This is a genomic window from Pseudomonas matsuisoli (assembly GCF_014647635.1).
GTDB lineage: Bacteria > Pseudomonadota > Gammaproteobacteria > Pseudomonadales > Pseudomonadaceae > Pseudomonas_P > Pseudomonas_P matsuisoli.
The window spans coordinates 345588-460930 of the sequence record NZ_BMPO01000002.1 but is presented as its reverse complement, the minus strand read 5'-3'; the positions used below and the strand labels follow the sequence as shown (position 1 = coordinate 460930).

Annotated in this window: 91 protein-coding genes (1 of these 91 only partly in view); 55 read left to right on the top strand and 36 right to left on the bottom strand. The window is 56.6% G+C overall.

The features are described from left to right. Window positions 1-275: 275 nt before the first annotated feature. Entirely contained in the window at window positions 276-1028 is a 753-nt protein-coding gene (locus IEY47_RS05510) for an SIR2 family NAD-dependent protein deacylase (protein WP_188982148.1), read from the top strand. 1030 nt (window positions 1029-2058) lie between these two features. Here the strand turns inward: IEY47_RS05510 and IEY47_RS20715 are convergent. Further along, window positions 2059-2601 (bottom strand): SOS response-associated peptidase family protein, encoded by a 543-nt coding sequence (locus IEY47_RS20715; protein ID WP_188982147.1) that lies wholly within the window; start codon window positions 2599-2601, stop codon window positions 2059-2061. An 87-nt stretch (window positions 2602-2688) separates the two neighbouring features. Between IEY47_RS20715 and IEY47_RS05500 the strand changes: the two genes are divergently transcribed. Beyond that, entirely contained in the window at window positions 2689-5781 is a 3093-nt protein-coding gene (locus tag IEY47_RS05500; RefSeq protein WP_188982326.1) for an error-prone DNA polymerase, read from the top strand. A gap of 440 nt (window positions 5782-6221) precedes the next feature. Here IEY47_RS05500 and IEY47_RS05495 read toward each other — a convergent pair whose 3' ends face one another. From IEY47_RS05495 to IEY47_RS05480, 4 genes are all read right to left on the bottom strand, one after another. Beyond that, window positions 6222-7013, bottom strand: coding sequence for a DUF5677 domain-containing protein (locus IEY47_RS05495; RefSeq protein ID WP_188982146.1), 792 nt, complete (start codon window positions 7011-7013; stop codon window positions 6222-6224). Window positions 7014-7079: 66 nt separating this feature from the next. Further along, window positions 7080-7766: a hypothetical protein gene (locus IEY47_RS05490; protein WP_188982145.1), complete on the bottom strand. Its 687-nt coding sequence runs from the start codon at window positions 7764-7766 to the stop codon at window positions 7080-7082. Beyond that, a complete protein-coding gene (locus IEY47_RS05485; protein WP_188982144.1) occupies window positions 7763-8935 on the bottom strand; it encodes a hypothetical protein in 1173 nt (390 codons plus the stop codon). The genes IEY47_RS05490 and IEY47_RS05485 overlap by 4 nt, the downstream gene beginning before the upstream one ends. A gap of 7 nt (window positions 8936-8942) precedes the next feature. After that, a complete protein-coding gene (locus tag IEY47_RS05480) occupies window positions 8943-9986 on the bottom strand; it encodes a PD-(D/E)XK nuclease domain-containing protein (protein ID WP_188982143.1) in 1044 nt (347 codons plus the stop codon). A 435-nt stretch (window positions 9987-10421) separates the two neighbouring features. Between IEY47_RS05480 and IEY47_RS05475 the strand changes: the two genes are divergently transcribed. After that, window positions 10422-11741 (top strand): tetratricopeptide repeat protein, encoded by a 1320-nt coding sequence (locus tag IEY47_RS05475; protein WP_188982142.1) that lies wholly within the window; start codon window positions 10422-10424, stop codon window positions 11739-11741. 552 nt (window positions 11742-12293) lie between these two features. Here the strand turns inward: IEY47_RS05475 and IEY47_RS05470 are convergent. From IEY47_RS05470 to IEY47_RS05460, 3 genes are all read right to left on the bottom strand, one after another. Beyond that, window positions 12294-13625: a CitMHS family transporter gene (locus IEY47_RS05470; protein ID WP_188982141.1), complete on the bottom strand. Its 1332-nt coding sequence runs from the start codon at window positions 13623-13625 to the stop codon at window positions 12294-12296. Window positions 13626-13734: 109 nt separating this feature from the next. Next, window positions 13735-14478: an acetoacetyl-CoA reductase gene (gene phbB, locus IEY47_RS05465; RefSeq protein WP_188982140.1), complete on the bottom strand. Its 744-nt coding sequence runs from the start codon at window positions 14476-14478 to the stop codon at window positions 13735-13737. 358 nt (window positions 14479-14836) lie between these two features. Further along, window positions 14837-15502 (bottom strand): aspartate/glutamate racemase family protein, encoded by a 666-nt coding sequence (locus IEY47_RS05460; RefSeq protein WP_188982139.1) that lies wholly within the window; start codon window positions 15500-15502, stop codon window positions 14837-14839. 189 nt (window positions 15503-15691) lie between these two features. On the opposite strand from IEY47_RS05460, the gene IEY47_RS05455 reads away from it, so the two are divergent. After that, the gene (locus IEY47_RS05455) at window positions 15692-16621 is read left to right on the top strand and encodes a GntR family transcriptional regulator (protein WP_188982138.1); all 930 of its coding nucleotides are present in this window, start codon (window positions 15692-15694) and stop codon (window positions 16619-16621) included. Here the strand turns inward: IEY47_RS05455 and rraA are convergent. Further along, entirely contained in the window at window positions 16618-17097 is a 480-nt protein-coding gene (rraA, locus tag IEY47_RS05450; RefSeq protein ID WP_188982137.1) for a ribonuclease E activity regulator RraA, read from the bottom strand. The two genes, IEY47_RS05455 and rraA, sit on opposite strands and share 4 nt — an antisense overlap. 227 nt (window positions 17098-17324) lie before the next feature. Here rraA and IEY47_RS05445 point away from each other — a divergent pair, with 227 nt between their 5' ends. From IEY47_RS05445 to IEY47_RS05415, 7 genes are all read left to right on the top strand, one after another. After that, entirely contained in the window at window positions 17325-18395 is a 1071-nt protein-coding gene (locus tag IEY47_RS05445; protein WP_188982136.1) for an isocitrate/isopropylmalate dehydrogenase family protein, read from the top strand. A 115-nt stretch (window positions 18396-18510) separates the two neighbouring features. Next, a complete protein-coding gene (gene otnK / locus IEY47_RS05440) occupies window positions 18511-19779 on the top strand; it encodes a 3-oxo-tetronate kinase (protein ID WP_188982135.1) in 1269 nt (422 codons plus the stop codon). Beyond that, complete coding sequence (gene otnC / locus IEY47_RS05435; protein WP_188982134.1) at window positions 19776-20411, top strand: 3-oxo-tetronate 4-phosphate decarboxylase; 636 nt, start codon at window positions 19776-19778, stop codon at window positions 20409-20411. Before otnK ends, otnC begins: the two co-directional genes overlap by 4 nt. Before the next feature lie 15 nt (window positions 20412-20426). After that, window positions 20427-21323 (top strand): LysR family transcriptional regulator, encoded by an 897-nt coding sequence (locus IEY47_RS05430; protein WP_188982133.1) that lies wholly within the window; start codon window positions 20427-20429, stop codon window positions 21321-21323. Between the two features lie 152 nt (window positions 21324-21475). Next, window positions 21476-21835, top strand: a complete 360-nt coding sequence (locus tag IEY47_RS20710; protein ID WP_188982132.1) for a beta-propeller fold lactonase family protein — start codon at window positions 21476-21478, stop codon at window positions 21833-21835. Further along, entirely contained in the window at window positions 21835-22884 is a 1050-nt protein-coding gene (locus tag IEY47_RS05420; protein ID WP_188982131.1) for an AbrB family transcriptional regulator, read from the top strand. Before IEY47_RS20710 ends, IEY47_RS05420 begins: the two co-directional genes overlap by 1 nt. A 27-nt stretch (window positions 22885-22911) precedes the next feature. After that, window positions 22912-23970, top strand: a complete 1059-nt coding sequence (locus tag IEY47_RS05415) for an Ldh family oxidoreductase (RefSeq protein WP_188982130.1) — start codon at window positions 22912-22914, stop codon at window positions 23968-23970. 75 nt (window positions 23971-24045) lie between these two features. On the opposite strand, the gene IEY47_RS05410 is transcribed toward IEY47_RS05415, so the two are convergent. Continuing rightward, on the bottom strand, window positions 24046-24957 hold the full coding sequence (locus IEY47_RS05410) for a GntR family transcriptional regulator (RefSeq protein WP_188982129.1): 912 nt from the start codon (window positions 24955-24957) through the stop codon (window positions 24046-24048). 464 nt (window positions 24958-25421) lie between these two features. Here IEY47_RS05410 and pyk point away from each other — a divergent pair, with 464 nt between their 5' ends. The 12 genes from pyk (at window position 25422) to IEY47_RS05350 (ending at window position 41459) form a co-directional block, all read left to right on the top strand. After that, window positions 25422-26870: a pyruvate kinase gene (gene pyk / locus IEY47_RS05405; protein WP_188982128.1), complete on the top strand. Its 1449-nt coding sequence runs from the start codon at window positions 25422-25424 to the stop codon at window positions 26868-26870. A gap of 173 nt (window positions 26871-27043) precedes the next feature. Then, entirely contained in the window at window positions 27044-28345 is a 1302-nt protein-coding gene (gene eno / locus IEY47_RS05400) for a phosphopyruvate hydratase (protein WP_188982127.1), read from the top strand. A gap of 17 nt (window positions 28346-28362) precedes the next feature. Beyond that, window positions 28363-29112, top strand: coding sequence for a triose-phosphate isomerase (gene tpiA / locus IEY47_RS05395; RefSeq protein ID WP_188982126.1), 750 nt, complete (start codon window positions 28363-28365; stop codon window positions 29110-29112). Between the two features lie 84 nt (window positions 29113-29196). Next, window positions 29197-30822: an NADP-dependent glyceraldehyde-3-phosphate dehydrogenase gene (locus IEY47_RS05390; protein WP_188982125.1), complete on the top strand. Its 1626-nt coding sequence runs from the start codon at window positions 29197-29199 to the stop codon at window positions 30820-30822. Window positions 30823-30947: 125 nt separating this feature from the next. After that, window positions 30948-31706, top strand: coding sequence for a TerC family protein (locus IEY47_RS05385; protein WP_188982124.1), 759 nt, complete (start codon window positions 30948-30950; stop codon window positions 31704-31706). 171 nt (window positions 31707-31877) lie between these two features. Continuing rightward, window positions 31878-32765: a LysR family transcriptional regulator gene (locus tag IEY47_RS05380; RefSeq protein WP_188982123.1), complete on the top strand. Its 888-nt coding sequence runs from the start codon at window positions 31878-31880 to the stop codon at window positions 32763-32765. Window positions 32766-32904: 139 nt separating this feature from the next. Further along, window positions 32905-35571 (top strand): aconitate hydratase AcnA, encoded by a 2667-nt coding sequence (gene acnA / locus IEY47_RS05375; RefSeq protein WP_188982122.1) that lies wholly within the window; start codon window positions 32905-32907, stop codon window positions 35569-35571. A gap of 36 nt (window positions 35572-35607) precedes the next feature. After that, window positions 35608-36660 (top strand): lactonase family protein, encoded by a 1053-nt coding sequence (locus IEY47_RS05370; protein ID WP_188982121.1) that lies wholly within the window; start codon window positions 35608-35610, stop codon window positions 36658-36660. A gap of 122 nt (window positions 36661-36782) precedes the next feature. Continuing rightward, complete coding sequence (locus IEY47_RS05365; RefSeq protein ID WP_188982120.1) at window positions 36783-38111, top strand: MFS transporter; 1329 nt, start codon at window positions 36783-36785, stop codon at window positions 38109-38111. Further along, window positions 38108-38845, top strand: coding sequence for an ABC transporter substrate-binding protein (locus IEY47_RS05360; protein ID WP_188982325.1), 738 nt, complete (start codon window positions 38108-38110; stop codon window positions 38843-38845). Before IEY47_RS05365 ends, IEY47_RS05360 begins: the two co-directional genes overlap by 4 nt. A gap of 464 nt (window positions 38846-39309) precedes the next feature. Next, window positions 39310-40053 (top strand): acetoacetyl-CoA reductase, encoded by a 744-nt coding sequence (phbB, locus tag IEY47_RS05355; RefSeq protein WP_188982119.1) that lies wholly within the window; start codon window positions 39310-39312, stop codon window positions 40051-40053. Window positions 40054-40112: 59 nt separating this feature from the next. Continuing rightward, complete coding sequence (locus IEY47_RS05350; RefSeq protein ID WP_188982118.1) at window positions 40113-41459, top strand: CitMHS family transporter; 1347 nt, start codon at window positions 40113-40115, stop codon at window positions 41457-41459. A gap of 122 nt (window positions 41460-41581) precedes the next feature. Here IEY47_RS05350 and IEY47_RS05345 read toward each other — a convergent pair whose 3' ends face one another. Both IEY47_RS05345 and gcvA read right to left on the bottom strand, forming a co-directional pair. Further along, on the bottom strand, window positions 41582-42781 hold the full coding sequence (locus IEY47_RS05345; protein WP_188982117.1) for an MFS transporter: 1200 nt from the start codon (window positions 42779-42781) through the stop codon (window positions 41582-41584). 290 nt (window positions 42782-43071) lie between these two features. Next, window positions 43072-43983, bottom strand: coding sequence for a transcriptional regulator GcvA (gene gcvA, locus IEY47_RS05340; RefSeq protein ID WP_188982116.1), 912 nt, complete (start codon window positions 43981-43983; stop codon window positions 43072-43074). Window positions 43984-44153: 170 nt separating this feature from the next. Here gcvA and IEY47_RS05335 point away from each other — a divergent pair, with 170 nt between their 5' ends. The 11 genes from IEY47_RS05335 (at window position 44154) to IEY47_RS05285 (ending at window position 55464) form a co-directional block, all read left to right on the top strand. Further along, the gene (locus IEY47_RS05335) at window positions 44154-44927 is read left to right on the top strand and encodes an SDR family NAD(P)-dependent oxidoreductase (RefSeq protein ID WP_188982115.1); all 774 of its coding nucleotides are present in this window, start codon (window positions 44154-44156) and stop codon (window positions 44925-44927) included. Between the two features lie 91 nt (window positions 44928-45018). Then, window positions 45019-45366 carry a carboxymuconolactone decarboxylase family protein gene (locus tag IEY47_RS05330; RefSeq protein ID WP_229779227.1) on the top strand — a complete coding sequence of 116 codons (348 nt, stop codon included), beginning with the start codon at window positions 45019-45021 and terminating at the stop codon, window positions 45364-45366. Between the two features lie 60 nt (window positions 45367-45426). Next, a complete protein-coding gene (locus IEY47_RS05325; protein WP_188982114.1) occupies window positions 45427-46095 on the top strand; it encodes a cupin domain-containing protein in 669 nt (222 codons plus the stop codon). Then, a complete protein-coding gene (locus IEY47_RS05320) occupies window positions 46092-47237 on the top strand; it encodes a flavin monoamine oxidase family protein (protein ID WP_188982113.1) in 1146 nt (381 codons plus the stop codon). Before IEY47_RS05325 ends, IEY47_RS05320 begins: the two co-directional genes overlap by 4 nt. Before the next feature lie 215 nt (window positions 47238-47452). Beyond that, window positions 47453-48658, top strand: coding sequence for an MFS transporter (locus IEY47_RS05315; protein ID WP_188982112.1), 1206 nt, complete (start codon window positions 47453-47455; stop codon window positions 48656-48658). 10 nt (window positions 48659-48668) lie between these two features. Continuing rightward, a complete protein-coding gene (locus IEY47_RS05310) occupies window positions 48669-49463 on the top strand; it encodes an AraC family transcriptional regulator (protein WP_373293519.1) in 795 nt (264 codons plus the stop codon). A gap of 131 nt (window positions 49464-49594) precedes the next feature. Continuing rightward, on the top strand, window positions 49595-51757 hold the full coding sequence (locus IEY47_RS05305) for a TonB-dependent siderophore receptor (RefSeq protein WP_188982110.1): 2163 nt from the start codon (window positions 49595-49597) through the stop codon (window positions 51755-51757). A gap of 42 nt (window positions 51758-51799) precedes the next feature. Further along, entirely contained in the window at window positions 51800-52720 is a 921-nt protein-coding gene (locus IEY47_RS05300) for a siderophore ABC transporter substrate-binding protein (protein ID WP_188982109.1), read from the top strand. Between the two features lie 50 nt (window positions 52721-52770). Then, window positions 52771-53766, top strand: a complete 996-nt coding sequence (locus tag IEY47_RS05295; RefSeq protein WP_229779224.1) for an ABC transporter permease — start codon at window positions 52771-52773, stop codon at window positions 53764-53766. Between the two features lie 13 nt (window positions 53767-53779). After that, on the top strand, window positions 53780-54703 hold the full coding sequence (locus tag IEY47_RS05290) for an iron chelate uptake ABC transporter family permease subunit (RefSeq protein WP_229779223.1): 924 nt from the start codon (window positions 53780-53782) through the stop codon (window positions 54701-54703). Then, on the top strand, window positions 54700-55464 hold the full coding sequence (locus IEY47_RS05285) for an iron ABC transporter ATP-binding protein (RefSeq protein WP_188982108.1): 765 nt from the start codon (window positions 54700-54702) through the stop codon (window positions 55462-55464). The genes IEY47_RS05290 and IEY47_RS05285 overlap by 4 nt, the downstream gene beginning before the upstream one ends. A gap of 131 nt (window positions 55465-55595) precedes the next feature. Here IEY47_RS05285 and IEY47_RS05280 read toward each other — a convergent pair whose 3' ends face one another. Next, on the bottom strand, window positions 55596-55964 hold the full coding sequence (locus IEY47_RS05280) for a hypothetical protein (protein ID WP_308426278.1): 369 nt from the start codon (window positions 55962-55964) through the stop codon (window positions 55596-55598). A gap of 14 nt (window positions 55965-55978) precedes the next feature. Beyond that, window positions 55979-56845, bottom strand: coding sequence for a DNA-binding protein (locus tag IEY47_RS05275; RefSeq protein ID WP_188982107.1), 867 nt, complete (start codon window positions 56843-56845; stop codon window positions 55979-55981). An 87-nt stretch (window positions 56846-56932) separates the two neighbouring features. Here IEY47_RS05275 and IEY47_RS05270 point away from each other — a divergent pair, with 87 nt between their 5' ends. After that, a complete protein-coding gene (locus IEY47_RS05270; RefSeq protein WP_188982106.1) occupies window positions 56933-58009 on the top strand; it encodes a site-specific integrase in 1077 nt (358 codons plus the stop codon). Between the two features lie 5 nt (window positions 58010-58014). Here the strand turns inward: IEY47_RS05270 and IEY47_RS05265 are convergent, their stop codons facing one another. The 3 genes from IEY47_RS05265 to IEY47_RS05255 are packed head-to-tail and all read right to left on the bottom strand — an operon-like array spanning window position 58015 to window position 61811. Further along, window positions 58015-59160, bottom strand: a complete 1146-nt coding sequence (locus IEY47_RS05265) for a TniQ family protein (RefSeq protein ID WP_188982105.1) — start codon at window positions 59158-59160, stop codon at window positions 58015-58017. Continuing rightward, the gene (locus IEY47_RS05260; protein ID WP_188982104.1) at window positions 59160-60014 is read right to left on the bottom strand and encodes a TniB family NTP-binding protein; all 855 of its coding nucleotides are present in this window, start codon (window positions 60012-60014) and stop codon (window positions 59160-59162) included. Before IEY47_RS05260 ends, IEY47_RS05265 begins: the two co-directional genes overlap by 1 nt. 3 nt (window positions 60015-60017) lie before the next feature. Next, window positions 60018-61811, bottom strand: a complete 1794-nt coding sequence (locus IEY47_RS05255; protein ID WP_188982103.1) for a TnsB C-terminal domain-containing protein — start codon at window positions 61809-61811, stop codon at window positions 60018-60020. A gap of 112 nt (window positions 61812-61923) precedes the next feature. Between IEY47_RS05255 and IEY47_RS05250 the strand changes: the two genes are divergently transcribed. Both IEY47_RS05250 and IEY47_RS05245 read left to right on the top strand, forming a co-directional pair. After that, window positions 61924-63294, top strand: coding sequence for an MFS transporter (locus tag IEY47_RS05250; RefSeq protein ID WP_229779222.1), 1371 nt, complete (start codon window positions 61924-61926; stop codon window positions 63292-63294). Between the two features lie 201 nt (window positions 63295-63495). Next, window positions 63496-64815 carry an MFS transporter gene (locus IEY47_RS05245; RefSeq protein WP_188982102.1) on the top strand — a complete coding sequence of 440 codons (1320 nt, stop codon included), beginning with the start codon at window positions 63496-63498 and terminating at the stop codon, window positions 64813-64815. 24 nt (window positions 64816-64839) lie between these two features. Here IEY47_RS05245 and IEY47_RS05240 read toward each other — a convergent pair whose 3' ends face one another. From IEY47_RS05240 to IEY47_RS05220, 5 genes are all read right to left on the bottom strand, one after another. Next, entirely contained in the window at window positions 64840-65643 is an 804-nt protein-coding gene (locus IEY47_RS05240) for an energy transducer TonB (RefSeq protein ID WP_188982101.1), read from the bottom strand. Between the two features lies 1 nt (window position 65644). Next, a complete protein-coding gene (tolR, locus tag IEY47_RS05235) occupies window positions 65645-66088 on the bottom strand; it encodes a protein TolR (RefSeq protein WP_188982100.1) in 444 nt (147 codons plus the stop codon). A 14-nt stretch (window positions 66089-66102) separates the two neighbouring features. After that, on the bottom strand, window positions 66103-66819 hold the full coding sequence (gene tolQ, locus IEY47_RS05230) for a protein TolQ (RefSeq protein WP_188982099.1): 717 nt from the start codon (window positions 66817-66819) through the stop codon (window positions 66103-66105). A gap of 85 nt (window positions 66820-66904) precedes the next feature. Continuing rightward, window positions 66905-68830, bottom strand: a complete 1926-nt coding sequence (locus tag IEY47_RS05225; RefSeq protein WP_188982098.1) for a phytase — start codon at window positions 68828-68830, stop codon at window positions 66905-66907. A gap of 65 nt (window positions 68831-68895) precedes the next feature. Beyond that, a complete protein-coding gene (locus tag IEY47_RS05220; protein ID WP_229779269.1) occupies window positions 68896-71289 on the bottom strand; it encodes a TonB-dependent receptor in 2394 nt (797 codons plus the stop codon). A 452-nt stretch (window positions 71290-71741) separates the two neighbouring features. On the opposite strand from IEY47_RS05220, the gene IEY47_RS05215 reads away from it, so the two are divergent. The 3 genes from IEY47_RS05215 (at window position 71742) to IEY47_RS05205 (ending at window position 75172) form a co-directional block, all read left to right on the top strand. After that, window positions 71742-73142 (top strand): purple acid phosphatase family protein, encoded by a 1401-nt coding sequence (locus IEY47_RS05215; RefSeq protein ID WP_188982096.1) that lies wholly within the window; start codon window positions 71742-71744, stop codon window positions 73140-73142. A gap of 72 nt (window positions 73143-73214) precedes the next feature. Continuing rightward, complete coding sequence (locus tag IEY47_RS05210; RefSeq protein ID WP_188982095.1) at window positions 73215-74129, top strand: GGDEF domain-containing protein; 915 nt, start codon at window positions 73215-73217, stop codon at window positions 74127-74129. Next, window positions 74120-75172, top strand: a complete 1053-nt coding sequence (locus IEY47_RS05205) for an AraC family transcriptional regulator (protein ID WP_188982094.1) — start codon at window positions 74120-74122, stop codon at window positions 75170-75172. Before IEY47_RS05210 ends, IEY47_RS05205 begins: the two co-directional genes overlap by 10 nt. A gap of 51 nt (window positions 75173-75223) precedes the next feature. Here IEY47_RS05205 and IEY47_RS05200 read toward each other — a convergent pair whose 3' ends face one another. Then, window positions 75224-76039 (bottom strand): class I SAM-dependent methyltransferase, encoded by an 816-nt coding sequence (locus tag IEY47_RS05200; RefSeq protein ID WP_188982093.1) that lies wholly within the window; start codon window positions 76037-76039, stop codon window positions 75224-75226. A gap of 157 nt (window positions 76040-76196) precedes the next feature. Between IEY47_RS05200 and IEY47_RS05195 the strand changes: the two genes are divergently transcribed. After that, the gene (locus IEY47_RS05195) at window positions 76197-76496 is read left to right on the top strand and encodes a hypothetical protein (protein ID WP_188982092.1); all 300 of its coding nucleotides are present in this window, start codon (window positions 76197-76199) and stop codon (window positions 76494-76496) included. Window positions 76497-76500: 4 nt separating this feature from the next. Here IEY47_RS05195 and IEY47_RS05190 read toward each other — a convergent pair whose 3' ends face one another. Next, window positions 76501-78441 (bottom strand): putative bifunctional diguanylate cyclase/phosphodiesterase, encoded by a 1941-nt coding sequence (locus IEY47_RS05190; protein ID WP_188982091.1) that lies wholly within the window; start codon window positions 78439-78441, stop codon window positions 76501-76503. Window positions 78442-78538: 97 nt separating this feature from the next. After that, window positions 78539-79066, bottom strand: coding sequence for a hypothetical protein (locus IEY47_RS05185; protein WP_188982334.1), 528 nt, complete (start codon window positions 79064-79066; stop codon window positions 78539-78541). On the opposite strand from IEY47_RS05185, the gene IEY47_RS05180 reads away from it, so the two are divergent. The 12 genes from IEY47_RS05180 to IEY47_RS05125 all read left to right on the top strand — a co-directional run bounded on the left by IEY47_RS05180 (window position 79032) and on the right by IEY47_RS05125 (window position 96322). Continuing rightward, window positions 79032-79760, top strand: coding sequence for a WecB/TagA/CpsF family glycosyltransferase (locus tag IEY47_RS05180; protein ID WP_229779221.1), 729 nt, complete (start codon window positions 79032-79034; stop codon window positions 79758-79760). The two genes, IEY47_RS05185 and IEY47_RS05180, sit on opposite strands and share 35 nt — an antisense overlap. 340 nt (window positions 79761-80100) lie before the next feature. Beyond that, the gene (glgA, locus tag IEY47_RS05175) at window positions 80101-81651 is read left to right on the top strand and encodes a glycogen synthase GlgA (protein ID WP_188982089.1); all 1551 of its coding nucleotides are present in this window, start codon (window positions 80101-80103) and stop codon (window positions 81649-81651) included. A 16-nt stretch (window positions 81652-81667) separates the two neighbouring features. Continuing rightward, the gene (gene treZ, locus IEY47_RS05170) at window positions 81668-83440 is read left to right on the top strand and encodes a malto-oligosyltrehalose trehalohydrolase (protein WP_188982088.1); all 1773 of its coding nucleotides are present in this window, start codon (window positions 81668-81670) and stop codon (window positions 83438-83440) included. After that, a complete protein-coding gene (gene malQ, locus IEY47_RS05165) occupies window positions 83433-85520 on the top strand; it encodes a 4-alpha-glucanotransferase (protein ID WP_188982087.1) in 2088 nt (695 codons plus the stop codon). Before treZ ends, malQ begins: the two co-directional genes overlap by 8 nt. Then, window positions 85517-88285 carry a malto-oligosyltrehalose synthase gene (locus IEY47_RS05160; RefSeq protein WP_188982086.1) on the top strand — a complete coding sequence of 923 codons (2769 nt, stop codon included), beginning with the start codon at window positions 85517-85519 and terminating at the stop codon, window positions 88283-88285. The genes malQ and IEY47_RS05160 overlap by 4 nt, the downstream gene beginning before the upstream one ends. Window positions 88286-88306: 21 nt before the next feature. Beyond that, window positions 88307-88735, top strand: coding sequence for a DUF2934 domain-containing protein (locus tag IEY47_RS05155; protein ID WP_188982085.1), 429 nt, complete (start codon window positions 88307-88309; stop codon window positions 88733-88735). Between the two features lie 189 nt (window positions 88736-88924). Further along, window positions 88925-91093, top strand: coding sequence for a glycogen debranching protein GlgX (gene glgX, locus IEY47_RS05150; RefSeq protein ID WP_188982084.1), 2169 nt, complete (start codon window positions 88925-88927; stop codon window positions 91091-91093). A gap of 17 nt (window positions 91094-91110) precedes the next feature. After that, entirely contained in the window at window positions 91111-91947 is an 837-nt protein-coding gene (locus IEY47_RS05145; RefSeq protein ID WP_188982083.1) for a PIG-L deacetylase family protein, read from the top strand. Between the two features lie 433 nt (window positions 91948-92380). Continuing rightward, the gene (locus IEY47_RS05140; protein WP_188982082.1) at window positions 92381-93298 is read left to right on the top strand and encodes a DUF72 domain-containing protein; all 918 of its coding nucleotides are present in this window, start codon (window positions 92381-92383) and stop codon (window positions 93296-93298) included. Further along, entirely contained in the window at window positions 93295-94089 is a 795-nt protein-coding gene (locus IEY47_RS05135) for an endonuclease/exonuclease/phosphatase family protein (protein ID WP_188982081.1), read from the top strand. Before IEY47_RS05140 ends, IEY47_RS05135 begins: the two co-directional genes overlap by 4 nt. After that, entirely contained in the window at window positions 94086-95321 is a 1236-nt protein-coding gene (clsB, locus tag IEY47_RS05130; RefSeq protein ID WP_188982080.1) for a cardiolipin synthase ClsB, read from the top strand. The genes IEY47_RS05135 and clsB overlap by 4 nt, the downstream gene beginning before the upstream one ends. After that, window positions 95318-96322, top strand: coding sequence for a lysylphosphatidylglycerol synthase transmembrane domain-containing protein (locus IEY47_RS05125; protein ID WP_188982079.1), 1005 nt, complete (start codon window positions 95318-95320; stop codon window positions 96320-96322). The genes clsB and IEY47_RS05125 overlap by 4 nt, the downstream gene beginning before the upstream one ends. Here the strand turns inward: IEY47_RS05125 and IEY47_RS05120 are convergent. The 5 genes from IEY47_RS05120 to IEY47_RS05100 form a co-directional block, all read right to left on the bottom strand. After that, window positions 96319-96993 carry an RES family NAD+ phosphorylase gene (locus IEY47_RS05120; protein ID WP_188982078.1) on the bottom strand — a complete coding sequence of 225 codons (675 nt, stop codon included), beginning with the start codon at window positions 96991-96993 and terminating at the stop codon, window positions 96319-96321. The two genes, IEY47_RS05125 and IEY47_RS05120, sit on opposite strands and share 4 nt — an antisense overlap. 2 nt (window positions 96994-96995) lie before the next feature. Then, window positions 96996-97397: an MbcA/ParS/Xre antitoxin family protein gene (locus tag IEY47_RS05115; RefSeq protein ID WP_188982077.1), complete on the bottom strand. Its 402-nt coding sequence runs from the start codon at window positions 97395-97397 to the stop codon at window positions 96996-96998. 86 nt (window positions 97398-97483) lie between these two features. Further along, window positions 97484-99688, bottom strand: a complete 2205-nt coding sequence (gene glgB / locus IEY47_RS05110) for a 1,4-alpha-glucan branching protein GlgB (RefSeq protein ID WP_188982076.1) — start codon at window positions 99686-99688, stop codon at window positions 97484-97486. Between the two features lie 14 nt (window positions 99689-99702). Beyond that, entirely contained in the window at window positions 99703-103023 is a 3321-nt protein-coding gene (gene treS / locus IEY47_RS05105; protein WP_188982075.1) for a maltose alpha-D-glucosyltransferase, read from the bottom strand. 16 nt (window positions 103024-103039) lie between these two features. Then, the gene (locus IEY47_RS05100; protein ID WP_188982074.1) at window positions 103040-105061 is read right to left on the bottom strand and encodes an alpha-1,4-glucan--maltose-1-phosphate maltosyltransferase; all 2022 of its coding nucleotides are present in this window, start codon (window positions 105059-105061) and stop codon (window positions 103040-103042) included. 459 nt (window positions 105062-105520) lie between these two features. Between IEY47_RS05100 and IEY47_RS05095 the strand changes: the two genes are divergently transcribed. Further along, the gene (locus IEY47_RS05095) at window positions 105521-105703 is read left to right on the top strand and encodes a con-10 family general stress protein (RefSeq protein WP_188982073.1); all 183 of its coding nucleotides are present in this window, start codon (window positions 105521-105523) and stop codon (window positions 105701-105703) included. 51 nt (window positions 105704-105754) lie between these two features. Here the strand turns inward: IEY47_RS05095 and ku are convergent, their stop codons facing one another. Both ku and IEY47_RS05085 read right to left on the bottom strand, forming a co-directional pair. Next, on the bottom strand, window positions 105755-106657 hold the full coding sequence (gene ku, locus IEY47_RS05090) for a non-homologous end joining protein Ku (RefSeq protein ID WP_188982072.1): 903 nt from the start codon (window positions 106655-106657) through the stop codon (window positions 105755-105757). 284 nt (window positions 106658-106941) lie between these two features. Next, complete coding sequence (locus tag IEY47_RS05085) at window positions 106942-107958, bottom strand: zinc-dependent alcohol dehydrogenase family protein (protein WP_188982071.1); 1017 nt, start codon at window positions 107956-107958, stop codon at window positions 106942-106944. A 175-nt stretch (window positions 107959-108133) separates the two neighbouring features. On the opposite strand from IEY47_RS05085, the gene IEY47_RS05080 reads away from it, so the two are divergent. Next, window positions 108134-109051, top strand: coding sequence for a LysR family transcriptional regulator (locus IEY47_RS05080; protein WP_229779220.1), 918 nt, complete (start codon window positions 108134-108136; stop codon window positions 109049-109051). 21 nt (window positions 109052-109072) lie between these two features. On the opposite strand, the gene IEY47_RS05075 is transcribed toward IEY47_RS05080, so the two are convergent. The 4 genes from IEY47_RS05075 to IEY47_RS05060 form a co-directional block, all read right to left on the bottom strand. Next, on the bottom strand, window positions 109073-109615 hold the full coding sequence (locus IEY47_RS05075; RefSeq protein WP_188982070.1) for a chorismate mutase: 543 nt from the start codon (window positions 109613-109615) through the stop codon (window positions 109073-109075). A gap of 368 nt (window positions 109616-109983) precedes the next feature. Then, complete coding sequence (locus tag IEY47_RS05070; protein WP_188982069.1) at window positions 109984-111486, bottom strand: efflux transporter outer membrane subunit; 1503 nt, start codon at window positions 111484-111486, stop codon at window positions 109984-109986. Then, window positions 111483-114587 carry an efflux RND transporter permease subunit gene (locus tag IEY47_RS05065; RefSeq protein ID WP_188982068.1) on the bottom strand — a complete coding sequence of 1035 codons (3105 nt, stop codon included), beginning with the start codon at window positions 114585-114587 and terminating at the stop codon, window positions 111483-111485. The genes IEY47_RS05070 and IEY47_RS05065 overlap by 4 nt, the downstream gene beginning before the upstream one ends. Before the next feature lie 31 nt (window positions 114588-114618). Beyond that, window positions 114619-115343 carry the final stretch of an MdtB/MuxB family multidrug efflux RND transporter permease subunit gene (locus IEY47_RS05060; protein WP_188982067.1) on the bottom strand. The gene runs 2368 nt beyond the window's last position, so only the last 725 of its 3093 coding nucleotides appear in the window; its start codon lies beyond the right edge, outside the window — the gene reads right to left on this strand; it ends in the stop codon at window positions 114619-114621.

The following is a 115343-nucleotide window of genomic DNA, read 5'->3' as shown; positions in this document are numbered from 1 at the left end:
CAAGCAGTCGGTTGGATAGGCGTCTTTCGGCGGCAAAATAGCGGGCCACCTAGAAGCTGTCGAGAAGTGAGCGGACGCTGCTTGCCGGGGATGCATTGCAGATTAGATGGCATCGATTATGGAATAGCTTGATCCCGATACGCTCAATGATGCGAGATGCTTGTTGCTGATAGCCATCCACTCCAAGGCTGCCAAGCCGCGCAAATAAGTTCATTTCTGCGTCTAGGACGCATGCTTAGACTTCAGACAACCATGCTTAAAGCCTGAGCCTTACGATGAATACGATTGCAGAGGGCATACAGGCGCTGAAAAAGGCCAAGCGCTTAGTTTTCTTCACAGGAGCTGGAATTTCCGCCGATAGTGGAATCCCTACATATCGCGACCCGCTCAAAGGTTTGTGGAAGAAGCACGATCCTAGCCTCCTAGAAACTTCCAAGGCGTTTAGAGAAAACCCGGCGTTAGTATGGGGCTGGTACCTTTGGCGCAGAGAGCAATGGGGGCTCGCTCAACCGAGCTGCGGGCATCTGGCTATCAATCGTTTCAGTGAGATGGGTTTTGACGTATCCGTCGTGACCCAGAACATTGATGATCTGCACGAGCGAGCCGGGCCGCAACAGGTTGTCCATCTGCATGGAAGCTTGGCAAAGCCCAAATGCTTCGCTTGTCATCGGCCTGCGGATTTATCCGCCAAACAAGCTGCTATAGCCGATGATGCAGCGCTTTTGGAACCGCCCCGTTGTCCTCGCTGTAACGGCAAACTCCGGCCGGATGTGGTGTGGTTCGAGGAGAAGCTCCCAATAGATATTTGGAAGAAGGCCATGGCGCTGGTCAAAAGTTGTGACGTGCTTTTTTCGGTGGGCACATCAGGTATTGTCATGCCAGCGGCCGATATCCCGGCAATAGCTCTAGCGAGCGGGGCCACGGTAATCCATGTCAACATCGCGGACGTTTCTCTAGGCAATCCGAACGAGCTGATGCTGATAGGACGCGCCGCAGATATGCTTCCTCATTTGCTCTCATCGCTGTGATGAGCGGCTTCGTGTTGTCGCCAAATTTTAGACGACGCAGCATTTCTTGACGGCGAAAGCTTCTGTTTGGCGAAAACAGCTTGGACATTTCAAACGTGAGCCGTGGGAACTGTTGGCGCCATCATAGGCGCCTCCCCCTGCGGACATTCTTAACTTGGTCCTTCCAGCTCGATCCGAGCACTATTGCGGAGACTAGCACCCGAATATGCACTTGGAATATGTATCCCTATCGCACGTGCTCGCTTTTCATTCGTAGGACCCTAGGGTCACTTGCTTTAGGTAAACCTATATCGCCTGATACCCCAAGACGCTATCTATGAGTTCGAGCGGAGCGGTAACGTTTAGCCGTTGCTTCACAGTCCGAGATCCAGGGAAAGCCCCAATCCCCGAAGCCTCGGCGTAAGCAGATCAATGATAATCCGCGACAAAACGTGACTCGCAATCGAAACCCTGAGCTGTCGTAAGACCCGAACGTGCTCTTGGTACGTAGTAAACAGCTTTAACGGCGACTCCGTGCCCGAACGCCCAGCAGTCTCCAGCATCAATTCTGCAACCTCTGCGAGCCCATCAGTGCTTGCAATCCTTGATATGTTACTAGGCGGCATGTTCTGCAAGCGCAACGTATCCCGTCTTGTACCCAAATGGCGAGCACATTGGGCGAGAACATCTCCAAAGCGGCCTGCCACAGCAGGCGCTCTTCTTCCCGTGTCATAGCTTTTTCCTTTCAAGTACTGCACTTCGAACCGCGCGGCATACTGGAGCCTCAACGTGAATCCTGACGTAGGCATCACTAGGACGTGACGGTCGATGCCTTCCAGAAAGATTAGCCTTAAGGGATGCAGGCGCTCGATGGCCAACGAAGCCAAGTATGCGGTATCAAACTTTCTATAAATCAAATAGGCACGATCAAAGAAGGATCATCATTGCGGACATTCCCTACGTTGTGAGTGACGGCGTGCCAGGCGAAGTTATCTGCCGGCAGTGCACGCTCCTCAAGCAACGTACGGGCACGTTTCGGGGCTATGTCGGACTACCACTCCTGAGCTACCTCCCTATCGAACGCGACCGGACGCCGATCGTGAACATCCACCATTCCGCCTTCTGAGTCGGCAGTCACAATCCGGAATCCATCGGAGTCTTTTGGCTCCGCATCCTGAGGCGAGAATTGCCCCACAGCGGCAATGAAGATCGGCTCGTTCGTAGCATGGCGAATGAAGAACGGCTGCTTCCTTTTCGCACCGGGCATCTCGCACCACTCGTACCATCCGTCTATGGCTACTATCGCGCGGTTAGGCCAAATAGCTCGGTAGTAGGCACTGGTCGCAACTTTTTCGCGTGTTGCATTGATGATATTGCCAAACCTGCGTGTAGCCCAAGATGGCTCCCAACCCCATCTCTCGGCCTTCCAAATCAGCCCGTTCTCGCTCGGCCGGATCAAGTCGACAGGAGTAGTTGGAGCGACGTTGAAACGCTGAATCGTCTCATCCTCAACGCGGCCAACCATCTGTGCTGTGACCCCTAGGAAGGCCAAGTACCTCTCAGCCGCACGGTGTTGCGCGAGTCTGCCGCACATAGCATTTCCTCCTGTCGACCAGAGATTGACCTGGTAATCGAGCTGCGACAAAACTGTATATACATACAGTTATTCCAGCAAGAAATCATGACGCCCTCCTCTTCCGACCAGCCTCGTTATGCCGAACTTCATTGCTTAACCAATTTCAGTTTTCAGCGCGGCGCCTCGAGCGCTACCGAACTGTTCCAGCGCGCGGCTCATCTCGGCTACGAGGCGCTCGCAGTCACGGATGAATGCTCTTTGGCAGGTATCGTCCGGGCTTGGCAAGCTTCCAAGAAAGCCGGAGTCCGGCTGATAGTTGGTACTGAGATACGTCTCGCAGGCGGCCCGACTTTGGTTTTGCTCGCAAAGAATCTCATCGGTTATCAGCGCATCTGTCAGCTCATCACTACTGGCCGGAGGCGATCGAAAAAAGGCGCTTATGAACTCCGCAAGGATGACCTGAGCACAAAGATGATCGGAGTTATCGTGCTGTGGATTCCGGGAAGTGCGCCCTGCGAGGCAGAAGCTCAGTGGGTAGCGGATACATTTCCGTCCCAGGGCTGGATTGCCGTCGAACTGCACTACGAGAGCAACGACTCGCTTAAGCTTCAGAACCTGTTCAAGCTAGCAAAACAGTTTGGCCTTCCGTTGCTAGCCAGTAGCGACGTGCACATGCACGCTCGGGGGCGACGCGCTCTTCAGGACACCATCACCGCCATCAAGCACAAGTGCACGCTGGCGGAAGCAGGGTTCAGGCTTTTCCAGAATGGTGAGCGACATCTCCGGACGCTCGAGGCGCTCGCAAACACCTACCCGCGACATCTTTTGGACGAATCAATCCGGGTAGCTTCCCTGTGCACATTCCAACTTGATGAGCTCAAATACGAGTATCCCCATGAGGTCGTTCCACCAGGAAAGACACCATCTGCGTGGCTTCGGGAGCTCACTTACCAAGGCGTCGAATGGCGCTGGCCTGAAGGAGCCTCACCGAAAGCAATTGCGCAGATAGAGACTGAGCTTTCACTGATTGAAGAACTCAAGTACGAGAGCTACTTTCTGACGGTACACGACATTGTCCGCTTCGCTAGAAGTCAGAACATCCTGTGCCAGGGCCGGGGGTCAGCGGCTAACTCGGCGGTGTGTTTTGCGCTTGGTATCACGGAGCTGGATCCATCCAGGATGAGCATGCTCTTCGAGCGATTCATCTCCAAAGAACGCAATGAGCCGCCTGACATCGATGTCGACTTCGAGCATGAGCGACGTGAGGAAGTCATTCAGTACATTTTCAACCGGTATGGGCGGGAGCGAGCCGCGCTCACCTGCGTTGCCTCCACATACCACTTTGCCGGAGCTATCAGGGACGTCGCCAAAGCCCTTGGCTTGCCGCCGGATCAGGTAGATGCGCTAGCCAAATGCTGCGGTGCCTGGAGCGATCGTATGCCTCCGCCAGAACGGCTGCAGGAAGCGGGCTTTGATCCTGGCAACAAATTGATTCAGATGGTGCTCATCCTGACAGATCAGCTTGTTGGCTTCCCACGACATCTGTCTCAGCACCCAGGTGGGTTCGTCATTTCAGAGCATCCGCTGTCGACCCTTGTCCCTATCGAAAATGCAGCCATGGCGGATCGAACCGTCATTCAGTGGGATAAGGACGACATCGACGCACTCGGGTTGATGAAAGTCGACGTGCTTGCCCTTGGAATGCTGAGTGCAGTTAGGCGCTGTCTGGATTTGCTTCGTACTCATCATCGGCGTGACCTCACCTTAGCGACGATCCCATCCGAAGACCCGGAGACGTATCGGATGATCAGCCGGGCCGAAACGCTTGGCGTGTTCCAGATCGAATCGCGGGCACAGATGGCCATGCTTCCGCGCCTAAAGCCGAAGACGTTTTATGACCTGGTGATCGAGGTTGCCATTGTCCGACCCGGCCCGATCGTGGGCGACATGGTGCATCCCTACCTTCGTCGGCGTAACGGCGAGGAGAAAGTAACCTACCCCGGTGATGAATTACGGGACGTGTTTGAGCGAACGCTCGGCGTCCCCCTGTTCCAGGAACAGGTCATGCGTTTGGCTATCGTCGCAGCGGGCTACTCACCAGGTGAAGCAGATCAACTGCGTCGCTCGATGGCTGCCTGGAAGCGTCACGGTGGCCTGGAACCGCACCAGATTAGATTGCGCCAAGGCATGCTCGAACGGGGATATTCGGAAGAATTTGCCGAGCGAATTTTCGAACAGATCAAAGGTTTTGGGAGCTACGGCTTTCCCGAGTCTCACGCGGCCAGCTTTGCCTTGCTGACGTACGCGAGTTGTTGGCTGAAGTGCCACGAGCCCGCCGCCTACGCCTGCGCGCTCATAAACAGCTGGCCAATGGGGTTCTATAGCCCTGACCAGGTTCTGCAGGACGCACGCCGCCACAACATAGAGATTCGTCCGGTCGACGTCACAAAGAGCGACTGGGACTGCACGCTTGAGTACGACGGCGGAGCGGTACCTGCGATCCGTCTAGGCTTTCGAATGATCCGTGGCTTCGCTGAAAACGTGGGCAGGCGGATTGAGGTTGTCCGGGCCGAAAGGGCGTTCAGCCATATCGCGGATCTGTGCATGCGCGCTGACTTGGATCGCAGGGCACAAGACTTATTGGCCGACGCCAATGCCCTCTCGGGCCTCGCGGGTCACCGGCACTCAGCGCGCTGGGAAGTAGCGGGAGTTCAAGAGTCTCTTCCTTTGTTCGGCGAAGTCATTATTGCCGAGGAAGCCGTCGAACTGCCCTCCCCTACGATCGTTGAAAATATGAAGGCGGACTACGCACTCACCGGCACCACTTTGGGTGCGCACCCCATGTCATTGCTCCGAGCGGAGCTTATCGCCATCCGTGCGAAGAGCTCTCGTGACTTTGCAGACCTGCGGCATGGCCAGCACATCAAAGTGATCGGAATCGTTACAGGAAGACAAAGGCCTTCGACCGCTGCGGGTGTCACTTTTGTCACGCTTGAGGACGAATATGGGATGGTGAACGTGATCGTTTGGCGCGATCTGGCGGAAAGGCAGCGGTCAGCGTTGATGCACTCACGGCTGTTGCAGGTAAAAGGAAGGTATGAGGACAAAGCCGGGGTTCGGCATTTGATCGCGGGCCACCTTCAGGACGTGAGTGAGATGTTGGATGGGCTGGATGTGAGGAGTCGTGACTTTCACTAGCACCTTTGGAACAGATCATCCGCCATCTGCATCCAAAATTTTATCGCAAGGCGCCATCGGCCAGTTGCCGCCCCGGCCACGAAGCGGAGCATCCTCGATGAGCTGCCTACTGGATTCACTCCGCGAGGGCGAATCAATGACTACAACGGGTAATAGCTGGCGAGTTATATGCCAAGACCTTGGAGATGGCAGTGGAGACGTCGTGGTCGAGCTTCCGCCCAAGTTACTTGAGGAACTCGGGTGGTCTCTTGGGTAATAAGTTGTCAGTCGCAGCAGGAGAAGAATGCATCTGACTTAAGGTCAAACAGCGTCTAGGTCGCATATTCTTAGCATTCAGGGCAATGACGATGCGGTTGACTGCATCGTTTCATGCTGGCTGCAAACTGGCGGTGACTACGGGCAGAAACTGGCCGACTCCTGCCTATCACCAAAGGGCTGCTCTAGGTCTTTTTCTGATCGTAAACATGATCCATATGTTCGGCTTTGAAGTGCCATAATTCTGCAGTAGTCTTCGCAGGCGAGGTAGCAAGTATTTCAGCTGCCGGAGGAAATGTAGACGCGTATAGATGGACGAAGTGAGCCATTATGTGGATGCAAATTTGAACTCCTGACCGCCCGAGTCTCTCTTGGTCTTCATAGCTTTGAGCCTGGCCGATTTGCATCGCACTTATGTAGTTGCTATGTGAGTAGCCGCAGAGGTGGCCATACATGTTGTCAAAGTACGCTTTGTGGAACCCCGCTTTCATTGCTTCGCTGCCCCATGACCAGCCAACTCTCCAGTTACCTTTCTTCAGTTCTTTAATTTCCTTCGCAGAGTAAGCACTCAATAAAGGTGATGCCTCAATAACCTCAAACAGCTCGGCCATCTGCGTCTTTGCACTCGCTTGTTTGGTGCGTCCTTCGTCTGTGGAGGTTGTCAGGCTCACTCGATCTGCGAGCCCCGCGTACTGCCAAAGGGCGTGTCGGAATTTAGCCTGTTCAGGCGGGCTGCTAAATATCCAGTGCAAGACCAAAAAGTTTTCGATTGCTGCGCGAGTCAGGATGAACATTGAGCTTTGATCTATGAAGCCAACTTCTTTTCCTGTGGTGCTCTGAAATATACAACCTTCAGCTAAGCTTATAGTCGAACAGAGTTGCTTGAAGAGTTTTACCGAAAGGGTCTGGATATCATTTAACCACTCCATGCCCGGTGTTATAGGACTCTCTGCCCTCGCATCGATCATGGCAGCCATGAGCTCAATTAGTTCGTGAAAATCACTCTCCAGACTTCTAATGTATGTAGTCATACCCCCACGCACTTATCGAATCAGCAGCGCGGTAAGCAGGTGGAGGTGCTCCTCGTCATCCAGCGATATAGCTATGGAACCAGACCTGGACATCTCAACCTGGACGGGCTTGGAATCGTATTGGTAGACAATTTTGATTTTGTCGATCGGTGCAGCCCGCCCACCTGTGATCTCCAATAACTTCGTCATCGCGTTGCCGGTGGAAGTAATGTCGACGCGGTAGCTGCTTTCAATGTCAAAGGTTACCGCCCCGGATACAATTCGCTTGGCCATCACCCTCGTGAAGCGCTTGTCAGCTTTAAGCTGCTGATAAACCGAGGAGATGTCCGGCTTCACGATCTCTAGTGCGAAATTCGTCCCCGTGGCGGCACGGATTAGCTCCACGAACGGTTTCAGATCTTTGGCAGGCGAACCCATGCAAATCGAAAATCGATCCGACCCAAGCGCCTCGATCACCATATCGAAGCTGATGAACATCGAGTAACTCGATTCAACGGTCTCACCCAGAGGGTTTGTGAACGACTGGGTGATGTCCCGCTGCTCGTGGTACCGGAATGTGGCTTGGTCGTCTAGGATCTCGATCGGCTCGACACCCACGCGATTATGGTCGTTGAACGGCTGCTGTCGAAGCCCACGCACAAGGGTCTGAAAGTCGATGCGAGCGGTCAGAACCCAGAGTTTCAGCCGCTTTGACTTCATGTCGTCAAGCTCCTTTCGATGTCATCCAGGGTCTTCTGCGCCGCCTCTTCCACTCGGATTTTGAGCTTCTGCTCAAACACAGGCTCGGCACGTACGGGGTTCTTGGCGTGCTTTCCATTGTGGTAGTTGTAGACGCCTTTAACGATGTAGGAAAAATCGCAGTACTTGGCTTGGTTGCCAAACTGTGCCTCGAATTGAACGATCTCCGATCCCGCAAGTTTTTCGCGAGCTGTCCATCGAATTTTCCACAGATAAAACCCGTGGCCCTCAAGCTCCATGAGCTGTTTTGACTCCAAAACGCCTTTGCCTTTCAGCGACGCCTTGTCGATGCGAATGATCTTGTGACTCCTGGCTTCGGGCTGCGGCTTCGCCAGTTCAGCTGTAGGATCGCCGTCCTCTCCCTCCTCGCCATCATCACCAAAATCGACTTCAATCGAATCCTCGATTACCAACGCCTCATCACTGAGATCCAAGTCATCATCATCTCGGTCTTTAGGGTTGAACGTGGAAACGTCAACCACATCCACCACTTCCATATCCTTGAGGTTACGGATCAGGCTGCGAAGGAAATTCGTCCTGATGCCCGCGTCCGAGATCGCCTCCAAGGAAATGGTTCGAGTGGCCACATCCTGGTCAGTGGCAATCTCGATCTGGGAAAAAAGTTGATCCGAGATGTCCTTGAACTTGTCGTTCATAGGGCCTGTGATCTTCCAATCATTGCCTTGCTTCTCAATGATCACTTCTGCCGTTTTCTCAACCACCTGGCGAAACTCCGCCTGGCTTAGATCAAGCTTCTGGTATTTGACGGTGAGTTTGAGTTGATCACCGTGGATGGCAACCTCAGCTTGCTCGTGCTGGTCATCAATCAACCACTCCTTGACGGAGTTAAGGGCGTCAGCCAGCTTTTCTTTGGGAACAGCGGAGGTGACGACCACATTAGTAGTTTTCTCACGGCTGTCACGACCACCCACCAAGAGCGATAGGTTCCGATAGTCGTAGTAATCGTGAAACAAGGCGCTGAAGCGATTGGCCAGGAATTTTTTGTCCGACTCATTCGAGATCACGATCCCCCTTGAGAGGAAGACCTTCCTGAGCTCAGCGCTCGTCAGGCTCCGCTGCGTAAGCGCGTCGAAAATCGCCTTGTCGGATGCAAAGTACAAACTACCCATTCTCATATCAGCCTCGCTCCCATCCAATCGCTTCAGGCTTATAGTTCGGGATCGCGTGATTCACGATCTCCAGCTCGATCGCCTGCAGTTTCCGTTTGCGATTTTCGTCTTCGCCCCATTCAGTCACATAGCTGTTGATGGCAGCATTGAAGTTGCTGAGGATGCTGGGGTGATGGTAGCGATTGGCAACCCTAATCCGGATCTTCAAGTCCTTATTGGCATTAAGAATCTGAAATCTGGACAGCGCATCGAAGAGATACCTGAACTCGATCTCGGAGCTACCGTCGCGACGGTAATAAATCAGATAACCTTCGCTATACGTTTCGGCCAGCGACTTGGCTTTCTCGCAGTAAGAGATCACTTCTTTGTGGTGAATGATCATATATGGTGAGGCGATAAGTTCGGCGGTGGCCGCACGCTCCCAGTATTCGCCGCTGGCCTTGTGCAAAACCAGGTCAGGGTAATAGAAGGTGTAGTTGTCCTTCGGGAATGTCCCCTTCGCCCTGAGGGCATTCACATCGACTTGCAGTGTGTTCAGGAAATTGATCAAGGAAGGTTCAACGATATGAACCTGCTGACCGTCCTTGATGTGCAGGTTCTCGCCCTTGTAATCCTTGAAGTGATCGTAGAAATCCTTGTCGTACTCGTCATCGTGATTGAAGACAAACAGCATCCCACGCACTTCGTACTTCTCGCGCTTGGCCAGGAGGTAGCGCGTCTGCCACTCCCCCGAAGAACGGGCACAGTCGATGGTTTTACCTAGGGACTTCAAGGCCTTCTTGATCGAGTCCATGGTGATCGAACCCACCGCATAACTCTTCAAATCAGTATGAAGATAGACAGCCTTGTTCAGGTAAGGGTCTGCGTATTTGAACACCACGTCAGTGGGATGAGTGTGCTCAGACTTCTTCAAGGGAGCATGCGTTTCCGGCTTCACACAGACGAAATTGAGGTTCGCAGGCCCCTCTCTCTTCCAACGGAAGAAACTGAAGATGTCATTGGAAACGAGCTCAGCAAGCCTCGCAATTTTTTCTGTTTCACCGCCTGACATGGTCGCTCCTGTTACCAAATGAATGCGCAGGAGCGGTACCGGCAAGGAAACATTGGCCCGAGCCGTGGAAGTGCGACCTGCAGTGAATACGGCCTCATGCCAGTACAAAGTACCGCAAAATCCCGCGCCCGGTCATTAGGTCGTGAATGATTACCACGCGTCACGTGCTGCGCTGGCAGTTCAAAGACGTCACCGCAGTCACTGGATCGAACTACCAGCGCATACACAACCCGCTACACCAGCCAATAGTGACAGCTGTCCGCTCTTGGCCGATTGCTGCCTGCTACCGCTCAGACGCTGCCGTATGAGCGGCACTCATGCCTATTAAAAGATCTTTCTCTTGTGCGTTGTGCAGTGGGAGCGCTTTGATAGGTAACTCTATATCCTGGACGTGCTCCGAACGTCTACCCGTTCCTACAAAGAGCCTTAGATCCAATGGCCTTCACCGATCAACGCGACCTCGCGATTTCCACCATATCTACTAATGCGGCGGAGCTTTACAACACAGGCATAGATCTACTGTTGTCACTTTGGCCTGGTGCCGATCAAACGCTCGACCTAGCGATCAATGCAGATCCAAACTTTGCATTGGCTCATGCCGCTAAAGCGCGGTTGTATGCGATAGGCGCACGGCCATCTGAGGCGAAGGTATCCATTGCTCATGCTAAAGACTTGGTAATGCGATATGGCGATGCCCGTGAGCGTAGCCATGTTGAAACGCTATGGTTTGCAATCAATGGCCTATCAGACAAAGCTTTGGATCACGCGCTCGCGCATGTAAACAAATGGCCACGCGACGTGCTGATATTCGGTTTGCCGCTTGGAGCTTTCGGGCTCTTCGCATTCTCCGGAATGAGCGACCATGACCACGCTAGAGTGGAACTATGTGAGCGGTATTCGCGCCATTTTTCGGAGGATGATTGGTGGTTTCTTACATACCGTGGCTGGTCTCATACTGAAAATGGCAGCCTTTCCATCGGTAGAGAGAAAACTCAGCGCGCGCTTGAACTTAGAAAGGAAAACGCCAATGCTGCCCATGCTTTGGCGCATACTTTTTACGAATGCGGCGCTAGCTCAGAGGCAGAAGAACTCATTGCCAGTTGGCTGCCAAGCTACGATCGTAGCGGCATCCTGCACGGGCATATTGCGTGGCACGGCGCGCTTACGGCGTTAGAGCAAGGCGACGCGCTATCCGCGCTTAGGTACTACGATCGTTATGTTTCCCCAGCGGTATCCAACGGAACGCCGGTCAATATCATCAGCGATAGTGCTTCGTTCTTATGGCGGTTTCAGGCGTACGGCAATGAGGTTATGCCAGCGCTATGGCAGGAGGCCGCTGATTACGCCTCGGCCTATTTTCAGCAGCCGGGATTTCCATTTGCGGATTTTCATATGTCCCTGATCGCGTCTCATACGGGGGCTGGGGACTCGGTAGAAACACGCGTCGCAGGGCTTTCGGAAATGGTGCAAAGAGATGCGCTTCCCGCTGGCGCAGTCGTCCCAGCCTTGTGTCTGGCAGCCCAGGCATTCTCCTCTGGTGACTACCACACGTGTATGGACGTACTGGAACCCCATATTGGAGAGGTCGTACGCATTGGCGGTAGCGGCGCCCAGCGTGAAATTGTAGAAGACATGCTTTTGATTTCATACCTCAGAACTGATGAGATTGACAAATCAAAACTGTTATTGAACGCACGACTTCACCGTCGGCCGTCCACTCGTGACACACGATGGTTAAGCGACTTGCAAGTTTAAAAGTGCGGGTCTGCACTGCTGAACGAGAATTGACGTATAGGTCGCTAGGCTTCGCTCAACTTCGGTTGCGGCTCGGATGTGACTAGTTGTGTGTCGAAAAATAGGCATTTGCGACCCATGGTCATTCCGCAATTTGAGACATGACATATCTACCCTATTGCTGTAGGCGGCAGCTTTTGGCGGTGTCTGCCAGTTGCCATCCTGCAGGAGTCGGCCAAAAGCAGCCACGCCAAGAAACGATATTTATTTTCGAGATAGTCTTCCACAGACCTGATCTAACGATCGTGCGGGTCCTGAATAGTCTTACGGTCTATGTAGTTCGAGGTCATCTTCCTTAGCGGGCATGCTCCAAGCGACAAGCGCCCGCAGTCGATGCAGGAACTCAGCGTATCGCTGAGCTGGCAAGGATTGGATACGGCTGTTTAGATCTGTTTCTCAGCGCCGGAACAACTTATCCAGTCTTCAGCAGTTGGCGCTCGATCCGCTAGGTCGAAAATTGATATCACAGACCAGAAAAGCGGCCTATCGGCCGCTTTCGCTAGCTGAAACTAGTTACCCTGCCTTGAAAGGGAATAGGCCGAACGCCATGGTCAATCCCATGATCAAGAAGCTAAGGGCAAATGCCCATTTCAGCGTGTATTTTTGGTGATCGCTGAATTCCACGCCTGCCAAACCGCAAAGCAGATAGGTGGATGCCACCAGTGGGCTAAGCAAATGAACAGGTTGGCCGATCATTGACGCACGGCCTATCTCGGCATGAGTGATGCCATAAGCTTCTGCTGCTTTCGCGAGCACAGGCAAAACGCCGTAGTAGAAGGCGTCATTTGACATGAAGAACGTGCCTGGGATGCTGGCTAATGCGGTGATGGGCGCTAGGTAGGGTCCCCATGTGTCAGGAAGTGCATTCAAAAAGCTCGCGGACATGGCATTGACCATGCCTGTGCCGGAAAGAATGCCTGCAAGGATACCCGCCGCTAGGAAAATGGCGATCTGGTTCAGTGCAGTTGGCGCGTGTGCCGAGATACGGCGACGCTGATCAGGCATGTGTGGGTAATTGATCACAAGCGCGATCGAGAACGCGACCATGAAAAGAATCGAAAGCGGAAGGACCTCCATAACCAGACAGGTCATAAGGCCTAGTGTGAGTGCCGCGTTCAGCCAGAACAATTTCGGACGACGCAACTCCGCGTTCTCTTCGGAAAGTGCCGGGTTGGAATCAGCGTCATCGTCTGCGAAGTGAGTTGCCGCAGCTCCCACCGAAAGATGCAGGGTTCCCAAACGCTGGCGCTCACGAATGCCGATGTAGAACGCCAGACCCAGCACACCCACGAACGCGATGATCATAGATGGGATCAAAGGCAAAAACAGCTCGGACGTCTCGACCTGTAATGATGCTGCCGCCCTGGCCAATGGACCGCCCCATGGCAGAAGGTTCGTTACGCTTGCGGCAAGAATAACCACGCATGTGAGTGCCAGTGGATCCATACGCAGTCGTTTAAAAAGTGGAAGCATGGCGGTCACAGTGATCATGTATGTCGTCGACCCGTCGCCGTCTAACGAGACCATCCCCGCAAGCAACGCCGCGAACACCACTGCTTTCATTGGATCGCCACCAATGAGCCGGACGAAAGTCCGGATGATTGGGTCGAATAGCCCCGTATCGAACATGACCCCAAAGTAAAGGATCGCGAACATCACCATGATCGCCGTGGGCGCGACCTTGCGCAGCCCCTCGATCATCATGTCGCCCATGTCGGGGCCAAAACCCGCAATCAGAGCAAAGACAATTGGGACAGTGGTCATTGCCACCAAAGGAGACAAACGTTTCGTCATGATCAGTGCCATGAAGGTCACGATCATTCCGTATCCGAGGAGTGACAGCATCTGTATCACCTTGACTTAAAATACAATTGTTGTTGTGAGTGTCCCAGATGCAACCGCTGCGGCCGACAAATGATGCCGCCGCGGTAACGCTGTGGGTGGGGGGCGAGCTTCAGCTCATGTGCAGACCACCATTGATAGAGAAGTCTGCGCCATTGGCATAGCCCGATTCTTCGGAGGCAAGCCACGAGCATATCGCTGCGATTTCCTGAGGCGTTCCAAGCCGGCGAACAGGAATCTCATTGATGATCCGATCCATGACGTCTGTAGTCGTGATGGATTTCAATCTAGGCGTAGCGACATAACCAGGAGACACGGTGTTCACCGTTACGCCACGGGAACCCACCTCCCGGGCCAAAGCGCGAGTAAAGCCGCGAATCGCAGATTTGGCAGTGGAATAGTTCACCTGGCCGATTTGGCCACGGTGCGCATTGACGGACGAGATGTTGATTACGCGTCCCCAGCCTCCCGCCACCATGTCGTCGATGACTTGCTTCGTGACGTTGAATAAAGAGTTGAGGTTCGTATCAATGACGGTGGACCAATCACTAGGCTGCATGTCGCGGAATACCACGTTGCATGCCGTACCCGCGTTATTAACCAACACGTCGATGGGGCCTGTCTCTCGCTTGATGCGTTCGAATGCAGCTCGGCACGAATCCCAGTCAGCTACGTTCCCTTCGGCGGCAATGAAGTCGAACCCATTTTTCTTCTGCTCCGCCAACCACGCAGATTTACGTGGGGAGTCAGGGCCACACCCGGCCACTACCGTGAAACCGTCTTGGACAAGACGCTGACAAACCGCTGTACCAAGTCCACCCATGCCAGCAGTTACAAAGGCGATACGCTTACTCATTAATCACTCCTTTTTTGCTTTTTGTAAGGGAGTACTGCGGAAGGCTCTCAGCCAACCGCAGATCAATAAACGCCATGCCAAATTGTTTTGCAATCCTACGCAGTACAATTTCCTTTATGGAGAACGAATGTTTCTGCGCTAGGGATGCTCGGCTAGGTGCCCGTCCGCCTTTGCGACCGCCAAGTTCCCGCGATCTGTGTTCAGTTGGAATTCCGACATGCCGACCGAGAAGTTCCCGCACTTCTACGTTTGAACGTGCAATTTCTCCTATTGGAAACACAGCAAGCTTTCACTGCACGTACCGCGGTGTTATCAGGCACAAATTACTTACTGAAAAGCGTCGCACAAAAGCTAGATGTCAGTCGGAGATGAGGGCACGGCGCAACTTGAGTACAGCGCTGTCGGGGGTCGTAAGCAGGGGGCACGGCAGATTCTCTTGGGCGCCATCAGCTGCGGATGTCATAGAGAACTGAGCGAAGCAAGCTACATCGCCATTCTTTACCGTGGCCGCAGACTCTGCGATCAGGCGATCGTGCTCCTCGGGGCGCCCTTCTCTTAAAGCGCTCAACGCGCCGGCGATAGCTCTCGACTCGATTTCTACAGACTTTCCAAGAGAGGCAGCCGCCGCGTGAAACTCCTCAGCCATTGAACTGATCGAACGCTCGAACGTGGCCAAAAGAATGATTCTTTGCCCCGTTTCCAGCGCTTGCTCGATCATTGCCTCATTGGGTTTTAAAACAGGAATGGGAAGCGCCTTTTTGCAGGCCTCGATAGCGTCCCCAAACGCTGAGCATGTGAACATTATCCCGTCAGCTCCAGACGATTCGGCGTAACGCGCCAATGTCAGGAACCTTTCTTTCAGTGCGGGTGTAATTGACTTTGCACGCGCCAAATCGGACGACAAAGAATCATCTAGCACATTCGAAACCTCTGCTTCAGGCCACAGCCGAGCGAAAGCTTCGTTAATGGGCTGAATAGCAACTGGCGTCGCATGAATTAAAAATATCCGTCTGACTAGACTCATTTTTTCCTCGTTGGGCTTGCGGCTGACGAGCCGCGTTCAAGTGTGTGTTATGTTCCAGCAGGCGTAGTAACCCTGCTGAGAATGCGGGATAAGATTTGCAAACCGATGCATCTGCGCTGAAGCCACGCAGCGTGAACTCAACCGCCTCTCCAGGCGTTCAAATCCCAGATCTACACACGATAATTCGCGATGAAACCCAGAATAAAAAAGGATCTTGCCGAGCAATTGGCTCCTAAAATCATCGACATGGCGCGAGCGCGCTCCATGCTTGCCGGTGATCCTCTTCGTGAAGAGGCCTTTGCCAAAGAGCTTGGCGTATCGCGTTCGCCCATACGCCGGGGCTTCGGCCTGCTGGCCGAGCTGGGCTTGGCAACCAAGGAGCACAATCGCGGGTACTTCCTGACACGAGACGCACGTAGTATCGACGTTAGGAGCCTGCCGCTGGATGTCGATCCGTTCGAAGATTTTTATCTCCGGGTGGTTGACGATGTAGTTGCCGGTGATATCCGTTCGCCCTTCTTTGAAGCCGAGTTGCTGCGAAAGTACGAAGTACCCAGAGGCCAATTGATTAAAGTGCTCAACCGGCTCGGGCATGAAGCGATGATTGAGCGAAAGCCTGGCCAGGGATGGGTAATCAATAGCTTTTTGCACGACGCTGAAGCACACATCCAGAGCTATCGTTTCCGTATGGCCATCGAGCCTGCAGCGGTACTTGAGCCTACTTACCGCGTCGATAAAGTAGCGTTCGCGAAAGCTCGTCACTTGCAGCAGCAAATGCTTGACGGCGACATATTCAAAATCTCGCGATCCGAGATCTTCCAGATCGGTTCGCAACTGCATGAACTGATTGTGCGCTGCTCGGGCAACCCTTTTTTTCTTGAATCGATTCGCCGCCAAAACCAACTGCGACGCTTCATGGCTTATCGATCCAACGTCGACCGTCCGCGCCTCATAAGCCAGTGCGAAGAACATATTCAACTGCTGGACCTGATCGAAAGCGGTCACCGCGAGGAAGCGGCCGCGTTTCTGCGCAAGCACCTCGATGTCGTCAGCCGTCTCAAGACTGTGGGATTCGACACCGCGCTTGGCGACGAGCACGAGAATGCGGCCGTAGGCTAGGCGAGTGGCTTGTTAAGAATCACCACGCCGTCGTCGTCACCATAAAGCTGGTCGCCATCAATGACGGTTTGACCAGCGAACGTTAAAGCAATACCGACTTGCCCCTCGGAACGCTTGACGGACTTACGTGGAGAGGCACCTAGTGCCTTGATAGCGATTGGTAAACCGCGTAGCACAGCGGCGTCGCGAACGTACCCATAAATCAGCACCCCACCCCAGCCGTTCTTGACAAGATCCAGCGCAATGACGTCGCCAAGCAGTGCGCAACGGTCGCTGCCCCCGCCATCGACCACCAGAATACGTCCGTCGCCGGCCTCTGCACTCAACTCCTTAATACGCGAGTTATCCTCGAAACACTTGACCGTAACGGCACGGCCGGCCATGTCCGCCTTCCCGCCCAAATCCTTGAAAAGCGGGGCAAACACCTTCGCTTTATCACCAAACTCGTCGCAAAGGTCAGTGGTTTTCGTGGTCATGATGCCTCCAGATCGTTGTACGTTTCATCTGATAAAAGGTTGCAATAATTATACTTTAATGCATTAAAATGCAATCCGTCGACATGGCCGGGTCCCCTTAGCGGAATCCTCCTATGTCACGAAGCCGCTAAAACAGATAGGCAATATTGTACTCCGACACCACGGCATACATTATTGATCGTCACAGCGGTCAACCTCCAGCGAACAACAATGGTTAGGAGACAGTGATGCGTATTCTGGTTCTTCCCGGCGACGGTATCGGGCCCGAGATCGTCGAATCCTCGATGTCGGTATTGAACGCAGTAAATGAGAAGTTTGGTCTGGGGCTAAGCTTCGACTATGACGACGTCGGCTTCGCGAGCCTGGAAAAGTACGGCACCACACTACGTGACGAGGTACTGGAAAAAGCCAAAACTTACGACGGCATCATCCTTGGCACGCAGTCACACGCCGACTACCCAGTGCCGGAGAAAGGTGGTCGCAATGTCTCGGCAGGTTTCCGTATAGGTCTCGACCTGTACGCCAACGTGCGCCCTGCTCGCACCCGTCCTTTCTTGACTTCCAACATGAAGGAAGGCAAGTCCATGGACTTGGTGATCATGCGTGAGTGCACCGAAGGCTTCTATCCGGATCGAAACATGACTCGGGGCTGGGGTGAAGTCATGCCTACCCCTGACATGGCGTTGTCCACCCGTAAAATCACTCGCCATTGCAGCGAGCGTATCGCCCGCAGCGCTTTCGAACTTGCGCTCAAGCGTAAGAAGAAAGTCACTGCGATCCATAAGGCGAACAGCTTCCATATGACCGATGGGCTGTTCTTGGAGTGCGTTCGTAACGTCGCCAAGGACTTCCCAGAAGTACAGTTGGATGACCTGCTGGTCGATGCATCGACTGCCCACTTAGTGCGTAACCCAGAGCGCTTCGATGTTCTAGTTGCTACCAACTTCTACGGCGACATCATCAGCGACTTGGCAAGCGAGCTTTCAGGCAGCCTTGGCCTTGCAGGCTCCATGATGGCTAGCGGCGTGCATTGCTGCGCTCAGGCCCAACATGGTTCAGCCCCAGACATCGCAGGGCAGGACAAGGCCAACCCGGTATCGATGATCCTGTCCGTCGCGATGCTGCTGCATTGGATTGGCGAGCATCACAATCAGACTGCGTTCATTGACGCCGCCGCCGCCATGGACAAGGCCGTTGACACCGTCCTTGAAGTACCCGAGCAGCGCACCGCCGATCTGGGCGGAAAGCTGGGCTGCAAGGCCTTCGGTAAAGCGGTGGCGGACGTAATCGTCGGCTGATGCTTGTGGGCGGCATGACTCGCATGTCGCTCACTTCTCTCGTAATCGCGAACCAAGAACAACAGCCTTCCTTTCAACGAAAGACATCCTGAAAGTTAGGCATGAGGAGAGAGCTGTGTCCCAACTGTTGCTGGGCTGTATTGCGGACGATTTCACTGGCGGAACCGACCTAGCAAGCACCCTTGTTAGAGGCGGCATGCGAACCCTGCAAGTCATTGGCGTGCCTGATGGGCCAATTCCGACCGATGTCGATGCAATCGTCATCGCGCTAAAGACGCGAACCTTGCCAGCCGAACGCGCGATTCAGGAATCGGTTGCGGCATTGCAATGGTTGCAGGCAGCCAACTGTAGGCAGTTTTTTTTCAAATATTGTTCGACGTTCGACTCCACACCCCAGGGAAACATTGGCCCCGTCGCTGATGCCCTGATGCAGACCTTAGGCATTGACTTCGCCCTAGCCTGCCCTGCCTTCCCTGATAACCAGCGCACGGTATTCCAGGGATATCTATTCGTAGGTGATGTACTGCTGAGCGAGTCCGGCATGCGCCACCATCCTTTGACGCCAATGACCGATGCCAACCTGGTGCGTGTTCTTCAACAACAGACCAATCATCAAGTCGGACTGGTGCCCTATGCCGCTGTTTCCAAAGGTGCAGCCGCCGTGCGTGATGCGTTCACGGAGGCCAAGCAAACCGGCAAGCGCTATGTAATCGTCGACGCCATCCGCGATAGCGACCTTCACGTGATCGGGGAAGCAGCGGCGGACCATTCCTTAATCACCGGTGGTTCCGGCGTCGCGTTGGGCCTGCCCTCCAATTTCAAAAAGGCAGGCCTATTGGCGGATACGTTGTCTGCATCCGATTTGCCCGCAGTTGGTGGCCTGAGTGCCGTACTGTCAGGAAGCTGCTCAGTAGCCACCAACGGCCAGGTCGAGTACTGGCAACGCACTCGCCCGAGCTTTCAGCTCGATCCATTGCTGCTTGCCAAAGGCGAAGACCAAATCAACCAAGCGCTGCAATGGGCCGCTAAACATATTCAGCAAGGCCCCGTGCTCATTTACGGCAGCGCCCGTCCCGAGGCGGTAAAAGCCGCCCAGCAGCTTTTGGGCGTTGAGGCCGCCGGACAACTCATGGAACAAGCGTTGTCGAGAATCGCCGTGGGCCTCAATGAACTCGGTGTACGCCAATTCGTTATCGCAGGAGGCGAGACATCCGGCGCGGTAGTGAAGGCGCTCGGTATCGATGCCCTACGCATCGGCGCACCCATTGATCCAGGGGTACCGTGGACGGTCGGCCTGCGCGAGGAGCCCGTTGCACTTGCACTCAAGTCCGGCAACTTCGGCAGCGTGGATTTCTTCGAGAAAGCACTGGAGCAGGTTCAATGAGCGAGTCGAAGATCAGGGAGGAGATCGTTCTCCTCGGCAAATCGATGTATGACCGCGGACTGACTCATGGCGGTACGGGCAACATCAGCGTGCGCCTCGACGATGGCTGGCTGCTGACCCCAACAGGTTCGTCGCTGGGCCGCCTTGACCCTGGTCGGCTCTCCAAACTCGATTGGGATGGACGTCATATCAGCGGTGACAAACCCTCAAAGGAAGCAATGTTGCATCTTGCGATGTACGAGGAGCGCCCCACTAGCGGTGCAGTAGTACATCTGCATTCCACCCACTCGGTAGCGGTCTCCGTACTCGATGGATTGGATCCGGATGACTTGCTACCGGCGATCACCGCTTACTACGCCATGCGTGTTGGCAAACTCCCGCTGGTTCCTTATTACGCCCCGGGAGACCCAGACTTAGCCAAAGCCGTTCGCTCATTTTCTGGTAAGCATCACGCCATGCTCCTGGCGCACCATGGTCCTGTGGTAGCCGGTTCCGATCTGAATGCCGCAGTGGATGCCACTGAGGAATTGGAAGCGACCGCGCAGCTTTTCCTGCTCATCTTCCAGCACAAGTTCAAGACCCTGACGCCTGAGCAGATTGCCGAATTACAGCGCCGCTTTCCGCAACGGTAAGTAGGGAAGATCGTTATGCGGTACGACCTGTTGAGTCTGGAAGTCTTCATGGCAGTCGCAGAGCTAGGTAGCGTGACCAATGCAGCCAAGCGATCCCACCTCGCGACATCTGCGGTCAGCAAGCGCGTCAGTGAACTGGAAGAACGGGTCGGCTCACCGCTGTTCATACGTAACGCTCGAGGTATGGAGCTCACCCCTGCGGGGCAATCGTTGCGTCACTATGGCTATCAGCTCACCGACACACTCAAAAGAATGGATGAAGAGCTGAGCGAGTATGGCAGCGGTACCAAAGGCCATATACGCCTACATGCCATCACCTCCGCGCTTGCACAGCACCTGACCCTCGACATCGGCGACTTTCTCAACCGGTATCCCCAGATCAGGTTCGACATTGAAGAACGCACCGGCGCTGACGTGGTTCGCGCCGTGTCCAACGGTAAAGCGGATCTCGGCATTATCGCCGAGCAGACGCCGATGCTCGGCTTGGAAGTCGCGCCCTATCGATCGGATGATCTGGTTCTCGCTGTTGCCAGCGAACACCCTCTCGCATCAAGAAGCTCAGTGCGCTTCAGCGAAGCGCTGAATTACGAATTCATCGGCCCTCATGTCGACAGCTCCATGCACATTCTGCTTTTCGAGCAGGCAAAGAAAATTGGCGGCGTTGTCCGTCAGCGTATCCGCGCCAGCAGCTTCGAGTGCATGTGCAGAATGGCATCGATAAATCTGGGCCTATGCCTCATCCCAAGAGATGTGCTGCGAACCTACATCAAACAGTTTCGACTCAATGCCATCACGCTCGACGAAGCCTGGGCAGTGCGCAGGCTCGTCATCGTCTCGCGAAGTTTCGATGCAATCGCGCCAACTGCCAGAGCGTTCGTTAGCCACCTCTCGCCTCATCCGTTCGCGAGATGAGAATAGCCGTTGCCGAATGCTCAATATTCGGGAGCGAGCTTCCTACCTAGTATCGAATCGGAATTACTTGCGACGCCAGGCGCGCGAAACGCTAAAAGGCCACGATCATCAAGCGCTACGCAACAATCAAAATAAGCCCGTAGAGATGCTCAATGCTTGCTTACTTAGACAGCCGAATTACACGCGAGCGCAACGCCCGCCCTGCTGGCATAACTGCGCTAAAGATCAGGAAAAAAGCCGGCGCCCTGCGCCAGATCCAAATTCTTGGCCGTCTGACAAGTTCTGTCTTTCTGGCTATGAGCCACCGCGGTAATTTCTTTCTCCGCGCATGTGCTGACGAACGTCATGGCGAGGCATTTCAGGTAGCCCCCCGCTCTGCTGAAAGACTCCATCTCGGCTCGCCGTGTATAGAAGCCCCGAATCCAGCCTACTTAGCGATTAATCCGAACGGGAGCTTTGTTGTGGTCAGCAATCATTACGCAGGCTGCGTCGCAGTGTTGCAGGCGTCTTGATGATCGCTGGATTTAAAGACTTGGGTCGTTGGTGGGCCACCCCTTTCGTTGGGGTTGTGGGAGCTCTGTTCGCGAGCTATGCGAACTGGCCGCTCCCTTGGATCATCGGTTCGATGCTCGCGGTAATTATCGTTCGGTGCAGCGGCTGGCTAGTTGCCGAAATTCCCAATGGAAGGATCTCAGGGCAATGGATGATTGCCACGTCAATCGGCCTACATTTCACGCATCCAGTATTAGCGGAGATCGCCAATCATTTTTTGCTAATGCTCTTCGCTTCACTTTTGACGCTGATTCTGGCGCTCGGGGGCATCGCGATGATGCACCGGCAGGGTATGGACCTAACGACCGCCTACTTCGCATTCATGCCAGCAAACTTCGCGGAAATGATCCAGCTTGGTATTCGCCATAACGCGAACGTAAGCAGGATAGCGGCTGCGCACAGTATTCGACTCGTGCTTATCGTGCTTTGTGTACCACCCACTTTGTTTTTCACTACTCAGATTGCACCCGGCTCTGAGTACGTACGCCCTCCTACGGATTGGTACTGGCTGGCGCCAATGCTTGCAGGAGGATTCCTTACCGCATTGCTGTGGAAGCGCCTGCGCCTCCCCAATGCCTGGATGTTCGGCCCGATGGCGATCTGCGCCGCGATCACTGCCACCTTCGATCTAAACATGGCCCTGCCGGTTGAGCTAAGCCATTTCGGGCAATTGATGATCGGCTGCGCTCTCGGCAGTTTCTTTGATCGCGAGTTCTTTCGTGCATCGCCCAGCTACCTGGTAGAGGTCGCACTTTTCATACTGTGCATGATCGGCTTCACGTTCATTTTTGCGTGGGTAATCGGACAGGTGATTGACTTTCCTGTACTCACGCTGGCGCTGGGGATGATGCCTGGCAGTACCACCGAAATGTATTTGACCGCGGAAGCTCTGCACCTCGGGGCGGGTGTAGTGACGGCGATGCAGATCATGCGTCTGGTCGTGGTCATGCTTTGCGCAGAGCCCATTTACAACCGGTGGCGAAACGTAGCTGAACGCCGCACAGAATAATCACAACGATCGAAACGCGAGGTACTCATGACTACACCAACAACGGTGAATTCAACAGCCTTACAGTCTTTTGTCTCTGAGCTTTATCAAAGCCAGGGCGTACCACACGCCGATGCCCACGTAATGGCCGCCTCGCTGGTTCAAGCCGACCTCTGGGGACATCAGTCCCACGGTGTACTCCGAGCATCCTGGTACTTCGAACGCTTACGCACCCAGGTCATGCAAGCGGTGACCGAACCTATACATATCGTCGATCGCGAGTCAGTGATGGTGCTCGACGGCCAAGATGGCGTTGGCCAGGTACTGGCCGCGCTGGCGATGAACGAGGCCATCACCCGGGCCAAACGAAATGGCGTAGCGACCGTTACCGTGCGCAACGCCAACCACTTCGGCACCGTGATGTACTACACCAAGCTCGCCGCAGATGCTGGATGTGTCGCGTTCATGACATGCAATGGTGGCCCTGCCATGGCGCCATGGGGCGGTTATAGGGACAAGGTGGTGGGAACCAATCCATGGTCCATCGCCGCCCCGCTACGCGATAAGCCGCCCATGATTCTGGATATCGCTAATACCGGCGTAGCACGCGGCAAGATCTATCTTGCCAAACAGAAGCATGAGTCCATTCCCGAAGGGTGGGCCCTGAACGCGAGGGGTGAGCCCACGACTGATCCCGCTGACGCAATCGCTGGCATCATCCTGCCCATGGCCGGCCATAAAGGCTACGGCATAGGTGTGATGATGGACGTATTCGCCGGGGTTTTGTCTGGAAGCCGCTACCTTACTGACGTGAATGGCCCGTATCACTACGATCGAAAGAGCGGCGCCGGCTTCTTCATCACGGTTTACGATCTCGAAGCCTTCATGCCTGCAGATGAGTACTACGCACGCACGGATGACTTCCTGCAAAAGCTGAAGAACGTCCCGCTGGCACAAGGCGTAGAGAAGATCTACTACCCGGGTGAATTAGAAGCAGAACGAGATGAACTACATCGCAGCACTGGTCTTCAACTACCGGCGGATACTCTGACGGACCTTGAGCGCATCGCCGGGATTGCCGGGCTGAGCTCGAAACTACCGTTCTAAACCCGATGCACCTTGGCCTGCTTCCGATACCTTGCGCTGGTAGCAGGCTCTGCACTAAGGCGAGCGAACGCAGCGTCAATCACTGGACTTAGAGCCTTTCGTTCGCAGCTCCAGGATCGGCGACTTGCGCGCAAAAGACCCCGTTAGGTGCTGCTTCATGAGATGAGCAGCCTCAAGGTTCTTGCCCTGCTCCACCAGTTCGACCATCTGCAGGTGTTCACTGCACTGCTTGTAAAGGCGCTTGCGGTCGATCATGGATCGGTACTCGAGCAGCCGACGCATGTTGTTCATCTGTACCAGAATCATGTGATAGAGCGGATTGCCGGAAAGCTTGATCAACTCCTCGTGAAAACGGATTCCGGAACGCAGGAGGAAATCCGCAGGCAACGTGTCGATCCCTCCATCCAAAAGTTCCCGCTGCTCTGCCTTGAGCCGGCGCAATACCCCAAGGTCATATTGGTAGCTCGCCTCAAGCAACGCAGCAGGCTCAATCAACGCGCGGACATTGTAGATCTGTTCTAGCGTTTCCGGGGTCTTGGCAACGGCTAGCAAACGCCAGCCATACCCAGGTTTAGGTTCGGCCCAACCCACTTTCGCGGCACGGTTCAAGATGTCGACCACCTGGAACTTCGTCAGCCCGTACCGATCTCTCAGGAATTTCTCGGTGACGTCAGCGGGGATCGCATCATTAAGCCAGTCTTCAGATAGCCGGTAATACTCAGGAGGCTCCTCAAGTGAAGTGACCTCATCAATATGACCTACTGAAGTCTTGGACGACTCCCGCACGAAGAATCCGCGGTTCGGCACTTGCTCCAGATAGCCGCCTTCAGCCAGCTCCTGCAATGCCTCTCGGGCTGGAGAACGAGAAACATGAAAACTGTCGGCGACCTTTTGGGCACTCAAGTGCGCCCCGGCCTTGAGCTCTGCTACCTGAATTTTCTGCTTAATCTCAAAAACGATCCGCTGTACTAACGCGCTCGACGCCATATTCCCCGTTCGCTCGAGTGGAAGACTGGTCCAAAGAAAGCGGGATTCTACGTCAAAAGTGACATCCCGCCCGCATATCGCTGGGCACGCATGCCCTACCCCCGAACAAAAAGACTCGGCAGGCAGCTCTGAAAAACCTGCCAAGTCGAAACAGAACAAATCTCATGTGCTGCGCAGAGGAATATCGAGCTATTACGGCACGAGTATTCGCCATGTTTGAAAAGCGCCAAAACATATTGCACTTTAAAGCATCAATATGCCAATCTTATTCGCGGCTAAAAACACAGCTTTCTGGCTCGCATCGCTGGTCAAACCTACCTATTGCGTCACGAATAGAGCCACCATTGTGCTTTTGGCTAAGCCATACGCCAATGGGGGCTCATGGCTATTTACGCCTAAATATCCATTAAAACGCTATATGTCGGCCCATGCGTCACAAGGTTTTTCTTGAAGGAATTTGCGCCATGTATCGAAGAACAAAAATCGTCGCAACACTTGGGCCCGCTACCGAATCAGCGCATGCGATCGAAGAATTGGTAAAGGCCGGCGTCGATGTCGTGCGTTTGAATTTCTCGCACGGGCAAGCCGAGGAACACATCGCGCGAGCGAATACCGTGCGCGATATGGCACGGAAACATGGTCGCTACGTAGCCATTCTCGCAGACCTGCAAGGCCCTAAGATTCGAATTGCCCGGTTCGTACAGAACAAGGTCCAACTGCAAAAGGGACAGACCTTCGTTCTCGATGCAAGCCTTGATAAAAACGCTGGCACCGCTACCACTGTCGGCATCGACTACCAGGCGTTGGTTACTGACAGCCGAGTAGGCGATACCCTGCTGCTGGATGACGGACGCATCGAACTCAAGGTGGCCGAGGCACAGCCCCAACGCTTGATCTGTGAGGTCGTGGTCGGCGGCCCGTTATCCAACAACAAAGGCATCAATCGCAAAGGTGGCGGCCTTTCCGCGGCGGCGCTCACCGAAAAAGATCGCATGGACATCCTGACGGCCGCGCAGATGCAAGTGGACTACCTTGCCGTCTCATTTCCACGAGATGCCGCAGATATTCATCTTGCGAGAAAACTCCTATCGGATGCAGGCGGCGAAGCAGGATTGATCGCCAAGATCGAACGCGCCGAGACGGTAAACGACACCAAGATCCTGGATGAAATTATCGAAGCTTCTGAGGGTGTCATGGTCGCGCGCGGCGATCTCGGCGTGGAGATAGGCGATGCCGAACTCGTCGCGGTGCAAAAGCTCATCATCGAGCGCGCCCGTTCGCTCAATCGAGTTGTGATCACGGCGACGCAAATGATGGAGTCGATGATCACCCAATCACTGCCTACCCGCGCTGAAGTCTTCGATGTTGCCAACGCGGTATTGGACGGCACAGACGCCGTCATGCTTTCGGCCGAAACGGCTGCGGGGGACTATCCCGTTGAAGCGGTACAGGCTATGCAACGCGTGATCATTGGTGCAGAGAAGCACCCATTGGCCCACCGCTCGAAGCATCGGGTCTATGAAGTCTTCCACAGGATCGACGAAACCATCGCCCTTTCAGCCATGTACGCCGCTAATCACCTCGAAGGCGTGAAGGCGATCATCTGCATGACGGAGAGTGGCGACACACCGCGTTTGATGTCACGCATCCGTTCGCACCTCCCCATTTACGCCTTCTCTCGCAATCCACGTACGCAAAATCGCGTTGCCATGTACAGAGGCGTTCAAACGATCCCGTTCGACGCCGACCTCATCCTGAATGAGGAGGTGAACCGCCGCGCCGTAGAAGAGCTGGTTAGGCGCAATGTGGTCAGCGAAGGCGACCATGTATTGATCACCAAAGGCGACTACGCCAACGCCCAGGGTGGGACCAATACGTTGCGGGTCGTTCGTGTAGGTGCGGACATCCAATAGCTGAAATAAAGGGCGTCGCCACATGAAAATCGATGACTTTTCGCTCTCTCGCTTGAACTCATCCTGGCCTCGTGACTTTGACGTCCGCACCGAATACGCGGAGCAGAAGGAACTGCTTGAAGACGCTTACCAGATTCCTCGAACGACCACTGACAGCATGAGGGCAGAGAACAATGATCAAGAACACCCAGATCCAGAATGTGTACGCACGCGAAATCCTGGATTCCCGCGGCAACCCTACGGTTGAAGCCGTAGTGACGCTAGCCTGCGGCGCAACAGGAATAGCCAGCGTCCCCTCTGGCGCGTCCACCGGGACCCGTGAAGCGATAGAGTTGAGGGACAAATCGTGGCGCTACAAAGGCAAAGGCGTTATGCGCGCGGTGGACAATGTGAACAATCCGATTCGCGAACAATTGCTGGGCATGGACGCCAGAAAGCAGCGCGAGATCGACGGTGCGATGATTGCCCTCGACGGCACCGAAAACAAACACATCCTGGGTGCGAACGCCATTCTCGCGGTGTCATTGGCCTCCGCCAAGGCGGCGGCTGACGCCTTGCATATCCCCCTTTACGAGCATCTTGCCGGGCTTTATGAGGCGCCCGGAAAATTCAGCATGCCTGTGCCGATGATGAACATTCTCAATGGCGGCGAACACGCGGATAACAATGTTGATATCCAGGAGTTCATGATCCAGCCAGTCGGCGCTTCAAGTTTCAAGGACGCGCTACGCATCGGTGCTGAAATCTTCCACACGCTGAAGCAAGTGCTCTCTGAAAGAGGCCTCAATACCGCGGTTGGTGATGAAGGCGGGTTTGCTCCGTCCTTATCCTCGAACGAGGAGGCGCTGATCGTCATCACGGAAGCTGTCACGCGCGCAGGCTATGAGTTGGGTAAAGACATCACCATGGCCCTGGATTGCGCGGCCTCCGAGTTCTTCAAAGAGGGACAGTACGTCCTCGCCGGCGAAGGAAAATCTTTCACGTCCCGGGAGTTCGCGGACTATCTAGCGGGGCTTTGCGAGCGCTACCCAATCATTTCCATCGAAGATGGAATGGACGAGAGTGATTGGGACGGCTGGGCCCTCCTCACCCAAAAGCTAGGCGATCGCGTACAGCTGGTAGGCGATGACTTGTTTGTCACCAACACCCGAATTCTCAGTGAAGGCATACAGCGCGGCATCGCTAATTCGATCCTGATCAAGTTCAACCAGATTGGTAGCTTGAGCGAAACCTTCGACGCGATTCGTATGGCGCAGGATGCAGGTTACACGGCCGTCATTTCCCATCGTTCGGGCGAAACGGAGGACACCACCATTGCCGATCTAGCCGTCGCCACCTGCGCGGGCCAAATAAAGACAGGTTCATTATGCCGCTCTGATCGTGTAGGCAAATACAACCAACTTTTGCGTATCGAAGATGCACTGCAAAGCGCTGCTCCTTATAACGCCGGACCGCTCACTGCGGGCCGTCTCTAAGCGTCAAGGAGAGCAAGTTGAAAAAGAAGCTCGTCATTGCCAACTGGAAGATGAACGGCGGCATAGCAGCCAATGCGGAATTGTTAGGCGAGCTCATTCCATCGTTATCGCGCCTCAATCGCTTGGAAATAGCTATCTGTCCATCCTTTCCTTATTTGCACCAAGTCTCGATGGTCGCGACTGGAAGCAACATTGCGCTGGGTGCTCAGAACGTCAGTAGTCATCCGGAAGGCGCCTTCACCGGAGAAGTCAGCGCGCGGATGCTGAAGGAGTTCGGCTGTCGCTACGTTCTCATCGGACATTCGGAGCGCCGCACGCTCTACGCCGAAGACGATCAACTGGTCGCACAGAAGTTCGAAGCGGCGCTGAAGGCGGATCTCATACCGGTGCTGTGCGTCGGTGAGACGCTCGAAGAGCACCGCACGCTCAAAACCCAATTGGTGATTGCTAGGCAGCTACAAGCTGTCATCGAACAGGTCGGAATCCAGAAAATCGCCGACGGAGTGATTGCTTATGAGCCCGTTTGGGCTATCGGAACGGGACTTGCCGCGAGCCCAACGCAAGCGCAGCAAGTCCATTTCAAAATCCGCCAGTTGCTCGCACAGCACGACTTGTCTATCGCAAAATCCATTTGCCTGCTCTATGGCGGAAGTGTACGGGCGGACAATGCGGCAGAGTTATTTGCCCAGGCAGATATTGACGGCGGACTGATTGGCGGCGCGTCCCTTGACGCCGAATCCTTTACCACCATCTGTCGATCGCTGTAGCCACAGGCGCCCTCTTTCTTAGGGCGCAGTCCGTACCGCATTACGTGAAACGCGTCATCCATCACAACCACAATAGGTAACCCCATGAACCGCAATAGCCGTCTTACCGATCTCTTCCCTTCTCTCGATCGTATTCCCGAGCAATATCGCCTGGAAGGGCAGACCGAGCAGCGAGAGTATCTGGTCGATGGTGAGCTTCGTTTCTGGAAGGGACCTCTCGCGACGGTTAGAAGCCCGGTATACCTGAGCACGCCGAATGGCGATGAGCAGGTCATTCTTGGGAGCACGCCACAGCTTGATTCGGAGACAGCCCTCGTGGCATTGGATGCTGCGGTGCGAGCCTATGACAGTGGCCAGGGCGCATGGCCGACCATGCGCGTCGCCGAACGCATCCATCATGTCGAACAGTTTCTTTCGCGCATGCGCGAGCAGCGTGAAGCAGTGGTCAAGCTTCTGATGTGGGAAATTGGCAAAAATCTGAAGGATTCCGAGAAGGAATTCGACCGGACCTGCGACTACATCGTCGACACGATCAACGCCCTCAAGCAACTCGATCGTCGTTCAAGTCGTTTTGAGCTGGAACAAGGCACCCTTGGGCAGATTCGCCGTGTTCCATTGGGCGTAACGCTGTGCATGGGACCTTACAACTATCCGCTCAACGAAACGTTCACAACTCTGATCCCGGCACTGATCATGGGCAATACGGTCGTTTTCAAACCGGCGAAATTCGGCGTTCTGCTGATTCGGCCCTTGCTCGAAGCCTTCCGCGACAGCTTCCCCGCCGGTGTCATCAATTTGATTTACGGCAGTGGCCGGGAAGTTGTCAGCGCTTTGATGGCCAGCGGAAAGGTCGACATCTTTGCCTTCATCGGCACCAATAAAGGGGCCAGCGCACTCAAAAAATTGCATCCCAAACCTCACCGGCTACGGGCGGCGCTGGGATTGGACGCCAAGAACCCAGGAATCGTACTTCCCGAGGTAGACCTCGATAACGCCGTTAACGAAGCCGTAACAGGTTCGCTTTCGTTCAACGGTCAACGATGCACGGCGCTGAAGATCCTTTTCGTACATGAGTCCGTGGTCGACGCATTCCTCGATAAATTCAATGCGAAACTTTCAGCGCTAAAGCCCGGTATGCCATGGGAACCTGGCGTTGCACTCACCCCCCTACCCGAGCAAGGCAAGACCGATTACCTGAATGAGCTGGTTGCCGATGCCCAGGCCAAGGGCGCAAGCGTGGTAAATGAGGGCGGAGGGGAAGTTCGTGGGTCTTTCTTCTTCCCTGCTGTGCTTTACCCTGTTTCGTCCGATATGCGCGTCTATCAAGAGGAACAATTTGGCCCGGTGGTGCCCGTCGTCCCCTATCGCGGTCTGAAGACGGTAATCGACTATGTCCTGCAGTCGGACTTCGGACAGCAGCTGAGTATTTTCGGGAAAAATTCAGCTGAAGTCGGACGTCTGGTCGATGCGTTCGCCAATCAGGTCGGGCGGATCAATATCAATGCCCAGTGCCAGCGAGGCCCGGACACCTACCCATTCAACGGGCGCAAGGACTCAGCAGAAGGCACATTGTCCGTGCACGACGCACTACGCGTGTTCTCCATCCGCACCCTCGTCGCGACCCGTTTTGACGAAAGCAACAAGGAGCTGGTTAGCAGTATCATTCGTAATCGCGAGTCCAGCTTCCTGACGACCGATTACATCTTCTAATGACCACTGCAGGTAGGCAGGCGTCCACTCAACCGCTTCGCCTACCCTGCTTCCTTATACGACACCGACAACCCCACCTGACGCTGCACTCTGGATGCGGCGTCCTCATGACGTATAGGCGCCCTATGGAATGGCTTACAAGCCCTGAGATCTGGATAGCGTTCTTGACGCTTACCGCCCTAGAGATTGTTCTAGGCATCGATAACATCATCATGATCGCCATCCTGGTCTCGCGCATGCCGCCTCACATGCAGGCACGCACACGCTTCTTCGGCCTGGCCCTGGCGATGGTCACACGTATCGCCCTGCTATTGTCGATCACCTGGATCATGCAGCTCACCGCAGATCTTTTCCATCTGTCCGGCCAAGGCATATCAGGGCGTGATCTGATCCTGTTCTTTGGTGGCCTGTTCCTGCTGTGGAAAAGCACCACTGAGATGTTCCACAGTCTCGAAGGTGAAGAAGAAAGCCAGGAACAGCCCAGCGGCACGGCGCGCAATTTCATTGGCACCATTATCCAAATCGCGATTATTGACATTGTGTTCAGCTTGGACTCGGTCATCACCGCTGTCGGCATGGTGTCCCATGTCCCGGTGATGGTCGCGGCCATCGTCGTCGCAGTGATCGTGATGATGCTCTGCGCGGGCACCATCAGTGACTTCATCGAGAAACACCCGTCGCTGAAGATGTTGGCCCTGGCCTTCCTGGTCGTCGTCGGCACCGTGCTGATTGCCGAAAGCTTCGAGGTTCATGTGCCTAAAGGCTATGTTTATTTCGCCATGGCCTTCTCTCTTGCAGTGGAAGCCTTGAACATCCGCATGCGGGTGCTGAAAGGTCGTAAGCGGGAACCCGCCGAACTAAGCGGCGATGAAGCTGCACGGTGATGTGTACTTCGCTTGTTCCTAGGGCTTCAGGTGTCTCTGCAACGAGAGCACCTGACTCCTATGCTCACCTCCCACTGCATAACGAGGTCACCTGTAATTCGTAGAGTTAGTCATAAATGGTGTATTCAGACGGTATGCTCCGATCGGCCGCTGATTGGAGAGACCCCGTAAATGCGCTACGACCTGATAACAATGGACGTCTTCATTGCCGTAGCTGAAGAGCGCAATCTCACGCGTGCGGCCGGACGTCTTCATCTTGCAGTATCCGCCGTCAGCAAGCGTATCGGCGAACTTGAGGAGCAAGTCGGCTCGCCGTTGCTGCTGCGCAATGCACGCGGCGTCGAACTAACCCCGGCGGGGCAATCGGTCCTCCATTACGCACGACAATTGCGCCTGGTGCTCGGCAATATGGATGACGAACTCGCCAGTTATTCCGCGGGTGTTAAGGGACACATCCGCATCCACGCCATCACCTCCGTACTCACCCAATTTCTGCCGAGCGACCTGGAGCGCTTCCTCGAAAGCTATCCGTTGATCAACTTCGACATTGAAGAACGCGTAGGCTCTGCCGTGGTTCGGGCGGTTGTCGAGGGACGGGCCGATTTGGGTATCTTCGCTGAGCATACGCAGCCGTCAGGACTTGAAACGCGCCCGTACCGACAAGACCAACTGATGGTTGTCACGCCGCGCGATCACGCGATCGCCAAGCAACAGAACATCTCGTTCAAAGCGGCGTTGTCCCACGAGTTTATTGGTCCGCATTTGGACAGCTCGCTCTATACCCTTTTCAGCCAGCAGGAACAGGAGCTGGGCATGGATATGCGGGTAAGGGTCCGCGTTAGCAGCTTCGAGTGCATGAGTCGCTTGGTGGCTGCTGGCGTCGGTATTGCAATCCTGCCCAAGGCGGTCATTCAGCAATACCTTCGACCAATGAAGTTGCACATCACCGAACTCGATGAGCCGTGGGCGCATAGAAACCTTGTCGTTGGCGTACGGCGAATGGACCTGCTCTCTCCCACAGTGAGGACGCTGGTCGAGCATTTGGCGCAAACCGGCTGATACCCCAGCGTTCTCATTCAGAGAACGCTGACTTGGCGAAACATCAATTTTCGTACCTCCGGCTTCCCCCTAGGATGCCGCTATCGAGGGCTGCGTCTTTCCTTGGCCCTACCGAATAAGAATCGAGAGTGCGAAGACCGTGAATGCCAAGCCCTACTTCAGCCAGCTTGAAATAGCTGGTGAGCGTTTTACCTACGTTGACCTTTCCAAACTGCTCGCGCCGGCAGAACTGGAGCGTCTGCCCTACTCCATTCGACTGCTTGTAGAAAACGTCGCTCGATGCTCGCCGGAAGCGCTGGAACCCGTGCTGAACTGCGCGCTTGGCAAAAGCGAAGCCTGCGAAACTCCGTTTTTCCCTAACCGTTTGATGTTCCATGACACGACCTGTTTGCCTGCATTGGCAGATTTCGCCGGCATGCGTGACCGCGTGGCCGAGCTGGGTGGCGATCCGCAGCAAGTGAATCCGGTGATACCGGCAGTCCTCACAATCGACCATTCGGTCATTGTCGAGCGCTACGCGGAAGCGGACGCTGTGGAAGAAAACTTGGACATCGACTTCCGTCGCAACAGCGAGCGCTACCGCTTCATCAAGTGGGCGCAGAAGAGCCTGGACAACTTCAAGGTTATTCCACCGGGCACCGGCATCATCCACCAAATGAACATGGAAGCGCTCGCCCAGATCGTCTGGGAAAGCGAAGGTCCAAACGGGGAGCGCCTGTTGCACCCCGACGACATGGTCGCTACGGACAGCCATACGCCGATGATCAATGCTGTCGGTATTCTCGGTTGGGGCGTGGGGGGGTTGGAAGGCCAAGCAGCCGTACTTGGCGAGCCGGTGCCGATCAGCTTTCCAGAGGTCATCGGCATTCGCCTCACCAATGGCTTGCGTCCCGGCGTCACGGGGACGGACCTGTCGCTATACGTCGCGGAAATCCTGCGTAAGCGCAAGGTCGTTGGCAAGTTCGTCGAGTTCTTCGGGCCCGGCTTGGACAATGTCAGCTGGGCCACCCGCGGCACGGTTTCGAACATGGCACCCGAGTACGGCGCGACGGTCGTGTTCTTCCCCTTCGACGATGAAACCAACCGCTACATGGAGCTCTCGGGACGCCCTGCGGCATTGCGCGTCAAGGCAAAGCGCTACATGGAAACGCAACAACTTTGGCGACGTTCTGACGCGCCGGAGCCGAAGTTCTCCGAAGTCATCGAGCTGGACCTTGCCAGCCTCGAACCAAGCGTCGCCGGTCCGCATCAGCCCCACCAACGTCAGCCGCTGGCCTCGGCAGGCAAATCGTTCGATGAGCACGTCATAGGCGCTAACACCATTGCGACTAGCGCGCCCGACAGCTTTCTTGAGCCAAGCTTCGGCGAAAGCATCGGACATGGCGCGGTAGTCATTTCAGCCATTACCAGCTGCACCAACACCGCCAACCCCGCGCAGATGATCCAAGCAGGCCTACTCGCGCGCAATGCTCGGCGCTTGGGCCTCACTCGTAAACCGTGGGTCAAGACATCGTTATCGCCCGGCTCACAGGTCGTTGCTGATTACCTGCGCGAGGCCAACCTTCTGGATGACTACTCTGCAATCGGTTTTGACCTTGCTGGGTTTGGTTGCATGACCTGTATCGGCAATTCGGGCAGCCTTGAATCCCATGTCGAAGCCTTTGCCGATCAAGGCTTGAAAGGTGTCGTGGTTTTATCTGGAAACCGTAACTTCGAAGGCCGAGTCAATCCCAAAGTCCCCGCCGGTTACCTCGCGTCTCCTGCACTCTGCGTGGCTTATGCGATTGCAGGTGACATCCACGTGGACCTCGTCAATCAGCCCCTGGCCAAAGATGCCAGTGGACGTGACGTATACCTGCACGAACTAATGCCCACCGACGAACAGGTGGCAGAGCTTGCACGCCAAGTCGTGCGCCCTGAGTATTTTGCCGAACGCCTGAAGACACTGTGGGATGGCACGCATCATTGGCAAGCGCTGGATGCCGCTGGCAGTGTCCAATATCCGTGGGATCCAGCGTCAACTTATCTTCGCCGTCCACGATACCTGGATGTGATCGAGGCGCAGCCACCGCAAAGCCTTGCAATTGAGAACGCGAGGATTCTCATGGTGCTCGGTGACAACGTCACTACCGACCATATTTCGCCGGCAGGGGCTATCCCTCGTGACAGTCTTGCCGGCCACTGGTTACTGGAACACGGTGAGAACCCAGCAGACTTGAATCAGTACTCCACTCGTCGTAGTAACCATGAGGTCATGTTGCGGGGCGCCTTCACCAATCGTTCGGTGCGCAACTTGTTGCTCGCCGAACAACCGGGGCTTGGCGCCTGGGCGTGGACTGCGGACAGCGAGCAAGTGCTTCCGCTCTACCAAGCGTCCGAAAGCTACCTGGATCAGGGCATTCCGTTGGTGGTGTTTGGCGGGATCAACTATGGGGCGGGATCAAGCCGCGACTGGGCAGCCAAAGCTCAAGCCCTGCTAGGGGTACGCACTGTCGTCGCACGCAGCTTCGAACGTATCCATCGAAGCAACCTCATTGGCATGGGTATCGTGCCGCTGCTGTTCAATGAGGGCATGACGGCCACCGACCTTGCGCTGGAGGGTCACGAAACGCTTTCTTTCGATGGACTTGACCAAATCGATGTCGGTAACAACCGAATTACCCTGCGCATTCAGCGAGCGGGCCAGGAGGAGCAGCTTTTCGAACTGTTGCTTAAGCTCGACTCCCGGCAAGAACTGACCTACTTGCTACACGGCGGCATCCTGCCCTACGTGGTTCGCAAAATGCTCGGTCGCTCTGGCGCCTGATCGACTTCTCAAAATTGGACGGATGAGGGAAATGCCATGTACGCCTATATCGGTAGCCGTACCACCCGCGAGCGAAATGCGCGTGGCGAAGGCATCAGTGTCTTCAAGCTGGATGCGGACCAGAGCACGCTCGAACCAGTGCAGATTGTTGGCGATCTGGTCAACCCGTCGTACCTAACGCTCAACAGCGGCGGCGACGTTCTTTACTGCGTCCATGGCGACCAGAGTGATGTCAGCGCGTTCAGGGTGAACAGGGCCGACGGCACACTCAGTCTGCTTAACCAGCAGAGCACCGAGGGTAAGAACCCCGTACACCTTGCGCTGGATCCGACCGAGCGTTATCTAGTCGTCACTAACCATATTGGCGCCAGTCTCGCTGTGCTGCCCGTCGCCGATGACGGCAGCCTGCTGCCTCTTGTCCAGTTAGTAAAAATAGACGGAGAACCCGGACCACACCGCATCGAGCAGCCACATGCGAAGCCCCACTTCAATTTGTTCGATCCCTCGGGTCGTTATGTCGCGGTACCGGACAAAGGCCTGGACAAGATCTTCTGCTATCGCTTCGATAACGGGCACCTAACCCCAACCCAAACACCGGCTGTTCACGCGCGCGAGGCGGCGGGACCGCGCCATATCGTTTTCCACCCAGCAGGCCGCATGGCCTACGCGGTCAACGAGCTCGACTCTACTGTCACGGCCTACGCGTTCGATCCGGTAAAAGGAACGCTCGAACCACAACAGATTCTCTCCGCGCTTCCCGCCTCCTACACCGGCAACAGCCGTGCTGCGGGCATCCAGATCGATGCCAATGGCAGCTTCCTCTACGTCTCGAACAGAGGCTACGACAGCATCGCTGTGTTCGCCGTCAATCCGCAGTCTGGTCTGTTAGCGTTCATCGAAGCCACACCCAGCCAAGGGCGAACTCCGCGCTTTTTCACGCTTACCCCAAATGGCAAATATCTGTTCGCACTTAACGAGGACAGTGACTCGATCGTCGCTTTTGCAGTCGATCACGCCCTTGGCCGGCTTGAGTCGACAGGATTCAAGATCAGCAGCGGCAGCCCAGTCTGCATGATCTTTTCTCCCTGACGGAGCTACTCGGGATGTTTCCCGCATTGGCGTTCTGTTGCCTACCGGTCGTAGGGCGTCGCAACACCAGCACATCTCCATAAAAACAAATAGGCCGCTCCCAGCGGCCCTGTGAGGCCTGTATGTCCACCGAAAACCATAGCCTGGAAAAGGCGATAGTGCGCAAAGTTACCTTGCGCATCATTCCGTTCGTTTTCTTGCTGTACATCGTCTCGTACCTTGATCGCGCCAACATCGGCTACGCCGCGCTACAAATGAACGCCGAGTTGGCGCTATCGGCAGAAGCATTTGGCTTTATCTCCGGCATATTCTTCATCGGCTACTTCCTCTTCGAAGTGCCAAGCAACGTGATGCTCAATCGCTACGGCGCCCGCGTTTGGATTGCCCGGATCCTCCTGACCTGGGGTGCGATTGCCGCAGCCACAGCCTTCGCACAAACCGCCACCCACCTTTACGTCCTACGATTCCTGCTAGGCGTTGCCGAAGCAGGATTCTTTCCCGGCATCATCGTTTACCTGACGTATTGGTTCCGCTCGAAAGAGCTCGCTACAACGGTAGCTCTATTTACCGCCGCTATTCCGGTTTCGTACATCATCGGCGCCCCGCTGAGTACCTGGATCATGGACAACATCCATTGGTTTGGCTGGAGCGGCTGGCGCTGGATGCTGTTCCTGGAAGGTATTCCGGCGATCTTCCTCGGCGTCGCCTGTTTCTTCTTTCTCACCGATAAACCCGAGCAAGCCAAGTGGCTTAAACCGGAAGAACGCGCATGGCTGATTGCCGAACTGGAAAGCGATCGCAAATCCCGCAAGAACGTCAAACACTTCGGCGCCTTGAAGGCTATGACGAATCCGAAGGTGCTCTACCTGTCCTTCATTTATTTTGTGTACCAGTGCGGCAGCCTTGGGGTCGGTTACTGGATGCCGCAGATCATCAAGGGCTTTTCCGACTCGCTCAGCCATACCCAAATTGGGCTGATCGCAATGGTGCCCTACGTTGTCGCGACCATCATGATGATTGGCTGGTCGCGTAGCTCCGATCGCCACGGCGAACGCAAGCTGCATTCAGCCATCCCGCTAGCGGTGGCAACGGTTGCGATGGTTGGCGCGGGTATGGTTACGAGCCCCGTCATTGCGATCGCCATGATCAGCCTTGCCCTGGCCGGCCTTTATAGCTTCAAGTCGCCATTCTGGGCGCTGCCGACATTGTTTCTCACCCGCTCGACCGCAGCTGTCTCCATCGCGGTGATCAATTCGATCGGCAACCTCGGCGGATTCGTCGGCCCGACCATGATTGGCATGGTCAAAGGCAATACGAACAGCGCGGCAGCCGGGCTATTGTTCCTCGCGGTGCTGTTGGCAATCGCCTTCGTCATGACATTGCTTATGCGGGTTAGCAACTCGGACACTGAAGACGACAGCATCTCTGCCCCCATCGAGGAAGGACGATAATGAGCATCGACCCTAGCGTACTCGCTGAATTGGCTCCAACCGGCACGCTCCGCGCCGCAATCAACTACGGAAACCCCGTTCTGGCACAGCGTGGCGAAGACGGGCTACCCGCCGGCGTCTCCACCGCGCTTGCTAAGGCGCTGGCCGACGAGTTGGGCGTCGGCGTGGAGTTCGTGACCTTCGACGCGGCAGGCAAGGTGTTCGCAGCGTTACCGGAATCGCGCTGGGATCTCGCCTTTCTAGCGATCGAGCCTGTCCGCGCCGCCGAAATCGAATTCAGCCATCCCTACGTCATTATTGAAAGTACTTACCTCGTTCCGCATGACAGCCCATATGGAAGCGTGACCGAACTTGACCGGGAAGGCCTGCGCCTCGCCGTCGGCAAGGGCGCCGCGTATGACCTCTTTCTCAGCCGAACCCTGACGGGTGCGGAGCTTGTACGGGCGCCGACATCGGCGGCGGCTGTCGAATGGTTTCTCGATCAAGGGCTAGATGCCGCAGCCGGAGTTCGGCAGCCGCTAAGTGCTTTTGCTGCACAGAATCCAGGATACCGGGTACTGCCGGACAGCTTTACCGAGATCCGCCAGGCAATGGCGGTGCCGAAGGGTCGGGTTGCAGCCGCACGCTATGTGCGAGGTTTCCTGAACGAAAGAATCCAGAATGGCTTCGTTGCGAACGCACTGAGAGCAAGTGGTCAGCAGGACGTACAAGTCGGATCACCGTTCTTTGAATAGGCACGTGCGTGCTTCCGCTTAGCCCTGTTCTCCAAATCCGTGAGCCTTACGCACATGGACGGAGCATTGTTTTAGCGGCTTTACCGCTGCCGACTTTCAGCCATTGTCGTTACCCATTTGCGCGTCGAGGTATTCCACTTGGGCTGCCTCTTTCCGATATCCATGACGTCACATACTCCGGAGCGTTCTCCGCTTACGAATGCTTCGTTACCGAATGATCAATTTAAATGTCTTTAGGACCTATTTAGGATCAGCAGTACTGTTTCGAAAAATAAGAGAGATAGCCTCATGACCGAAACCATACCCGCCTCCTCGCCAAGTTATGCAAGCCGCGTTGTATTCACTGACGCATTCTAGAAAGCGCTAACCAACCCGCTCTTCGCACGCTCTTTCTTAAAGACGCGCGAGCGCTTTCGCAACTTCAATAATTTTCTTGCACTTGATAACGCTCAGGAGAATCCCTTATGCCTAAAAGAATTGCATTCGTTACCGGGGGAATGGGAGGTATCGGAACTGCCGTCTGCCAGCGTCTCTATAAAGACGGTCATATCGTCATTGCAGGATGCGGTCCAAATTCCCCGATAAAGGACGACTGGCTGAAGACAAACAAAAAGCAGGGTTTTGACTTTATTGCTTGTGAAGGCAATGTTGCGGACTGGCAGTCAACTGTGGAGGCATTCGCCAGGGTCAAGAAGGACGTCGGACCAATTGACATTCTCGTCAATAACGCTGGAACTGCCTGCAACGTAGTCTTCCGCGACATGGCAAGCTCTGACTGGCAAACGGTCATCGATACTAACCTGAACTCATTGTTTAACGTCACGAAGCAAGTCGTGGATGGGATGGTATCCCGTCGTTGGGGCCGGATCATCAATATCTCTACGGTTAATGCGCAGCTAGGTCATATCGGGCAGGTGAACTACGCCACTGCAAAGTCTTCCATCCGAGGATTTACACGGGCACTTGCAAGAGAGGTGGCTTATCGAGGCGTTACCGTTAACACCGTGTCGCCCGGATATATTGGTACAGAACGCCTTAAATCCATCACCCATACCCAGCTAATGGACAAAATCGTCCAGGACATCCCGATGAAACGCCTCGGCAGACCCGATGAAGTGGCTGCCATGTGCGCGTGGCTCGCATCGGAAGAGTCTTCTTTCGCCACCGGCGCCGATTTCGCCATTAACGGCGGACTGCATATGAGTTAACCCCCTCAGCGAGTTGCGCAAAGACACACATAAAAACAAATGCTGATCAGGAGATAAAGATGCTGTCGTTATTTGGCTACGGCATGATTGTAGTGTTCATGACGTTGATCATGACCAAGCGTCTGGCACCTTTGGTGGCCATGACAATCATCCCAATTATCTTTGCGATGATGGCTGGCTTCACTGGAGATATGGGAACGATGATGATCGAGGGGCTCCGCAAAGTCGCTCCTACCGCGGTCATGGTCATGTTCGCCATTCTTTATTTCGGCATGATGTTCGATACCGGTCTTTTCGATCCGATCATTCGAACCTTCATTAGACTCATCAAGGGCGACCCCGCAAAAGCTGTGCTCTTCGCGGCCCTTCTTGCCGGGATGGTTTCTCTGGATGGGGATGGCTCAACAACCTACATGATTACCCTGACGGCAATGCTGCCGCTGTTTAGGCGACTCGGCCTAAACCCGCTGATACTCCCCTGTGTAGTGATATTGGCAGCGAGCGTGACCAACCTTCTTCCCTGGGGTGGCCCCCTTGCGAGGGCAGCAGCCGCTCTGCAGGTCGAAACAACTGATCTTTTCCTTCCGCTGATACCGTCCATGCTCATTAGCTTCGGCGGCGTGCTACTCCTGGCCTTCTATCTAGGAACACAGGAGCGTCGGCGTCTTGGAAAACTGAAGATGCCTGGTACCAGTAGCAATCACGGCTCGTACTCAGGGGACGACGATATGTCGGACCTATTGGCAATCAGCGAGGAGAATGCAGAACTGCGACGCCCCAAGATGTTCTGGCTGAACGCAATTTTGACGCTGACACTGATGACGTGTCTCGTCATCGAACTTCTGCCTCTCCCAATCCTCTTCATGGTGGGTTTTTCAATAGCATTGGTGATCAACTATCCAAGCATGGATGATCAACGCCGTCGTATTTCCGCGCATGCGCCTACAGCACTAAATCAGATCGCGATTTTCCTAGCAGCGGGCATATTTGCCGGAATTCTCTCTGGTACAGGTATGGTCAAGGCAATGTCCGATACGCTGCTGTGGGTTCTCCCCGAAAGCTGGGGTGGCTATTTGGCTCCAATCACAGCCTTATTAAGCATCCCGGGAACGTTCTTCATGTCGAACGACGCGTTTTACTACGGAGTGCTTCCCGTACTTGCGCACGCTGCTGAAGCTTACGGTATCTCGGCCGCCGAAATCGGCAGGGCGTCGATGGTTGGCCAGCCAGTTCATTTGCTAAGTCCATTGGTAGCTTCGACCTACTTGCTAGTCGGCTTGGCCGGCGTGGAGTTCAGCGATCATCAGAAGTACACCTTCAAATGGTCACTGGCGCTTTCGATGCTAATCATGGTGTCTTCAATGCTATTAGGCTTGTTCCCGCTTTATTCAATCCAAAGCAACTAAACATAGCTACTTAAGACGTCCGGTAGCAGGCTCACCTAGAAAGCTGCTATCGGCCATTAGCTGCCTGTCGGCCCTGCCTTTGGAGCTGTGTTATTGCTCAAAGGCAAGGCCTACTCACGGAGCTATTCTACGTAGCCCTTACGACCGGCTAGGAACGCGAAAATCATTACGCCGACACAGGCGACGAGCATCAGGCTTAGCAGTCCTACCCAGCTATCACTTGCCATGTGGAGCATACCCACTGCCAGTTGGCCAAGACCTGCCACGGTGTAACCAACAAACTGTGCCATGCCGGAGAGACGTGCAGCTTGGTCGGGCGTACGGGTGCGAAGCCCGAACAGAGAAATACTCATCACCATCGAGACGCCTGCCCCTAGGCCGAGCAATACGATCCATACGAGGGACCATTCCGGTTTCAGGATCAGGCCAGTCGCCCCTGCGACCATCACCAGTCCACAGCCCAACCCCATCCAAGACTGATCTGCCATCCGCCGAAGTGCCGGCCCCGTAACAATGTTCGCGGCAGTCGAAACGACTTGGTAAATCATCAGGAGCAAACCTGCCATCGCAGGCGAGAAGTCGCTCGACGCGGTAGAGGCGGTGTACCAGTCGATTACGCAGTAGAAGACAACAGAGTGCAGCGCAAAAAAGGCCGCAACCTGCCAACCCTTTGAGCTTGCCCATGGCGACTTGGCTGGCGAGCTTGCGCTTGATTTAACTTGGTGAGACGGCTGGCGATTTCGCAGCTGAGGCAGCCAAAGCAGCAGGGCAACCAGAGCCGGCAGCGCCCAGCAGCCGATAGACCAACGCCAGTCCAGACCAGGGATCAGCGAGATCGGAACGGACAAGCCGGTTGCTAGGCCGGCCAGAATCGCCATGGAGGCGACATACAGCCCAATGACACTTGGCCCACTTTCTCCATAACGCTGTTTCACGTAGCCAGGCAGCAATACGTTGCAGATAGCTATGCCAGAGCTGAGAAGTGCTGTGCCAATCCAGATCGCGCCGGGGATGGGCAGCGATCGAAAGATCGTGCCTACAGAGATCAGCGTGAGAGCAAGCCCGATAGCTCGCGCAATACCCATCTTGCGTCCCAAGCCGGGCGCTACAAGCGATATCACAGCAAAGAAGATCAGAGGTAGAGCATGGAGCAACCCGGCCGCGCTGGCGTTGAAACCCAGCGCATGCTGCACGTCCAGTAGTACTGGTCCGAGGCTGGTGATAGGCGCTCTTAGCGTTGCTGCCAGAAGGAGAATGCTGGCTAAAAGTAAGAACCCGCCTCGCTTGGTAGATGTTGAAGCTTGAGTCGATGAGATAGACACAGGGACCTCTTTTCTTCATGCGAGCGCGAGCGCTAGCACGACTAGGGATGTGCCAAACTCAGAGTTCACCTGCACGGTTTAAGCGTTGGAGATCCAGCCTTGATGGGGGATCACAACGCAGGCCTTAACGGCAGTAGTAGCCCGCAACACGATTGCTGTTGGAGGGAGCTCCACTACCAGCGGAGACTTCGAATGAAGTCGATCCGGATTATATCGATCCTTCGAGCCCCGAATAACTGCACAACGCCATTATGTGTAGATTTCTCGCCAACGTGGGGCATGCCTGGGCATTAGCTTGCGGCAACACTGAACAGCCAGTCGCGAAATGCCTTCAGCCTCGGGAGGCTCGAGCATTCCTCCCGATACACCACGTAATAGGCCAGGTCAGACTCAAAACTGATATCGGGATACAACCGCACAAGCCGGCCTGCTGCCAGATCATCACGGGCCATAACGCTGCGTGCAAGCGCTACGCCTTGCCCATCGATTGCCGCCTGCAGCACCGCTGCAGAGTTGTTGATCTTCATCCCTCGGGAAGTGGCCACATCGGCCAAACCGGCTTTCTTAAGCCATGTGTCCCAGGTGGGGAATCCGGAGTGACTATCCATCGACAGGTCGTGGATGAGCGTTTCTGACCTCAAGCTCTCCAAGGTGGTTAAGCGAGAAGACCCGCTCAAGAGGTTGGGTGAGCACACCGGGTATACCTCCTCCTCCATCAGCTTCTCGGCAAACAAGCCGGACCAGCTGCCATTCCCATAGCGCACGCCGATATCGATCCGCTGAGTCACGAAGTCCACAGGCCGCAGGTTTGTATCCAGGCGAACGTCTGTATCCGGCCATGCGCTGTGGAAGCTATCGATCCTGGGCAGCAGCCACTTGGCGGCAAATGCCGGACTCACAGTGACGGTCAGCACTCCATTAACGGAGCCTTCTTTCAACCGTTCCAGTCCGAGCGTAAGCCGGTCAAAACCAGCACGTATATCGGGTAGTGCCCGTTCTGCGGCTTCGGTTGGAATCAGGCGTATGCGACCACTAGGGGCTCGATGGAACAGAGGCGTACCAAGCCAGTCTTCCAGGGTTCGAACCAGCTGTCCGACTGCCGCCGGTGTCACATTCAGCTCTTCTGCGGCCGCGGAAAAGCTTTGGTGTCTGGCGCTGGCTTCGAACGCTCGTAGTGCGTTCAAGTGAACTGGAGTGGTCATATCAATAAAGATTTTCTTTAGATGATGGACACTTTATCTCGTTTGTCGACGGTGTCGGAAGAGCTGAATATTTGGCTCAAGGCAACGGTGGCGAGAACTCAACTCCGCCCTTGCTGCAATTCTTCCGCAACTGTCACTCGCCCAGGGCGAGTGCCTAAAGGGGTCTTCAAATGAGCAATGAGTTCAAAGGCAAAAAGCTTCTCGTCGTCGGTGGCACCAGTGGTATGGGCTTGGAAACTGCTCGCCTGGTCCTTCAGCAAGGTGGAAGCGTAGTCATCGTAGGCAGCCGCCAGGAGAAAACTGAGGAGGCTCGCAAAGAGCTGTCCGCAATCGGGCAAGTTACTGCCCTGACCGCTGACCTGACTACCGATGCAGGCCTGGCCGGACTGGTTGAGACCATTGCCAAGCAGCACGCAGATATTGATCTGCTGGTAAACGCTGCCGGCGTCTTCTTCCCCAAACCGTTCCTGGAGCATCAGGACGCAGACTACGACCAGTACATGCAGTTGAACAAAGCGACCTTCTTCATCACTCAGAAGGTTGCTGCCAATCTGGTTGAGGCTGGCCGTGCCGGCGTCATCGTAAACATCGGCTCCATGTGGGCAAAGCAGGCAATTGCCGCCACTCCGTCCTCTGCGTACTCCATGGCGAAGGCCGCGCTGCATTCGCTGACTCAGCACCTGGCGATGGAGCTGGCATCGAAGAATATTCGCGTGAACGCGGTCTCTCCAGCCGTAGTGCAGACCCCGATCTATGAAGGCTTCATTCCCAAAGCAGAGGTCCATAGCGCCCTGCAGGGTTTCAACAGCTTCCACCCAATCGGGCGTGTGGGCACGCCGGTAGATGTCGCCGAGGTCGTTGCCTTCCTGCTTTCGGAGAAAGCTAGCTGGGTCACTGGTGCCATTTGGGACGTGGACGGCGGCGTGATGGCGGGCCGTAACTGAGTTTCGCGCCAACCTCAGCCTGAACACGGGGGTGTACTTCTCGCCCCCATCGTGGGTGCGCGCCATCCACTCCCCCTAACATGGGACCAAGATGATGATGAATGACTGGAATGCCTATCGCGAAGCGCTGCTGGGCAGAGTTGGTGACCTTGCCAAGCAAAGTCCTGACGTAGTCCGCGGTCTCACCACAATCGATGGTGCAGCTGCGAAGACTGGGCATCTCGAGCCTAAAATTCACGAGCTGATCGCGCTAGCAGTCGCCGTAACCACCCGCTGCGATGGATGCATATCCGTCCATACGAAGAAGGCGGTTGAGCACGGCGCAACACTGCCGGAAATTACCGAGGCTCTGGGAGTGGCGATCGCTCTCAACGCGGGCGCGGCTCTGACGTATTCGGCCCGAGTGATTGAAGCTCACGCTCAACTCGCTACTTCGTAATCCAAGATTGAAGGCCGACTCACCCCCTGCCTTTCTTCGTTTTCTCCAACGGAATCAATCATGCTTATCAACGCTGACTTCTCCCGCAAAGTCATAGTCGTGCCCCAGGACTACCAGTGGGTAGCCTCACCGCAGCCTGGTGTAGAGCGTGTAATGCTGGATCGGTTAGGTGGTGAGCGCGCTCGCGCGACTAGCATCGTGCGATACGCATCTGAGTCCTACTTTCCCCAGCATGCACACCCCGGCGGAGAGGAAATTTTTGTTGTGTCCGGAACGTTCTCCGAAGGTGATGAGGATTGCCCGGTAGGCTACTACCTGCGCAATCCGCCAGGTTCCGTCCACCAACCCTTCAGTCGCAATGGTGCCGTCATCTTCGTCAAGCTTTGGCAGATGGAGGCAGGTCAACAAACTCGGGTCCGCATTAATACTCGCGATCCAGCGACATGGGTGAAGCAAGCCGGCCGGGAGATTTGCCCACTCCACAGAAGCATAGTCGAGCAGGTGTGCTTGCAGCGATTGGCCTCAGTAGAACCATTGTTTTCTGAGTCAGTAGATGGGGCCGAGATTCTGGTACTCACCGGTTGCCTCACCGAGAGAAATAGCACCTACGAGCGCGGCAGTTGGATACGCTTGCCGAAAGGTTACTACCCCGAGTTCAAGGCCGGTACTGCAGGGGCCGAGATCTATCTTAGAACTGGTCGCCCTGCGGGCCTGGATGAAACAGCATGACCCAGAAAACCGCACGTATAGCGATTGTTGGCGGGGGCTTGAGTGGGTTGTACGCCGCATATGCACTGGAAGAGCAAGGCATCGACGATTATGTGCTGCTCGAGGCATGTTCTGTTCTGGGGGGGCGAATCGTTTCCATACCGGCGGCCAAAACCAAGATATCGGAGCCGCCCAGCTCCAATTCCGCTATGGACATATTTGATCTTGGACCATCGTGGTTCTGGCCAGACCTTCAGCCTCAGTTGCATCGATTGGTCCAGGGGTTGCGACTTCCTTACTACCAGCAATACGAAAGCGGCAGCATGCTGTTTGAGCAGTATGCGGCTAAGCCATCCACTGTAATGTCCGGCTACGAATCCTCGCCTGCGTCGATGAGGCTGGAGGGAGGGATGGCAACCTTGATCACGGCTCTACAGAGCCATGTCAGCGCACACAGATTGCGCAGTGGCCATACGGTTAAACGCTTGAGTTTTGAGGGTGATCGGGTTGTCGTGACCTGCCAGGCCTGCTCAGGACAAACCACCATCTGGAACGTTGAGCATGTACTCCTTGCTCTGCCGCCTCGGCTAGCTATTTCCAGCATTACGTTCACTCCTGAGTTGCCGGAAGATATCTGTGACTCATGGCGAGCGACCAGCACCTGGATGGCTCCTCATGCCAAATACGTTGCCGTCTACGACAAACCTTTCTGGCGTGAACAGGGGTTATCAGGACAGGCGCGTAGTCGTGTCGGCCCAATGGGTGAGATCCATGACGCCTCAATACCTGATGGTAAGGGGGCGCTGTTTGGCTTCTTGGGAGTTCCAGCATCCACTCGAAGAAACCTCCCAGAAAGCCAATTGAGGGCCCGGTGTAGAGCGCAGCTCGGCCGTATGTTCGGCGAGGCGGCAATCAAGCCGCAGGAAGAGTTCTACAAGGACTGGGCACTAGAGGCCTACACAGCTACGGCGTTAGATATTAGCGGGCCCGCCCTGCATGCAGATGCACCAATAGCAGTGCTGAAGTCGGGTCTCTGGGCCAACAAAATTACCGGTATCGCCAGTGAGTGGTCCCGACAATTCCCTGGATACCTCGCAGGTGCTATCGAGGCGGCCGCTTTCGGAGTTAAGGCATTCCAGAAGCAAAGGGGACTGCACGTCTAGTCATATAACGCCGATACGGCTCACAACGACTGCTATGCCGCTGATCTGGTCGAAAGCAGAGCAATCCCTGCGTACGTCTGAGTGCTGCTAATGCAAATTACTATCATATTGTCAGAGTAGCGTTATTAGGTGGCATCGTAGCTGAATTTACATAATTACTAAGCCGATAAAATGGCGGCGTGTAGTAGTTCCTTCAGCAAATAGCGGGAGATATCGTGAGCCATTCCACCCCACAAACCCATATTTCCACCCAGCCCGGCACGTTGGCGAATCAAGCAGCTCATCTGAGCGGCGGAAAGCGCGCCACCCGTCTGGCCTTCTTCATCGCCGGTTTTGGCCTGTCCTGCTGGGCGCCACTTGTCCCCTTTGCACAGCAGCGTATGAATGCTGACTCGGCGATGCTGGGAACAATCCTGCTTTGCCTAGGCCTTGGCGCTGTGATCGGTATGCCGCTGGCCGGCATGCTGTCCGGCAGGATCGGAACCAAGCCGGTTATCACTGCAGGGGCTATCGGCCTGGCCATTGCGCTGCCGCTGCTTGCGATCCTCTCCACTCCCATCGCGCTTGGGCTTTGCCTTCTGCTGTTTGGTGCCTCCCTGGGTGCCATCGATGTGGCAGCCAACATCCATGGTATTGAGGTTCAGGACGTTGCTAAGGCGCCGCTCATGTCCGGTTTCCATGGCATGTACAGCATCGGAGGGCTTGTCGGCGCAGGGGGAATGGCGCTGATCATTGCGTCGGGTCTGAATGTGGCGGCTTCAGCGCTTGTGGCCACAGCGGTCATCATCGCCTGTATCGCCACAGCATTTTCGGGCTTCTTCACCACTCGGTCGGCCAATAACCATGCAATGTTCGTCATCCCTAAAGGCAAGGTTCTGCTGATTGGATTGCTGACTCTGCTGATCTTCCTGGGCGAGGGCGCGATGCTCGACTGGTCTGCTCTGCTGCTGACGAAGGAAAAGCAGGTTGATGTTGCTCTGTCCGGTTCGGCATACGCGGTGTTTGCGTTCGCCATGACCATTAGCCGACTGATCGGTGATCGGGTAGTGGCGCGCATTGGCGACCGCCTGATGTTACTCGGTGGCTTTTTGCTGACCGGCTCGGGAATTGCGTTGGTAGCCTATTTCGATTCGCTTCCGATCATTCTGGCTAGCATCGCCCTGGCAGGTCTGGCGGCAGGCAACGTGGTACCAGTCCTGTTCACCATCGCTGGGCAGCAACGCAGCATGCCAGCCTCCCAAGCCATCGCGGCCACCAGCATCCTCGGCTACATGGGCGTGCTACTTGGCCCAGCTTTGGTGGGTTATGTAGCGCACTTCATTGGCCTGATTCTGGCGTTCTTCACTCTGGCAGTACTGATGGTGCTTGCGATGTCTGTAGTTTCGGCCGTGCCTTTCCAGCGCTCCAGCGAACAGCAATAAGAGACTCACGATGCCGACATCTACTCGACCTCAGCCAGTGACAGCTACTTTTGATCATGCTGATCCGGACGAAGCTAAAGCTCAGGTCGTCGGCATTACTGAGAACTGGCAGCCCGGTGGGCTCGACCTGCACTGCCACACTCGCCATCAACTGATGTATTCGATCAAAGGGGTAATGCACGTCGTTACCCCCTCAGGCCGATGGGTGCTTCCACCATCCAGAGCAATCTGGATCTCTGGAGGCGTTCAACACACCTTTATGGCTAAGCGTCCTGTCGACCTGCACGCACTCTACATTGACCCCGCTTTGGATGATTTACCTAAGTGGGAGGGCTGTGTCGTGGTGAATGTAACGCCCTTGGTAAGAGAGCTCGTTGCCAGCACCGTTTCGCTTCCTTGGGACTATCCAGCGGACTCTCCTGCCGGCAGGCTCACCAGAGTGCTCCTGGAGCAACTGGTCGATCTGCAACAGGCGCCGGTCAACCTACCGGAGCCCGAAGATCCGAGGGCAAGGCGAGCAGTCGCCATGCTTCGGGCGGACCCTACAACCAGGTACTCGTTGCAGGAGCTTGCTTCAGCATCGGCAGCCAGTGCTCGTACGCTCGAACGTATCTTCCACGCCGATACGGGAATGTCGTTCAGTGAATGGCGTCATCGCTTGCGCCTACTGATGGCGCTTGAACTGCTAGCCGATGATGTTTCCGTCAACAGCGTGGCCAACGCAGTTGGTTACAGCAATCCATCGAGCTTCATCGCTGCGTTCCGCTCTCTCTTCGGAATGACGCCAGGGAACTACTTCCGATAAGCCAGATGATGAGTCCCATTCTCAGAATGACGGATCGTCGTTATTTATTGGCGCTCTTGCAGCACCAGGCCTAACTCTCACTAGGGATAATTGCTGGATCATTAGTGGGAAGCTTCGGCCAGGTTAAAGAAATGCGTCGTATTGCGATTTGTGGAGGTGTGTTCGCGGCTATCTGTTTCGAGCCGGTAGTGGCAGGACAGGCTCTAGCAACAAGCCAAGAGCAAGCAGCAACAGAAGCGCTAGAGCTGGAGGCTCTGACGATATCTGATGAGGCTTCAGCCTCTGTCGAAACGGAAGGCTCCGGTTCCTACACCACCGGCAAAACTAGCGCGGCCACAAAGCTTCCACTGTCGCTGAGAGAGACTCCTCAATCCGTCACCGTGATGACCCGTCAGCACATGGATGACCAGAAACTCCGCACAGTGAAAGACGTTCTGGAGAACACAACGGGGATGTCAGCGAACACTCTGGATTACCGCTCGACCTATTACGCACGTGGGTTCTCGGTCGACAGCTATCAGTTCGACGGCATTCCAACGACCTTCGTGAATGGCGCCAATTACCTGGACACCGCGTTCTATGATCGAGTGGAGATTGTTCGTGGCAGCACGGGCCTACTCACTGGTGCGGGGAACCCTTCTGCGTCGATCAACATGGTTCGCAAGCGTCCCACCTATGACTTCCAAGGGGAGGTATCCGTAGATGCTGGCTCTTGGGACAACTACCGCAGCACCGTAGACCTCTCGACACCTCTGACCGAAGACGGTCGCATACGAGCCCGCGTCGTTGGCGTTCGTCAGGACTCTCATTCCTACGTCGACGGCTTCACTGAGGACAAGAACGCCTTCTACGGGATTGTCGAAGCGGATCTCACCGACGACACCACGCTTGGAGTTGGCTACGACTACCAGGAGATCATGCCTCGTGGAATGCTCTGGGGTGGCCTGCCAATGTTCTATAGCGACGGAAGTCGCACCGACTGGTCTCGCTCAAAGAGCCTCGCTGCCGACTGGAGCAAGTGGGACAACACATTGAGCACCGCCTTCACCAGCCTTGAGCATCGCTTCGACAATGGCTGGAGTCTCCGTGGAGTGTTCAACCAGGGCCGTACACACAGTGAAAGCGAGCTGTTCGGGCCCGAGGGTTATCCCGACAAAGCGACCGGCATACAGCAAGTAAACGCATTGGCTAGCCGCTCCAAGGCACGTCAGAACAGCGTCGACGTCATGGCTTCGGGTCCATTTGCACTGTTTGGGCGTGATCACGAACTGGTCGTCGGCGCCATGGAGTCTCGCCGCGTTTCGGATGAGAAGAGCACTAGCCATCTGATTCGTAAGACGACGCTTGCCCCGATCGACGATGTGTACAACTACAACGGCAACTACCCGAAACCAGATTTCGATGCTGCCGGGTATGACAGCCTGACCAACAGCACGATCAAGCAAAGCGGAGTATACGTGGCCAGCCGCTTCAGTCTGGCCGCCCCCCTGACGATGATTGTTGGTGGTCGACTCAACGACTACAGCTACGAGAGCGACACCTCGGTCGTTTCCATCAAGAAGAATGACAAATTCATCCCCTACATCGGTCTGGTATACGACCTCGATAAGGTCTACTCGGTTTATGCCAGCCACACGGGGATTTTCAATCCGCAGACCCAGCGGGATCTCAATGGTGACGTTCTCCAACCTACCGAAGGAACCACCAACGAGGTAGGGATCAAGGCGGCGTACTTCGGCGGAAAGCTCAACTCTTCGCTGGCGTTCTTCGAAACCAAGCAGGACAACGTCGCGCAGCAGGATCCTGATCATCGGACGCCAGAGGGTGGAACCGCTTATGTAGCCGCAAGCGGTACCAAAAGTCGTGGTTTCGATCTCGATCTGCAGGGGGAAATCACCCCCAGCTGGAACATGTTCGCCGGCATCTCTCACTTCACTGCAACCGACGGAGAAGGGGCACGCCTGAGCACCGCGATTCCCAGAACCACAGCGAAGCTCTTCACCACCTACCAGCTTTCCGGTGCGCTCTCTCGCCTAACTGTTGGCGGCGGTGTGAACTGGCAAAGCCAGTTCTATCAGGAGGGCAGCAGCCCCCTGGGCAGGGTCAAGATGGATCAGGAATCGTATGCCCTGGCGTCGTTGATGGCGCGCTACGACCTGACTGAGCAAACGACCTTGTCGATGAACGTGAACAACCTTTTCGACAAGGAGTACTACCAGATGGTCGGCTTCTACAGCCAGGCCGTGTACGGAGCTCCGCGCAACCTGCTGTTCTCGCTGAGCTACAAGCTGTGACCCTGGCAGGGTCTTGCTAAACATCCTGACAGAGGCATTGAGATGATCCGCAAAGGTGGCGTTAAAGCATTCGCCAAGATCGCTGTACTGCTTGGAGCACACTATGTAGCTGCCGCCCATGCGGTTGAAATCACGCACAAGCAAGGCAGCCTTGATGTGCCGTTCGATCCGAAACCCACTTTGGTGTTTGATCCCGGTGCCCTGGACACGCTCGATACGCTTGGTGTGGATGTGCAGGGTGTTGGTGAGGACAACTGGAGTGGCAGCCTGGAGAAGTACCGCAGCGACGCTTACCTCAAGGTGGGAACCCTGTTCGAACCGAACTATGAAGTCGTTTACGGCGCCAAGCCCCAACTGGTCATTGTCGCGGATCGTTCAGCACCCAAGTTCAGGCAGCTTTCGGGAATAGCTCCGACGATCGACCTCACTGTCGACACGCGCAATCTCGTCAGCCAGGTGGAAGACAACACCAGGTTGCTGGCGAAGCTCTATCAAAAGGAGCCGATGGCTGAGGCGAAGATCAAGGCGCTCAACCTCTCGATTGCCAAGCTTCATGAGCTCGCGACTAACAAAGGCACGGGACTGATAGTACTCACTAGCGGGGGCAAGCTCAGCGCGTACGGCCCAGGTTCACGCTTCGGCGTACTCCACGATTCATTCGGCGTTCAACCCGCTGCAACGGATCTGAAGATCTCGATGCATGGTCAAGTCATTTCCTACGAGTACATCGCCAAGGTTGATCCGGATTGGTTGTTTGTCATCGATCGTGATGCAGCTATTGGCACTGCTGGAGTAGCGGCACAGCAGCTACTCGACAACCCAATCGTTAGCCGCTCGAAGGCCTGGAAGTCGGGCCATGTCGTCTACCTGGATAACAACGACTGGTACATGGTGGGCGTTTCAGGGATTGGAGCGCTTCAGCGCACTGTAGACACCCTGAGTGTCGTGCTGGGAAGCAAGTGACTTAGTCGCCCGAAAAGCCGGTTCCCTTCTTCACCTCCGAACGTTCCGTCATGGACGCGTTCTCCAGCTCGTGTGTCGCGTTCATGTTCTCCAAGCTTTTGATAACCACCGTTCTGCTCTTGCTCTGCTTGGTGAGCATCAGCTTGGGGGCGGACAGCTTTTCACTTCTCGACCTGTTCCACAGCCAAGAAACCGGTCACGTAACTCAACTGCTTCTCGACAGCCGATTACCACGAACACTTGCGGTTCTGCTTTCGGGGGTATCCCTCTCGGTCGCCGGGCTGATCATGCAGATGCTGGTCCGCAATCGGTTCGCAGAGCCCTCGACGACAGGCACCATGGAGTCGGCAATGCTGGGCATGCTGATAGTGGTGGCAGTGGCGCCGGCAGCGTCTCCATTTGTGAAGATGGCTTTTGCCTGCCTGGTCGCGTTGGCTGGTAGTGCGGTGTTCATCCTGCTGCTAACGCGAATCCCGCTGCGCACCACGTTTCTTGTCCCACTGATCGGCTTGATTCTCGGCGGAATCATTCACTCGATCTCTATCTTCCTCGCCTACCGCTACGGTCTAGTTCAGTCGCTCTACGCATGGTCCATAGGGGACTTCTCCGGCGTACTGCGAGGTCGCTATGAGCTGCTCTGGCTAGGTCTGGCTCTGACGGCCATCGCATACCTGTTGGCGAACCAGTACACCGTCGCAGGCATGGGGCGTGAGTTCGCATCGAACCTAGGACTGAACTACGGTCGCCTTGCCTTCCTGGGGTTGCTCACCGTCTCAGCAGTGTCTGCAGTGGTCATGGTCACTGCCGGGAACATTCCCTTCCTTGGCCTCATCGTGCCAAACATCGTCCACCTGGTGATGGGGGACAACATCAAGCGCACCATGCCCTGGGTGGCGATGGTCGGAGGGTCGTTCGCGCTTTTCAGCGACGTGATGGGCAGACTGATCATCTTCCCCTTCGAGGTTCCCATCGGCACGGTGATGGGTGTCCTCGGCAGCGTGATCCTACTGGCGCTTTTGCACTTGCGAGGTCATCGCCTTGGCTAGTACCAGGTGGAGGTTGGCCCTGCTGGCGGGCATGGCGCTGCTCGCGATTGTCGGATTCATGGTGATCGGTGTTCATGGTAACTGGGACTTCGCGCTGCAGTTTCGCAGTGGAAAGCTCGCGGTGATGCTGGTTGTCGCCTACTGCGTTGCCTTGTCGTCTGTGCTGTTTCAGACGATTACACACAACCGAATTTTGACGCCGACAGTGATGGGCTTCGATTCACTGTTCATGCTGATTCAGGCGATCGCGATCTACGCCTTCTACGGTGCAGGTGGCCTCAACCCGACGCTGACATTTATCGCTAACGTCGTGATCATGACCGGCTGCGCCTGCCTGCTGTTCCGATGGGTGTCGGCACGCGACGCCCGCAGTATTCACCTTCTGCTGCTGGTGGGCATTGTCTGCAGCATGTTGTTCCGCAGCTTAGCCAGTTTCGTCATCCGCCTGATCGACCCGAACGAGTTCCTCGTCCTTCAAGACCGCCTCTTTGCTAACTTCAACACGATCGACGTGGCGTTGTTACCCATTGCGGTGGCAGTCATAGCGGCTGCCTCAATGCTGTTTTGGAGGATGCGGCGAGATTACGACGTGATGGCGCTGGGGCGCGACGCGGCGATCAATCTCGGGGTGAACTACACGCGCACTCTCACGTTGACGCTTATCGGCATATCCATCTTGGTGTCGGCATCCACAGCTCTGGTTGGCCCCATCGCCTTCTTCGGCTTGCTGGTCAGCAACATGGCCTACCAGACCATCCGAACTCACCAGCACACACACATCGTGCTGGCAGCCGTTCTCTACGCCGTTCTTTTTCTAGTCGGAGGGCAGATCGTGCTTGAGCACCTGCTTTCACTGAACGCCACTATCAGCGTGATCGTGGAGTTTCTGGGTGGCCTGTTGTTCCTATTTCTGGTGTTAAGGCGAGGTGCGCGGTGATCGAGGCACGGGGGATTAGTAAGCGCTACGGCAAGTCGATTGTGGTCGATAACGTTGAAGTGCAGATTCCATTGGGCGGCATAACAGCTCTGATCGGTCCCAACGGCGCCGGGAAGTCGACCTTGCTATCCATGATGAGCCGGCTGCTGAAGCCCTCAGATGGGCAGGCTTTGATTGATGGTACCGACGTGATGCAAGCCAACGGCCGCGACCTTGCGCGTCGTATGGCCATCCTGCGGCAGGACAACCATCTGCCGTTGAGACTGACCGTCAGAGAGTTGGTCGCGTTTGGGCGGCATCCCCACACCGGTGGCCGGCCCACAGTTCAGGACCAAGAGCATATCGAACGAGCTATCTCCTACCTCAACCTCACAGCGTTGGCTGACCGCCACCTAGATGAGATGTCAGGAGGTGAACGCCAACGAGCCTTCGTCGCAATGGTGCTGTGCCAGGACACTCACTACGTGCTTCTGGACGAGCCGCTCAATAGCCTCGACATGAAGCAGGCCGTGGGCATGATGCAGGTGCTTCGACGTGCAGCGGATGAGCTCAAAAAGACGATGCTTTTGGTGTTGCACGATATCAATTTCGCCTCCTGCTACGCAGATCACATCATCGCTATGCAGCAGGGCCGAGTGGTGTTCCAGGGGCCTCCATCAGAGCTGATGCAGCCGGAGACCTTGGCTTCAATCTACGAGATATCGATGGATGTACATCAGCTTGGGCGAGATCGCATCTGCGTGTATTACCGGGGTGAGTAGTGAGCTGATCTGCCTTGGCTGGCCTACAGAGCTGAACGGCAGCTTTTGGCCGACAGCAGCCGTTCAATTTTGAAAGCCGCAGGCTCGCGTTGGGCCGACTGGAAGGACATAAACGGTGGTTGGTTCGATGGCTATTTTCTAACGCTGTCACCAAAAAAATCGTCCGTTGCCACCAGCCCAAATCGGTCATCGACGCGTTCTTGATCTTCATCGAACAGGCAAGCCGTGCGTCGTTCTTGCTTCAAATAGGCGATGGCTTGGAAGAAGCAGCTCTCGCACAGATGGAATTCGTAACGTTCCCCGTCATGTTTCGCCCCGTAACCCCAGTGCGCAAGCAACGATGCAAATTGCAGCGCGCCCTCCTTCACCTTGGTCGATTGACGGCATACGTCGCATAACACGTCGGTGACGGTTTCCATCTCAATTCGGCTTTTTATCTTCATCAGGCCGCTCTCCGGATCAATGTCATACGTGTCATGCTTAAGAAGGGGCGCGATCACGCTGGCACCAAACGTTATCGCACTCTGGAAAACCGTTTCACATTTCGCCGCGCGGACGGTTTTTTCAGCTTCGTCGAAGTCTGCCTGGCCTCCTGTGCCTGTGCGTCATTTCGCGCTTGCTGCGCCACTGCTGCTAAATGGGTACGGTTCAATTCTGCCTGTACTGAACTTAATGAACGCTGCAACTCTTCGATACGCCCGTTTTTCTCGTTGAGCTGCTGTGTTCGGTCTTTGATCTCCTGGCGCAGCCGATCGACCTCTTGGTACGCCCTCTCTTCAACGCCGCGAGTATAGGCATCTTGCGCGAAGCGAGCCTGTTCAGCGCTCTCCCTCAGCGCCTGCAGCTGCTGCGACCCAGCAAGGATGGCCCGGCGGCTTTCATCGCGCTCCTTGCTGAGGTCACCACAACGCCCCTGAAGGTCATTAATTTGCGATTGGCGCTGCAGTAGCAGCTGTTCTAGATCGGCCACTCGCGTTTCGGCGAGCTGTTGCGCTGCCACCGCGGTCGCGGTGTGTTGTCGATGCTGAGCACATTGCTGCCGGGCGCTCGCCTCTGTCTCTGCCACCCGCGCTCGCTCCTCAACGAGTACTTGTCGCTGCTGCTTTAATTCGGCTTCCGCGAGTCCGCGTGCCGCGTTCGTCGCAAGCTCCCAGACTGCGACAAACGCCTGCGAGATTTCTGCCGGAAGCTCGGGCAAGCGTCTTTGCCCCTGGAGCCGTAGGGAGAGCCCTTCCCACCACTTATCAAGTAGCCCGCCCACCCTCGCCGGGCTGCCTCGCCCCAATTCTAAGCGCACACGTTCCACTGTGGGCCGTTCTCCCCGCGCCAACACCGCATCGGCAGCAGCAAACACCTCGCCTTCCGGTACTCCGACAGCCATCACTAGCACCCTTGTAAATTAGGTCTGATAATCGAATGTTATCCGCCCTAAAAAAACCGAATCATTAGAGAACATACGTTGAACGTAATGAATAATACATTGTATGACAATTACAATGGCGATCATTCTTTGTCCATTGATCGCCTCGGTGTTGAATCTCGCGCAGCTGCCTCTGCCTTCCTCGCTGCCGGTATAGCCCCGAATACAGTGCGCAGCTACCAAAGTGCTCTCGCCTACTGGGCAATCTGGCTGCAAGGGCGGTACGGCCGCGCAATAAATGCTGGGCCGCTCACTGAAGTGGTAGTGGTGCAATTCATCCTTGATCACCTCGCGCGCCCCGAAGCCGGGGCATGGCTGCACATGCTGCCCCAGACGCTGGACATAGCTTTAATAAATGCAGGCGTGAAAGCGAAGGCCGGTGCCCTAAGCTACAACACGGTGCGCCACCGCCTGGCGGTGCTTGGAAAGTGGCATGGCCTCAAGAACTGGCAAAGCCCGACTGAGTCGGTCGCTGTGAAGACTTTGTTGCGTGAAGCGCGGAAAGCTCAGGCCCGCGAGGGCGTAACTGTGCGCAAAAAGACTGCGGCGGTCCGCGAACCGCTCGAGGCCATGCTCGCCACTTGTACCGACGGTGTACGTGGTCTACGAGACCGGGCCCTTCTTCTTCTCGCTTGGAGTGGCGGCCGTCGCCGTTCAGAAGTGGTTGGGCTACAGGTCGGTGATGTGCGGCAGCTGAACGAGGACACTTGGCTGTATACCCTCGGCGTAACTAAAACGGAAACGAACGGTGTACGCCGGGAGAAACCGCTGTGTGGGCCTGCCGCTAGAGCGCTTAGCGCCTGGCTGGCAACAGCCCCGGCCACCACTGGGCCGTTATTTCGGAGGGTGTATCGAGGTGGTCGAGTTGGGGTAGCAGGTCTTTCAGCCGATCAAGTAGCGCGTATTGTTCAACGCCGTGCTGAAATGGCTGGTCTAGACGGAGACTGGGCAGCTCACAGCTTAAGATCGGGATTCATAAGTGAGGCCGGACGCCGAAACGTCCCTTTAGTGGAAATCATGGCATTTACTGAACATCGCACTGTGGCGACGGCACTGCAGTATTATCAGTCCGGCGCGTTGATTAAAAGTACCGCTACACTGCTGCTCGAAAATTTAGATATATAAAGCATTCATCGCGACAATATTCCGCGCTCAACAAGCCAGGCTAGAGTACTATCGAACAATACTGGCTTCTTGATACAATGCCATTTTCGCGGTAATCCTTGTTTATCGTTGCAATTAGTTATTACCTTCTTTAAGAATGGAGTTAAGAATTCGATAGCGGCTTTTGATTTGGCAATTTTCAAAAAGGGCAACAACGTTAAATACGCTTCCAAGTGGTTATTAGCTGGAAACAAAAACTTAACTAATTTGTCATGCGTCAAATTATAAAATGCACTTTTTTCTCTAAAGAAAAAAATAAGCCATTCGACTTCTGCTTTGCTAAAAAGCCCTACTAGATAGCCTAGCACCAATAAGGCTCCCATTCGCAGCCTAGGTGAACTCATCACCCAGCCCAAATCCTCTAACTGGTTGAGCGTGTAATAGTCAGCCAATCCTCTTGAGTAACGAGGCGAAAATAAGTTATCTGCCAACCCTCCAGGAAATCGAGGAGAAGGCATTCTGAGAATTCTTTTTAATATTATCTCAATGCAATTAATTATTTCACAGTGAGAATTAGTAGAGCTATTGTAATAGATGATTGTATACAATTTGCTCAGCCAAATCTGTACTCGATATGCCAGTCGGTTTCGGATGGCAGTTTCGAGCATGTTGGATTTATTCGCATCTGGTTCCAAAGGGATTTGGTCCGCATAGGCGCTAAATGCTTTAGTGTATTGAAAGTCGGAGGTCGTTAGAAGTAGTGATCTATGAAACCGGCATATCGGAGCATGGACATAACACCAGTTTTTTCGCCAGGCCGGAAGGCCATAGTTCTTCACGTCATTTTCCATGCATTCAGGGCAATATGCAGTACAACTATAGGGGGCAAGAACTGGTTCTCCGTGAGAACCAAATACGCCACTTAGAACACGCTTCGGCATGTTGTAATATTCAACAAGCTTTAATGCAAGAGCGTTTTCTGTATTAAAATCAAAGTTTACGTCCGGTAGATGACTAGTCTCCGCCGTCTCGCTCTTCGGCATTGTAATTGATATCTCATTCAGATCAGCAATTACTAAAGGAGCGCATTCAGAATTGTAAGCACAGCGGCAGAGCCATGACGAAATAGTTTCATCGTATACAGGACGTGGTGCTGCCCAGTTCTTACGCATTATTGATACCCGTAACGAGTTTCGTAGCCGAGCTCAATAAGGCTAGGTGTGATTTTTTCCTCCTTAGTAAGAACAGCTTGTATCGCGGCCCATTTAATGCCTTTCACAACAAAATCCATAACTCCTTCAGAGCGACCTAATAATGCCCGTGCTATGTCATCCCGATAAAGGTTGGAATCTTGCTTCAGCGGGAGTGCATTCTCCCAAGACGCTAAAAAATTCCTAAATTCATCATCAAGCTTCCATTTTTTTAATTCAAATATCTCGTAACGCCGCGAAAGTTGCTGATCAACACTAAGGGCGTTTTTTGCGATGGAAGTACCTAGAGCTATGATAGAAAGAAAGTAGGGCGCACCCGAAAGGGCCTTTATGAAGCTCAAATTTTTCTCTTGCTCAAGCCTCGTTGCGGTAAGTGATGTATGAAATTCATCGATAATCAAAGCTTTAATGTTATTGTTACGAACATATTTAACTAGATCCGCCGGAATCATATTCCGGGGAGAAGAGCGTCCTGGATGCATAGGCACGCCTAGTACTGATAATACAAGCTCATTAAATTTTAGCATTCCAGGATTGTTAGCAAGGGACATAAACTTTACCTTTGCTAACATTTCCATTTCACTTTGCAGGTGAGCTAATAATGCAGTTTTTCCAAACCCGCCCTCGCCACACACTAAGACGCACGGAGCAGGCTCCACGTCTTTAAGATGAAGAATATTTTGAATGGTTTTGATGATAACTTGGTGCCTTGGACATGTTATCCAGATGTCGCGGTTTATTATTTCGATTCGCTCCTCATCAGAGGCTGAAACGTATCTTTCTCTTCTAGACTTAATCGCGACTTCACTAGGCATTTTCTACTCCTTCACCGGATAAATAGTCGGAGTGAAAGTATTTTCATCTTTAATAGACTCAGTTTCTGAATCGTTAACTTCAGTTAAGGGAGGAATATGGGAGTTCGCGAGTTCGTAAGTTTTTTTTTCGAACTTATTCTTTCTTTTTTTCCGCATTAGCCTTTCAGCGTCTGCCCTTATCTTTGAGCTGTCTTCTTTCGACAACCAAGCTGGCTCATTATAATTTCGGTGTAGAAGGTTTAATTCAGCAAGACTCATATCGGGCCTAGTTAGTCCGTAATCGGCCTCGATATATTCGCCGTTAATATACACCCAAACCTTCTTCATGCTAAACGGATCGTATTTTACGATCACGTCTTTTTTCCCAACATGTAAAGCAAGCGCAGGAGAAGAATAGAAATTCCTTTTCAACTGAACACCTTTCGGTGTTATATTTCGTCTCTCTTCTGGCATGAAATCTAGTTTGAACCTAAAAGGGTCCGCAATGATCGGCGGAAAATAAATGTTACCCCGATCATTCTTGAATGAACTAAACCACACATTTGCGGGTGATCTTCCATCTAAACCCTTATGAGGAGTATTATGATAAGATTCTATTTCTAATGCTAACCATGCCAAGAGTCTTTCAAATGTCACACTCGCTTTGATGTTTTCTTTCCCTCTCTGCTGCACATTGGACATAGTTGTTCCAGGTAAGGAATGCACTCTCCTCATCAAAGTTCCGATTAGGCGCTCCACTATCCCACCCCAATGTTTTTTTCCTTTTGGCCTCCATTCGACTGCAATATCATTAAACGCACAAGCCCTGACAAATTTTGGGCTTCGAAATTCTGCAGCATTATCGAGAAATATTGTTTTTGGTTTTCCGTAAAATGGATATTTAGCAGAATTAGCCCCAATCGAATTTAGAAAGTTCGTTTTTGTAAAGCAAGCCATGGACAGCGTAGCTGCGACTGAGACAGCGGAAGGCGAATGTAAAGCCAGATAAAAGCCTAAAATTACACGTGTGTATACGTCTACAGCGACGGTTAGCCATGGCCTAACAGGCCGGGATTCGACACCATCTACCGATAGAAATATGTCCACTTCTGTATGGTCCATCTGCACCCTTTCTAGAGGTCGAGATACCTTATATTCTCCTGGTTTGAGGCCCAACTTATCTTTTGCATATTCAGCACCGTGAGTTGCGGTAAGCTTTTCCAATGGGCTTAATTTCCTTATCCGCCGCTGTATTGTGCTATAACTTGGTGCGATTAGAGATGCCGCACCACATTTATCAACTACATTTTCGTAGACCGATCTTGCAGTTGCGCCTTTTCCTTTATAGTATTTTTTTATGCAATCATTAATTATGTCGGAAACTTTATCATCCAATAGCGTTTGCCCTGCCTGCCTGCCCCGCTTGTGTGGAATAAGCTGAAGAACACCGTTCTCTTTAATGAAATTATTTAGCATCTTATAAATTGTTACTTTTGATAGATTCAAAGTAACGGCGGCTTCGGCGATGGTTATTTCATTGTCACTGCATTTTGTAAGTATTTTATATCTTTCCTGAGCCATCTCAGCGCTTTCAGGCGATATATTTTCGAGGTTTGGTGATGTTGGAAAATCGACTTGTCGTGAACGCTCAACGACTGGGGACTCTTGAATGACTTCAATCTCATCCAATGGAACAACATGGAACTCTCTATTTTTCTTTAACTGGATTTTGAGCTTACCCTCAGGCAAAAATTCTATAATGAAAGCCATGTTGCCAAGGGCGATTATGGGCATGCCTTCTACAAGCGTAATGTCCATGCTCACCTCGCTGTTTGGATTTGTTGTATCTCGATGTTCACGATTACAAAAATCACTATAGACGAGAAAAAACACAGTTCGCAGATTTTTTTATACCTTACAGTGACCTTAATTGAAGCAACTATCTATTAATCAGATACTTACGCGCTTTATATTATTTACTGACGCCCCACATGAGCATCGATCCTATGGGACGAACTACTTGAGCACACAGCTGGCTGATGCGAAACGGATGGCGTCGCGCTCGAACATCGGTAATAACATAGACACCCGGATCGCAGTCCTTAGGAATACGATGTCGAGCACGCACGAACCATCACCAATCGCTATGGGTACCCTGGGTGCGCTTCAGATCCTAATTTGGGGAAGCTCGTACTTTCTGTTGGCCGTTTTGGCGGAGCCTATTTCCGCTGAGACGGGCTGGTCCAGACAGCAGATATACGGTGGGCTTTCTTTAGGGGTTTTCGTTGCGGGGCTGTTGGCGCCGGCATGTGGGCGTTTCATCGCGCGGAACGGTGGCCGTCAGCTCCTGTGCGCAAGCGGCCCCCTGGTCGCTGTCGGGCTGGCGACCTTAGCGGCCTCGCATTCGTTGGTTTCGTACTTCATCGCCTGGTTCATCATTGGCATTGGAATGGCCCTCGGCTTGTTCGAGGTGTTGTTCGCAACGTTAGGCCAGACTTACGGCAGTAACGCAAAGTCTGCGATGACCAAGGTCACACTATGCTCCGGCTTCTGTACGTCAATCATGTGGCCGCTCACGGCATTCTTGCTGGATGCGTATGGATGGCGATGGGTATGCGTCATCTACGCGTTTTTGATGCTTGCCCTGGTGTGGCCGCTCTATCGTTCCGCCCTTCCCCCTTACCGACCCGAACCGCCTCCCGCGCGAAGCGATACGACCGGCAGCCCAAATCCGAGCGCGTCATTCACCCAAATATTCGTCTTGGTGATGCTGCTTTTTAGCTTGTCCGGCGTGCTGATGGCTGCGTTATCGGTCTTGTTGATCACCCTTCTGCAAGGTGTTGGCTACACGCTAGCAGGCGCAGTCGCGGTCGGTGCGCTGATGGGGCCGGCCCAGGTCGGCGTGCGGGTGATTGATTTAGCGTTTCGGAACGCCAATGCCCTCACAAAGACCAAAATATCCGTATCGCTAAGCGCGGTAGGGATGCTGATGACCACCTTAGTGCCTTCCACCGCCGCTATAGGAATGGTGTTGTATGGCGCCGGCAACGGGTTGCGCACGATCGTCCGCGGGACGTTGCCGCTTATGGTTTGGACGCCGAGCGACTATCCCGTGATCATGGGCAGAATTGCCAGGCCCGCACTGATCGCGCAGGCGGTGACGCCGCTTGTAGGCGGATACGTGCTCGAACATGCTGGCACCAAGGCTACGTGGATGTTGCTTTCCAGTCTTACGCTGGTGAATGTCGCGCTCGTGTGGAGATTGTCCGTCGCGATGAGGCAGGCCGGCTGCAACCGCTGATGCCATTTTTCGGGCGTTTGAACCTACAAAGGGCTTGCGGCACTCCGGTCCCCTTCCCATCTCCAATCCTTTCGTTACACTAGCGCGCCCATTTTTGGGGCGCTAACGAGGCGCGTTCATGCACCGTCCTGGTGCCTGGATTTGCCCCGGTTCCGATCCATTCCCTACCGCTGTTCCGACGCCTGACTGATCGAGGTCTTTATGTCGCCCCAATTACTGGCCATGGTGCTGGCGCCGCTGCTTGGCTTATTTATCGTGTGCATCGGCAACGGATTCATTTCCTCGTTGACGACATTGCGGTTGGACGCCGCAGGGGAATCGGCGGCGATCGTGGGTATCGTGTCTTCCTCCTACTTCGTCGGGCTCACGATTGGCGCGATGTTCAACGACCGGCTGATCATCCGGATCGGCCACATTCGGGCCTACAGCGGATTCGCTTCATTGATAGCGGTGACGGTTTTGCTGCAGGGGTTGTACTACGACGCCTGGTGGTGGGCAGCGCTACGCTTGATAAACGGATGGGCAACGGTTGGCGTGTTTCTGGTCGTCGAAAGCTGGATGCTGCTGGCAGGTGACCAAAAGGCTCGCGGTCGCTTGCTTGCGCTCTACATGATGGCCCTGTACGGCTCAGGCATGTTGGGCCAACTGGGGCTTGGAGAAATTGACGCATGGGGCACTGCCTCGCCGTTTATGGCGGCAGGCCTCTTGGCATCGTTGTCGGTGCTGCCCATGACCTTCATCCCACGCATCACGCCTACCGTGGAACGCTCCGAGCCGTTGCTGCCGAAACAGTTGATACATATGTCGCCCAGTGGCGTTATCGGGTGTTTCGGATCGGGGATTGCGATCGCGGCCGTCTACACGCTGTTGCCCCTTTACCTGCAACGCATCGGACTTGATGTCACGGAGGTCGGCCAGATGATGGCCAGCGTCATTCTCGGGGCGATGTTGCTGCAGTATCCCGTGGGTCGCTGGTCCGACCATCAGGATCGGCAGACGGTACTCATCGCGCTTAGCCTATTCTGCCTGGCAATATCGCTGGCGATTCTCCTGCTGCCCTCCTCTCAGCTCACGCTCATGGTACTGCTGTTTCTCCTGGGTGGCGGCATCTTCGCGATCTATCCTGTGTCCGTCAGTCACGCGGCAGACCGGGCACCGGCCGGCGCGTTGGTGCGCATGATCCAAGGGCTGCTGCTCATCAATTCGGCCGGCTGTGCGATCAGTCCGCTGTTGATCTCCTCATTGATGACCCGGATGGGCGATGCCGGGCTGTTCTGGTGTTTCAGCGCGCTCAATCTTTGCTTGGTGATGCTCTTCATTTGGCGCCGCCAGGCGCGTCCGGCACCCGTTCAGGTCGCGCCGTTCACGGCGGCTACGCCCACCTCGCTCACGGGGGCAGAGCTGCGGGTCACGGACGACCTCGTTCAGGGCGCGTTGGAGCACGAGCTCAAGGAAGATCTCTCGGATGTCGTGCCTGGCATCGATGTCGCCGAACCCATCCTGGAGGCGGATAAGGCCTAAGCGGCACTCAGACCCGATCCGGCACTATTGGATACGGTAGCTGAACGTGTTCTTCACGTTCGCGACCGCCACTGCCTGACCGTTCACGACCTTGGGTTGATAACGAAAGCTTTTCGCCGCAGCGATCGATGGCCTCACGAACAGCGGATGGCAGTTGCCGGCGATCACGGGGTTTTCAACCCGACCTGATGCGGTCACCGTATAGGTAACCGTACATTCGCCTTCGATCCCTCGATCCAGCGCCTTTTGCGGATAGTCAGGCGCCTCCTTGGCAATAGGCAGGTATTGCCGGCTCGCCGCTTCGGCCTCTGCCCGCGCCGCCGCTAATGCTGCCTGACGCTGCGCCTCCGCCTGCTGCGCCGCACGTTGTTCCTGCTGGATCTGGGCTTCACGTTGCGCCGCTTCGCGTGCCGCCAACTCGTGTTGCAGCTGTTCCGCCTTCTCACGGCGTTGACGCTCCGCCTCCAGCCGTTGTTCACGCTTTACGCGACGCTGCTCCTCGCGCCGTGCCTCCTCTACCCGCTTCAAGGCCAGATCAGCCCGCTCGACGGATTTGCGTTCGACGATGGGTTCAGGTGCGGCCTGCACCGGAGCCGGAGCGTCCGGGATGGCCGGCGGAGGTGGCGGGACCGGTGCAGGAAGCGTCACCAGTTGAGTTTTGATAACGGCCGCTACCGCGGGCGCCATAGGCGCTTCTTGGGCCAACTGCAACAGCACGAGCGCCAATCCAGCGTGAAGAGCGAGCGCAAGGCCGCCCGCGAACGTGTGATCTCGCCATGTGGACGATCCCGATTGGGGAATTGGCGCGCCAAGGGTCAGGCAATTCATGTCACGGCGCCTCGGTGATCAGACCAAGGCGGCTAACGCCCCCTTGTTGCAGCTCGGCGATACCGGCCACCACCGCGCCATAGTCCGCGTTCTGGTCCGCACGAATGTAGACCTGCGTTTCGGTGTTCTCCTGCACGATGGCGGCGATCTTTTCGCGCATCTCAGACTTGTCGACGGCACTGTCGGTCTGCGACTCGATGTCGATCTCGCTACCGACGTTCCAGTAATAACTGCCGTCCGACTTTACGGACAACGTGACGATGCGCTGCTCGCCTGGGGTCGGTAGTGCCTCGGCGGCCACCTTGGGCAGTTCGATCTGCACACCTTGAACGAGCATCGGCGCCGTCACCATGAAAATCACCAGCAGTACGAGCATCACGTCGATGTAGGGAACGACGTTCATCTCGGCCTTCAGGCCATGTTTATGAGGAGGTCTGGCAAGCATGTCAGTGACTCCTCTCAGGCTGCGGCCGCGACATTAGGCGTCGCCACATGCAAACGGCGATGCAGGCGCCCTTGCAGCTCATTGCCGAACGCGTAGTAACGCGAAATCAGCGTTTGCGTCCTGGCAGAAAAACGGTTGTAGGCCATCACCGCAGGGATCGCGGCGAACAGACCGATCGCCGTAGCGATCAGCGCTTCGGCAATGCCGGGCGCAACAGTCGACAATGTCGCTTGCTGAACCTGCGAGAGGCCGAGGAACGAATTCATGATGCCCCACACCGTTCCGAACAGCCCGATGTAAGGGCTCACTGAACCGACCGTCGCGAGGAACGGCAAGCCTTTCTCCAGGCGCTCTTCCTCTTCGGCGATAGCAACGTGCAGGCTGCGTTCGACGCCGTCGATGACGGCTTCAGGGTTTGATCCGGCAGATGCCTGAAACCCGCTAAAGGTCTGGTACCCCGCAAGGAAAATGCGTTGCAGGCCTGCATCGGAAAACGACTGGCTAGAAGCGCCTTCACGATACAGCGCCGCGATGTCATCCGTGCGGAATCGCTTCAGATAATCCTTGGCATGCCGCTCGCTGCGGCGCAAGACCGCTCCGCGGTGGATGATCAGGTACCAACTGATCAGCGAGGCCAGGACCAGACACACCATGACGGCTTGAACGACGAGACTGGCATCGGTGACAAGGCCCCAGACGGTCATGTGTTCGAGGGTTGGCTGCGTTTGCATGAGGTTTTCCTTTTAAGTCGGTCGAGCGCCAAGCGTGTGCTGGCTGACAACAGCATCCCGAATACGGGATGCCTGTGTGGGTTTGCTATTCGAGCCCGAGCGCATCGGCGACCGCCGACCAGGGCACATATTTGAAGGTCTGGTTGCTTTCCGGCATGCGCTTGCGGCCGTCCTGGACGACGAGCAGGCCACGGCTCCAGGGGCCGCCTAAATTTGCCGACGTCACCTCGAGTCCATCCGTTTCGGACGCACCATCGATACCCAATGCCGCGTTCAGGCCGATTTGAAACCTTCCGCGCACGGTATAGGGCGCCTTGGCGTCGACGACGACATAACTGTCATTGCCCTGGCTGGAGATCACGAGGTAATCCTGTTTTGCGCCCTGATAAAGCGCCAACCCTTCGATGTCGTCCTTGATCGGCCCACCCACCGCCACCACTTTTTCCAATTGTGTTGGCGCATCGGCACGTGCATCTAGCGACCAGACCGCAACATCTTCTTCGCCAATGTAGAGGCGCTCGTTGCGATCGTCGGCGACGCACCCTTCGGGCTGAGTCTCGGTTTTGAACCTACGAACGAGCTCACCCGAGACCTGTCCACCGCGTCCATCGAGGCGGTACTGCAGAAAGGTGCCGTCCTTGTCGTTGGCAATGGCATGGAGGTCGCCGCTTTTGTCCTTGAACAAGCAGAAGCCGTAAATTTCCGACAGCGGCGTAGGCACTTGGCCGATATCACGAAGCTCGCCGTTGGCCGGATCGATAGCGAACGCGTGCAGGCTGTTGTGATCGCGATTGGTTGCAACGGCGAGATCCACCTGCCCGCTGCCCAACTGGAAGCCCGAGCGCACATCGACGTTGTTGAGTCTGCCTACGCGCAGGTCCTGCACCTGCTTTCCGTCCAGGTCGTAAACGACCAGGCCACCCTTCTTGTCCGTTCCCAGGACGCGGCTCTTCTCCGGCGCTTTAGGGTTTACCCAAATGGCAGGATCATCTGCCGCGTCTCCCAGGCTCGGTACCGGCGCTGTCTCGACGGTGGGCATGATCTGGATGACCGGTTCGCTGTGCGCTGGCGACCGTGGTGTCCAATCCAGGGTCGCGGAACGTGCGCCAGCATCGTCCACCAACAAAAGGTCGAGCCCCTTGGCTGTCGTCCTTGCGCTGATCTGCTCGGGTTCACTCAAACCTTTCAGCGCGAGCGTAGCTACGGACTCCCATTGCCCGTCGTCGGGTTGGTAAAGGTGCAGGGCCGAAGCGCCCGGATCCAAGGTCAGCAACCCGCCTGGTACCACCGCCATGCCGGCAACCGCTTCGGCGACGCCACCAAACGGTGCGCGAATATCGACCGGCTCGCGCACCAGAGGCGCTTCGGAACCTGCCGCATAGCGCCAGAGGCCAACGCCCTCCTCATTCACGAACAGGCTGTCGCTGCGGTCATCCACCTGGCAGAAACCACTTTCCGGCGGCAGGCTCAAGGCTCGAACGAGCAGCGCCTGTGCTAACGGATGCCCGCGCTGGCCAACTAGCCATTGTTCGCCAATGCCCTCTTCACCAATGACGAACAAGAAATCGTTCTGCCCCGGGTCACGGTAAAGGCATAGCCCTTCGATGGCGTAGCGGGTCTTGGGTAAGTAAAGCGGTGCCGCGAAGCGACCACCACCCTCGACACGAACCAGCAGCGCCTGCTGGCGTTTCTTATCCACAGTGGCAATGAGTAGACCGCTTGCGTCGATCCGGTGATCGAGCGTTTCGAACGCGCCCGGCATCCCTGCAAGCGGGCGACCGTCTCGGTCGAGCAACTGCAGCCCTTGCGTTTTATCGGGGTTGATCTGGATACGATCGGCGCCTCGAGCGAAAGCACCGGGCGCTAGCAACTGGGCATATTCGGTGGCATCCACCGACGTGCCCACCTGCAGCACAGGCAGCTTAGTTATCGCGGCCTGTTCGGAGGTAGGGCTCTGGCAGGCGGCAAGGCCGATGCACAAACCGAGCAGGCTGATTCTGAAGGTATACATGTGGAAAGGAATCCTCGCGCGGCGTCAGACGACGCCGCGTTCATTCAAAGGTCGCGTCTTGTTCGTTAGAAATGAGTCAGCGTCAGGCCCAGTTTGTAGGTCGGGCCATACTCCTCGTACTGCGCGTTGTAACTGCGGCGGCCGGCGTAGGTGTAGTAGTGCTCGTCGGTGATGTTCTGCGCCTCGAAGGTGAGTTGCAGGTTTGGCGTCAGGAAGTAGCCAGCTTTGAAGTCGACGAACATTTGATCGTCCGAATACAGATCGAGCGCCTCGTCCTGAATGCCCGCCACTTCCATCAGGTACTTCGATTTGTAGTTCGCCGCGACGCGCATGTTGAAGCGATCGTTCTCCCAACCGACCATGAAATTGCCCACGGTGTCGGACTGGTTCGGCATGTCGATAGAGCGTTTGGCGCCCTGCCCTTCGATCGTCGCGTCCGATTTGCTCAGCGTGACGTTAGCGCCGAGTAATACCCCGTTCCACGGGGCCGGTAGCCAGTCGAATTTCTGCGAATACGCCAACTCCAGGCCGTAGAGCTTGGCACTGTCGCCATTTTCGAAGCTCAACGCCTCGTCAAAATCAGCCCACGCACCGGTACCGGCAAGGTCCGTGTTGTAGATGAAGTTGTCGATGTCCTTGTAAAACAGGAAGGCTGATACGACTCCCGCGCGGCCCATGTAGTGCTCGATGCCCAAATCGAAATTCATGGACTCCAACGGCTTGAGGTCGGGATTGCCAAATTCGGCGTCACTGCCATCGATCATGAAGCCCGGCGCCAACTGGCCGAACGTGGGTCGAACCACGGTGTTGGTCCATGCAGCACGGATGGCCGTATCGGGTGCCAATTGATAGTGCAGGTGCAATCCCGGTAGCCAATGATCGTAGCGGTTGCGACTTTTAGTGTCCTCGTACACGTCATCCCGCAGCCCCGTGCCCTTGGCTTCGAACTCAGTGCCTTCGTAGCGAATGCCCGCGATGACCCGCAGGTCGTTCACGTCCACCGTATTCATGAAGTAGGCGGCGTTGATGTCTTCGCGCATGTCGAAGTCATTGATCCGCGAGTTTTCTTCGTCGTAGAAGGCAGCACGGTCCAATCCGCCTATTAGCCCTTCGATAGCGCCCGCGCTGATACCGTTGCCGTAGTTGCCCAGCGCGTAATCGACGTTGCCACTTTGGTACCCGGCGAGATTGACGTCGTCGAAATCGTCATAGACCCAGACCTCGGTATCGCTGGTCTTGTCGCGGCGACTCAATTTGCCACCGAATTTGAATTGGGCCCCGTGCCCTGCGAGATCGTAGTCACGCGCAAGGTCGAGGCGAATGTTCTTCTCTTTGTCCTTGCCGCTGACTTTTTCCCACTCCACCTCATCGAGCGTGAAGGCAGCGGGATCGTAAAAATCCGATCCGACTGCGACACGGGGCTTGCGGTTACCGTCGAAGCCGATACCACTGAAATCTCCAACGAATTCCGCACCCGCTATCCCGCCGGGATCGCGCTCGGTAGATTCGCTGTAGCCCGCCTGACCGCTGACGGTCCATAGATCGATGATGCGCTCACCGCCCAGTACGTACGATTTGATTTCCTGGGTGTCCTCTCGGGACTTGAGGTCACGCCAGCCCTCGCCATCCCCGCGCTCACCGGAGAGTTGCGGATCTTCGAAGGCCACACCCGAGGCATTACGCGTTTCCGTGTCCTTGAACTTGCTGTAGAGCGTGCGCAGGTAATAGCTGGATAAATCGTCAGGGCGATAGTCGAAGTTCAGACCGAAGCCCGTGCGCTCTCGTGTGATTTCGTAATCACGCTGTTCTACTTCTTCAAGGCGCGCGCCATCTTCAAAGTCCCAGGCACCCCCGGTTTCCACATTGTCAGATCCGAATTTGCGCTTCTGCCAGCTGAATGCCGCCGCAACGCCGAAGTTGTCGATGCCGTCGCCTAAGCTAAAGCGGTTGCTGATCGCGCCGGAAAACTTCGGGCTGTTCTTACCCACGTTTTCGTCGTGGCTGCCTTCCCCACTGATCGTGTAGAACAAGCCGTCATGGTCGAAGGCCGACAAGCTTTCAACCTCGATCGTCCCGCCCAGCGAATTCGCGTCCATGTCGGGCGTCAGTGTTTTGGTCACTGACAGCGACTGGATTAGTTCGGAGGGCAGGACATCGAGGGCAACGGCGCGGCGCGAACCCTCGGGGGCAGGCACCAAAGTGCCATTAATCGTGACGCTGTTTAGGTCAGGGGCAATGCCGCGAACGCTGACAAAACGGCCTTCACCTTGGTCACGCTCGACCGATAGACCTGGAATCCGCTGCAGTGCTTCGGCGGCGTTGTCGTCCGGTAGCTGACCGACGCCATCGGCGTGAACGACGCTTTTGATACTGTCCGAGGCTTTTTGCTCACGCAGGGCCTTGTCGGTGCTGACCGCCTGGCCAATGACTTCCACACGTTCGATTTCCACCTGACCCATTGCCGGCGCGGCAGCGGCGATCGCAACGGTGAGCAAGCTGACTTTGAAACCTGCACTACGAATCTGACGAAACGGGCTACCCACGGTGATCCCCTCCCTTGAATGGTCCCTGGCGACACCAGGAATGGGAGCGGAAGGTAAAAACCCTTTGTGGCACTTACATGACGCCTTTGGGAATCATCGCTATCTAAGCCCGGGTTTCAGCCCGGTTTTCACCCGATCTGAGCTGAAAAGACCTCGCCTGCGTGATGCCAAGACATTCGCCCCCTGCCCTTTAGTACTGCAAGAACCCCGTTACAGAGGGGGAGAAACTTAAAATCCCCTTAAAAACACGGGATTTCTTTTCAGCTTCCCTGAGCTGAATTGACCCCCTCGGATGTCACCGAACCGTCATTCTCGTTTGTTTCCTTGGCGCCGCACGCTTCTCAAAGAATGCCAACAAGGACAGCCAGATGTACCGTTCACTGTTACTCACGACGATGATTTCGGCGATGCCGTTTTGCGCAATGGCTTCGGCCACGGCAGCGCCACCCCATTCGCCGGGCGTTCCTTACGCAGCCGGCGTGTTACCTGATCGCGTGGTGCTGACCCCCGGTGCCGATCCGGCGACCGAAATGGGCGTCGCGTTTCGCACCGCTATCGATCAGCCCACTGCGGAGCTGCAGTATGGTCCAGCCATTGCCGGGCCTAACGTCGTGGCGCGTGTCGAACGTCTTTCCGGCAGCAGCCACCGACTCGATACTGAAAATGGCTCCGCGCTCTACCATCAGGTCCGCCTCGAAGGCCTCACGCCCGATACGCCTTACGCCTACCGAGTAAAAGGCAGTGCCGGCTGGAGCGAATGGCATCAGTTCCGAACCGCCAAAGCGACGGCGGCGCCATTCGCCTTCATCTATCTGGGTGATACCCAGAACGACATTCTTGCGGTCGGCTCGCGCACGATCCGGCAAGCGCTGCAAAGCATTGCGCGCCCGGCACTGATGGTTCACGCCGGCGATCTCGTTTCGCAACGCGATGACCTTGTCCATGACGATGAGTGGGGTGAGTGGAACCAGGCCGGCGGGTTTGCACTCTCGGCAATTCCGCAATTGACGGCAGCCGGCAACCACGAATACGTGGATCATTTTCTTCCCAATGGCGAAGAAACGCGCCTGCTTGGTCCGCACTACCCGCTGCAGTTCACCACACCTCCCAATGGCGTCGAGGGGTTGGGCGATACGACGTACTTCACGGATTACCAAGGGGTGCGCTTCATTGTGCTGGACGGCACGTCTGCAATCGATCTAGGTAGCATGGACGCGCAAACGGCTTGGCTCGAGCAGACGCTGCAGTCGAGCAACGCTCGCTGGAATGTGGTGGTCATGCACCAACCGATCTATACCTGCGCACGACCGGAGGACACCACGGAGCTGAAGGAAGCCTGGCAGCCTTTGTTCGATCAGTACCGTGTAGACCTTGTCCTACAAGGACACGACCATTGCTACAGCCGCCTAACGGACGAGTCCGGGCGCAAGGCCAGCTCCAAAGCACGTCAGGCCGACGAAGCGGTGGGTCCGGTCTACATGGTGTCAGTGACCGGCTCGAAAATGTATGGCCTCAATGACCGCGCACAACGCCAGCCCGACCGTGTCGCCGAAGATACGCAGCTCTATCAGACCGTCGAGGTGGAAACGGATCGCCTGAAAGTGCGCGCCTACGCAGTGAATGGCGTTCTCTACGACGCGTTTGACATCGTACGGACCGAAGATGGCCGCAATCGCTTGCATGAGATAGAGGGCGATACGTTCGATGAACGCGTCTGTCGTGGCGAAAGCGGCCCGGACGGGCTGCCCTGTACCGCACGCGGCAAATAGATCTTCGTCATCTTATTGAGATATTGGGCGGGCATGCTCGGCACGCCCGCCCTTCGCCTGCCGGAGATACCCATGAGATCGTTCTTGAAAATGCATAGCTGGACGTTGGTCGGCCTATTTGGCGCGGGCAACATCGGCCTGCAAATCTACCTGGCGGCAGGCGATATCAAATACTGGCCCGAGATCAATTGGATGGACGTCGCCGGCGAAGGGGGAACGGCAGTCATTCTATTCGGCTGGCTGATCATGCTGCTCAGGGCGCGGCCTGCTGGACGTGTGACCCGGCTACTCTCACTCGGGCTCTGTTGCATGTGCTTCGCGATGTGGATGGACGTGTTGGACGAGTTCATTCGACTGGCGCCTGAAGCGGTCTGGGACAATTGGCTGGAAACCGCGCCAATGCCGGTCGGTATGCTGTTACTCACCTTCGGCATGTTCCACCTGCATCGCGAACAGCAAGCCATCAGCGCTCAAATGAGCAAGCGCGAACGACTGTTTCGTGAATACCGCTTGTTCGACAATCTGACGCCACTCGCGGGAGCGCAGTACCTAAAACAGCATCTCGCCCAAGCCTTGGATATGTCGACGAAGGAACAGCAACCCCTTTCGCTCGTGGCGATCGATCTTGATGACTTCAATGAGATCAACGTGCGTTACGGCCAGGACGAGGGGGATCAGGTTCTGCAGGGCGTTGCCCAGTTGCTGTTGATGAACCTTCGGCAACAGGACGTACTGTGTCGCCTGGCAGGCGACCGCTTCGTCGCGGTACTGCCCAATACCGGTGAACATCAGGCGCTCGGCATCGCGGAAGAACTTCAGCAAAGCATCGCTGCGCTGGCACATCGAACCGTCCGCCATGGCGAGCGCCTTCATTTATCGGCCACCGTGGCCACCGTCATGGCGTTGAACGAAGACGAAGATCAGTTGCTCAAGCGACTGAACATGGGCCTAGCGAAAGCGAAGCCGAGAACGGCTCAATGCGCTTGACGGCCCTGCGGGAGGCCCCCGAAGCCGGGTATGAGTGCGACAGCCGCTTCGTCGCGGCTCATCATCTCCCCGCGGTGCTGATCGATCTGGCACGCTCCAGGAATATCGACACGCACCGCTTGTTGCGTGGTTGTGGCTTGTTCTACGAGGACGTCATGACCGGCCGCGCGCAGATAAGTCCGCGTCAATTCCTTCAGTTGGTCGAAAATACCCGTCGGCTGCTGCCGGCTGCTGACACCCCTTTTCTCTTCGGGCAGCGCTTGTGGCCGGGCCATTACGGTGCCGCGAGCGACGTACTCGAGCAAGCCGACCACCTGCTTCAGGCGCTCGAACACATCAAGGCTTACCGTGCGCTGCTCTCACCGCTGCTCACGCCCGTCATGCATTTCGACGAGCAATACCTGCATCTTTATTGGCGTTTCAGCTGCGGGGAGAATGACAGCAACGCGTTTCTTCTAGAAAGCGCGATGACCGCTGTTGTCGCCTTGGCAAGGCGACAACAGATGGAGCGCTTGCCGTGGCGGTTCGAATTCGCGTACGCAGAACCTTCCCACGTCGAACAGTACTGGGTACACCTCAGTGATAACGTCGCTTTCGGCCGCCCTTCAACGGTAATGAGTCTGCCAAGAGCGCACTTACTACGTCCCTGGCCCCATGCCGGGTCGACCGGAGGCCGGGTGGCTCGGCAGACGTGTGACGATCAGCTTCTCACGTGGGGATGGGCCGCGAGTTTTCTGGACGAATTGAACGAGCACCTGACGCGTCAGATACGGCAGCCTTTGAGCTTGGAACGCGTTGCAGCCGCGTTCGCGGTCAGCCCCGCGTCACTCAAACGGCGCCTCGCCAAGCACGGCACCAGTTTTCAGGAGCAGCTCGACTTGGCCAGGCGAGACCTGGCCGTTCATCTGTACCAGGTCAAAGGCCTTTCGAACGACGAGGTCGCTCAGCAATTAGGGTTCAATGACATCACCAATTTCCGGCGTTCGTTCAAGCGCTGGACGGGCCTCGTACCCAGCGAACTGAAAGCACTGCTCGGTCACTGATCGTTCACGTGCCCTGCCCTTGGCGCATATCCCTACCGTGTTCGATGCCGCTCAGCTTTCCACGAAGGTCGCGGTCCACTCTTCGGACTCATCGACGGTACCACGCATCGTGGTGCCCTCTACCTCGCCAACGTAGTGGTGGCCATTGGCAGTGAAGCTGACGCGCTTACCGTCTACACGGGCTTCGGTGATCGGGGTGCTTGCGTCCGCGCCTTCAAGATTGCCTTCCAGCAATTGATAACGCTGGGTAAGCACGAGTTGCTGATCCCCCAGGTTCCAACTGCCGCCGACCTTTGCCGGCACTACCCATTTGTAGACATAGCAGTACGACGCGCAATTCTGCACCTGAGTCGAGTCGTCTGGCTGCCAGTCGTCCATCGTGAAGGAGTTGGTGACGATTCGGGTTCCCGGTTCCATATCTAGCAGCTTAGGACGTAGGCGCACGTTGAGATCCGGCAACAAGAACATCGTAACGACGTTCGCGTCGGAGAAGTCCGATTCGAAGATGTCCGCCTCATCGAATGAAGCACGTTCGGATACGCCCGCCTTTTCAGCGTTTTGTTTTGAAAGCGCGACCATGTCGGGGTTGTATTCGATTCCTCGGGCCATCGCACCGCGTTTCGCGGCAGAGATCACGGTGATCCCGTCGCCAGACCCTAAATCCACGAGTTTGTCATCTGGGGTCAATCCGGCCATGTCTAGCATTTGGTCCACCACCGCTTGCGATGTTGGCACCCAAACCACGTCCTTGCCGCCCTGCCCGACCTTGGGAACGTAGGGTTGATCTGCAGCCTGCGCCCAATCCGCAACGCTCAAAGCCAACGTAACGAATGACGCGACGAGCAGGCCTTTGTGTGCGATAGCCATGGAATGTCCTCTGCTGGGTGAAGGGTCCGGGAAAGTTGATCGTTCGAAAACTGCAGTAGTTGCAGGCATACGTGTGCTTTCAGCGCTGGAAATGTAAGGAGGTATTAACGCCACTGCTGCGTCTAGAATGAGTGGCTTCATTTCAACTGGAAATCCAATGTCCCTCACTCATCGAACGATGCGCGAATCAATATTTGTTCTCCTCCGGGAAAGTCTCGTCGCATCCGCGCTGTTGACGCTCGTCATCGGTGCAATTCTCTGGCAAGCCGGCTCTTGGTCATTGGCGCTGCGCTACGCGGTGGCTATCGGTCTTGGCCTGGGATTAATCACTTCTGCCGTGACTGCCTATGCGGGCCGAGATCGACATCCTTTGCAGGGCCGCGCGCTTATTGGTTGCGCTGTGCTAGGCGCGGTATTGACCGCCGGATCAGTGGTGGCCATCTGGAACATCGGTTAACACGCTATCCGACGTCCGCGTTCCTGGCGATCCAGGCTTCGGTTTGCTCAGCGCTCAGCGGGCGACTGAACAAGTATCCCTGGACATGCTGACAGCCCAGGGTCTTGAGCATGTGCAGCTCCTCTTGCGTCTCGACGCCCTCAATGATGCAGCCGAAGTCCATGTCTTCAGCAAGCTTCACCAGCGACTTCACGATTTTGCAGCTGGATGGCTTTAAGTGGATGTCGGTGACGAAACTTCGATCGACCTTCAACTTGGTGAGCGCAAGCGCATGCAACTGGCTCAAGCTCGAATAGCCCGTACCGAAATCATCCAGGGATACGCCACAACCAAGCTTTCCGAACTCTTGGACCGCCCGCTGGACCTGGTCGAGATCGAGCATGATCGCGGTCTCGGTGATTTCGAAATCAATGCGATCAGGGGGAAACCCGCTGCTGGCGACCATGTTGACGATCCGCATCACGTGCTCCATCGAGCCGACGTCGTGAGCCGAAAGGTTGAACGAAAGGCGTACGGGTGCAGGCCAGTTTTGGGCGACATCCAGCGCCTGTGCCAATAGCGGCAAGGTCAGGCGGCCGATCAAGCCAGTACGTTCGGCCACCGGAATGAATTGCCCAGGCGGGACATCACCTAGCGTAGGGCTACGCCATCTCGCCAGTGCTTCGAATGCGACGGTCTCGCCGCTGTCGCAGTTGACGATGGGCTGGTACACCATATGCAGCTCTTCCCCGAGGTCGGCTTTGCGCAACGCGTGTTCTATCGAGGCATCGCGTTTGAGCTGTTCGCGGTGAACATCCGAAAAGAAGCAATATGATCCCGGTTGCTGACGTTTACCCTGGTAAAGGGCGTAGTCGGCATGTTCGTAAAGCTCGGCTGAGTTGAACGCGGTATCCGGAAAGGTGGCGATACCAATCGTTGCGCCCACCTGTACCGTGGTACCGAGCACGTTGAATGCTGCTTGTAGCTCGCTCAGCATCTGCCGGGCGAGGTCTGCTAGATCCGACTTGGCGCCGACCTTCGTGACGAGAAACGCGAATTCATCCCCGCCCAGCCGTGCCAGCAGGACCGTATCCGACGCCAATGGTTTGAGTCGCCCACCTACGGCGGCCAGCAGACTGTCGCCCGCGGAATGCCCATAAAGGTCGTTGATTCCTTTGAAACCATCGAGGTCCAACACCCCTACTGCAACTAAAGGGGCCGAATCTGCGTCGGCGGCGTCGATGATCGCATTCAATCGAGAGAAGAAATGCCGGCGGTTAGGTAGCCCGGTGAGGCTGTCGCGATTGGCCAATTCCAGATTCTGCTCGCTCAGCTCCTCGGCGTGCACCTGCATGTCAATAAGACGCGTGAAGTCGCGATACTGGTTGTCCAGGACGATCAACATTGCGACGGACACAAGGAAAATGTTCAGCGCCGTCGCGACAAACGTTGGAATGCCGGTGGATGCGAAAAATACGATGAAGGCGACGTTGACGACCAGCGTGGCTGTCAGCGCGGCCGGTCGCAGATGCATGAGGCAGAAAATGCAGACGATCACCGTGATCGACATATAGAACGCCACATGGGCCTTGTCGTAGGCGCCACCGTAGGGAAATAGTGAAAGCGACCACGCGGTGAAAATTCCTGCCACGACGATTGCCAGCGAATTCGTGCGCTTTAGCGCGGTGACGATCTCATCTGCGGGCGGAACGACATTCGCCTGCCCCCACCACCGCACCATCCGCAGCACGCTGACGAGTGTCATGACGATAGGTGCGCCGAGAGTCAGCCATGCGGGTGCTATATAAAGGTGAGTGGCCGCCAGGGCCCAAGTGTTGATCAGCAACACCAGATACATGAGCGGAAGCTGGCGGGCCAAGGCTCGGTATTGGGCTTCCAGCAGCTTCGTATTGCCCGCCGGTACCTCGAGCAACTGACGAATGTGCGTGAGCGGTCTCGACTTCATGGGTGACTTCCCGGGTTTTATAGCTATGCCGAGAACGACATTATCAGTATGTGACCTCCGTCACACGTTGATAACGCCAGTCGATTTAACACGTACGTCATGCAAAGGTAACGGCGCTGATCTTTGATAGTGAAGCAAAGGTTTCGATAATGGCCACATCTTCATTGATGTAGTTCGATCGCCGGCTATCGATCGGTTCAACCACCAGCCTAGAGCGTATTTCTTTACTCGATACGCCTGGGAACGCATCGGAACCTTTGCCAACATGCGTGTCGAAGTAGCCTGACTCGCAAAAGGACAAAGTTGATCGAGTCATGCATATTTTTGGCAGCGCGACGGAGTTTTTGAGCGCACAATCCAGCCAGCCGGTCGAACGACGATCGCGCATACAACGTTCTGGTACGTTTCGCCCCTCAGATGCTTGCGAATATCGCAGCGAATGGTTTGCAAGCTGCAGGCCCGCATGTTGAGTTTTGAAGTGCCAGCACCGAATTTCCCTTTCATCACTGTGAAGGTGACCTGTGACGACCGCTAACTTCAAATCGGGCGACCCCTTGATCAGAAAGCTCTGCTTACTGAACGAGGAAGATTTGACTTCGCTGTTCAACGAGATCAGCAACACCACGTCACCGACCATCCTCGGGTTTCTCAACCAACACGGTTACAACATTGCGCAGCAGCATCCGTACATGCCGCGCTATCTCGATCAGATCAAGTATCTGTTGCGTGATGGAATCGGCGTGAAGATGGCGTGCAAGGCCAATGGCCTCGATCCTAAAGCCAACCTCAATGGCACCGATCTGATCCCGCAGCTAGTGTCGCACCTGAGCGAGCACGCCCCTCGCGATTGTCAGTTCTTCACGATGGGTACACGTGAGCCTTGGGTAACCGAAGGCTCACGCAACCTTTACGATGGGAAGCCGTTTCATGCCATCGATGGTTTTCAAAAGAACGACGTTTACCTGGACTTTTTCCGAGAGCATTACCAGCCAGGCAAGCTTGCCGTGATCGTGTTGGCGATGGGCATGCCGCGTCAGGAAGAGCTGGCTGCGTTCTTGAAGCGCGAACTTGACGTTCCCTGCATCATGATTTGTGGCGGCGCAATTATCGACTTTTGTGCCAATCGCTTCGAGCGCGCGCCCGTGGTCTTCCGTAAGTTCGGGCTTGAGTGGCTTTACCGATTGCTGATGGAGCCGCGCCGACTGTTTAAGCGCTATGCGATCGGCATTCCCGTGTTCATGTATTACGTCCTGCGAAACAGCTCGACCAACGACATGGGCGGAATGGGTAAGGAAAGTATGGCGAACCGCGAGCGCTGATCACTTTACGTACAATAAGGGCCCGGGATTCCGGGCCTTTTCATGTCTGCTCGGCCAGCTTTTTCCTCCTTCCCCTTAAGTCCAGATAAACCCGCTACTTCAGTTCTCTCCCCACCTCGTTAAGCCTTGCGCATGCTGTTCGGCGGCGCCTTCGAACTTTCTCTCGAACACCCAGGTCATCAGCCTTGTGGGGGAAGCTGGTGACGGCCATTTGCCGAAAATTCCAGTACTGATCATCGCTGTTAGCCCATCCGTTCGGCATCGTTATTGCTGAGTCAGGATGTGCGACACGGAGGTAGGTGCCTGCCGCATTCATCGGAATCGGCTATCGGAGAACATCATGAGCAATGTTGCGGTGATTTATGGGGAAGCGCTGAACGCTCACGTTCCAGATGGCACACCTAGTCGTATTAAACCGAACCTCGAAGTTCGGAGCCTGCTAGAAAGCAAAAGACGCATTTTGTTCGTTACTTCGGAAATGGCCGACCTTATTAAAGTTGGTGGTCTGGGTGACGTTTCTTCCGCTCTACCACGGGCCCTTCGGGGCAAGCATGACGTCCGCGTGCTGATTCCCGGCTTTCCGCAAGTGGTCAACAGTGGCCATACCCTGAGAATCGTTGGGGAACTTGCCGGGCATGCAGCGTTGCCGCCGGCAAAGATTGGCCGGATCGATCTCGAGGACGGTCTGATCGTCTACGTTCTCGTCTGCCCTGAACTCTACGAGCGCTCTGGCACGCCCTATGGAGACGAAAACGGCAACGACTGGGCCGACAACCACATTCGTTTTGCGCGCCTTGGCCTTGCTGCTGCTGATTTGGCCGCAGGCGCCGCAGGCATCCTGTGGAACCCGGAACTCGTGCATGCGAATGATTGGCCAGCCGGGCTGGCACCGGCCTACCTACATTGGCGCAAGCAGCCCACCCCAAGCATCTTTACGGTGCATAACCTTGCCTATCTCGGTCTGTGCGAACCTCATAGCGGTCCGGAGCTCGGCGTCCCGCGCGATGCGTTCGACGTCGAAGGCATGGAGTTTTACGGCAAGCTCTCGCTGCTGAAAGCGGGTATTTCCTACGCCAACCACGTCACTACCGTCAGCGATACCTATGCGCATGAGATCACCACAGAGGCGTTTGGCTGTGGGCTCGAAGGACTGCTACGGACCAAACGTCGCAGCGGGATGCTCAGCGGTATTCCGAATGGGATCGATGAAAGCTGGGATTCTGAAACTGACGATCACCTCATTGCTCCGTTCAGCACGCGGGATTGGGTGGGGCGTGATGTTCACGCGGCGTACACACGCAACCTGTTCGGCCTGGACATGGATCGTGCCCCACTGTTTGCCGTCGTTTCGCGCTTGGTCTACCAAAAAGGAGTCGACCTGACGCTCGACGTAGCCGAGTCGATCGTGGAAGCAGGCGGTCAGCTCGCGGTCATCGGTCGCGGTGAGCCCGCGCTGGAAAACGCGATGCGTGACTTGGCTCGCCGTCACCCAGGTCGCATAGGCGTGAACGTAGGGTTCAACGAAACGGACGCTCGTCGCATGTACGCCGGCAGCGATTTCTTGTTGATGCCTTCGCGTTATGAGCCTTGCGGCCTTAGCCAGATGTACGCACAACGGTACGGGTCGCTGCCTATCGCCCGACGTACCGGAGGGCTAGCGGATACGATCGATCATGGTGTGACAGGGTTCCTGTTCGATGAGCCCACCGCAGAGGCGTACCGCGGGGCCATTCGCCAGGCGTTGGAAGTCTACAAATATCCGGACTTGTTCCATGCCATGAGATGCCGCGCGATGGCCGCACCGTTCTTCTGGCATCAGTCCGTGCAGCCATACGACAACCTCTATCAATCGCTGCTGACGAACAAGAGTCAGGTCCGCGTCGAACACTGATAAGGCCCCGCCCAGAATGGTTTCTACGAAAGAACTCTCGAGTCGATTCGGCGCAGTCCCTCTCGACACCAAGACCACGCGCTTTTCGCTTTGGGCGCCTAGCGCTTCGCACGTTGAGGTTCATCTGGAAGATGGCCGAGGCTTCACGCTCGACGCCCTCGAAGAGGGCTGGTATTCCGCTGATGTGGAGTGCCCCGTTGGGACGGCATATCAATTCGTAGCCGACGGCAACGCGCCGGTGCCTGATCCGGCGTCACGTTTTCAACGTGACGATGTGCATGGTGTCAGCATCGTCACTGACCTTGCGGCCTATCCATGGACGCAAGCGGGATGGAAAGGTCGGCCATGGCACGAGACCGTTCTGTATGAGCTGCACGTTGGGCTGTTGGGCGGCTACGCGGGTGTTGAGGCGCAGCTCCCGCGCCTCGTGGAACTAGGCGTTACCGCTATCGAGCTCATGCCACTTAACCAGTTCACCGGTGATCGAAATTGGGGCTATGACGGCGTACTTCCCTTCGCACCGGCATACGCTTACGGAACGCCTGATCAGTTGCAGCATTTGATCGACCGTGCCCACGAGCTCGGCCTGATGGTGTTCCTGGACGTCGTCTACAACCACTTCGGCCCTGACGGCAATTACCTTGGCCAGTATGCGAGCGATTTCTTCCGAGAGGACATCCCGACTCCGTGGGGGCAGGCGATCGACTTCCGCAAGCCTCAGGTTTGCGAATTCTTCATCGAAAACGCGCTGATGTGGCTGCGGGACTACCGCTTCGACGGTCTTCGCCTGGATGCCGTACATGCAATCAGCGAGAAGCGCTTTCTGACCGACCTGTCGGATCGCGTGCGCCGCGAACTACCGGACCGGCAGATTCACCTCGTGCTGGAAAACGAGCACAACAATGCCTGCCTGCTGGAAACGCATTTCGAAGCGCAATGGAACGACGACGGCCACAACGTGCTGCACCACCTCCTGACCGGTGAGCGCGAGGCCTATTACGCGGATTACTGCGATGAGCCGACGAAGAAACTTGCCGCGGTGTTAGGTGAGGGCTTCATCTATCAAGGCCAAAAAAACCGACACGGCAAGACACGAGGCGAGCCGAGCGCGCACCTGTCACCCCTGTCGTTCGTATTGTTTTTGCAAAACCACGATCAGACCGGCAACCGCGCCCTGGGTGACCGGCTGGTGACCTTGGCCGAGCCCGAAGCTTTGCGCGCTGCAACTGCCCTACTTCTACTCTCGCCGATGGTGCCACTGTTATTCATGGGCGAGGAATGGGGCTCGCGCCAACCTTTCCTGTTCTTTACCGACTTCCACGACGAACTGGCCGACGCCGTACGCGAGGGCCGCCGCAACGAATTTGCGGAGTTCGAATCCTTCAACGATCCCGAGGCGCGCGAGCGGATACCTGACCCTAACGCGGTCGAGACATTCGAGCGCTCCCGTCCGGATTTCGCCGCGATTGAGTCAGGTGAGCATGCTGAATGGTATGCGCTGTACAGGACGTTACTGGCGCTACGTGCGCAGGCCATCGTTCCGCACCTTCCCCAGAGCCGCGCGCTCGGCGCGCAAATATACGGCGAAGGCGCGGTCATGGCCCGATGGGCAATGGGGGCCGAGCGCGTTCTGCGCGTCGATTTGAATCTGAGCGCGGCAGCGGTGCAAATTGCACCGGTGGCGGGTGAGCTTTTGTTCGCGACACGCACCTCCGTGTCAGAGGCGGCACGTAGCGGCACTTTAGAAGCCCACAGTGCCCTCTTCACCTGGGAGGCGGCGCATGAGTGATGAACGTCTCGAGGCATTGGCGAAAGCGGCTGGACTGGCTATCGATTGGGTCGACGCGGACGGCAAACCGCAACGGGTGACGCCCGAAGTCTTGCGGACCGTCATCGACAAACTTGGCTATCGTGCCGAAACCACGGAACAGATCCACGAGAACCTGAAACGGCTGGAAGCCGAGAACAGCGATTCCCACCTTCCACCGTTGCTTACTGCCGACCATGGCCAACCGGTGGATCTGTCGCGCTACTTCTCAGCCGATACGCCTTTTAATCTCACTCAAGAAGATGGGTCGAGACTTGCCGCGCGGCTCGATCTGCGGGGCTTTCTCCCTGCCTTTTCCAATTCAGGCTACCAGCAGCTGGATATTGGCGATCAGACGCTAACGATTGCGGTAGCGCCGCCAAAGTCGCCGTCCGTTGTCGCATTGACGGGCCGTAGCCGAGCCTGGGGCCTGGGGGCACAGGTATATTCGCTGCGACGGCATGGCGATGGCGGCCTTGGTGACACACAATCGTTGGAGCAGGTCGTTCGCACTGCCGCCGCCGCCGGCGCCGATGCCCTTGCCATCAGCCCCTTGCATGCGATGTTCAGTGCCGACACTCATCGCTACAGCCCCTACTCCCCCTCCAGCCGTTTGTTCAACAACGTACTTCACGCCGCCCCTGCGAGCATCTTGGGTGAGCGCGCCTGGCAAACGGCACTGGAACGAACGGGATTAGCGGGCGAGCTCAAGCGGCTCGAAAGTCTTGAGCTCATCGATTGGCCGGCGGCGGCAAAAGCAAAGCTTACGCTGATGCGCTCGCTGTACGACGAATTCCTTGAAAACAGCAGCCCGCTACAGCAGGACTATTCCACGTTCAGGCATGCCGGCGGCGAGGCGCTGGAGAACCATTGCCGTTTCGAGGCGCTGCATGCTTGGCAGGTGCGCGAATACCAACGCTATGACTGGCGGCATTGGCCCGAAGTGCTTCGTGACCCGCGCAGCGCAGAGGTCGCTCGATTCGCGCAGGAGAATGCGCGGGAAATTGGTTTCCACGCGTTTTGCCAGTGGCTCATCAGCCGTGGTCTCGAACGCGCCCAAGGTACTGCACGCAGCGCCGGCATGGGTATCGGCCTGATTGCGGATCTCGCTGTGGGTGCCGACGGTGGTGGCAGCCAGGCATGGAGTCGACAGGATGAACTGTTGCCCGACCTCAGCGTGGGTGCCCCACCGGACATCCTGAATCGCTCGGGACAAAGCTGGGGCATTTCGGCATTCTCGCCAACTGGCCTGAAACGCCACGGCTTCCGTGCCTTCATCGAAATGCTGCGAGCGAACTTTGCCCACGCAGGTGGGATGCGGATCGATCACGTGATGGGACTCTATCGCTTGTGGGTCATGCCCCAGGGGGCCGATCCGCTCGAAGGCGCTTATCTGCACTACCCGCTTCAGGACATGCTTCGCCTGCTCACCCTGGAAGCCGAGCGGCACCGCGCCCTGGTGCTGGGCGAAGATCTCGGCACGGTACCGGATGGTTTCCGTGACAAGCTCATCGAACGCGGCATCCTGGGGATGCGCATCATGCTGTTCGAGCAGGACCATGATCGCTCGCGGTTCTGGCCTCCCACGCAGTGGGACCCCAACGCACTCGCCACCACGACGACTCATGACTTGCCGACCGTGAACGGCTGGTGGCAAGGCAACGATATCGAATGGCGCGCACACATTGGCCATACCGATGAAGCGCGGCGTGTCCATGACCAGGAGCATCGGGCGAACGAGCGCCGTGGACTGGCCGAGGCGTTCACTGCGGAAGGTTTGCTGGAGCGCGATGCGGATGTCGCCGTCGAACAGGTCGTGGATGCCGCCACCTCGTTCATCGGTCGCGCCCCAGCGCCTCTTGCGCTGCTGCCGGTCGAAGATGCACTGGGATTGAAGGAACAGGCGAACCTGCCCGGTGACGTTGACAAGCACCCCAACTGGCGCCGTCGCTGGCCCCTAGAAAGCGACGTACTTCTGAAAGGCGATGCGCCCCAGCGCCGCATGCGCTTGCTCGATGAAGCTCGACGTCAATCCGATCCCGAGGAGTCTGGAAGTAAATGAGTCCCTTGTGCGCGACCCAGCGCCTGCAATTCCATAAAGACTTTACCCTCGACGACGCCACGGCCCTCGTCGATTATTTCGCGGATCTCGGCATCACTCATCTCTATGCGTCGCCGTTGCTCGTCGCCCGTGCAGGATCGATGCACGGGTACGACGTCGTCGATCCTACCCGTATCAACCCAGAACTCGGCGGGGAGCCCGCACTTCGGCGCTTGGTCGAAGCACTACGTAAGCGCAACATGGGGCTGATTCTGGACATCGTCTCGAACCACATGGCCGTTGGCGGCGATAGCAATCCCTGGTGGTTGGACGTACTCGAATGGGGGCGTCGCAGCCCATACGCGAACTTTTTCGATATCCAATGGCATTCGCCCGACCCTCTGCTCGAAGGCCAGCTATTGGTGCCGTTCCTGGGCACCGATTACGGCCAGGCGTTGAAGGATGGCCTGGTACCGCTGCAATTCGATGCGGAGTCCGGCGCGTTCTATGCACAACACTACGAGCATCGTTTCCCGATCAATCCGCAAAGCTACGCCGAGCTGCTGGGCAGTACCGACCACCCCGAACTGCGGGAGATGGCGGCGCGTTTTGCGGCGCTTAGAGGGGATCCAGACGCCTGGCAAACCGCCCAGGGCTTACGAAACGCATTGGCGGATTGCGTAAAGACGGCAGACGCGCTGGCAGCAATCGAGTCAATGCTGCCCCGCTACGATGCCACGACCGGGGAAGGCTTCACCCGGCTGCATGCGCTTCTAGAACGGCAAAGCTATCGCCTCGCCAGCTGGCGCACCGCTGCGGACGACATCAATTGGCGTCGATTCTTCGACATCAACGAATTGGGCGGGCTGCGCGTCGAGCGCTCGGACGTGTTCGAGGCGACTCACGCGAAAATATTTCAGCTGGTCGAGGAAGGCCTCATCGATGGCCTGCGTATCGACCACGTCGACGGCCTGGCCGATCCCCGAGGTTATTGCCGCCGATTACGCCGCCGTGTCGATTCGCTGCTGGCGACGCGTCCTCAGGACGCACAGCTCCCGCACTTCCCAATTTACGTGGAGAAGATCCTCGCCGAGGGTGAGCACCTGCAGAACGACTGGGGCGTCGATGGCACGACCGGCTACGAGTTCATGAACCAGGTGTCGCTCCTGCAGCACGACCCTGCCGGTGAAACCACCATGAAAGCGCTATGGGCCCGTATCTCCGGGCGCACCGACGACTTCATGGAAGAAGTCCGGGAAGCACGTGCACTGGTCTTGACCAACTCGCTGGCGGGCGACTTCGAGACCGTCGCCCAGGCGTTGCTACAGGTTGCGCGCAGCGATGTCATGACGCGCGATATCACCCTGGGTGCCATCCGCCGCGCGCTGCTCGAACTCATCATTCACTTTCCGGTTTATCGCACCTACGTCAGCGCCTGCGGCCGTACCGCTGCAGACGAACCCTTTTTCCAGCAAGCGTTGGAAGGCGCTAAGCAAAATCTTCCTGAAGGCGAATGGCATCTGCTCGATCAAATAGCGGAATGGCTCGGCGGAACCCCGATCCGAACGTTGCCGCGCGAACAACGTGCGCTGCGACGCTACGCCTGCACCCGCTTCCAGCAGCTGACCTCCCCTGCTGCGGCCAAAGCGGTGGAGGACACCGCCTGCTATCGCTCCGCCGTGGCATTGGCCCGCAACGACGTGGGTTTCGATCCACAGCAGTTCGCCGGTTCCATTGAGCTGTTCCATGAACAAAACGCAGAGCGCGCGAAGCACTTCCCACTGAATATGCTCACCACCGCCACCCACGACCATAAGCGCGGCGAGGATACCCGCGCGCGGCTGGCGGTACTGAGCGAACGTGCAGAGTGGTTCGCAGAGCAAGTCGAGCATTGGATGACGCTTGCTGAACCCTTTCGGGATGATCAAGGCGAACGTACGGCACCCTCCCCAGGCGACGAATTGTTGATCTACCAGGCGCTGCTTGGCTGTTGGTCCATCGACGGGCGCGAGGACCGCGAGACGTTTAAGTCGCGCGTGTTGCAATGGCAGGAAAAGGCCATGCGCGAGGCCAAGTTGTTCAGCACTTGGAGCAACCCCGATGAGCCCTATGAAAAAGGCGCTCGGGCCTTCGTCGAGGGCTTGCTCGGCTCCACCGCGTTCACCGACTCGATGGACGCTACCGTGAACGCCATCGCGCCAGCGGGCGCGCTGAACAGTCTCGTCCAGACGACGTTGCGTATGACGGTTCCAGGCGTACCTGACCTCTATCAAGGCACCGAATATTGGGATTTCAGCTTGGTCGACCCGGATAACCGGCGGCCGGTGGATTACGCCGCACGGCAGACATCGTTGTTGGCACGGCCTCCCCTGTCGGAGCTCATCGCCCGCTGGCCGGACGGACACATGAAGCAACGCCTGATCGACGATGTGCTGCACGCCCGTTTTGCTCATGCGGCGCTGTTTCATAACGGCGATTACTTGCCACTGGCTACCGGTGGGACGCATGCGGATCGGATCGTTGCCTTTGCCCGCGTCAGCGGCGACGACTGCGCCATCGTCGTCTTGCCGCGTCTCGCGGCGGCACTCCTCGAAGGCCAGAGTACACCGCTGATACCTGCAGAGCGTTGGGCGGACACCTTCGTCGAGCTGCCTGAAGCTTATAAATCCAGACGTTATGTGGGACTTTTTTCAAGCGCCGGAGTCACACCAAATCAGGGGCGGCTTTCAGTGCGTGAGGTGCTGGCGGAGTTCCCCGTCAACGTCTTTTATTTGGAATCCAACTAAAAATGCGTGGAGAGCGTGAACATGAGTGTCGATAAGCGTCGAGTCGAGGAGTTGGCATATCAGATTTGGGAGTCAGAAGGTCGTCCGCATGGTCACGACTCTCGCCATTGGGACATGGCCCGTAAGCTCGCAGAGGCGGAAGCCGATAGCGGAAAGAAGGCCACCATTCCGAAACCCCGCAAGCCAAAAGCAGCCCCGTTGAAGGATGTTTCCAGCGAGGCGTCGAAGAAGGTGCCAGCGAAGCCGAAAACAGACAAAGCAGCGAAACCGGCCAAGCCAAAAGCGTCGGAATCGCCGGCTAAGCCCACCGCCTCGACGAAGAACTCAGACTCGAGCACCACGCCTGCGGCAGCGCCGGCCCCCGCAAAAAAACCGGCCGCTCGCAAGCCGGCCGCTAGGAAACCTTCGCCCGGCACGTCGGGCGTCGGCGCTGGTTCTTCAAAAAGCTAAAGCGCATCTCCGGCCTTCCGTCCGGAAGGCCGGCTTCCCCTTTTAAAAACACTGAATTTCCTGGGCTTCATGCGAAGCCGTATGCCCCTGCGCGCATGCAAAACATCCGATGAACGACAAGGGCGCCTGTGGCACTTCCGACATACGCCGATCATCCAAATCACATCTCATCACTAAGGTATTGGGCAGATGCAAAAGCAATCTCAGGCTTCTGACACGTCGGCACCCGCAACGGCTACTCGGTCCCGGGTACGCGAAGGCTTACCGTATCCGCTCGGCGCGACATGGGACGGACTCGGCGTCAATTTCGCGATCTTCTCTGCGCACGCGACCAAGGTCGAACTCTGCTTGTTTGACTCCAGCGGTAAAACCGAGCTTGAACGGATCGAGTTGCCGGAGCGGACGGATGAGATATGGCATGGTTATCTACCGGACGCGCACCCGGGCCAAGTGTATGGTTATCGCGTCCACGGGCCGTACGAGCCGGAAGCCGGGCATCGCTTCAACCCGAATAAGCTGCTGATCGATCCGTATGCGAAGCAGCTGGTCGGTAAGCTTGAGTGGTCGGAAGCGCTGTTTGGCTACACGATTGGTCACAAAGATAAAGACCTTAGCTTCGATGAGCGTGACAGCGCGCCCTTCGTGCCCAAGTGCAAAGTAATCGACCCTGCGTTTACCTGGGGTAACGATCAGCCGGTCCGGGTACCGTGGGACAAGACAGTCATCTACGAAACCCACGTGAAGGGTTTCACGATGCGCCATCCGAGTGTCGGTGAAGAGGTTCGCGGCACCTTTGCCGGCCTGGGACAAGGCGATGTGTTGAATTACATCCGTCGCCTGGGTGTGTCGTCAGTCGAGCTGCTTCCCATTCACGCGTTTGTGCAAGACCAGCATTTGCTGGAAAAAGGCATGAGCAATTATTGGGGCTACAACAGCATCGGATTCTTTGCGCCACATCCGCAGTATCTCGCCAGCGGCAAAGTCAGCGAGTTCAAGGAGATGGTCGCGCGCATGCACGACGCCGGCCTCGAAGTGATTCTGGATGTGGTCTATAACCACACCGCGGAAGGCAACGAGCTTGGCCCAACGCTTTCGATGCGCGGGATCGACAACGCGACCTACTACCGCCTGATGCCGGACGACAACCGCTACTACATCAACGATTCCGGCACGGGTAACACCCTGGATCTCAGCCATCCTTGCGTTCTGCAGATGGTCACCGACTCGCTGCGTTACTGGGTCAACGAGATGCACGTCGACGGTTTCCGTTTCGACCTGGCGACGATCCTGGCGCGTCATCACGATGGGTACGACGAGCGCCACAGCTTCCTTGTCGCTTGCCGTCAGGACCCTGTCCTCAGTCAATGCAAACTCATCGCCGAACCATGGGATTGTGGCCCTGGCGGCTATCAGGTGGGCAATTTCCCACCTGGATGGATGGAGTGGAACGACCGCTTCCGCGACACTGTGCGAGCGTTCTGGAAAGGTGATGAAGACCAGCTGGCCGATTTTGCGAGTCGCCTGACGGCCTCTGGCGAGATGTTCAACCAGCGCGGCCGCAGGCCGTTCGCCTCTGTGAACTTCATTACCGCGCATGACGGCTTCACGTTGCACGACTTGGTTTCGTACAACGAAAAACACAATGAGGCCAATGACGAAAACAACCAGGACGGCAGCGACAACAACATTTCCTGGAACCACGGCGTCGAGGGTCCGACAGACGATCCGGAGATCCGCGCGCTGCGCTTGCGTCAAATGCGCAATTTCATGGGTACCCTGCTCTTTTCGCAAGGCACGCCGATGATCGTGGCCGGCGATGAGTTTGCGCGCACGCAGGGCGGGAACAACAACGCCTATTGCCAGGACAGCGAGATCGGTTGGGTCAACTGGGATCTGGATGAAGACGGTGAAGCGCTGCTGAGCTTCGTGCGCAAGGCGATTCGCCTACGCATGGCCTATCCCATTTTGCGCCGCGGCCGCTTCCTTGTAGGGGCTTACAACGAGGAGCTTGGCGTCAAGGACGTCACTTGGCTCGCACCCGATGGAAATGAAATGTCCATCGAGCAATGGGAAGACCCGAATGGCCGTTGCCTGGGCATGTTGATGGATGGTCGGGCGCAGCCTACGGGCATCCGCAAAGCCGGTTCTGACGTAACGTTGCTCATGATCGTGAACTCACACTACGACGTAGTGAACTTTTCATTACCGGAAGTGCCAGAAGGATCGCACTGGGTTTGCCTCGTCGACACCAACCAGGCCGATATCAGCGAGGAAGAGACGTTTGAGTTTGGCCATGAATACGCCGTAACCGGCCGCTCGTTGTTGCTCTTCGAATTGGTGAAGTCCACCTCTTCGTAACGGAAAAAGGAATTACCATGGGCAACTCGCCCCTCAGTAGTGTCTGGAAGCGCTTCAGGCCGGCTGTGTCAGCGGGGGAAAAGAGCGATCTGCTCCAGGGCAAAGGAACGCCCTGGACAGATTGGAAAAGCTCGGCCCGCATTAGCAGTCTCTCGCCCATCGAACCCAAACAGATCGCCACGCTGCAGCAGCGCGTCGTCATCATTGCGCCCCACCCAGGCTTTGAGACGGTCGCGTGCGGTGGCTTGCTCCAGCGGTTCAGCAAACTAGGCTGCCCGATCCTTCTTATATCCCTCACTGATGGCAGTGGTAGCCACGCCGGCTCATCCTTATGGACGCCCGAACGCCTCAGCGCCATTCGCCCACAGGAGAGTGCAGAGTCGCTAAGGCGGCTCGGCCTTCCGCTGAATCGACTGAAGTGGATTCGTGGAGGCTTCCAGGACGGTGGTTTGGAATCTGAGCAGGATCGCCTTGCCGAATTTCTGTTGCGTTATATCCAACCGGACGACGTTATCTTCACCAGCTGGCGTCAGGATGGGCATACCGACCATGAAACGACCGGGATGGTCGCCGGGAGCATCGCTGAATCGCTGGGCGCATCGCTCTATGAAGTCCCGGTGTGGGCATGGCATTGGGCAGAACCGAATGATGCCCGCATTCCTTGGTATCGCCTGCGTAAGTTGCCGCTCAGTCGCTGGACCGTCGCACGCAAGCGCCACGCGATTCAGGCGCATGCAAGCCAGCTGATGGGCGACCCCGAAATTGGGGAAGAACCCGCGTTCGGGACCTACACCCAGCAGCGCACGCTTCAGCCTTACGAAATCATTTTGACCCCTACCGTTACGCTCGCCTGACCCCCTTATACGTTCCCGGCGCTACCAACCAGCGTGGCGCCCCTTCCCTGAACGTCGATTGACCAAGCTTGACCTCCCTTCATTAGCCGCCCGTAGACGCTGCTGAACCCCCATTCGCATGAATGAGTCCATTGCAGTAGTGAGGGCGGTGGCGAATATCACGCAACCAATAGAACTTTTCCGCAGCCGAACAGATGCCCGCCGTCTAAGGCCGCATCGGCCAGATTCAAGTGTGATGCGCAGATGGAGATAAGCAACCGTGAAAGTGGTGGTAGCGCACGACGACAGGTACGCAAGCCTTCGCGCTCTGGTCGAGGCCAGGGTCATGTGGCCCACGGTGGGTGCAGCGGGCCCTGTCAGCGCCAGTCTTCGTGTCGACCTATCCCCCAGTGCGCCTGTGCACAAGGGCATTCAAGACGCATGAGGGACTTTCATGGGTGACATCCGCATCGGGATTTCCGGATGGCGTTACGCTCCTTGGCGAGGTGACTTCTACCCCAAGGGGCTGGCGCAAAAGGAAGAGCTGCATTTTGCCTCACGAGCGGTCAGCAGCATCGAATTGAACGGCTCGTTCTATGCGCTGCAAAAGCCGAAAAGCTATATGCAGTGGTACGAAGAGACGCCCAAAAATTTCGTCTTTAGCATCAAGGCGCCTCGCTTCATTACTCACGTGCGCCGGTTGATCGATGTCGAGAAGCCCCTGGCCAACTTTCTAGCTTCGGGGGTGTTCTGCCTGCGAGAGAAACTCGGACCGATCCTGTGGCAGTTTCCGCCGTCCTTTCGCTTCGACCCCGAGCGTTTCGAACACTTTTTGCAATTGCTGCCCCACGATACTGAGGCCGCATTAGCGATAGCGCGGGATTGTGAGCCTCGCATGAAGGGCCGTCGCTACCTCGAGATCGACCAAAAGCGAGTGCTTCGCCATGCGGTCGAGATACGCAACGATAGCTTTGAGGACCCCGCTTTCATCGCCCTCCTGCGCCAATACAAAGTGGCGCTCGTGGTTGCGGATACCGCGGGCAAATGGCCTTACCTGGAAGACCTTACCGCAGACTTTCTGTACCTGCGCCTACATGGCGCGGAAGAGCTTTATGCCAGTGGCTATGACGATGCCGCACTGGCACGTTGGGAGAAGCGAATCCAGTGCTGGACGCGTGGCGAAGAGCCCGCGGACGCACGCCGGGTGTCCGATAAGCACATGCGCGCGCGACGCGCTCGCGATCTCTACTGCTATTTCGACAACGATGTGAAAGTCCGTGCGCCGTTCGACGCGCGGCGTCTGCTCGAGCGTCTCCATCTGGACGGTGGGCTGCAAACCAAACCTGGTCAAAAGGAGGAAAGAGCGGCGTGAGCCTCGATAACCCGATTCCCGTCAGCGAACGCGTGGAAAATGCGCGCGAAGTCCATCAGGTCGGCATCCTGACGGTCAATACGCATAAAGGATTCACCGCATTGAACCGACGCTTCATCTTGCCCGAGTTGCGCGAAGCGGTTCGCGCCGTCTCAGCAGATGTTGTATTCCTGCAAGAAGTCATCGGCACTCACGAAGGGCACGCATTGCGCTATGGGAATTGGCCGGCGGCGCCGCAATACGAGTTTCTCGCCGACACCATGTGGCCCCAGTTCGCGTATGGCCGCAATGCGGTGTATCCCGATGGCGACCACGGCAATGCAGTGCTATCCAAATTCCCCATTACGCGCTACGACAATCTGGACGTTTCGATAACGGGTCCGGAGAAGCGCGGTTTACTGCATTGCGAGCTGCAACTGCCGCAGAACAAGACGCTTCACGCCATCTGCGTTCACTTGGGTCTGCGTGAAGCGCATCGGGCGAAACAGTTGTCTCTGTTGTGCGACCTGTTGGAAAGCCTGCCCGCTGAGACCCCCGTAGTCGTTGCCGGGGACTTCAATGATTGGCGACTTCGCGCAAGCGCGGTGTTGTCGGAGCGCTCGCGTATGAAGGAGGCCTTCGAAACGACCTTCGGCGCGTTGGCGCGCAGCTTTCCCGCGCGGATGCCCGTATTGCGACTGGACCGGATCTACGTTCGCAACGCCGATATTCACGAACCCAGAATTCTGTCGTCGCGTCCGTGGTCACACCTGTCCGACCATGTGCCGCTCGCTGTGGAGATTCGAATATGAAATTCGCCTGGAGGGATGGTAATCAGATTTCGCTGCTGGAAAACGGCGAGGAGTTTTTCCCGCGCGTTTTCGAATGCATACGCGCAGCGAAACGAGAAGTACTGATCGAGACGTTCATCCTCTTCGACGACAAGGTAGGCCGGGAACTCCGCGAGGCGGTTCTCGAGGCCGCAGGGCGCGGCGTCGACATTCACCTGACGGTGGACGGCTACGGCTCTGCGGATCTCGGCGGCGAGTTCGCAGCGGCAATGACGCGCGCCGGTATTCAAATCCATATGTTCGATCCACAGCCGCGCGTGATGGGCAAGCGAGTCAATCTGTTCCGACGTCTGCATCGCAAGATCGTCGTCATCGATGCCGAGCGCGCATTCGTGGGAGGGATCAATTTTTCCGCGGATCATCTGGCCGATTACGGTCCTGGCGCAAAGCAGGACTATGCTGTCGAGATCGTCGGCCCGCTCGTGGACGACATTCACCGTTTCGCCCTGAGTACAGTTCAGCCTTCGGTAAAACCCAAGCGCTGGTGGCAGCGCGACCCGCTGCCCCTGGCGTCATCGACAGCCACGCACGACCGCGGCGGTATGCGTGCCCTCTTCGTCAGACGTGACAATGACGAGCACCGCAACGATATCGAGGAACACTATCTCCAGGCTATTCGCGACTCACGCCACCGCCTGATCATTGCCAACGCCTACTTCTTTCCCGGCTACCGACTGTTGCGCGAGTTGCGTAACGCCGCTCGACGCGGCGTCCAAGTGCGCCTGATTCTGCAAGGACAGCCGGACATGCCGATCGCCAAGCTCGGCGCCCGCATGCTCTACAACTACCTGATCCGGGACGGTGTGCAAGTCTTCGAGTACTGCCGGCGGCCTCTGCACGGCAAAGTGGCGCTGGTGGACTACGACTGGTCGACGGTCGGCTCCAGCAATTTGGACCCGCTGAGCCTTGCGCTCAATCTGGAATCGAACGTGATCATCCGCGACGCCGAATTCAACCGTACGCTCCACGAGCGCTTGGAGTTGCTCATGGAGCAGCATTGCAGACAGATCCCGCTAGAGCGCGTATTGAAAGGCTACTTCTGGCGTGCCCCAGTCATCTTCCTGATCTTCCACTTCCTGCGTCGCTTCCCGGCGATGGTAGGACTTCTGCCCGCACATACCCCCAAATTGGCCCTGATCCAACCGCACGAAGAAAGTGACATTCAGCCTATCGGCAGTGAGAAGACGCAATGAACGACGCTTCCGACGTGCAAACGACTCCAACGCAGAATAGCCCGCGTTGGTGGGCCATTACCAAGAAGGTGCTTACGTGGGCCTTTTTCATAGCGATCACGATTTTTTTCATCGTGCTGGCACGCAATATCGATTGGGCTCAGGTATGGCAATCATTGCAGGGCTACAGCCTGGGAACCATTGCACTTTCGATCGGTGCGGCCATGACTGGCTATGCCATCTACAGCACATTCGACCTGTTGGGCCGAACGTATACGGGCCATCACTTGCCCACCCGACAAATTCTGCCGCTGACCTTCGTCTGTTATGCCTTCAATCAGAATCTTGCCTGGGTAGGCGGCATCGCGATGCGCTATCGGCTCTATTCACGGCTAGGGTTAACCGGGCTCGTGATTACCCGCATCCTTACCCTGAGCATCGTAACCAACTGGATCGGCTATCTCATGTTGGCTGGCATCGTGTTCGCACTAGGCGTGGTTCAGCCGCCGCCAGAATGGGATCTGGATTTTTCGGCCTTACGCTTTCTTGGTGTGGGCATGGTCGTGGCCAGCATCGCGTATGTCATCGCGTGTGCAGTGTGTAAACGCCGGTCCTGGACCCTTCGTGGCCACGAAATCGAATTGCCGACAGCCAAAATGGCGATGCTGCAGATCGCCATGGGAGGTGCCTGCTGGATGCTGATGGGCGCGACGGTGTGGGTGTTCATGCCCGATCCCGTGGGCTACCTGACGACGCTGGGTATCTTGCTAATCAGCAGCATAGCGGCGGTACTTGCGCACATACCTGGTGGAATCGGTGTCCTTGAGACGGTGTTCGTTACGCTGCTTCAGCACCAAGTGCCCAAGGCTGACATTCTTGCAGCGTTGATTGGCTACCGCGTGGCGTATTTCCTGGTGCCGTTGCTGTTGGCAAGCATCGTTTACCTGGGCTTCGAAACACGAGCGAAACGCATGCGCCACAAGAACCACAGTGCTCGCGTACCCAGCGAACACGCTCGTTAGAGCGTGAGTTCGTTGAGCTCCACGACGGCGGTGATGGATTGGGCTTTTCCATCCCATATGTACCGAAGGTGGGCTCCTTGCACCGGCCTTGAGACCGCTTTGGGTCTGAAGGCTGCAACGCACTCGCCGCCGGATGCACGGACACTCTTGTAGAGCAACCCCCACTCCCCGGCTTCACGCTGAATACGCGCGAACGCTTGCGGTACCTCGTAGTTACTGACATCCGGCCCGTGCAAATCGGCCCGTTCACGAACATCGAGCATGGGCTCGATGACTTTGTTCACATAGGCACGCATGGTGATTTCCAGGCTTTGCTCACCGGTCGCGGCGAAGAAACGCTCCTGGTGAAAGCGCGTCTCTGCGATCGCGGTATGCAGTGAATCGGCGCAGTAGTAGACCCCGTAGCTGCCATCGGTAAACCGACTCTGCTTGCCTATGTGAGTGAACGCCGCCATGACTGCCGTTGAGCCTGGGCCACTGACCCGATCGTCGCGTGGGACGCGGGCAAGCTTGCCACCTTCCTCCAGCAACCGATCGTTCGTAAGCCCTTCGATGGCAAACGCGATCTCCAGGTCCTGCGGGTCCAACGTATCCTCGAACACGCTAATGGGCGGAAAGCAGCTGTTGATCAGCCGATACGCTTTTTTCCACTGCGGCACGCTACGCGACATGCTCAACCCCTGACGCCATCCAGGTAGCGGCGCACATCCGCAACGTCGATCACACGGCCCGCCAGCATGTATTCCAGCGCGCTTTGCCCATTGAAAGGTGCCGCCGCGTTACTTTTATGTACCCATTCATAGGCACGCTCAGGCTGCTGGCTGAACAAAATGCGAAGTGCCTTGTGAATACCCATGAGGTAAGAGATCCGCTCCATCGTATCGCGTGGAAGGCGGATGGCCGGCAGCTTGCGGTATTTGAAATAGGTGGTATTGCCGACGGAACCGAGCAGCACGCGTTGCTGCTCGCGAGAGCAGCCCCAATGCTCCATCAGATTAAAAAAGAACGTGAGCGCGACACGTCCGGCTTCAGCGCCGTCGGTCACACTTCCTATGTCGGATGCAGGTATAGCCATGGTTGCCTCGAGCCACCGTATCAAGGCAACAGGCTACTCCTCATGCGATATTATTCAACCATTTAATTCGCATGTGGATAATTCTGTTATCGACTGGGTCGAAGCATGACGATACCAAGCGGAGGCAAGTCGAGGACGACCGAACTTTGTTCACCATGACTTTCCACCGCTTCAGCAAGCACACCTCCGCCGTTACCGACGTTCGAGCCGCCATAGACTTCCGCGTCGCTGTTGAAAATCTCCTGCCATTGTCCATCTTTGGGTACGCCAATCCGGTACCCATGACGAACGACCGGCGTGAAGTTCGCTACCACTAACAAGGGTTCGCGGTCGTGGCTCCAGCGTAGCCAGGCGTAGACGCTGTTGCTGTAGTCATCACCAATCAGCCATTGGAAGCCGTCCGGTCGATCATCCTGTTCATAGAGCGCCGGCTCACTCCGGTAGATGCGATTGAGGTCGGCGACGAGCTTGTGCACTCCCTGATGATCGGCGTAGTTGCTCAGCAAGTACCAATCTAGCTCATGGTCGTGGCTCCACTCGCGCCATTGCCCGAACTCAGCCCCCATGAACAACAGCTTCTTGCCAGGGTGTGCCCACATGAACCCCAGGTAAGCGCGCAGGTTGGCGAATTTCTGCCAGCGATCGCCTGGCATCTTGTCAATGAGCGAGCGTTTACCGTGGACGACCTCGTCGTGGGAGATCGGCAGGACGAAGTGTTCGGAGAACGCATAGACGAGCCCAAAGGTCATCTTGTCGTGGTGATAGCAGCGGTTAACGGGATCCTCAGCAATGTACTTGAGCGTGTCGTGCATCCAGCCCATGTTCCATTTGTAGGCAAAGCCCAACCCGCCTACTTCCGTCGGACGACTCACACCTGGCCAAGCCGTGGACTCCTCTGCGATGACGAGTGCACCCGGGGCTTCGACCTTCACCACGTCGTTCAGATGACGGAGAAAGTCGATGGCTTCCAGGTTTTCTCGTCCGCCGTAGCGATTGGGAATCCACTCGCCGTCCTTACGGGAATAGTCCCGGTAAAGCATCGACGCAACGGCATCGACCCGCAGACCATCTACATGAAAATGCTTCAGCCAGTGCAGCCCGGACGCGAGCATGAAACCGTGCACTTCGGTGCGTCCGAGATTGTAGATATAGGTGTCCCAGTCCTGGTGGAAGCCCTCGAACGGATGCGCGTACTCGTACAGCGCAGTGCCGTCGAACTCTCCAAGCCCGTGGGCATCTGTCGGGAAATGCGCAGGAACCCAATCGAGGATCACGCCGATATCGGCCTGGTGGCAGGCATCAACGAATGCGGCGAAATCCTTGGGTGAGCCGTAACGTGCGCTCGGCGCGAACTGCGAGAGCAACTGGTAGCCCCACGACCCGCCGAACGGGTGCTCCATGATCGGCATCAGCTCAATGTGGGTGAATCCAAGTTCCTTGATGTAGGGAATCAAGTGCTCGGCGAGTTCGTGCCAGTTGTATAGACGCCCTTCGCTCCCGCCCTCACGACGCCATGACCCGGCATGCAGCTCGTAAATCGACATCGGCGCGGATAAACCCTGGCGTTCCGCCCGTTTCGCGAGCCATTCGGCGTCGTTCCAATGAAAGTCGTAGGGCTCGGCAACGACGGAGCCGGTTTCCGGCGGCATCTGCGTGGCCAGCGCCATCGGATCGGCCTTCAACGGCAGAACGCCATGTGGCCCGAGTATTTCGTACTTGTAGACTTCGCCTGGTTGCAAACGCGGGATGAATAGCTCCCACACGCCGGCAGGATGTCGTGCCCGCATTGGGTGTCGGCGGCCGTCCCAGGCGTTGAAATCACCCACGACTGAAACCCGCTTGGCGTTCGGTGCCCAAACCGCGAACCGGACGCCCTGCACGCCTTCGATCTCCATGTACTGCGCGCCGAAGCTCTGTCCGAGGTTGCGATGATTACCTTCGGCGAACAGGTAGATATCCATCTCGCCCATCAGTGGGCCGAAACTGTACGGGTCTTCAGTTACCTGGATACCGCTGGACCAGCGGATACGCAGCAAATAGGGTTCATTGGTTTGCAAATATGCAGTGAACAAGCCTGGGAACCGCGCGTCTTGTTCCATCGTTGCCACGGGCTCTTCGGTGCCGCGACGCAATACTTCCACGCCCAGCGCCTGCGGCAAGTAGGTTCGGATACAGACGCGATCGCCTTCGGCATGTGGCCCCAGCAGCGCAAAAGGATCGCCATGACGCGCGACGACGAGCGCATTGATAGCGGATTCGTCAGGCTGTACCGCAGTGTGCGACGAGCTCATCAGTGTGGGTCTCCCTAAGAAAGTTGTTGTGCCAGTTCGACGAGGCCGCGTAGAGGTACGGAAAGCCAGGCCGGGCGATTTTCGGCTTCATAGGCGACCTCGTAGGCCGTCTTTTCCAAGATGAATAGGTCGAGCGCGGCCTGTTCGCCACCGGGCGATTTCCAGGCGTGCGGCACCTGCGCGGCGGCTTCCCGGTAATTCGACAAGAACAACTCGCGCGCTCTGTGGCGATAGGACTCCGCAACTTGCTCACGAATTCGATTGGCTTCTTCGGAAGAATCGCTGGTTTGAACATTCCGGAGCGCCATTGCCGCGGCGTAGTCGAACGAGCGGAGCACGCCGGCGACGTCTTTCAGCGGGCTGGTTTTAGCGCGACGTTCGTGAAGCGGCCGTGCAGGCTCGCCCTCGAAGTCAATCAGATAGGCATCGTCTTGAACGACCAGCACTTGTCCAAGGTGAAGGTCGCCATGTACACGAATACGCACGCCGCCCAACGCCTGCTTTGCCAACGCATCGATTTGAGCACCGAGCGGCCGCCGCATCGATTGCAGGAGATCAACTTGCTGCTGCAAGGGCTCGTCGAAATGTGCGCGTTGCTGCTGGAGCAGATCCAGCGCGTGGTCCAGCTCGGCCCGGATGTTTTTCGACCAGACCGCCGCCGCTTGCTCGTCGGTCGTCTCTGGGACGAAATCCGGCTCCTTGCCGGTTGCCAAGACCTGGTGCATTTCACCCAGGCGCTTGCCCAGCATGCCGATAAAGGTTTCCAACTCCTCAAGTGTGTTGTACGTCGTCTCGGATCCGGAGCTGCCGTTGGCGATCTGGTCGCGAATGGCGCGTTCGAGCCCGTTTTGCGTCCATTCCCAGGCGTCGCCCTGGTTATGCAGGAAGCCCTGGGCGAGCATCAGTACGTGTTCTTCGCCGTCTTCGTCGATCCGGCGCAGGTCGCCGTACAGCGGCGCGATGTACTGGAACCCATTGCGGGTCAGGAACCCGACCATTTCCAGCTCGGGATGGACGCCGCCAGAGACACGGCGAATCAGCTTGAGTACGAGTTTGCCGTCGACGACGGCCGACGTATTCGATTGCTCCGCTGAAAGCACCCTAACCGGCGCATCAGCTGCGAGATCAAGTTCGTGTAGTTGCTGCAGTGCGGAGAAACGTAGCTCGCCGGAGCCGCAAGGCAAGGAGAGCCCGGTTCGCATGCCATCCAGCACCGCGCGCACGAAGTGGTCGAGTGTGAACGCATCGGTCAGCAGCCCGACCTGTCGTCCACGCCGGACGCGAGCCAAGGCTAGCTGTTGAGGTAACGCCGTGTTCATCTCCTGCTCGGGCAAGAAGCCGAGCGGCAATTGATAGCGATCCTTCTGCTCGCCCGAGGTCACCTCAATCTCGCTGAACATCGCGGTGTGAGCGCCTTCGCCGAAGCGCACGCCGTAGACGAGACGCACGTTGTCGATCACGCCACTCTTGGCCGCGTACCAGCGACGTTTGGGCAAGTAGGTCGGCAATGCGATGTTTTCGAGGGTCTGGCGGGAACTGCCTTCCAGCAGTTCATCCGCGCTACGTTTGACAACCAGCGTATGAAATTCAGGCATGCTTTCGACCGGCTCATGGTGCCAGCTCGGCATCTGCGTTTCCGAGGCCAGCAGGAACCAATAAAATCCATAGGGCTGCAGGGTCAGCAGATAGCTCAATTGCCCGATGGGAGGGAACGCGCTGCCACCGACCATTTCGACCGGAACCATCCCCGCGTAGGCGGAAAGCTCCAGCTCGGCGGCCTGGGCAACGCGCGAAACGTTGGCAACACAGAGAATGGTTTCCTGCTCGCCCGTGGGTGTCGTGTATTCGCGCAGGTAGGCCAGAATTCGACGGTTGCTGGGCGACAACAGGGTCATGGTGCCGCGCCCGAACGCTTTTTGTTGCTTGCGCACCGCGAGCATCCGCCGGGTCCAGTTCAGGATCGAGTGGGGGTCGTTCTGCTGCGCCTCAACGTTGATCGTCTGGTACCCGTAGAGCGGGTCCATGATGGGCGGTAGCACCAAACGCGCGGGGTCGGCACGGGAGAAACCGCCGTTGCGATCGATCGACCATTGCATTGGCGTGCGTACGCCATCCCGGTCGCCAAGGTAGATGTTGTCGCCCATGCCGATTTCGTCGCCGTAATAGAGCACCGGCGTGCCTGGCATGGACAACAGCAGGCTGTTGAGCAGCTCGATACGGCGTCGATCACGCTCCATAAGGGGCGCAAGACGTCTGCGGATGCCAAGGTTCAACCGCGCCCTGCGATCAGACGCGTAGAAATTCCATAGGTAGTCGCGTTCCTTGTCAGTGACCATTTCCAGCGTCAACTCATCGTGGTTGCGCAGGAAGATCGCCCATTGGCAATTGTCCGGAATTTCCGGGGTCTGCCGCAGGATGTCGGTGATCGGGAAGCGGTCCTCCTGCGCGAGCGCCATGTACATACGCGGCATCAGCGGGAAGTGAAACGCCATGTGGCACTCGTCACCCAAGCCTTTTTCGTTCCCGCCAAAATACGGGTGCGTGTCCTCAGGCCACTGGTTGGCTTCGGCAAGGAGCATGCGGTCCGGGTAATGTTGGTCGATGACCGCGCGAATGGCTTTGAGGACCGTATGGGTTTCCGGCAAGTTCTCGTTGTTCGTGCCTTCACGTTCGACCAGGTAGGGAATGGCATCGAGCCGCAGCCCGTCCACGCCCATATCGAGCCAATAGCGCATGACCCGAATTACCGCTTCGAGCACGCGTGGATTGTCGAAATTCAGGTCGGGTTGGTGCGAGTAAAAGCGGTGCCAAAAGTACTGCTTGGCCACCGGGTCCCAGGTCCAGTTCGACTTTTCCGTGTCGATGAAGATGATGCGGGTTTCCGGAAAGGTCTGGTCACTGTCCGACCAGACGTAGAAATCCCGCGCACTCGAACCTGGCTTCGCGCTTCGAGCACGTTGGAACCAGGGGTGCTGGTCCGACGTGTGATTGATCACGAGCTCGGTGATGACGCGCAGGCCGCGCTTGTGCGCTTCTGCAATGAAGCGCTTGGCATCTGCACGCGTACCGTAGTCAGGGCTGACATCGCGGTACTCAGCGATGTCGTACCCATCGTCCCGGCGCGGGGACGGATAGAACGGCAGGATCCAGATCGTGTTCACGCCCAAATCGGCGATGTAGTCGAGCTTCTCGATGAGGCCCGCGAAATCACCAATGCCATCGTTGTTCGCATCGAAGTAGGACTTCACGTGGACCTGGTAAATGACCGCGTCCTTGTACCAGAGCGGGTCGTCGATGAAATCCTGGACTGATTTTTGTACGCGAGCCTTCGCCATGTTAGGAGACGTCCCTTCAGCCGTTCAGTGGGGAAAAGCGCCAAATGCCGAATGGCGACAGCTGCGGGTCCAGGCGCGTGGTCTGGACCTTCCCGTGCCACTGCCAGCGGTGGCCGTTCATGAGGTCTTCACCCTGGCTGCTGGCGTCGTCCGGCAGGCCGAACTCCCATAGCGGCAGCTCGAACTGCGCTTCGTGCGCGTTATGAGGGTCGAGGTTGACGGCGACGAGGATGAAGTTCGACAGGTCGGCAGTGCGCTTGCCGAAATAAAGGATGTTGTCGTTCCAGCAGTTGAACACCTTCAAACCCAGGTGCGTTTGCAGTGCGGGGTTTTGCCGGCGGATGCGATTGAGCTGGGTGATCTCGGCGACAATGTTGCCGGGTGCGTTGTAGTCGCGGGGACGGATCTCGTATTTCTCCGAATCCAGGTATTCCTCTTTGCCGGGCACTGGCGCTGATTCGCACAGTTCGAAGCCCGAGTACATTCCCCATAACCCAGACCCCATGGTCGCCAAGGCCGCGCGGATCAGGAAACCTGGACGGCCGCTGGATTGAAGGAAATACGGATTGATGTCGGGCGTATTGACGAAAAAGTTTGGCCGGTAGCATTCACGCAGCGGCGACTCGTTCAATTCCGTCAGGTACTCGGCAAGCTCGGCCTTGGTGTTGCGCCAGGTGAAATAGGTGTAGCTCTGGTTGAACCCCACCTTGCCCAAGCGCGCCATCATGGCAGGCCGCGTGAAGGCTTCGGAGAGGAACATCGTGTCGGGATAGCGACGACGAACATCCCCGATCATCCATTCCCAGAAGGGCAAAGGCTTGGTGTGTGGGTTGTCGACGCGGAAGATCTTCACCCCCGCTTCCACCCAATGCACCACGACATCACGTAACGCCGTCCATAGCTCGGGGACGGCATCCTCGGCGTAGAAGTCGACGTTGACGATGTCTTGGTATTTTTTTGGTGGGTTCTCCGCGTAACGGATCGTCCCGTCCGGGCGCCAGGCGAACCAGCCTGGGTGCTGTTCCAACCACGGATGGTCTTGCGAGCACTGGATGGCGAAGTCCAGGGCAATTTCAAGGTTGTGCTTGGCGGCTTCGCTCACCAGTGCGCGGAAATCGTCCAGCGTTCCCAACTCGGGATGGATCGCGTCGTGCCCGCCTTCATGGCTGCCGATTGCATAAGGGCTACCTGGATCTTGGGGGCCCGCTTCGAGTGAGTTGTTCTTCCCTTTGCGATGAGCACGCCCGATGGGGTGGATCGGCGGGAAGTACAGTACGTCGAAGCCCATGTCACGGACAGCGGGCAGGCGGCTCATCACGTCACGCAGGGTGCCATGGCGGTTCGCATCGTCGGTACACGAGCGAGGGAACAGCTCATACCAACTCGCGAAGGTGGCGCGTTCGCGCTCGACGTCCAGCGGGTAAGCGCGCGTCACGGCGAGGTGCGGCTTGGCGTCGGCGGTCGCCATCGCAGCGTTCACTTCGGGCGACATCAGGAAATTAACGCGAGAGTCCAGCTCATCGTGCTCGGCCGGCATCCGCTCGAGTAGCGCATCGAGCACTTCTCGTGCCTCACCTTCGCTTCGATTCCGGGCGCTCTCCAAATGTTGGCGGCCCTCGGTTAACTCGAGGGTTACCGGAACCCCGGCAGCGTGCTTCTTACCCAGTTCGTAGCGGTAGGTCTCGTAGATGTCCCACCAGGCTTCAATGCGAAATTGATGCAGAGCCGGCCGATCGGGCACGAAGTGCGCGGACCAAAAGTCGTTTCCCATAGGGACCAGTTTGACCCGCTGCCAATCGCCATCGTCTGCCGCACGCCAAAGCAGCGATGCCGCTAGTTGATCGTGTCCGTCCGCGAAGATCCGACAAGACACATCGACGCGCTGCCCAATGCCAGTCTTGACTGCAAAGCGCCCCTCATCGAGCGCTGGAGTAACTGACTCGATGGCTATACGCGGCATACGTACCGCGTCGTCTAGGCGCAATTCAGCGCCTGCCTCGGGGTGCCAGTGTGCGTCATACGATGGGGCTTGGGTCATAAATCCTCTCTTCGGGTCTTGGAACCTGTTGACGATCTATCGTGCGTCGGCGCTGCTCCTTCCTTTCCCGACCGGAAGGCTCGCAGGCCGCATGCCTTGCATCGCTTCGGTGGGAAAGGACGTGAACAGGTACCACGTAAAATTGAGGCGTCCCCGGGGACTACGTGCTGGCATTTCCAACGGTGGAATGCTCACCTACCCGACTACGGAACAGTGGACCGGCTGACGGTGCAGGTAATGCCAGCGCCAGTCGTGCTTGAACTTCTTTATTCGAAGCAGCGCCATCTGCAAAGTTCAGTGTGTGTATCGGTGCAAACCCGCGTCATTTGGGCCGCTCATCGGGCCACTCGGGAAAGCCTGCCCCTACCGACCGAAGGCAGGAACTCCACCCAAAAACGCTCCCTCCATTGGAGACGAGCGCGCCGTTTCGCTGCGTGCCGGACGACGGAGGAAAGCACAATGACTCAATATCAGGGTGGTAAGGGCAACTTCGCGGAAGACCCACGCCGCGCGGCCGAAGCAGGCCGAAAAGGCGGACAGATGAGTGGCGGTAACTTCAAGAACGATCCGGCGCGCGCCTCTGAGGCAGGCCGCAAGGGAGGCAAATCCAGCCGCAGCCGTAGTGAGTCGAGCGATTCTTGAGAGGCGTACCGGACGAGAAATGCGCGGTTCGTCCGGTCTTTTCAGCGCGTACTAGCTCGCTTTCTTACGCGTACCCGTTGCTGATTTAGGCTTTGCCGCAGGCTTTCGTGCGGTTGTCTTGGAGGTGGACTTCGATGACGACGCCTTTGCAGGTGCCTTCTTGCCATTGCCTCCTCGCAAGCTGCGCTTGAGTAGTTCACTGAGATCGATGACCTCCGCCCCACCCGTCTCGCCGTCATCCACTTCACCGACATCTTCGATTCGGCCTTTCTTCGCCTTTTGCTCGACCAGAGCCATGATCTGTTCCTGGAACGAATCCTTGTATTGAGCGGGGTCCCACTTTTCGCTCATGTCTTCGACTAAGCGGGTCGCCATGTCCAACTCGCGCTTGTTCAGCGTCGGCCGCAGGCTATCTTCGTCGAGCTCGAGCGCATCCAAGCTGCGCACTTCGTTGCCCCAGCGCAAGGTATTCAGGACCAGCGCGTCGCCCAACACCATCACGACCGCCAGATGTTGTTTCGTGTGCAGAACCACGTTGGCAAGACCTGCCTTGCCGGTCTTGTTCAATGTTTCACGGAGCAACGCGTACACCTTTTCCCCTCGCAGGTCTGGCTTGAGGAAGTACGGTTTCTCGATGTAGAGGAAAGGAATGTCGGCGGCGTCGACGAATGCGATGATGTCGATCGTCTGGGTGGCCTTGGGGTGCGCTTTGCGGATTTCGTCTTCGCTGATGACGACGTAGCGACCTTTCTCGTACTCGACGCCTTTGACGATATCCTCGCGCTCGATGTCTTCGCCGGTCACTTTGTTAATGCGCTTGTACCCGACGGGATCCATGCTGCGCTTATCCAACCAATCAAAATCCACGCCTTTTTGCGCTGTCGCAGGTACGAGTGCGACAGGAATATGGACCAGCCCGAAGCTGACGGCGCCTTTCCAGATAGTACGAGCCATGAAGATCGTTCCTGCGAGGAATACTTATGGTCGACTTGGCGCTAGGGATGAAAGTTCGGGAAGTCTGATTCAGATAAAGCGGTCTACGGGAACACGTAACGCGCGTAACTAAATTGGTGAAGAGGTCGTGAATGTAATCGCGAGTATGGCTCGCTCCCACCCCGTCCGATCGACAGCGATCGTTATCTTGTGGGAGCGGGGGCGGCCATCCGCCGGGACGGCGATCCGCGGGGCAACCGTCCGCCATGCCAGATAGATGTACCGCTAAGAGCGCCGGAGTGGACTCAAACCTTCAAGACAACCCGTCCACGCTTGGGCCCGCTTTCAAGAAAACGATGCGCCTCATGTACTTCGTCGAACGAAAATACGCGCTGGACGTCCGTACGAATGAGCTTGTCGGCAGTCAGTTGATTGATGCTGGCAAGTGCGTCGCGCATCGCCTGATCGTCCCGCGGTATGCCCAGCTCCGGACGTCCCGTGAAGTCATGCAGGCAATGCAGGAAGAACTTGAAGTTCTTCTCGAACGCGGCACACGCAGGGAAAGGCGTCTGGTTGCCACCCGTCAATCCATAAAGGATGAGCTTGCCGCGCGGCGCCATGACGTCCCCAAGCAGGGCCATTTGCGGACCGCCACACGCATCGAGTACGACATCCACGCCGTGCCCATCGGTCAGCTTGGCCAAGCGGCTGACGAGGTCCTCTTCCTCGGTGACAATGACGCGCTCGGCGCCCAATGCCTGGAGGTAGTCCCGATCCTCACTATCATCGGTCGTGGCAAACACCTGCGCCCCGGTCTGCCGGGCGAGTTGCAAGGTAGCCGGCCCCGAACAATGGCACGCATTCGTGATCAACACACGTTGGCCGGCCTGCACGTGGGCCAAGTGATTGAACGCGAAATAGCCAATTAGCTGCCCCAGGTAATGAACGCACGCTTCTTCAGGGGACAACACATCTGGATAGTGAGTGATGGACGTCACCGGCAGGCGAACCAATTCGCCATACGCCGGATAGACATTCACGTCATGCCCACCTGGAAAACTGGCGATACGGTCGCCGACTCGATAGCCGACCACACCATCACCTACAGCCTCAATGACGCCGGCTAATTCGTTACCTAACCCTGCGGGTAAACGGGCATGTTGCGGAGCAATGTCCTGACGCCAAAGCGCGTCGTTCCAACTGACGCCGATTGCTTCGGCACGCACCAGCACTTCGCCTTTTCCAGGCGCCTCGACCGGTTGCTCTTCGATCTTGAGCACCTCTGGTGGCCCGAACTGATGAAAGCGGATCACGCGTGGCATAGGATCCTCATCTGCTTGATAGTAATCACGATGCAGGAGACTTTATCTGCCTTGCCGCCACAACTCCACCCGCCGACATCAATAGTCGACATGTATAGCGATGATGCACCCTCTTCTGAAACGGCGAATACGAAGCGTATGATGCGCGTTTCGCCGCTTCGCCTCGAGTGATCGTATGAACCGCAACGACCTGCGTCGATTGGACCTGAATCTACTGATCGTCTTCGAAACGTTGATGCATGAGCGCAGCGTGACGCGTGCGGCTGAAAAACTGTTTCTAGGTCAGCCTGCCATCAGTGCTGCACTGGCCCGTCTGCGCAGCCTGTTCGACGATCCGCTGTTCGTACGCACTGGCCGGACGATGGAGCCGACTACGCGGGCGCAGGAAATTTTCGTATTGCTGGTGCCCGCCCTTGATTCGATCTCCACGGCGGTAAGCCGCGCCAGCGAGTTCGACCCCTCGACCAGCAAGCAAGTCTTCCGGATCGGGCTGTCGGACGAAGTGGAATTCTCTTTGCTGCCCTCATTGTTGCGGCGGCTGCGTGTTGAAGCGCCAGGCGTGGTGCTGGTTGTCAGACGTGCAAACTATCTATTGATGCCTGGCTTGCTGACGTCGGGCGAAATCTCAGTAGGCGTGAGCTACACCGATGAACTGCCGGCGAACGCTAAGCGCAAGACCCTTCGCCGCAGCCGCCCCAAGGTCATGCGCGCAGACAGCATCCCGGGGCCGTTGAGTATGGACGACTTCTGTAACCGCCCTCATGCGATGGTGTCGTACGCGGGCGATCTCAATGGTTTCATGGACGAAGAGCTATCGGCACTTGGCAAGACGCGCCACGTGGTACTGGCAGTGCCGCAATTCAACGGATTGAATAGCTTGATCGCCGGTACGGACATCGTCGCCACCGTGCCTGATTTTGCCGCGGACACGCTAGCTGCTGCTGGCGGTTTGCGTGTGGAGCCATTGCCGTTCGAAACAGGGCGCGCGTTCGAATTATCGATGGTCTGGCGGGGCGCGCAGGATAACGACCCCGCCGAGCGCTGGCTGCGCTCGCGTATACAGATGTTCATTGGCGACCCGGATACGCTGTGACGGCCTAGATGAAGCGCTGCGCTATTGTTTCTGAAGCGTGACGCGCTGGAGGGCATCCCAGAGCCGCTGCTTATCGGAATCACTGAGGTTTCTCTGCTGCAACGTTCGCATGAACGCCGTCTGTTCGGTAAACGGCGCTCCTTCTTTCAATGCAGTGCTGATGGCCTGCAGGATGAGGTCGTTCAGGCTTCCAAGCTCGCCTCTGACACGATCCAGCGGCTGAGGCTGCCATTCCGGCTCCGGTGCCGAGAGCCAATCCGCTCGGTAGCGATACTGTATGGCTTTTGCCGCGTCCATCTGCGCTTGGATGAAGGCTTGCATAGCCTCGCTGGCAAGGCCCAGTTCTTTGGCTTGCGCGACCGACGAGTCCAGTACCTTCCGCTCTTGCGCGAGGTCTTCCACGGGCAAATGATTGATCGCCTTGTAGCCGGCAACATCCTTCATGTAGCCCAAACGCTTGTTGATCAGCGAAGCAACCTCCTCCCCGACAGCGGGAGCTGCAGGTAGCGAGGCAGAAAAAAGCAGTCCAGCGGATAACAGCCCTACAGCAATCAAGTTGCTCATTGCGCGTGCACCTCTCTGTTCATCTTCATATGGATCAGAAGTGTGTGGCGCCAAATGGATTTACGTTCACAGGAGCGCACTGATGCAGCACGAGCGCGTTTGTATTTTCAGTGGATGACGAGGCGAAAACGGTCTAGTACCGCTCCAGGACTCGATCGGCCAATCACCCGCGTCGATTTAAACATTCGCCTCGTTCGATTCGCGGTGATGTCCGGCACCGATCACACTGCAACGCATCCTTGTCGTGGCCGCTCCAGCCCGCATGGTGTGTGTTCCTCTCCGTCGGCGACTGCCCGACATCCCCTCCGCGACCCTTGCTCCTGGTCGCGGTTTTTTTTTGCCCGTGTCAGGACGCGCTTGCTCGCCGGTCAAGGTAAGGCGTCTTGCAGCAACGCTTCGCTATCCCAGCCGCCGCCCAGCGCCGCAATGAGCTGCACGCTTGCCGTAAGCTGAGTGCCAAGCAAGGTCAACGCGCTGCGTTCGTTATTGAGCGCCGTTGCTTGTACGTTCACCACATCATTGAAGTCGATGGTTCCCGCGCGGTACTGGTTCTCGATCAAACGCAAGGACTCGCGGGCGGATTCGAGGGCTTCCTGCTGCACGCGAGATTCGCGATCGAGCACCTGAAGTTGGACGAGGTAGTCTTCCACTTCACGGAAGCCTGTCAGCACGGCCTGACGATAGTTGGCGACGGTCTGGTCGTAAGCCGCTTCCGTGCGCTCAGATTCCGCGCGCCGGGCGCCGCCGTCGAATAGCGTCAAGGCAAGGGACGGTCCGAGCGACCAAAAGCGGTTGGGCACGCTAAACAGGTCGTTGAACGCGCTGTTGGTATAGCCGCCGTTAGCCGATATCGACAGATCCGGGTAATACGCCGCCTTGGCCACACCGATGCGGGCATTGGCCTCCTGCACGCTACGCTCGGCCGACGCAATGTCGGGGCGCCGTTCGAGCAACTCCGACGGCAGCGCCTGAGGCACCACAGGCAGGCGTGGTATGGATTCGAGCGTCGCCAAATCGAAGGACGACGGTGGTACGCCGATCAATACCGCTATGGCGTTTTCCAACTGCGCGCGCTGCCATTGCAGATCGATCGCCTGGGCTTGCGTGCTTTTCAGCTGCGTAAGCGCCTGACTCACGTCCGAGCGTGGGACGATCCCAGCCGTGTATTGGTTTTGCGTCAACCTGAGCGATCGCTCGTAGGCCGAGACGGTCGCGTCGAGCAACCGCTTTTGCTCGTCCATAACGCGAAGTTGCAGGTAGTTTTGTACCAATTCGGACTGCAGACTCAAGCGCGCCGCCGCGAGATCAGCGTAACTCGCCTGCGCGGCCGCGCGATCCGCTTCGAGCGTTCGCCGCAAACGTCCCCAAAGATCCAGCTCCCAGGTAGCGCCCAGCGAGGCTTGATAATCTTCCGATACGCCAGAGCCGCGAACCGTGCTAACTGAATTGCCGCTACCACCCGACACGATGCCGCTGGATCCGCCTCCACGCCCTGCGCGCGTTACCCCGCCATCGGCGCTGATCGTCGGGAAAAAGCTCGCACGCGCACTTCTGACCAACGCGCGTGCCTGTCGATACTGGGCTTCAGCCGCCGCCAGGCTTTGATTCGAAACGTCGAGCTGACCGACCAATTCGTCGAGTACTGGATCGTTGTAAAGGCTCCACCATTCGCCTCGATGCTCGGTATCCGCCGGTAACGCGGACTTCCAGCCGTCCACATGCTCATATTGCGCAGGCACCAACGCCGCGGGCCGGTGGTAGTCGGGCCCAACACTGCACGCGCTTAGCGCGAGGCTGGCGGACACAATGAGGACGGACTTGCGCAGCTTGAAAACGGATGCCAGCGGGATGTTGGAAGACGAACGACTCATAACGGATTTTCCAGGGCAGCGTCGGTACGCGCACCGCGCCAACGATTGAAACGATGACGCAAGCGGTCGAAGAACACATAGACCACCGGCGTGCTGTAGAGCGTGAGCAACTGGCTGAGAATCAGACCGCCGACAATAGCCACACCCAATGGATGACGGGTTTCGGACCCCTCGGACGTGTCGAGCAGTAACGGCAACGCTCCGAACAAGGCGGCAAGCGTGGTCATCATGATGGGGCGGAAACGCAACAGGCAGGCACGGCGAATGGATTCGATTGGCGACAGGCTGTCGTGGCGTTCGAGCTGCAACGCTAAATCAATCATCAGGATGGCGTTCTTTTTCACTACGCCAATCAGCAGGAACAGCCCAAGCAACGAAATCAGGCTGAACTCCTGACCGAACAATTGAATGGCGAGCAACGCCCCAACGCCAGCGGAGGGCAAGGTCGACAGGATTGTCAGCGGATGAATGTAGCTTTCATAGAGCACGCCGAGCACCAGGTATACCAAGACCAGCGCGGCGAGGATCATGAATGGCTGGCCTTGTTGCGCTTCAACGAACGCGCTGCCAGTACCGCCCATCATGCCCTGAACTTCGTTCGGCAGTCCCACGCCCGCCACGGCTCGGTTCACAGCGGCCGTCGCCTGATCGAGGCTGACACCTTCGGCCAGCGTGAACTCGATACTTTCATCCGCGAATTGCCCGTGGTGCGAGACCCGGTCCTGTTCGAGGCTAGGCTCCCAGCGAGCGATCGTCGACAATGGGATACGGTCGCCGTTATCGGTGATGACCTTCACTTGCGACAGAACCTCAGGCCCGGTCGCGTATTTCGGATCGATCTCCATCACGACCTGATACTGGTACATGTTGTCGTAGATCGTGGCGATCTGACGTTGGCTGAACGCGTTGTTGAGCACCGCGGTTACCATTTCGACATCGATTCCGAGGCGCTTCGCGTTTTCCCGGTCGATCACGATTCGGACCTGCTGAGCCCCCTTCCCGTCCGTCGTATCGACGTTCTGCAGTTCAGGCAGCGCCGCCAACGCGTCTCTTACACGCGGCACCCACGTGCGCAACGCATCGAGATCGTTTGCTAGGAGAACGTATTCGTTTTCAGTGCCGCGATCCTGTCGCCCGCCGAATTGAAGATCCTGACTCGCCATCAGGTACATCTTGGCGCCAGGAATCTTGGGCGCGTTCTTGCGCAGCCGCTCGATCACCGCGTCTACGCTTTCTTTACGCTCGTCCAGCTCCTTGAGTCGAATGAGCACTGTCGCATTCCCAACACCCGTCTGCCCGCCCACGAAGCCCGCCACTGCAGCAACCGCGGGATCGCTCACGAGCAACTTGCGGTATGCCTCCATCTTCGGCTGCATGACACTGAACGACAGTCCATCTTCACCTCGAATGAAGCCCGTGATCTGGCCAGTATCCTGGGAGGGCATGAAGGTCTTCGGTACTGCGATGTACAGATAGACGTTCAATACGATAGTCGCGACGAGGCCCAGAAGCATGAGCGTGGAATGACGAAGCGACCAATCCAGGCTTCGCGCATAACGGTCCATGACTATTGTCTGCACGCGATGGCCGATGCGTGCGAATCGGCCCGGTTCGCGCTTTTCCTCCACCCGTAGCCAACGCGCGCAAAGCATGGGCGTAAGCGTCAGCGAGACCACGAGCGAGACCAGAATTGCTGCCGTGAGCGTAATGGAAAACTCGCGGAACAGATTGGCGACGAAACCGCCCATGAACAAGATCGAGAGAAACACCGCGACCAGCGACAGGTTCATGGACAGCAGGGTAAAGCCCACTTCGCGGGTACCTTTCAACGCGGCCTCAAGTGGCGGTTCACCGCTCTCCATATGCCGAGCGATGTTCTCCAGTACCACGATCGCATCGTCGACCACCAACCCAGTCGCAATGATCAGCGCCATCAGCGAAAAGTTGTTGAGGGAGAATCCCCAGAGGTACATGACGGCGAAGGTGCCGACCAGCGAAACAGGCACAGCGAGCGCGGGAATCAGCGCAGCCCGCCAGCGGCCCAAAAACGCGAGCACGACGAGGATGACGAGGCCAGTCGCGATGATGAGCGTGCGCTCCGCTTCGTGCAGCGTGGCGCGAATGACCGGCGATCGGTCCAGGGCAATGTCGAGGTTCGCCGCTTCTGGCATCACCGCCCTCAACTCTGGCAACTGGGTCCTGATGGCGTCGATGGTCTCGATGATGTTTGCATTCGCCTGACGATTGACGACCAGCAAGATCGCATTCTGGTTATTGAAATACCCTGCGTTGTAACGGTCTTCCACATCGTCTTTGACCGTGGCGATATCGCTCAACCGGAGGATTGCACCGTTCTCTTCGCGGATGACCAGATTGGCGTAGTCCTTCGCCTGATACAGCTGATCGTTGGCCTGGATCTGCCAATGCCGCGTGTCGTTCTCGATGGCGCCCTTGGGACGTTGCGCAGTCGCCGCGGAAATGGTTTCCCGGACCTCATCGAGCGCGATGCCGTAATGATCGAGCTGGCGCGGCTGAACGGAAACGCGTACCGCAGGCGTGCCGCCGCCGCCAATGAGCACCTCGCCAACGCCAGAAACCTGGGCAATTTTCTGCGAGACGATGTTGTTCGCAATATCACGTAGCTGAGCTCGGGACATGGTGTCGCTGGTCATGGCCAGCACCATGATGGGCGACTGCGAAGGATTGATCTTGCGATAGGTCGGCATGTTTTTCATGCCACTGGGCAACAGCGGACGCGCTTTGTTGATCGCGGCCTGAACCTCTCTAGCCGCCGAATCGATGTTTCGACCGATATCGAAGAGGATGATGATTCGGGTATTGCCCTGACTACTGCGGCTCGTCATCTCACTGATGCCGGCAATGCTGCCCAAGGCGCGTTCCAGGGGTGTTGCCACGGTCGACGCCATGACCTGCGGGCTTGCGCCGGGCAAGTTCGCGGTGATCGTGATCGCCGGGAAGTCCATCTTCGGCAACGGCGAAACCGGCAGCAGCCCATAGCTGATCCCGCCCAATAGCAGGATTGCGACGCTCAATAAGAGCGTCGCAACTGGGCGCAGGATGAAGGGGGCAGACAGGTTCAAACCCGCAACTCCCCTACCCTGGTCGGCGCTTTCATACCGTAGCCCCCGACGCCGCACGGCCCCGCAAGCGGCGCGAGAGTCGATCGAAATACAGGTAAATGACCGGCGTCGTGAACAGCGTCAGAACTTGACTAACCAGCAGTCCGCCGACCATGACCAAGCCAAGCGGCTGCCGCAGTTCGGCGCCTGAACCACTGGCAAGCATCAGCGGAATCGCACCAAACAGCGCCGCAAGTGTGGTCATCAGAATGGGCCGGAATCTCAGCAGCGCGGCACGATAGATGGCGTCATGCGGGGCCATCCCTTCCTGACGTTCGGCTTCGAGTGCGAAGTCGATCATCATGATTGCGTTCTTCTTGACGATGCCGATCAGCAGGATGATGCCGATTACGGCAATCAGGCCCAGATCATTACCCGTCAACAACAACGCCAGGAGCGCGCCGATCGCTGCCGATGGCAGCGTCGAAAGAATCGTGATCGGATGGATGTAACTCTCGTACAGCACGCCCAGCACAATGTACATCGTCACGACGGCCGCGAGGATCAACATCAGCGTGCTAGACAACGATGCGCGGAATGCTTCGGCCGCGCCCTGGAAGGTCGTTTCGACCCCGACGGGCAAACCGATTGCCTGCTCGGTTTGCTCGATCGCGGCAACCGCTTCACCCAATGACACGCCCGGCGCAAGGTTGAACGAGAGCGTTACCGCCGGAAACTGGCCGATATGGCTAATCAACAAGGATGACGGTCGCTCGC

Excerpts from the sequence above, each read along its gene's own strand:
- IEY47_RS05510 (WP_188982148.1), top strand. The coding sequence starts at position 276 with ATGAATACGATTGCAGAGGGCATACAGGCGCTGAAAAAGGCCAAGCGC.
- IEY47_RS20715 (WP_188982147.1), bottom strand. The coding sequence starts at position 2,601 with ATGTGCGGCAGACTCGCGCAACACCGTGCGGCTGAGAGGTACTTGGCC.
- IEY47_RS05500 (WP_188982326.1), top strand. The coding sequence starts at position 2,689 with ATGACGCCCTCCTCTTCCGACCAGCCTCGTTATGCCGAACTTCATTGC.
- IEY47_RS05495 (WP_188982146.1), bottom strand. The coding sequence starts at position 7,013 with ATGGCTGCCATGATCGATGCGAGGGCAGAGAGTCCTATAACACCGGGC.
- IEY47_RS05490 (WP_188982145.1), bottom strand. The coding sequence starts at position 7,766 with ATGAAGTCAAAGCGGCTGAAACTCTGGGTTCTGACCGCTCGCATCGAC.
- IEY47_RS05485 (WP_188982144.1), bottom strand. The coding sequence starts at position 8,935 with ATGGGTAGTTTGTACTTTGCATCCGACAAGGCGATTTTCGACGCGCTT.
- IEY47_RS05480 (WP_188982143.1), bottom strand. The coding sequence starts at position 9,986 with ATGTCAGGCGGTGAAACAGAAAAAATTGCGAGGCTTGCTGAGCTCGTT.
- IEY47_RS05475 (WP_188982142.1), top strand. The coding sequence starts at position 10,422 with ATGGCCTTCACCGATCAACGCGACCTCGCGATTTCCACCATATCTACT.
- IEY47_RS05470 (WP_188982141.1), bottom strand. The coding sequence starts at position 13,625 with ATGCTGTCACTCCTCGGATACGGAATGATCGTGACCTTCATGGCACTG.
- phbB (WP_188982140.1), bottom strand. The coding sequence starts at position 14,478 with ATGAGTAAGCGTATCGCCTTTGTAACTGCTGGCATGGGTGGACTTGGT.
- IEY47_RS05460 (WP_188982139.1), bottom strand. The coding sequence starts at position 15,502 with ATGAGTCTAGTCAGACGGATATTTTTAATTCATGCGACGCCAGTTGCT.
- IEY47_RS05455 (WP_188982138.1), top strand. The coding sequence starts at position 15,692 with ATGAAACCCAGAATAAAAAAGGATCTTGCCGAGCAATTGGCTCCTAAA.
- rraA (WP_188982137.1), bottom strand. The coding sequence starts at position 17,097 with ATGACCACGAAAACCACTGACCTTTGCGACGAGTTTGGTGATAAAGCG.
- IEY47_RS05445 (WP_188982136.1), top strand. The coding sequence starts at position 17,325 with ATGCGTATTCTGGTTCTTCCCGGCGACGGTATCGGGCCCGAGATCGTC.
- otnC (WP_188982134.1), top strand. The coding sequence starts at position 19,776 with ATGAGCGAGTCGAAGATCAGGGAGGAGATCGTTCTCCTCGGCAAATCG.
- IEY47_RS05430 (WP_188982133.1), top strand. The coding sequence starts at position 20,427 with ATGCGGTACGACCTGTTGAGTCTGGAAGTCTTCATGGCAGTCGCAGAG.
- IEY47_RS20710 (WP_188982132.1), top strand. The coding sequence starts at position 21,476 with ATGCTTGCTTACTTAGACAGCCGAATTACACGCGAGCGCAACGCCCGC.
- IEY47_RS05420 (WP_188982131.1), top strand. The coding sequence starts at position 21,835 with ATGATCGCTGGATTTAAAGACTTGGGTCGTTGGTGGGCCACCCCTTTC.
- IEY47_RS05415 (WP_188982130.1), top strand. The coding sequence starts at position 22,912 with ATGACTACACCAACAACGGTGAATTCAACAGCCTTACAGTCTTTTGTC.
- IEY47_RS05410 (WP_188982129.1), bottom strand. The coding sequence starts at position 24,957 with ATGGCGTCGAGCGCGTTAGTACAGCGGATCGTTTTTGAGATTAAGCAG.
- pyk (WP_188982128.1), top strand. The coding sequence starts at position 25,422 with ATGTATCGAAGAACAAAAATCGTCGCAACACTTGGGCCCGCTACCGAA.
- eno (WP_188982127.1), top strand. The coding sequence starts at position 27,044 with ATGATCAAGAACACCCAGATCCAGAATGTGTACGCACGCGAAATCCTG.
- IEY47_RS05390 (WP_188982125.1), top strand. The coding sequence starts at position 29,197 with ATGAACCGCAATAGCCGTCTTACCGATCTCTTCCCTTCTCTCGATCGT.
- IEY47_RS05385 (WP_188982124.1), top strand. The coding sequence starts at position 30,948 with ATGGAATGGCTTACAAGCCCTGAGATCTGGATAGCGTTCTTGACGCTT.
- IEY47_RS05380 (WP_188982123.1), top strand. The coding sequence starts at position 31,878 with ATGCGCTACGACCTGATAACAATGGACGTCTTCATTGCCGTAGCTGAA.
- IEY47_RS05370 (WP_188982121.1), top strand. The coding sequence starts at position 35,608 with ATGTACGCCTATATCGGTAGCCGTACCACCCGCGAGCGAAATGCGCGT.
- IEY47_RS05365 (WP_188982120.1), top strand. The coding sequence starts at position 36,783 with ATGTCCACCGAAAACCATAGCCTGGAAAAGGCGATAGTGCGCAAAGTT.
- phbB (WP_188982119.1), top strand. The coding sequence starts at position 39,310 with ATGCCTAAAAGAATTGCATTCGTTACCGGGGGAATGGGAGGTATCGGA.
- IEY47_RS05350 (WP_188982118.1), top strand. The coding sequence starts at position 40,113 with ATGCTGTCGTTATTTGGCTACGGCATGATTGTAGTGTTCATGACGTTG.
- gcvA (WP_188982116.1), bottom strand. The coding sequence starts at position 43,983 with ATGACCACTCCAGTTCACTTGAACGCACTACGAGCGTTCGAAGCCAGC.
- IEY47_RS05335 (WP_188982115.1), top strand. The coding sequence starts at position 44,154 with ATGAGCAATGAGTTCAAAGGCAAAAAGCTTCTCGTCGTCGGTGGCACC.
- IEY47_RS05330 (WP_229779227.1), top strand. The coding sequence starts at position 45,019 with ATGATGATGAATGACTGGAATGCCTATCGCGAAGCGCTGCTGGGCAGA.
- IEY47_RS05325 (WP_188982114.1), top strand. The coding sequence starts at position 45,427 with ATGCTTATCAACGCTGACTTCTCCCGCAAAGTCATAGTCGTGCCCCAG.
- IEY47_RS05320 (WP_188982113.1), top strand. The coding sequence starts at position 46,092 with ATGACCCAGAAAACCGCACGTATAGCGATTGTTGGCGGGGGCTTGAGT.
- IEY47_RS05310 (WP_373293519.1), top strand. The coding sequence starts at position 48,669 with ATGCCGACATCTACTCGACCTCAGCCAGTGACAGCTACTTTTGATCAT.
- IEY47_RS05305 (WP_188982110.1), top strand. The coding sequence starts at position 49,595 with ATGCGTCGTATTGCGATTTGTGGAGGTGTGTTCGCGGCTATCTGTTTC.
- IEY47_RS05300 (WP_188982109.1), top strand. The coding sequence starts at position 51,800 with ATGATCCGCAAAGGTGGCGTTAAAGCATTCGCCAAGATCGCTGTACTG.
- IEY47_RS05295 (WP_229779224.1), top strand. The coding sequence starts at position 52,771 with ATGGACGCGTTCTCCAGCTCGTGTGTCGCGTTCATGTTCTCCAAGCTT.
- IEY47_RS05275 (WP_188982107.1), bottom strand. The coding sequence starts at position 56,845 with ATGGCTGTCGGAGTACCGGAAGGCGAGGTGTTTGCTGCTGCCGATGCG.
- IEY47_RS05270 (WP_188982106.1), top strand. The coding sequence starts at position 56,933 with ATGAATAATACATTGTATGACAATTACAATGGCGATCATTCTTTGTCC.
- IEY47_RS05265 (WP_188982105.1), bottom strand. The coding sequence starts at position 59,160 with ATGCGTAAGAACTGGGCAGCACCACGTCCTGTATACGATGAAACTATT.
- IEY47_RS05260 (WP_188982104.1), bottom strand. The coding sequence starts at position 60,014 with ATGCCTAGTGAAGTCGCGATTAAGTCTAGAAGAGAAAGATACGTTTCA.
- IEY47_RS05255 (WP_188982103.1), bottom strand. The coding sequence starts at position 61,811 with ATGGACATTACGCTTGTAGAAGGCATGCCCATAATCGCCCTTGGCAAC.
- IEY47_RS05245 (WP_188982102.1), top strand. The coding sequence starts at position 63,496 with ATGTCGCCCCAATTACTGGCCATGGTGCTGGCGCCGCTGCTTGGCTTA.
- IEY47_RS05240 (WP_188982101.1), bottom strand. The coding sequence starts at position 65,643 with ATGAATTGCCTGACCCTTGGCGCGCCAATTCCCCAATCGGGATCGTCC.
- tolR (WP_188982100.1), bottom strand. The coding sequence starts at position 66,088 with ATGCTTGCCAGACCTCCTCATAAACATGGCCTGAAGGCCGAGATGAAC.
- tolQ (WP_188982099.1), bottom strand. The coding sequence starts at position 66,819 with ATGCAAACGCAGCCAACCCTCGAACACATGACCGTCTGGGGCCTTGTC.
- IEY47_RS05225 (WP_188982098.1), bottom strand. The coding sequence starts at position 68,830 with ATGTATACCTTCAGAATCAGCCTGCTCGGTTTGTGCATCGGCCTTGCC.
- IEY47_RS05220 (WP_229779269.1), bottom strand. The coding sequence starts at position 71,289 with ATGGGTCAGGTGGAAATCGAACGTGTGGAAGTCATTGGCCAGGCGGTC.
- IEY47_RS05215 (WP_188982096.1), top strand. The coding sequence starts at position 71,742 with ATGTACCGTTCACTGTTACTCACGACGATGATTTCGGCGATGCCGTTT.
- IEY47_RS05210 (WP_188982095.1), top strand. The coding sequence starts at position 73,215 with ATGAGATCGTTCTTGAAAATGCATAGCTGGACGTTGGTCGGCCTATTT.
- IEY47_RS05205 (WP_188982094.1), top strand. The coding sequence starts at position 74,120 with ATGCGCTTGACGGCCCTGCGGGAGGCCCCCGAAGCCGGGTATGAGTGC.
- IEY47_RS05200 (WP_188982093.1), bottom strand. The coding sequence starts at position 76,039 with ATGGCTATCGCACACAAAGGCCTGCTCGTCGCGTCATTCGTTACGTTG.
- IEY47_RS05195 (WP_188982092.1), top strand. The coding sequence starts at position 76,197 with ATGTCCCTCACTCATCGAACGATGCGCGAATCAATATTTGTTCTCCTC.
- IEY47_RS05190 (WP_188982091.1), bottom strand. The coding sequence starts at position 78,441 with ATGAAGTCGAGACCGCTCACGCACATTCGTCAGTTGCTCGAGGTACCG.
- glgA (WP_188982089.1), top strand. The coding sequence starts at position 80,101 with ATGAGCAATGTTGCGGTGATTTATGGGGAAGCGCTGAACGCTCACGTT.
- treZ (WP_188982088.1), top strand. The coding sequence starts at position 81,668 with ATGGTTTCTACGAAAGAACTCTCGAGTCGATTCGGCGCAGTCCCTCTC.
- malQ (WP_188982087.1), top strand. The coding sequence starts at position 83,433 with ATGAGTGATGAACGTCTCGAGGCATTGGCGAAAGCGGCTGGACTGGCT.
- IEY47_RS05160 (WP_188982086.1), top strand. The coding sequence starts at position 85,517 with ATGAGTCCCTTGTGCGCGACCCAGCGCCTGCAATTCCATAAAGACTTT.
- IEY47_RS05155 (WP_188982085.1), top strand. The coding sequence starts at position 88,307 with ATGAGTGTCGATAAGCGTCGAGTCGAGGAGTTGGCATATCAGATTTGG.
- glgX (WP_188982084.1), top strand. The coding sequence starts at position 88,925 with ATGCAAAAGCAATCTCAGGCTTCTGACACGTCGGCACCCGCAACGGCT.
- IEY47_RS05145 (WP_188982083.1), top strand. The coding sequence starts at position 91,111 with ATGGGCAACTCGCCCCTCAGTAGTGTCTGGAAGCGCTTCAGGCCGGCT.
- IEY47_RS05140 (WP_188982082.1), top strand. The coding sequence starts at position 92,381 with ATGGGTGACATCCGCATCGGGATTTCCGGATGGCGTTACGCTCCTTGG.
- clsB (WP_188982080.1), top strand. The coding sequence starts at position 94,086 with ATGAAATTCGCCTGGAGGGATGGTAATCAGATTTCGCTGCTGGAAAAC.
- IEY47_RS05125 (WP_188982079.1), top strand. The coding sequence starts at position 95,318 with ATGAACGACGCTTCCGACGTGCAAACGACTCCAACGCAGAATAGCCCG.
- IEY47_RS05120 (WP_188982078.1), bottom strand. The coding sequence starts at position 96,993 with ATGTCGCGTAGCGTGCCGCAGTGGAAAAAAGCGTATCGGCTGATCAAC.
- IEY47_RS05115 (WP_188982077.1), bottom strand. The coding sequence starts at position 97,397 with ATGGCTATACCTGCATCCGACATAGGAAGTGTGACCGACGGCGCTGAA.
- glgB (WP_188982076.1), bottom strand. The coding sequence starts at position 99,688 with ATGAGCTCGTCGCACACTGCGGTACAGCCTGACGAATCCGCTATCAAT.
- treS (WP_188982075.1), bottom strand. The coding sequence starts at position 103,023 with ATGGCGAAGGCTCGCGTACAAAAATCAGTCCAGGATTTCATCGACGAC.
- IEY47_RS05100 (WP_188982074.1), bottom strand. The coding sequence starts at position 105,061 with ATGACCCAAGCCCCATCGTATGACGCACACTGGCACCCCGAGGCAGGC.
- IEY47_RS05095 (WP_188982073.1), top strand. The coding sequence starts at position 105,521 with ATGACTCAATATCAGGGTGGTAAGGGCAACTTCGCGGAAGACCCACGC.
- ku (WP_188982072.1), bottom strand. The coding sequence starts at position 106,657 with ATGGCTCGTACTATCTGGAAAGGCGCCGTCAGCTTCGGGCTGGTCCAT.
- IEY47_RS05085 (WP_188982071.1), bottom strand. The coding sequence starts at position 107,958 with ATGCCACGCGTGATCCGCTTTCATCAGTTCGGGCCACCAGAGGTGCTC.
- IEY47_RS05080 (WP_229779220.1), top strand. The coding sequence starts at position 108,134 with ATGAACCGCAACGACCTGCGTCGATTGGACCTGAATCTACTGATCGTC.
- IEY47_RS05075 (WP_188982070.1), bottom strand. The coding sequence starts at position 109,615 with ATGAGCAACTTGATTGCTGTAGGGCTGTTATCCGCTGGACTGCTTTTT.
- IEY47_RS05070 (WP_188982069.1), bottom strand. The coding sequence starts at position 111,486 with ATGAGTCGTTCGTCTTCCAACATCCCGCTGGCATCCGTTTTCAAGCTG.